The sequence below is a fragment of the Streptomyces sp. NPDC023573 genome (assembly GCF_055559735.1).
Genome location: NZ_JBVHKB010000001.1, coordinates 1055035 through 1168760 on the forward strand (window position 1 = coordinate 1055035; position 113726 = coordinate 1168760).

General features: G+C 71.3%; 103 protein-coding genes, 1 tRNA gene and 1 pseudogene (2 of these 105 only partly in view). 70 read left to right on the forward strand and 35 right to left on the reverse strand.

Going from position 1 to position 113726, the window contains the following annotated elements:
* Positions 1 to 233, forward strand: the 3' end of a protein-coding gene (locus ACZ32T_RS04725; protein WP_467365327.1) for a hypothetical protein. The gene continues 406 nt to the left of window position 1, outside the view; only the last 233 of its 639 coding nucleotides appear in the window; its start codon lies beyond the left edge, outside the window; it ends in the stop codon at positions 231 to 233.
* Between the two features lie 98 nt (positions 234 to 331).
* On the forward strand, positions 332 to 520 hold the full coding sequence (locus ACZ32T_RS04730; protein ID WP_467262801.1) for a hypothetical protein: 189 nt from the start codon (positions 332 to 334) through the stop codon (positions 518 to 520).
* 33 nt (positions 521 to 553) lie between these two features.
* Here the strand turns inward: ACZ32T_RS04730 and ACZ32T_RS04735 are convergent, their stop codons facing one another.
* The 3 genes from ACZ32T_RS04735 to ACZ32T_RS04745 form a co-directional block, all read right to left on the reverse strand.
* Positions 554 to 3622 (reverse strand): AfsR/SARP family transcriptional regulator, encoded by a 3069-nt coding sequence (locus tag ACZ32T_RS04735; RefSeq protein WP_467365329.1) that lies wholly within the window; start codon positions 3620 to 3622, stop codon positions 554 to 556.
* A gap of 86 nt (positions 3623 to 3708) precedes the next feature.
* A complete protein-coding gene (locus ACZ32T_RS04740; protein ID WP_467262803.1) occupies positions 3709 to 4866 on the reverse strand; it encodes a serine hydrolase domain-containing protein in 1158 nt (385 codons plus the stop codon).
* A gap of 70 nt (positions 4867 to 4936) precedes the next feature.
* Positions 4937 to 5824, reverse strand: coding sequence for a LuxR C-terminal-related transcriptional regulator (locus ACZ32T_RS04745; RefSeq protein ID WP_467262804.1), 888 nt, complete (start codon positions 5822 to 5824; stop codon positions 4937 to 4939).
* 539 nt (positions 5825 to 6363) lie between these two features.
* On the opposite strand from ACZ32T_RS04745, the gene ACZ32T_RS04750 reads away from it, so the two are divergent.
* The 14 genes from ACZ32T_RS04750 to ACZ32T_RS04815 all read left to right on the forward strand — a co-directional run bounded on the left by ACZ32T_RS04750 (position 6364) and on the right by ACZ32T_RS04815 (position 21421).
* Positions 6364 to 8871 carry a dCTP deaminase domain-containing protein gene (locus ACZ32T_RS04750; RefSeq protein WP_467365331.1) on the forward strand — a complete coding sequence of 836 codons (2508 nt, stop codon included), beginning with the start codon at positions 6364 to 6366 and terminating at the stop codon, positions 8869 to 8871.
* Positions 8868 to 10121 (forward strand): hypothetical protein, encoded by a 1254-nt coding sequence (locus ACZ32T_RS04755; RefSeq protein ID WP_467262806.1) that lies wholly within the window; start codon positions 8868 to 8870, stop codon positions 10119 to 10121. Before ACZ32T_RS04750 ends, ACZ32T_RS04755 begins: the two co-directional genes overlap by 4 nt.
* Complete coding sequence (locus ACZ32T_RS04760; protein ID WP_467365333.1) at positions 10121 to 10903, forward strand: HAD-IIA family hydrolase; 783 nt, start codon at positions 10121 to 10123, stop codon at positions 10901 to 10903. Before ACZ32T_RS04755 ends, ACZ32T_RS04760 begins: the two co-directional genes overlap by 1 nt.
* Positions 10900 to 12591, forward strand: a complete 1692-nt coding sequence (locus tag ACZ32T_RS04765) for an alkaline phosphatase family protein (RefSeq protein ID WP_467262808.1) — start codon at positions 10900 to 10902, stop codon at positions 12589 to 12591. Before ACZ32T_RS04760 ends, ACZ32T_RS04765 begins: the two co-directional genes overlap by 4 nt.
* Positions 12592 to 12596: 5 nt before the next feature.
* Positions 12597 to 13706, forward strand: a complete 1110-nt coding sequence (locus ACZ32T_RS04770) for a DUF6001 family protein (RefSeq protein ID WP_467365336.1) — start codon at positions 12597 to 12599, stop codon at positions 13704 to 13706.
* Entirely contained in the window at positions 13703 to 14317 is a 615-nt protein-coding gene (locus ACZ32T_RS04775; RefSeq protein WP_467262810.1) for a DUF6031 family protein, read from the forward strand. The genes ACZ32T_RS04770 and ACZ32T_RS04775 overlap by 4 nt, the downstream gene beginning before the upstream one ends.
* Before the next feature lie 100 nt (positions 14318 to 14417).
* Positions 14418 to 14852, forward strand: coding sequence for a type II toxin-antitoxin system RatA family toxin (locus tag ACZ32T_RS04780; protein WP_467365338.1), 435 nt, complete (start codon positions 14418 to 14420; stop codon positions 14850 to 14852).
* Between the two features lie 17 nt (positions 14853 to 14869).
* Positions 14870 to 15943 (forward strand): hypothetical protein, encoded by a 1074-nt coding sequence (locus tag ACZ32T_RS04785; RefSeq protein ID WP_467365340.1) that lies wholly within the window; start codon positions 14870 to 14872, stop codon positions 15941 to 15943.
* Complete coding sequence (locus ACZ32T_RS04790; RefSeq protein ID WP_467365342.1) at positions 15940 to 16503, forward strand: hypothetical protein; 564 nt, start codon at positions 15940 to 15942, stop codon at positions 16501 to 16503. The genes ACZ32T_RS04785 and ACZ32T_RS04790 overlap by 4 nt, the downstream gene beginning before the upstream one ends.
* Positions 16500 to 17027, forward strand: coding sequence for a dCTP deaminase (locus tag ACZ32T_RS04795; protein ID WP_467262814.1), 528 nt, complete (start codon positions 16500 to 16502; stop codon positions 17025 to 17027). Before ACZ32T_RS04790 ends, ACZ32T_RS04795 begins: the two co-directional genes overlap by 4 nt.
* Positions 17014 to 18381: a cation:proton antiporter gene (locus tag ACZ32T_RS04800; RefSeq protein WP_467262815.1), complete on the forward strand. Its 1368-nt coding sequence runs from the start codon at positions 17014 to 17016 to the stop codon at positions 18379 to 18381. Before ACZ32T_RS04795 ends, ACZ32T_RS04800 begins: the two co-directional genes overlap by 14 nt.
* A 61-nt stretch (positions 18382 to 18442) precedes the next feature.
* Complete coding sequence (locus ACZ32T_RS04805) at positions 18443 to 19702, forward strand: ATP-grasp domain-containing protein (RefSeq protein WP_467365344.1); 1260 nt, start codon at positions 18443 to 18445, stop codon at positions 19700 to 19702.
* Positions 19692 to 20672 carry an EamA/RhaT family transporter gene (locus ACZ32T_RS04810; protein ID WP_467262817.1) on the forward strand — a complete coding sequence of 327 codons (981 nt, stop codon included), beginning with the start codon at positions 19692 to 19694 and terminating at the stop codon, positions 20670 to 20672. Before ACZ32T_RS04805 ends, ACZ32T_RS04810 begins: the two co-directional genes overlap by 11 nt.
* Positions 20669 to 21421: a phosphodiesterase gene (locus tag ACZ32T_RS04815; RefSeq protein WP_467262818.1), complete on the forward strand. Its 753-nt coding sequence runs from the start codon at positions 20669 to 20671 to the stop codon at positions 21419 to 21421. The genes ACZ32T_RS04810 and ACZ32T_RS04815 overlap by 4 nt, the downstream gene beginning before the upstream one ends.
* A 96-nt stretch (positions 21422 to 21517) precedes the next feature.
* On the opposite strand, the gene ACZ32T_RS04820 is transcribed toward ACZ32T_RS04815, so the two are convergent.
* The 4 genes from ACZ32T_RS04820 to ACZ32T_RS04835 all read right to left on the reverse strand — a co-directional run bounded on the left by ACZ32T_RS04820 (position 21518) and on the right by ACZ32T_RS04835 (position 26885).
* Positions 21518 to 23455, reverse strand: coding sequence for a glycosyltransferase family 2 protein (locus tag ACZ32T_RS04820; protein WP_467365346.1), 1938 nt, complete (start codon positions 23453 to 23455; stop codon positions 21518 to 21520).
* A gap of 309 nt (positions 23456 to 23764) precedes the next feature.
* Positions 23765 to 24598 (reverse strand): sugar phosphate isomerase/epimerase family protein, encoded by an 834-nt coding sequence (locus tag ACZ32T_RS04825; protein WP_467365348.1) that lies wholly within the window; start codon positions 24596 to 24598, stop codon positions 23765 to 23767.
* Entirely contained in the window at positions 24595 to 25737 is a 1143-nt protein-coding gene (locus tag ACZ32T_RS04830; protein WP_467262821.1) for a dihydrodipicolinate synthase family protein, read from the reverse strand. The genes ACZ32T_RS04825 and ACZ32T_RS04830 overlap by 4 nt, the downstream gene beginning before the upstream one ends.
* Positions 25734 to 26885 (reverse strand): Gfo/Idh/MocA family protein, encoded by a 1152-nt coding sequence (locus tag ACZ32T_RS04835; protein WP_467262822.1) that lies wholly within the window; start codon positions 26883 to 26885, stop codon positions 25734 to 25736. The genes ACZ32T_RS04830 and ACZ32T_RS04835 overlap by 4 nt, the downstream gene beginning before the upstream one ends.
* 110 nt (positions 26886 to 26995) lie before the next feature.
* On the opposite strand from ACZ32T_RS04835, the gene ACZ32T_RS04840 reads away from it, so the two are divergent.
* The 4 genes and pseudogenes from ACZ32T_RS04840 to ACZ32T_RS04855 form a co-directional block, all read left to right on the forward strand.
* A complete protein-coding gene (locus tag ACZ32T_RS04840; RefSeq protein ID WP_467262823.1) occupies positions 26996 to 28063 on the forward strand; it encodes a LacI family DNA-binding transcriptional regulator in 1068 nt (355 codons plus the stop codon).
* 59 nt (positions 28064 to 28122) lie between these two features.
* Complete coding sequence (locus ACZ32T_RS04845; protein ID WP_467365350.1) at positions 28123 to 28911, forward strand: sugar phosphate isomerase/epimerase family protein; 789 nt, start codon at positions 28123 to 28125, stop codon at positions 28909 to 28911.
* Between the two features lie 292 nt (positions 28912 to 29203).
* A complete protein-coding gene (locus ACZ32T_RS04850; RefSeq protein WP_467365352.1) occupies positions 29204 to 31060 on the forward strand; it encodes a glycoside hydrolase family 3 protein in 1857 nt (618 codons plus the stop codon).
* A gap of 72 nt (positions 31061 to 31132) precedes the next feature.
* Positions 31133 to 31402: pseudogene (locus ACZ32T_RS04855) on the forward strand (hypothetical protein); the annotation flags it as partial.
* Between the two features lie 39 nt (positions 31403 to 31441).
* On the opposite strand, the gene ACZ32T_RS04860 reads toward ACZ32T_RS04855, so the two are convergent.
* From ACZ32T_RS04860 to ACZ32T_RS04890, 7 genes are all read right to left on the reverse strand, one after another.
* Positions 31442 to 32923 (reverse strand): S28 family serine protease, encoded by a 1482-nt coding sequence (locus ACZ32T_RS04860; protein WP_467365354.1) that lies wholly within the window; start codon positions 32921 to 32923, stop codon positions 31442 to 31444.
* Positions 32924 to 33000: 77 nt separating this feature from the next.
* Entirely contained in the window at positions 33001 to 33444 is a 444-nt protein-coding gene (locus ACZ32T_RS04865; protein WP_467262827.1) for a hypothetical protein, read from the reverse strand.
* Between the two features lie 101 nt (positions 33445 to 33545).
* Positions 33546 to 37238 (reverse strand): ABC transporter ATP-binding protein, encoded by a 3693-nt coding sequence (locus ACZ32T_RS04870; protein ID WP_467365667.1) that lies wholly within the window; start codon positions 37236 to 37238, stop codon positions 33546 to 33548.
* 248 nt (positions 37239 to 37486) lie between these two features.
* The gene (locus ACZ32T_RS04875) at positions 37487 to 38350 is read right to left on the reverse strand and encodes a serine hydrolase (protein ID WP_467365357.1); all 864 of its coding nucleotides are present in this window, start codon (positions 38348 to 38350) and stop codon (positions 37487 to 37489) included.
* A 221-nt stretch (positions 38351 to 38571) separates the two neighbouring features.
* Complete coding sequence (locus ACZ32T_RS04880) at positions 38572 to 40254, reverse strand: thiamine pyrophosphate-binding protein (protein ID WP_467365359.1); 1683 nt, start codon at positions 40252 to 40254, stop codon at positions 38572 to 38574.
* Positions 40251 to 41219, reverse strand: coding sequence for an agmatinase (gene speB / locus ACZ32T_RS04885; protein ID WP_467262830.1), 969 nt, complete (start codon positions 41217 to 41219; stop codon positions 40251 to 40253). The genes ACZ32T_RS04880 and speB overlap by 4 nt, the downstream gene beginning before the upstream one ends.
* Before the next feature lie 85 nt (positions 41220 to 41304).
* Entirely contained in the window at positions 41305 to 42768 is a 1464-nt protein-coding gene (locus ACZ32T_RS04890) for a sodium:solute symporter family protein (RefSeq protein ID WP_467262831.1), read from the reverse strand.
* Positions 42769 to 42883: 115 nt separating this feature from the next.
* Between ACZ32T_RS04890 and ACZ32T_RS04895 the strand changes: the two genes are divergently transcribed.
* Entirely contained in the window at positions 42884 to 44374 is a 1491-nt protein-coding gene (locus ACZ32T_RS04895) for a PucR family transcriptional regulator (RefSeq protein WP_467365361.1), read from the forward strand.
* Positions 44375 to 44481: 107 nt separating this feature from the next.
* Positions 44482 to 45903: a hypothetical protein gene (locus ACZ32T_RS04900; RefSeq protein WP_467365363.1), complete on the forward strand. Its 1422-nt coding sequence runs from the start codon at positions 44482 to 44484 to the stop codon at positions 45901 to 45903.
* Between the two features lie 35 nt (positions 45904 to 45938).
* Here the strand turns inward: ACZ32T_RS04900 and ACZ32T_RS04905 are convergent, their stop codons facing one another.
* Positions 45939 to 46550 carry a hypothetical protein gene (locus ACZ32T_RS04905; protein ID WP_467365365.1) on the reverse strand — a complete coding sequence of 204 codons (612 nt, stop codon included), beginning with the start codon at positions 46548 to 46550 and terminating at the stop codon, positions 45939 to 45941.
* 238 nt (positions 46551 to 46788) lie between these two features.
* On the opposite strand from ACZ32T_RS04905, the gene ACZ32T_RS04910 reads away from it, so the two are divergent.
* A complete protein-coding gene (locus tag ACZ32T_RS04910; RefSeq protein WP_467365367.1) occupies positions 46789 to 47712 on the forward strand; it encodes an aminoglycoside phosphotransferase family protein in 924 nt (307 codons plus the stop codon).
* A gap of 102 nt (positions 47713 to 47814) precedes the next feature.
* Here the strand turns inward: ACZ32T_RS04910 and ACZ32T_RS04915 are convergent, their stop codons facing one another.
* Both ACZ32T_RS04915 and ACZ32T_RS04920 read right to left on the reverse strand, forming a co-directional pair.
* The gene (locus ACZ32T_RS04915; protein ID WP_467262836.1) at positions 47815 to 48471 is read right to left on the reverse strand and encodes an RDD family protein; all 657 of its coding nucleotides are present in this window, start codon (positions 48469 to 48471) and stop codon (positions 47815 to 47817) included.
* A 235-nt stretch (positions 48472 to 48706) separates the two neighbouring features.
* On the reverse strand, positions 48707 to 49327 hold the full coding sequence (locus tag ACZ32T_RS04920) for a DUF7691 family protein (RefSeq protein ID WP_467365369.1): 621 nt from the start codon (positions 49325 to 49327) through the stop codon (positions 48707 to 48709).
* Positions 49328 to 49477: 150 nt separating this feature from the next.
* Between ACZ32T_RS04920 and ACZ32T_RS04925 the strand changes: the two genes are divergently transcribed.
* Positions 49478 to 49888, forward strand: a complete 411-nt coding sequence (locus ACZ32T_RS04925) for a RidA family protein (RefSeq protein ID WP_467262839.1) — start codon at positions 49478 to 49480, stop codon at positions 49886 to 49888.
* A 95-nt stretch (positions 49889 to 49983) separates the two neighbouring features.
* Here ACZ32T_RS04925 and ACZ32T_RS04930 read toward each other — a convergent pair whose 3' ends face one another.
* Positions 49984 to 50832 (reverse strand): helix-turn-helix transcriptional regulator, encoded by an 849-nt coding sequence (locus ACZ32T_RS04930; protein WP_467365372.1) that lies wholly within the window; start codon positions 50830 to 50832, stop codon positions 49984 to 49986.
* Positions 50833 to 51082: 250 nt separating this feature from the next.
* Between ACZ32T_RS04930 and ACZ32T_RS04935 the strand changes: the two genes are divergently transcribed.
* The 3 genes from ACZ32T_RS04935 (at position 51083) to ACZ32T_RS04945 (ending at position 53937) form a co-directional block, all read left to right on the forward strand.
* On the forward strand, positions 51083 to 52024 hold the full coding sequence (locus tag ACZ32T_RS04935; protein ID WP_467365374.1) for an SDR family oxidoreductase: 942 nt from the start codon (positions 51083 to 51085) through the stop codon (positions 52022 to 52024).
* Between the two features lie 159 nt (positions 52025 to 52183).
* Complete coding sequence (locus ACZ32T_RS04940; protein WP_467365376.1) at positions 52184 to 52852, forward strand: RNA polymerase sigma factor; 669 nt, start codon at positions 52184 to 52186, stop codon at positions 52850 to 52852.
* Positions 52849 to 53937 carry a CU044_5270 family protein gene (locus ACZ32T_RS04945; RefSeq protein WP_467365378.1) on the forward strand — a complete coding sequence of 363 codons (1089 nt, stop codon included), beginning with the start codon at positions 52849 to 52851 and terminating at the stop codon, positions 53935 to 53937. The genes ACZ32T_RS04940 and ACZ32T_RS04945 overlap by 4 nt, the downstream gene beginning before the upstream one ends.
* Before the next feature lie 65 nt (positions 53938 to 54002).
* Here the strand turns inward: ACZ32T_RS04945 and ACZ32T_RS04950 are convergent, their stop codons facing one another.
* Positions 54003 to 54563: a hypothetical protein gene (locus tag ACZ32T_RS04950; RefSeq protein WP_467365380.1), complete on the reverse strand. Its 561-nt coding sequence runs from the start codon at positions 54561 to 54563 to the stop codon at positions 54003 to 54005.
* Between the two features lie 151 nt (positions 54564 to 54714).
* Between ACZ32T_RS04950 and ACZ32T_RS04955 the strand changes: the two genes are divergently transcribed.
* Complete coding sequence (locus ACZ32T_RS04955; RefSeq protein ID WP_467365382.1) at positions 54715 to 55308, forward strand: TetR/AcrR family transcriptional regulator; 594 nt, start codon at positions 54715 to 54717, stop codon at positions 55306 to 55308.
* A 65-nt stretch (positions 55309 to 55373) separates the two neighbouring features.
* Here ACZ32T_RS04955 and ACZ32T_RS04960 read toward each other — a convergent pair whose 3' ends face one another.
* Entirely contained in the window at positions 55374 to 56228 is an 855-nt protein-coding gene (locus tag ACZ32T_RS04960; RefSeq protein ID WP_467262854.1) for an alpha/beta fold hydrolase, read from the reverse strand.
* Between the two features lie 198 nt (positions 56229 to 56426).
* Here ACZ32T_RS04960 and ACZ32T_RS04965 point away from each other — a divergent pair, with 198 nt between their 5' ends.
* Genes ACZ32T_RS04965 through ACZ32T_RS04990 form a run of 6 tightly spaced genes read left to right on the forward strand, consistent with a single transcriptional unit; the run spans position 56427 to position 64937 of the window.
* Positions 56427 to 57719, forward strand: coding sequence for an ABC transporter substrate-binding protein (locus ACZ32T_RS04965; RefSeq protein ID WP_467365384.1), 1293 nt, complete (start codon positions 56427 to 56429; stop codon positions 57717 to 57719).
* 31 nt (positions 57720 to 57750) lie between these two features.
* Positions 57751 to 58692: a carbohydrate ABC transporter permease gene (locus tag ACZ32T_RS04970; RefSeq protein WP_467365386.1), complete on the forward strand. Its 942-nt coding sequence runs from the start codon at positions 57751 to 57753 to the stop codon at positions 58690 to 58692.
* A 14-nt stretch (positions 58693 to 58706) separates the two neighbouring features.
* Entirely contained in the window at positions 58707 to 59534 is an 828-nt protein-coding gene (locus ACZ32T_RS04975; protein WP_467365388.1) for a carbohydrate ABC transporter permease, read from the forward strand.
* Positions 59531 to 60583, forward strand: coding sequence for a LacI family DNA-binding transcriptional regulator (locus tag ACZ32T_RS04980; RefSeq protein ID WP_467365390.1), 1053 nt, complete (start codon positions 59531 to 59533; stop codon positions 60581 to 60583). The genes ACZ32T_RS04975 and ACZ32T_RS04980 overlap by 4 nt, the downstream gene beginning before the upstream one ends.
* A 54-nt stretch (positions 60584 to 60637) precedes the next feature.
* Positions 60638 to 62572 carry a glycoside hydrolase 5 family protein gene (locus ACZ32T_RS04985; protein ID WP_467365392.1) on the forward strand — a complete coding sequence of 645 codons (1935 nt, stop codon included), beginning with the start codon at positions 60638 to 60640 and terminating at the stop codon, positions 62570 to 62572.
* A 34-nt stretch (positions 62573 to 62606) separates the two neighbouring features.
* Positions 62607 to 64937 carry a glycoside hydrolase family 3 N-terminal domain-containing protein gene (locus ACZ32T_RS04990; RefSeq protein ID WP_467262870.1) on the forward strand — a complete coding sequence of 777 codons (2331 nt, stop codon included), beginning with the start codon at positions 62607 to 62609 and terminating at the stop codon, positions 64935 to 64937.
* On the opposite strand, the gene ACZ32T_RS04995 is transcribed toward ACZ32T_RS04990, so the two are convergent.
* Positions 64894 to 65466, reverse strand: a complete 573-nt coding sequence (locus ACZ32T_RS04995; RefSeq protein WP_467262871.1) for a TetR/AcrR family transcriptional regulator — start codon at positions 65464 to 65466, stop codon at positions 64894 to 64896. The two genes, ACZ32T_RS04990 and ACZ32T_RS04995, sit on opposite strands and share 44 nt — an antisense overlap.
* Before the next feature lie 123 nt (positions 65467 to 65589).
* Between ACZ32T_RS04995 and ACZ32T_RS05000 the strand changes: the two genes are divergently transcribed.
* The gene (locus ACZ32T_RS05000; RefSeq protein ID WP_467365394.1) at positions 65590 to 66324 is read left to right on the forward strand and encodes an SDR family oxidoreductase; all 735 of its coding nucleotides are present in this window, start codon (positions 65590 to 65592) and stop codon (positions 66322 to 66324) included.
* Between the two features lie 27 nt (positions 66325 to 66351).
* On the opposite strand, the gene ACZ32T_RS05005 is transcribed toward ACZ32T_RS05000, so the two are convergent.
* A complete protein-coding gene (locus ACZ32T_RS05005) occupies positions 66352 to 67356 on the reverse strand; it encodes a MerR family transcriptional regulator (protein WP_467365396.1) in 1005 nt (334 codons plus the stop codon).
* A 3-nt stretch (positions 67357 to 67359) separates the two neighbouring features.
* Positions 67360 to 68031, reverse strand: coding sequence for a HEAT repeat domain-containing protein (locus ACZ32T_RS05010; protein WP_467263398.1), 672 nt, complete (start codon positions 68029 to 68031; stop codon positions 67360 to 67362).
* 94 nt (positions 68032 to 68125) lie between these two features.
* Between ACZ32T_RS05010 and ACZ32T_RS05015 the strand changes: the two genes are divergently transcribed.
* Positions 68126 to 70141: a prolyl oligopeptidase family serine peptidase gene (locus ACZ32T_RS05015; protein WP_467365398.1), complete on the forward strand. Its 2016-nt coding sequence runs from the start codon at positions 68126 to 68128 to the stop codon at positions 70139 to 70141.
* A gap of 165 nt (positions 70142 to 70306) precedes the next feature.
* Here ACZ32T_RS05015 and ACZ32T_RS05020 read toward each other — a convergent pair whose 3' ends face one another.
* Positions 70307 to 70768, reverse strand: coding sequence for an Asp23/Gls24 family envelope stress response protein (locus ACZ32T_RS05020; protein WP_467365400.1), 462 nt, complete (start codon positions 70766 to 70768; stop codon positions 70307 to 70309).
* Between the two features lie 266 nt (positions 70769 to 71034).
* On the opposite strand from ACZ32T_RS05020, the gene ACZ32T_RS05025 reads away from it, so the two are divergent.
* From ACZ32T_RS05025 to ACZ32T_RS05065, 9 genes are all read left to right on the forward strand, one after another.
* Entirely contained in the window at positions 71035 to 72192 is a 1158-nt protein-coding gene (locus ACZ32T_RS05025) for an acyl-CoA dehydrogenase family protein (RefSeq protein ID WP_467262883.1), read from the forward strand.
* Positions 72193 to 72213: 21 nt separating this feature from the next.
* Positions 72214 to 73089, forward strand: a complete 876-nt coding sequence (gene tesB / locus ACZ32T_RS05030) for an acyl-CoA thioesterase II (protein WP_467262886.1) — start codon at positions 72214 to 72216, stop codon at positions 73087 to 73089.
* A 29-nt stretch (positions 73090 to 73118) separates the two neighbouring features.
* Entirely contained in the window at positions 73119 to 74078 is a 960-nt protein-coding gene (locus ACZ32T_RS05035) for a cation diffusion facilitator family transporter (RefSeq protein WP_467262888.1), read from the forward strand.
* Positions 74079 to 74337: 259 nt separating this feature from the next.
* Positions 74338 to 75804 (forward strand): ATP-binding protein, encoded by a 1467-nt coding sequence (locus ACZ32T_RS05040; protein ID WP_467365402.1) that lies wholly within the window; start codon positions 74338 to 74340, stop codon positions 75802 to 75804.
* Positions 75801 to 76223, forward strand: a complete 423-nt coding sequence (locus ACZ32T_RS05045; RefSeq protein WP_356708302.1) for a roadblock/LC7 domain-containing protein — start codon at positions 75801 to 75803, stop codon at positions 76221 to 76223. Before ACZ32T_RS05040 ends, ACZ32T_RS05045 begins: the two co-directional genes overlap by 4 nt.
* Positions 76220 to 76570 (forward strand): DUF742 domain-containing protein, encoded by a 351-nt coding sequence (locus tag ACZ32T_RS05050; RefSeq protein ID WP_203186385.1) that lies wholly within the window; start codon positions 76220 to 76222, stop codon positions 76568 to 76570. The genes ACZ32T_RS05045 and ACZ32T_RS05050 overlap by 4 nt, the downstream gene beginning before the upstream one ends.
* On the forward strand, positions 76548 to 77147 hold the full coding sequence (locus tag ACZ32T_RS05055) for a GTP-binding protein (protein WP_467262895.1): 600 nt from the start codon (positions 76548 to 76550) through the stop codon (positions 77145 to 77147). Before ACZ32T_RS05050 ends, ACZ32T_RS05055 begins: the two co-directional genes overlap by 23 nt.
* Positions 77144 to 78466, forward strand: a complete 1323-nt coding sequence (locus tag ACZ32T_RS05060; RefSeq protein WP_467365404.1) for a cytochrome P450 — start codon at positions 77144 to 77146, stop codon at positions 78464 to 78466. Before ACZ32T_RS05055 ends, ACZ32T_RS05060 begins: the two co-directional genes overlap by 4 nt.
* Positions 78355 to 79581, forward strand: coding sequence for a cytochrome P450 family protein (locus tag ACZ32T_RS05065; RefSeq protein WP_467262899.1), 1227 nt, complete (start codon positions 78355 to 78357; stop codon positions 79579 to 79581). The genes ACZ32T_RS05060 and ACZ32T_RS05065 overlap by 112 nt, the downstream gene beginning before the upstream one ends.
* An 86-nt stretch (positions 79582 to 79667) precedes the next feature.
* Here ACZ32T_RS05065 and ACZ32T_RS05070 read toward each other — a convergent pair whose 3' ends face one another.
* Positions 79668 to 80465, reverse strand: a complete 798-nt coding sequence (locus ACZ32T_RS05070) for a phosphatase (RefSeq protein ID WP_467262901.1) — start codon at positions 80463 to 80465, stop codon at positions 79668 to 79670.
* Positions 80466 to 80545: 80 nt separating this feature from the next.
* A complete protein-coding gene (locus ACZ32T_RS05075; RefSeq protein WP_467365406.1) occupies positions 80546 to 81160 on the reverse strand; it encodes an SACE_7040 family transcriptional regulator in 615 nt (204 codons plus the stop codon).
* 110 nt (positions 81161 to 81270) lie between these two features.
* Here ACZ32T_RS05075 and ACZ32T_RS05080 point away from each other — a divergent pair, with 110 nt between their 5' ends.
* From ACZ32T_RS05080 to glmS, 10 genes are all read left to right on the forward strand, one after another.
* Positions 81271 to 82887 carry a carboxyl transferase domain-containing protein gene (locus ACZ32T_RS05080; protein WP_467262905.1) on the forward strand — a complete coding sequence of 539 codons (1617 nt, stop codon included), beginning with the start codon at positions 81271 to 81273 and terminating at the stop codon, positions 82885 to 82887.
* Positions 82888 to 82900: 13 nt separating this feature from the next.
* A complete protein-coding gene (locus ACZ32T_RS05085; RefSeq protein ID WP_467365408.1) occupies positions 82901 to 84949 on the forward strand; it encodes an acetyl/propionyl/methylcrotonyl-CoA carboxylase subunit alpha in 2049 nt (682 codons plus the stop codon).
* A gap of 17 nt (positions 84950 to 84966) precedes the next feature.
* Positions 84967 to 85896 (forward strand): hydroxymethylglutaryl-CoA lyase, encoded by a 930-nt coding sequence (locus tag ACZ32T_RS05090; protein ID WP_467365669.1) that lies wholly within the window; start codon positions 84967 to 84969, stop codon positions 85894 to 85896.
* Positions 85897 to 85903: 7 nt separating this feature from the next.
* Positions 85904 to 87070, forward strand: a complete 1167-nt coding sequence (locus ACZ32T_RS05095) for an acyl-CoA dehydrogenase family protein (RefSeq protein ID WP_467262908.1) — start codon at positions 85904 to 85906, stop codon at positions 87068 to 87070.
* Positions 87071 to 87136: 66 nt separating this feature from the next.
* Positions 87137 to 87355 (forward strand): type II toxin-antitoxin system VapB family antitoxin, encoded by a 219-nt coding sequence (locus tag ACZ32T_RS05100; protein WP_467262910.1) that lies wholly within the window; start codon positions 87137 to 87139, stop codon positions 87353 to 87355.
* A complete protein-coding gene (locus ACZ32T_RS05105) occupies positions 87352 to 87762 on the forward strand; it encodes a VapC toxin family PIN domain ribonuclease (RefSeq protein ID WP_467262912.1) in 411 nt (136 codons plus the stop codon). Before ACZ32T_RS05100 ends, ACZ32T_RS05105 begins: the two co-directional genes overlap by 4 nt.
* A gap of 178 nt (positions 87763 to 87940) precedes the next feature.
* Positions 87941 to 88969 (forward strand): ABC transporter substrate-binding protein, encoded by a 1029-nt coding sequence (locus tag ACZ32T_RS05110; RefSeq protein WP_467262914.1) that lies wholly within the window; start codon positions 87941 to 87943, stop codon positions 88967 to 88969.
* 70 nt (positions 88970 to 89039) lie between these two features.
* Positions 89040 to 89891 (forward strand): siderophore-interacting protein, encoded by an 852-nt coding sequence (locus ACZ32T_RS05115; protein ID WP_467365410.1) that lies wholly within the window; start codon positions 89040 to 89042, stop codon positions 89889 to 89891.
* Between the two features lie 383 nt (positions 89892 to 90274).
* Positions 90275 to 90550, forward strand: a complete 276-nt coding sequence (locus tag ACZ32T_RS05120) for a hypothetical protein (RefSeq protein ID WP_467262917.1) — start codon at positions 90275 to 90277, stop codon at positions 90548 to 90550.
* 52 nt (positions 90551 to 90602) lie between these two features.
* Entirely contained in the window at positions 90603 to 92432 is a 1830-nt protein-coding gene (gene glmS, locus ACZ32T_RS05125; protein ID WP_467262920.1) for a glutamine--fructose-6-phosphate transaminase (isomerizing), read from the forward strand.
* Between the two features lie 74 nt (positions 92433 to 92506).
* Here glmS and ACZ32T_RS05130 read toward each other — a convergent pair whose 3' ends face one another.
* Complete coding sequence (locus ACZ32T_RS05130; RefSeq protein WP_467262924.1) at positions 92507 to 93028, reverse strand: universal stress protein; 522 nt, start codon at positions 93026 to 93028, stop codon at positions 92507 to 92509.
* Between the two features lie 825 nt (positions 93029 to 93853).
* Here ACZ32T_RS05130 and ACZ32T_RS05135 point away from each other — a divergent pair.
* From ACZ32T_RS05135 to ACZ32T_RS05200, 14 genes are all read left to right on the forward strand, one after another.
* A complete protein-coding gene (locus ACZ32T_RS05135) occupies positions 93854 to 95086 on the forward strand; it encodes a helix-turn-helix domain-containing protein (protein ID WP_467262926.1) in 1233 nt (410 codons plus the stop codon).
* 10 nt (positions 95087 to 95096) lie between these two features.
* Positions 95097 to 95702 (forward strand): oligoribonuclease, encoded by a 606-nt coding sequence (orn, locus tag ACZ32T_RS05140; RefSeq protein ID WP_356708334.1) that lies wholly within the window; start codon positions 95097 to 95099, stop codon positions 95700 to 95702.
* 126 nt (positions 95703 to 95828) lie between these two features.
* A tRNA-His gene (locus ACZ32T_RS05145) sits at positions 95829 to 95901 on the forward strand.
* A 441-nt stretch (positions 95902 to 96342) separates the two neighbouring features.
* Positions 96343 to 96651, forward strand: coding sequence for a gas vesicle protein GvpO (locus ACZ32T_RS05150; RefSeq protein WP_467262932.1), 309 nt, complete (start codon positions 96343 to 96345; stop codon positions 96649 to 96651).
* Between the two features lie 60 nt (positions 96652 to 96711).
* A complete protein-coding gene (locus ACZ32T_RS05155; RefSeq protein WP_467262935.1) occupies positions 96712 to 97161 on the forward strand; it encodes a gas vesicle structural protein GvpA in 450 nt (149 codons plus the stop codon).
* Positions 97162 to 97164: 3 nt separating this feature from the next.
* A complete protein-coding gene (locus ACZ32T_RS05160; RefSeq protein WP_467365413.1) occupies positions 97165 to 97878 on the forward strand; it encodes a GvpL/GvpF family gas vesicle protein in 714 nt (237 codons plus the stop codon).
* Positions 97879 to 97911: 33 nt separating this feature from the next.
* Complete coding sequence (locus ACZ32T_RS05165; protein ID WP_356708344.1) at positions 97912 to 98169, forward strand: gas vesicle protein GvpG; 258 nt, start codon at positions 97912 to 97914, stop codon at positions 98167 to 98169.
* Between the two features lie 26 nt (positions 98170 to 98195).
* Entirely contained in the window at positions 98196 to 98771 is a 576-nt protein-coding gene (locus ACZ32T_RS05170) for a hypothetical protein (RefSeq protein ID WP_467365415.1), read from the forward strand.
* A complete protein-coding gene (locus ACZ32T_RS05175; protein WP_467365417.1) occupies positions 98764 to 99951 on the forward strand; it encodes an SRPBCC family protein in 1188 nt (395 codons plus the stop codon). The genes ACZ32T_RS05170 and ACZ32T_RS05175 overlap by 8 nt, the downstream gene beginning before the upstream one ends.
* A 37-nt stretch (positions 99952 to 99988) precedes the next feature.
* The gene (locus ACZ32T_RS05180; RefSeq protein WP_467262946.1) at positions 99989 to 100408 is read left to right on the forward strand and encodes a gas vesicle protein; all 420 of its coding nucleotides are present in this window, start codon (positions 99989 to 99991) and stop codon (positions 100406 to 100408) included.
* Complete coding sequence (locus ACZ32T_RS05185; protein ID WP_467262949.1) at positions 100405 to 101229, forward strand: GvpL/GvpF family gas vesicle protein; 825 nt, start codon at positions 100405 to 100407, stop codon at positions 101227 to 101229. The genes ACZ32T_RS05180 and ACZ32T_RS05185 overlap by 4 nt, the downstream gene beginning before the upstream one ends.
* Complete coding sequence (locus ACZ32T_RS05190) at positions 101226 to 101417, forward strand: gas vesicle protein (protein ID WP_356708353.1); 192 nt, start codon at positions 101226 to 101228, stop codon at positions 101415 to 101417. The genes ACZ32T_RS05185 and ACZ32T_RS05190 overlap by 4 nt, the downstream gene beginning before the upstream one ends.
* A gap of 23 nt (positions 101418 to 101440) precedes the next feature.
* Entirely contained in the window at positions 101441 to 101854 is a 414-nt protein-coding gene (locus ACZ32T_RS05195; RefSeq protein ID WP_467262955.1) for a gas vesicle protein K, read from the forward strand.
* Positions 101855 to 101902: 48 nt separating this feature from the next.
* A complete protein-coding gene (locus ACZ32T_RS05200; RefSeq protein WP_467262957.1) occupies positions 101903 to 102376 on the forward strand; it encodes a hypothetical protein in 474 nt (157 codons plus the stop codon).
* Between the two features lie 79 nt (positions 102377 to 102455).
* On the opposite strand, the gene ACZ32T_RS05205 is transcribed toward ACZ32T_RS05200, so the two are convergent.
* The 8 genes from ACZ32T_RS05205 to ACZ32T_RS05240 all read right to left on the reverse strand — a co-directional run bounded on the left by ACZ32T_RS05205 (position 102456) and on the right by ACZ32T_RS05240 (position 113206).
* Positions 102456 to 103502 (reverse strand): LacI family DNA-binding transcriptional regulator, encoded by a 1047-nt coding sequence (locus ACZ32T_RS05205; protein ID WP_467365419.1) that lies wholly within the window; start codon positions 103500 to 103502, stop codon positions 102456 to 102458.
* 229 nt (positions 103503 to 103731) lie between these two features.
* Positions 103732 to 105189, reverse strand: coding sequence for a GH1 family beta-glucosidase (locus ACZ32T_RS05210; RefSeq protein ID WP_467365422.1), 1458 nt, complete (start codon positions 105187 to 105189; stop codon positions 103732 to 103734).
* Between the two features lie 118 nt (positions 105190 to 105307).
* Positions 105308 to 106231 (reverse strand): carbohydrate ABC transporter permease, encoded by a 924-nt coding sequence (locus ACZ32T_RS05215; protein WP_467262963.1) that lies wholly within the window; start codon positions 106229 to 106231, stop codon positions 105308 to 105310.
* 15 nt (positions 106232 to 106246) lie between these two features.
* Positions 106247 to 107245 (reverse strand): carbohydrate ABC transporter permease, encoded by a 999-nt coding sequence (locus ACZ32T_RS05220; RefSeq protein WP_467262965.1) that lies wholly within the window; start codon positions 107243 to 107245, stop codon positions 106247 to 106249.
* A gap of 170 nt (positions 107246 to 107415) precedes the next feature.
* Complete coding sequence (locus tag ACZ32T_RS05225) at positions 107416 to 108738, reverse strand: ABC transporter substrate-binding protein (RefSeq protein ID WP_467262967.1); 1323 nt, start codon at positions 108736 to 108738, stop codon at positions 107416 to 107418.
* 677 nt (positions 108739 to 109415) lie between these two features.
* Entirely contained in the window at positions 109416 to 110897 is a 1482-nt protein-coding gene (locus ACZ32T_RS05230; protein WP_467365424.1) for a glycoside hydrolase family 18 protein, read from the reverse strand.
* 126 nt (positions 110898 to 111023) lie between these two features.
* Entirely contained in the window at positions 111024 to 112505 is a 1482-nt protein-coding gene (locus tag ACZ32T_RS05235; protein ID WP_467262971.1) for a sensor histidine kinase, read from the reverse strand.
* Positions 112502 to 113206, reverse strand: coding sequence for a response regulator transcription factor (locus tag ACZ32T_RS05240; protein ID WP_467262973.1), 705 nt, complete (start codon positions 113204 to 113206; stop codon positions 112502 to 112504). The genes ACZ32T_RS05235 and ACZ32T_RS05240 overlap by 4 nt, the downstream gene beginning before the upstream one ends.
* Positions 113207 to 113284: 78 nt before the next feature.
* Between ACZ32T_RS05240 and ACZ32T_RS05245 the strand changes: the two genes are divergently transcribed.
* Positions 113285 to 113726: the 5' portion of a hypothetical protein gene (locus ACZ32T_RS05245; RefSeq protein ID WP_467365426.1), read on the forward strand. It continues 119 nt past the right edge of the window; 442 of the gene's 561 nt are visible here — the first part of the coding sequence; the start codon lies at positions 113285 to 113287; its stop codon lies beyond the right edge, outside the window.

Sequence of the window (113726 nt, forward strand, 5' to 3'; positions counted from 1 at the left end):
TGGGCGGAATGCACCTCCTCCTGGACATCACCTGGCCGGAGTCCCGGCAGCCCATGGGCGAGTCGGAGCAGGCCGGCGTACGGGAAACGGTCCGCCGCCTGCTCGACCTGATCGGGCATCAGTCCGGAGGAATGCGGACGGATGTGGCGCTCACGCCCACCGGTCCCAGCCCGGTGGAGATCGCGGGTACCCCGGTCCTGGTCGCTTCCCTCGGGCCGGGAACGAAGCGGTAACCGCCCGGGAACGGCTCCGGGCACCTTGGGATCTGTCGGGAGCGGGACGGGGAACCGGGCCGCTCACCACGTCCCACAGACCTTCCGAGGAGTTCGAGATGAACGAGAACCTGAACGGCAACCCCGCCCGGACCGCACGCATCGCCGGCGCGCTCGTCGCCCTGGTCCTGACGGTACCGGCGCTCATGGTGGCCGCCGGCAACGAACTCACCGAGGACGGTACGGCCGCCACGACCGTGGTGCTCGCCACCAACGCCGGTCCCGCGACTCCCCCGTCGGCCCCCTGACCCGGGCCCCGCCCCGGGGGCAGGACCCCGGGCTCAGGCGAACACGGTCTGCGGATCGCGGACACCCATGAAGGCGTAGAGGCGGTCGGCCTCGGCCCGGTGCCTTCCTGCCGCCTCCCGGTCGCCGAGAGCTTCCTCCGCCCGGGCGATACCGGCCAGCGCGGACGCCTCCTCCGAGCAGAAGCCCATGTCCACGGCCGCCTTCCGGGCGTGCCGGTGAAGGACCAGGGCAGCCTCGGGGTCCCCCAGCGCGCACCGCAGATGGCCGACGATGTTCTCCACCTCCGCCAGCCGTACCGGCGTCGCCCCCGTACGGACCAGCTCCAGGGCACGCAGAGCGAGTCCCTCGGCGTCGGCGGCCCTCCCCCGCATGTACGCCACCTTCGCGGACAGCGCGAGCACCAGTCCCACATCCCCCGGCGCCGTACGCAGTTCGCTCAGCAACCGCGCCTGCGCCAGGTTCTCGTCCGCCTCCTCCAGCTGTCCCAGCCCCACCTGGGCGAAAGCCAGATCCGTCAGCGACATGACCAGGTTGCCGTGGTAACCGATGGACCGGCTGATCTCCAAGGCACGCCGGGCCGTGTCGGCTGCCTCCGTGTACCGGCCCCACTTCTCGTACAGCGTGCTGAGCGTGGACAGCCCCTCCGCCTCGGAGCGGCTGGCGCCCAGCTTCGCGGAGCGGGTGACGGCCTCGCTCAGGAGGGTCAGCGCCTCCTCGTACCGGCCGAGCATCGAGGCGAGGAGTCCGATGGTCGATTCGCTGTGGGCCTGGATGTGCCGGTCGCCGAGGCTCACGGCGACGTCCCGGGCCTCCTGCGCGGCCTCCAGGCCGTCGGCGAATCTGCCCACCTTCCAGCAGGCCACCCCGACGTTCGACAGGGTGACGCAGAGCAGTTGGGGATCGTCCAGACCGCGAGCGGCCACCAGTGCGCTCCGGCAGATGTTCCAGAGGTCGTCGAACTGCCCGCGGGCGTTCAGATGGAAGCTGAGGTTACGGGTGAGGCAGACGGTGTGGCGGGGCAGGCCATGCAGCTCGGCCAGCGAGACGGCGGCCAGCAGTCCGCTGTGCTCACGGTCGAACCATGCACGGGCGGACTCGGCGTCCTGGCAGGGCGGCAGGCTGCCGTCGTACGCCGGAATGCCGGTGCCGCGCTGCTCGCGTCCCGGGAAGAGGATCTGGCAGGCCACGTCCGTCGCCGTGAGGTAGTAGCCGAGCAGCCGTTCCACCACCGCCGCGTCCTGCTGCGCCGTCGCCGGGCCGCAGAGGCTGCGGGCGAAGCTGCGTACCAGGTCGTGCAAGGTGTAGATGCCCACCTGCGGCTGCTGCACCAGCCGCATGTCCAGCAGGACTTCCAGGGTCGACTCGGCGTCATGGGGTCCGGTGCCCAGCAGGGCGGCAGCCGAGTGGACGTCGACGCCGGTACTCGGGTGGAGTCCGAGGGTGCGGAAGGCCGCACGCTGGGGCTCGTCCAGCGCCATGTACGACAGGTGCAGCGTCGCGGAGACGCTGCGCTGCGGGGAGCGCAGTTCGTCGAGCCTGCGAGTCTCGTCGCGGAGCCGTTCGGCCAGGTAGCGCACGGTCCACGAGGAACGGTTGCGCAGCCGGGCGGTGGCGATGCGCAGGGCCAGCGGCAGGTGGCCGCAGAGCTCGGCCAGTTCCGCCGCCGACTCCGGCTCGGCCTCGACCCGGTCCGCCCCCAGGGTCGCCGCCACCAGGGCGGCGCTGTCCTGCGGCGTCATCAGACCGACGGAGACCCAGCTGACCCCGTCGAGGTCCAGGAGGCGGGAGCGGCTCGTGATCAGGACCAGGCAGCCGGGGGAAGCGGCCAGCAGCGGGGTCACCTGGTCCACATGGGCGGCGTTGTCGAGGAGCAGCAGCAGCCGTCGCCCGGCGACCGTGGCCCGCCAGAGGTTGGCCCTGGCCTCCGTGTCGCTGGGGATCTGGTCGTCGTCCACACCCAGCGAGCGCAGCAGGTGGTGCAGCGCGGTGCCGGGCGGGACCGGAGGCTGCTCGCCCGGGGTGAACCCGCGCAGGTCCACGTGGAGCTGCCCGTCGGGGAACCGGTCGGCGAGCCGGTGTGCGGCCCACACCGCGAGCGAGGTCTTCCCGGATCCGCCCATTCCGTCGACGGCCACGACCCGGGCGGACCGGCTGTCGGAGCCGTCCTGGCGGTCGGCCGCGTCGACGCAGCTCAGGAGTTCGGCGAGTTCCCTGGCCCGGCCGGTGAAGTCGGCCAGCGGCTGGGGCAGGGTGCAGACCCGGACGGGCGGGGCGGGGGGTTCGTCCGGGACGGGCGCGGACTTCCGGCTCGGCAGCACCAGCCCGGGCTCGTCGCACAGGATCTCCTCGTAGAGCTTGGTCAGCGGCGGGCCCGGATCGACACCCAGCTCCTCCGCGAGGAACTCACGGACCTGGCCGTACTCGTTGAGTGCCTCGGCCTTCCGCCCGGTGCGGTAGAGGGCGAGCATGAGCTGGCTGCGGAAGGGCTCGCGCAGCGGGTGGGCGGAGACCAGCGTGCGCAGGCCGGCGACGAGTTCACCGCTGAGGCCGAGTGCCAGCCGCAGGTCGTAGAGCTCCTCCGTGGCCACCAGCCGGCGTTCCTCCAGGGCGGTGGCCGCCGCCTCGATGACGGAGCCGCCCTGGCCGGAGAGGACGGACCCGCGCCAGAGCCCGAGCGCGGCCTCGAGTCCGGCGACGGCCTCCGGCCGCCGGTCGTCGCGCAGGTCCCGTTCGACGGCCCGGATCCGGGCGTCGAACTCCAGCAGGTCCAGCTGCCCCGGGGCCACGACGATGCGGTAGCCGCTGCCGTCGGTGACGACGACCCCGTCGCCGGGGAGGCGACGGCGCAGGTCGGAGACGGCCTTGCGGACCTGGTGGGAGGCGGTCGCCGGCGGATCCTCCTCCCAGGCCGCCTCGACGAGCCGGGGCATGGGCACGACCCGGCCGGGCTCCAGGAGCAGCATGGACAGCACCCGTTCCTGCACCACGCCGGACAGCTGGAGCCTCTCCCCGCCGGCGGCTGCCTCCAGTGGTCCGAGGATCCGGAAGCACAGCCCTCGTGCTCCGGCCTTCATACCCGGTTCCGCGCCTTCTTCTTCCATGTCCTTGTCCCCCCCGTGAGCGGCTCCGCGGCACTGTCGGTGAGTGCCGCGGAGCCGCTGATTCCAGCCTGATCCAAACGAAAGACCTATGCGGCGGTGCGGTCTATCGCCCTGACCACCTCGTCGATCAGCAGGATGTTCTCCTTCTCCGCACTGTCCCCGAGCGCGAACCTGCTCCGGCCGTATCCGTATCCGATCCCGAGGCGCGGGCTCGCGAACGCCTGGGCGCCGGCCGCGCCTCCGTGCCCGAAGGCGTCCGGACCGAGGACCGGGTACCGCCGGCCGAGGGGGTGGAACCCCAGGGCGAAGCAGTTCTCCCCGCCGCCCACCCGGTCGATGCCCTCCGAGTGGACCTGGGTGAACGCCTCCACGGTGTCGGCGGAGAGCAGCGCCGGCCGGTCGTCCAGGACACCGATCGCCGCCGCGTAGGCCCCGGCCATCCCCCGGGCGGAGGCGACGCCGCCCGCCGCTCCCTGGCCGAGCGCCCTCGTCAGCCGGAAGTTCGGGAAGACGGACAGGTCCGGCATGTACGCGGTGCTGAAGGCGATGTCCCGCAGCGGGTTCTCCTCCTCCACCGTCTCTCCCGGCCCTGGCACGGCGGGGAGCACGGGCAGGTAGCGGGGTTCCAGTTCCTTCGGCAGCCCCAGGTAGAAGTCGAGGCCGTACGGGGAGCGCACCCGCTGCTCCCACCAGTCCTGCTGGCTGCGGCCGGTGGCCCTGCGGACGACCTCACCCGTGAGGGCGCCTATGACGAGTCCGTGGTAGCCGAAAGCGGTGCCGGGCTCCCAGAAGGGGGCCTGGGCCGCGAGCCGTTCGGCCATCACCCGGTCGTCGGCCAGCTCCTCGACGGTGAACACCTCGTCGGCGCCGACCACCCCCGCCTGGTGGGCGAGCAGCTGGCGCAGCGTGATCCGGTCCTTGCCGGCCTGGCCGAACTCGGGCCAGTAGGAGGCCACGGGGCGGTCCAGGTCGAGGACGCCGTCCTGCACGAGCAGCGCCACGACGAGGTAGACGGCCCCCTTGCTCACCGAGAACACGCCCGTGAGGCTGGACCCCCGCGTCTCCGGCCCGGCCCACAGGTCGACCAGGCACTCCCCGTTCCGGTACACCGCCAGCTGCTGTCCCGTGGGCTCCGGCTGTTCCCGTACCACCTGCGCGAAGGCGTCACGTACCCCTTCGAACCCGTCGCGCACCTCTCCGTGCACCGTCGGTCCGTCCTCGCCGGTCCTGCGATCCGTCGTCAACTCGTCTCTCCTTCTTCGTTCCCACCCGGGCGGCGCCCGGACATGTCAGCCCCCGTGCCGGCCCCACCGGTCACGAGTGCGATTCCTCCCAGGCAGGGATCTCACCGGTCCGGCCGGCCGCCGCGGTCAGCAGGTAGCCGGCCTGGAAGCGGCTCTGCGCGCCCAGTTCCTCCATGACATCGGCGATGTGACGCCGGCACGTACGGACGGACATGCCCAGGCGGTTGGCGATGGAGGCGTCCGTCAGCCCTTCGACGAGGAGACGGACGATGGCCTGCCGGATGTCGCCGGCGACCTCGCTCCGGACACCGGCGGCCGGGGCACAGCGTTCGGCCGCCAGCCACAGCCGCTCGTAGGTCTCCACGATGAAGGCCACCATGTGCGGCTCGCGGACCACCACCGCGCCCTGGGGGTTCCTGGGCAGGGAGATGATCGCCGTCTCCGCGTCGAAGACGAGAAGACGGCTGAAGTGGTCGTCGGTGGTCCGTATGTGCGCGCCCAGCTGCGAGAGATGGGCGATGTACGCGGCCGTGGCCGGGCTGGACCGGGCCGTGTGCTGGTAGAGGATACGCATCCGCACGCCCCGGTCCAGCACTCCCCGGTCGCGGGGCTCCGCCTCCTTGAGGGTGTCCTCGCCACGGGGGCCGCCCGGCTGGGCCGTGAGGATCTCGGTGCGGGCCCGTACGGCCAGGTCGGCGATGACCGTGCGGACCTGTGCGAGCTCTTCCAGGACCTCGAACTTGCTCTCCCTCTCCTGGGAGTACTGGCTCGACTGGAAGACCGGCAGGAAGGACATGATCGACGCCCGCCTCTCCTCCGCGAGCGCGCGACGGGTGCGTATCTCACGATCGAGGGGACCTACGACGGAGGCCACGGCCTCCTCCGGCGCGACGGCCCGAAGTCCTTCGTCCCGGCCACCGCGCAGCAGCCCCATGTCGTGAAGTTCTCGAACGGCCATGCTGACATGTGCAAGGGGCACGCCGGTGTGCCTGCTCGCGGAGTTGGCCGAAAATACATCTTCCGTTGCACTTTGCAGTGCATATTCATACACCGTCCGCAGGATGTCATCGGACACCCCGCCTTCGTCCACCGTAGTGTCTGTTCCCATCCCTCCCCCTTTCGCAAGGCGTGTCAGCAAGCTGCCATGCAGCTTGCTGATCCCCCGTCCCCGCTCATTCCTCTGCGGTCTCTGGCATGGTGATTCATCCCCCACCCCTCCCTCACGGGAAACTGCGTCGGTGGATGGGTGAACAGGAACTTACGCCCGAGCGAAGGTAGCTACATGAAGTCCTGGCCCACAACAGCGTCCACGGGCACGTCCCTCACCCCTGCTCCCACCGCCCTCGGCGGTATCCGGGCGAGCGCGGCCGGCCCTCTCGGGGACGACACCGGCTGGGGCTGACACCTCCTGCCGGCCGGCTGTCCTTCCCGCCGCCGCAGGTGTGCCGCAAGGGTCCGTACACCTTCTTCCACGAGAACGAGCGAACGGGGCGAGCCATGATTCTCACCGGGCCGGAAATCGAGAGAGAACGAACGAACGGCCGCATCACGATCGAGCCGTTCACGCCGGAGCAGGTGAATCCGAACAGCTACAACTTCCGTCTCGGCACCACGCTGCGCACGTACGCGAACATGCCGCTGGACGCCCGGCGGACCAACGACTTCGAAGAGATCGAGATCTCCGAGGACGGTTACGTCCTGGAGCCCGGCAAGCTCTATCTCGCGCACACCATCGAGGTGTTGGGCAGCGAGCACTACGCCCCCACCTTCGCGGCGCGTTCCTCGGTCGCCAGGCTCGGCCTCTTCATCAACCTCTCCGCGAGCCTGGGCGACATCGGGTACACCGGCCAGTGGACCCTGCAGCTGTACACGATGAACAGGGTCCGGGTGTATCCCGGCATCAGCATCGGCCAGATGATGTGGTGGCGGCCACAGGGCGAGATCGTCCTCTACGACGGCAAGTACCAGGGGTCGGCGGGCCCCCGCTCCAGCGATATCCACGTCGACTTCGACAAGCAGTTCGCCCGCCAGCGCTTCCCGGGGCTCGGCGCCAGCTTCGACCCCGACGAGGTGGGGCCCAAGTTCGCCCAGCTCGCCGCCTCCAGCCACGACTTCCGGGTGCCGGCCGCCTTCTGTGTGCCCGCGGGTGAGTTCACCGACGCGCTCACCGACGCACAGAACGCGGCACTGGCCGACGCCTTCACGGATCTCAAGGCCACGGTCGGAGCCTTCTTCACCGACTCCGTGGCGAAGATCCAGAAGGTCGGTGCCGAGATCCGGATGCCCGAGCAGGCCAGAAAGCTGCTGGCCGCACGGCTGGGCGAGATGTTCCCGCCGTCCGGTGGCGCGGAGGCCGAACTGGCCGTCCGTTCCTCGGGACTGGACGAGGACACCCAGAGCTCCAGCCTCGCCGGGATCCACACGTCCGTCCTCGGGGTCACCGGTGTGGACGCCGCCGTCGAGGCCGTCGAGGCGTGCTGGCGCTCGCACTACGAGGCCCCGGCCGTGGCGGCCCGCATCCGGGCCGGCCAGTTCTCCCCGGCCCCACGCCTCGCCGTCCTCGTACAGCGGCTCGTCCGCCCGGACTTCGCCGGGGTTGCGTTCACCGGCCTCGACGGCGACGCCGGCCGGGTGTCCGTCGAGTACGTCGAGGGCCTCGCCGACGAGCTCGTCGCCGGCGTCGCCGTGCCCCGGCGCACCGACTCGGACGCCCTGGCCGCCGGGACCGGTCGGGACGTGGCCGAGCACGAGATGCTGCGTCAGGTCGTGGACCTCGTACGCCGGCTGCGCGCGAGCCGCGGGCACGACGTGGATGTCGAGTGGGCCGCGGACACCGAAGGCGTCCACCTCGTGCAGGTCCGCCCGCTCACCGCGTCCCGCGAGGTGGCCCGCCGCTCCGCAGAGCCGGTCACCGAGGCGCACCGGCTCTACGCCGACGACCTCCCCGCCGGCTTCGGTCTGGGCGCGGTGGCCGCCGTGCACAGCGGGTACACCGCCAAGCGCGGGCCCGCGCACCGGCTCGCCCACGAGCACGGGGTGTCCACCGGCGCGGGCTGGGTCCTGCGCTTCAACGGCCTGGGCCTGCACGGGCACGAGGGCGCGGCGGCCGTGCGCGACATGCTCGCGGGCGGCACCGGGGAGTGCGTTCTCGACTTCGGGGAGAACCTGCGCCAGATCGTGGTGCCCAAGGAGGAGGTACCGCGCCAGCTCGCCGTGACCACCGGGGCCGCGGCGGACGGTACGGACCTGCACACGGTGATCGTGCGGGACTTCATCCGCGGCGAGCTCGGTGTGATATCCCGGCGGACGGCGGCGGGAGGGCTGGTCGTCGAGTACACCGAGGAGGGCCTGATGGCCCTGAACCGGGGTACGGCGGGCGGCGAGGCGATCGTCGTCGAGGACGTCGCGGCGGCCCTCGGCGGGACGGGCGGGCCGGACTGGCCGGGCGCCGGCGCCGCCCTGCGTCCGCACCTCGGCGAACTCGCACGGTTCACGGCGGCCATGCACGCCGTGCACGGCCCCGTGACCCTGGAATGGGTCTTCGACGGGGGCGTCCTGTACTTCGTCGACCACTCGGTCCTCGGCGACGACGACGTGACGGTCGCGCACGGGGAGGTCTGCATCTCACCGGGGACCGCCCGGGGGCCGCTCCTGCGCCTCGACGACGACGCCGTCCTGCGGCGTCTCTCCATCGGTCCGGCCGTGTCCATCGACAAGTCCAAGGACGTCACCGAGCACGAGGGGCTGGGCCGGATCCTCGACCTGGTCACCTCGTACGACGAGAAGCCCGTGATCAGCGCCGCACGGCCGTACGCGGTGCTCTCCGTCCTCATCGAGCACGTGGCCGGGTTCGTCTTCGACCAGGGCTCCGCCCTGGGGCACCTGGCGATCCTGCTGCGCGAGGCGGAGATTCCCGCGGTGACCGCCGAGGGGATCGAGGGAACCGAAGCAGTGATCAGTGATGGCACGGTCGCGACGACCGGCCGCAAGGGAGAACGCGCATGAGCGACACCGTCACATCCGCCGCCCCGCCGGCCGTCCCCTCCGGCCGGCGGTCCTGGCTGGTCCTCGGCGGGCTGCACCTCCTCAACGGCACCGCCCCGCTCGCCGGCACCGACCCGGTGGTCCTCGTGGAGCTCGGTGCCCCGGTGGAGCAGGCCTTCCCGAGCAACACGGTCGTCCTGCGCTGGGACACGCTCGGCCCGTTGGAACCGGCCGTCCGCACCGTCGACGGAACCCGCCGGCACACCACGAAGGCCCGGGGCGAGGAGCTCTTCCCCGGCATGCTGCCGGGGGCCGCCCTGCGTGCGGCGGTGTCCGAGGTCACCGGCGGGCACACCGGGCCGCTCGTGCCGCTGTTCTACGTCACCGCGGACGGTGACCGGGCCCATGTGCACAGCCAGATCCGCTTCCTGGCGGAGGACGCCTGCTTCATCCGGATCACCCCCGAGCCGGTGCCCACGGCCGGCGTCGAGGAGCTCGAGTGGCTGCCCGAGGCGGTACGGCTGCACGCCGGACAGTTCCTCCTCCTCAACAACCACCAGCGGTACTACCGCAAGTGCTTCGACGGCCAGGAGCTGGAGTACAAGTACACCCTCAGCCCGCCGGTGGACATCTGGACGCTGACGGTCGAGCTGTACGGCAACCTGCTCGGGGGCGGTCTGCCCGGCTATGTCATGGAGTACCGGGACGAGTACCAGGCGTGGGACTACCTCAACCACCTCTTCGAGGTGACCGGCCCCACCGAGGCCGAGGCCGGTTACGTCTCCTTCATCCCCACCACCGACGGAAAGCACCTCCTCAAGCGGAAGTGGTACGCCGAGGACACCTTCGACCGCCGGGAGAGCCACACGTACGGGCTGGACGTGACGGACGACGGCGGTTTCGAGCGGTACATCCGCGAGGAGCTGGAGGTGGAGGCCGTCCGCCTGCCCTCCTTCCGCCGCGTCCGCTACGACGTCAACTTCGAGTCGGTGCGCACCGGACACGTCTACGGCGTCTTCTTCGACCACTGCAGTCTGGTCGAGGACCACGAGGTGACGCTCAACCAGTGCGAACTGGAGTATCTGCGCAGCCGGGTCGCCGTTCCGCCCGACGAGGCCGCGGTGCTGGCCGAGATGGACGAGATCGTGAGCTGGCTGGAGGCGTTCCTGCGCGCGCACGGCCTCGACGACCGGCGTGGCTTCTACTCCAAGCGCACCTTCCTCAAGGACGCCGTCGCGGCCCGGCCCCGGCTCGCCCGGAAGGCCGGCTGATGCCGGGCACCCCCGTGCGTGCCGTACTGCTCGACCTGGAGGGCACGCTCTACGCCCGGGGCGCGGTGATCGACGGGGCGGCCCGGGCGGTGGACGCACTGCGGGACCTGGGGGTGGGGCTGCGTTTCCTGACCAACACCGACTCCAAACCCTCGGAGCGGATCCGGCGGGAGCTGGAGGAATACGGCCTGACGGTGGCGTCGGACGAGCTGTTCACCCCTGTCGTGGCGGCGGCCCGGCTGCTGACGGCGGCCGGTGCCCGCACCTATCCGCTCGTGTCGCGGGAGCTGCGCGAGGTGCTGCCGACCCTGGCCGGGGAACCGCCGTACAGCCACGTGCTGATCGGCGACTGCCGGGACACGCTGGACTACGCCGCACTGGACGGGGCCTTCCGCGCCGTACGGGACGGGGCCCGGCTGATCGCCCTGCAGACAGGCCGCTACTTCAAACGGGCCGACGGCGACCACCTGGACACCGGTGCGGTGGTGGCGGCCATCACGTACGCCTCCGGGGCCGAGGCGAGGGTGCTGGGGAAACCCTCTGCCGACTTCTTCGCGCTCGCGGCCGGCTCCCTGGACGTGCCGGCAGCGGAGTGCGTCGTGGTCGGTGACGACGCCACGACCGACATCGCGGGAGGCCGGGCCGCGGGCTTCCGCACCGTCCAGGTCCGCACCGGCAAGTACGAGGACCAGCGGGCGGAAGGGCTGACGGGGCAGGCGTCCGCCGAGCTGGACTCCGTGGCAGAGCTGCCGCGGCTCCTGCGGGAGTGGGGCGTTGCATGACGGTCTACTGGGTGGTCTGGGACGCCGGGGCCCACTGGGTGGTGGACCGGCTGGAGCGTGAGGGTGCGCTGCCGTCCGTGACCCGGATGCGGGAGCGCGGTGTGTTCGCCGCGGCACGGCCGGCCCGCCCCAACTGCCAGACCCCGCCGTCCCTGGCCACACTGTTCACCGGCACCTGGCCGGCCGAGCACCAGGTCACCGGGTTCACCGTGCCGGGCGCCGGGGACGGCGTCGCCAGCCATGTCAGCGGATTCGCGCCGGGCTTCCCGGCGGCGCCGCCGGTGTGGGAGGCGATGTCCGAGAACGATCTGACGAGCGCGCTCGTCCACGCTCCCTGGGTCTTCGGCGCCGACGGCCGGGTCGGGCCGCACGTGGACAGCGCGGTGGAGGCCTACAGCGACCGGCTGACCCGGCACGCACGGCTCGTCCTGGACCGCGGCCGGGAGACACACCGCTGGGACATCGGCCCGTACGAGGTGGCGGTCCGGGCCGAGGAAGGCCCGGACGCGTCGCAGCAGGTGCGGGTGACCGGGAACGAGCAGCTGCTTCTCGTGCCCGGAGCTCCGTGGCGGCCGTTCGGGCTGGACCGCTACAACGGGACCTGGGTGCGGTGCGTCCGGGTGGACGGCCGGCTCGTGGTGGTGCACACGGGGATCTGGCGGACACGGACCGGCGGGCGCAATGCGAAGAGTCTGCACCGCCTCGCACAGTGCCTCCCGTTCGCGGGCGAGGGGGTCGGGCCGCTCTACCGCCGGGCGACGTTCGGGCCCCGGCTGGCCGAGGGCGGGGACGGCTCCGCCGAGGAGGTCTTCCTCTCCTCGGTGGAGTGCGTCGCCCGTTCGTTCGGGGCCGCGGCCGAGGCGGTCCTGGAGACGCACGACGCGGACCTGGTGGTCGTCTACCTGCCGATGACCGATGACGTGGGCCACGAGTTCCTGGGCTGGTGCGACGAGCGCAGCGCGGCGCACCGCCCCGACATCGCCGAGCGGGTCTGGTCGTACGTCCGGCGCTGCTACGCGTGGTCGGACGCCATCCTGGGGCAGGTGCTCGACGGGGCCCGCGAGGAGGACACCGTGGTCCTGGGGTCCGATCACGGCATGGTCGGCAGCAACCGTCTGGTGCACCTCAACGATCAGCTGGTGGGGGCGGGACTGGCCGCGTCCGCCGTCGGCGGCGGTCTGGACCCGGACAGGTCCCAGGTCTTCTACCACCCGGCGAACAACGGCTCCCTGTGGGTCTCCGGGACTGCCGCCGGCGATCCCGTGCGGGTCCGCCACCTCATGGCGCGGGCGTGTGCGGTGCTCTCCTCGATCACCGACCCGGAAACGGGCCACCCGGTGGTGGCAGCCTTCCTCGGCCCGGACGGCCGCCCGCTCAGCGGCACACAGCCGGACAGCGAGGTGGTCTACGTGGCCCTCAGGGACGACTACCAGCCGAGCGCCGAGCTGCTGGGTGAGGGCCCGGTGGTCCGGCCGGCCCCCAAACCCGGGGCCCATGTGGTCAACACCGGTGACAGCAGGCTCCACGCGGTCCACGCGGCGGTCGGCCCGGGAATCGCGCCCGGTACTCCGGCGGAACCCGTCGACAACACCCTGCCGGCCGCACTGGTGCTCGGCGGGCTGGGCCTGGGGCCCTCCGCCGAATCCCTTTACCGCACCGTCCCGTTCGCACCGACACACGAGAGGTGAGGGCAATGCCGTCCCGCTTTCCCCATGTCCTGTCCCCCGACGAGCTGACGGCCCGCCGTCACTCCGAGGTGACCGACTTCCTGGCCGGCCGCGACCTCGATCCGGAGTGGCTGTCAGGGGTGATGCGTCAACAGGTCGGCGACGGGCTGCTGCTGCTGACGAGTTCACCCGTGCACGGACTGGCCAACCCCACCAGTGACCTGGACTTCATCCGGATCCAGCGGGAGGCCGTCGACGGCCCCCGGATATCCACCAAGATCTTCGAGCAGGGCCACCACCTGGAGGTCGTGTCCTTCAGCGAGGCCGAACTCGCCTCGAACCTCGGCGAACTGGACCGGCTGGCCGCCCTCTCGCCCGAGCGGACCGTGGCCGGGTTCCGCGCCTGGGACAAGCAGCGCGAGCCACGCCGCAAGCAGACGGAGCGCATCGTCAACGGCATCACGCTGGACGGCACCGCTCCGTATCTGGGGGCCCTGCCCTCCCTCAGCCGCATCTGGTGCCGGGCCGCCCTGCACACCGCGGTCGAGCAGGTCGTGCACACCACTCTGGCCGAGCGGGCCGGCGAGACACGCGGACGGGTGGGCTACGCCTACAACGTGCTGCTGCACCTGATGGACGCGCTGCTCTCGCACCAGGGAGACGTCTACACCACCCGCAAATGGTACGTGCTGCGCTGGACGAGGCTGATGGCCGAAGGCGGCCGGAACGACGACCACCTCCGCTCGGTCGCCCTGCGTCTGGAGGAGCTCCGCAAGGACGTCCACACCTTCCTCGGCCCGTCGATGGCCGGTGAGCCGCTGGCCGCACCGTTCACGGACATGGTCCTGGCCGCTGTACGCGCCACCGGGACGGGCGGTGGCGTCACGGTGCGGGTGGAACCCACCGGCGGCGTGCACGGCTTCCTGCCCGGCGCCACGATCGCCCTGGGCCCGGGCGGCGGGGTGGTGCTCCCAGGGACCGGAGCCACGTCGGAGCTGCCGTTCACCGGCGCCCCGGTGGGTCTGGACGAGCCGGCAGGGCTCGGCGCGCACGCGGCCGCGACCCTGCTGAGGGCCCTGCGGGCGGGCGCGGCCCGGCTGCGGATCGGCTACCTCGGTGAGGAGACCGGGCGATGACCGCACACACAGCAGCAGACAGGGGTGAGTCGCAGATGACCGAGAACCGCGGCCGGGCGTCGCACACACCACGCGGTGCGGAGGAGCTCATCGCCTTCCCCTCGGTGCGGGCCGGGCACGTCATGGCGGGGCCGCAGGCCGTCGAGGCCTGGGTGCAGGCCGCCTGGCTGATGCTGGCGGAGGGACGGGCGTACGTCGAGGACCTCGAAGGGGGTACCGAGCAGCCGCAGATGCAGCAGGCCGCGAAGCTCCGCTTCCTGGAGCAGCTGCTCGACATCGACCAGCGTCTGGCGGGGCGGGCCCCCGTGGACGACGGGCACTGCCTGGCCCTGGCGCTGGAGTACGGGATGCGTGAGGTCGTCGACGCGAGCGGCCCCGAACTGGCCGCCGTCTTCGGCCTGCACGAGGAGTTCGGCGGCGGAGCGTGCGCCGTGGACGAGATCTACGTGCTGTGGGAGCGGCTGCTGGACGGCTTCCCGGGGGAGCTGCCCGACCGGCTGGTCGCCGAGGGGCAGCGGGACATGCTGCGGACCCTGCGGGTCTGGGCGGAGCTCGCCCGCGCGGCGGGCCTCGACATCGGGTTCCTCGCCCCGCTCATGAAAGCGGCTTAGGACCTTTCGTCCGGATCAGGCCGGCCTTGATCCGGACGAGAGGCCCCAGGCACCTGACATCCCCTGGTCCTCGGACCGCCCACACGAGAGCGAGGTACACATGCCCACGGTTCAGGCGGAGACGCTGATCCAGGACCGGACCCCGGAGCAGGTCTGGACGCTGGTCAAGGACGGTTCCCTGGTGACGTCCCGAGCCCGGCACGTGGTTTCCGTACGGTCCCTGGCCACGCGGGAGCGGACGTTCCGCACGAGCGAGTGGACCGTGCTGCTCAACGGCAGCGAGGTGACCTGGACCCAACGCGAGGCCGCGGGTCCCGGGTTGCGGCTGTGGTTCGAACAGACCACGGGCGACCTGGAGAGCCTGTCGGGCGAGTGGTCGCTGGCCCCGGACACCGCCGGCACCCGGGTGTCGCTCGGTCTCACCTACTCCCTGGGGGTCGACGGCCTGGCACCGCTGCTCGACCCCATCTGGTCACAGTCCTTCCGCGCCCACGCCGACGAACTGCTGCGCGCCCTCACGGCCTGCGCCGCCTGACAGAGAGCGACCCGAGCATGAGTGTCTACCTGAACTTCCTGCACACGACCGTACGGTTCGACGTGGCCGAGGACGCGGAGGACGCCTTCGGTCCCGTGCGCCGCTTCTTCCGGCACCTCCTCGGACCGGCCCCGGCCGGCGAGGTCACCTTCTCGGTCGACGTACGCTCCTACGACCCGGACACGGACGTGGCCCCCGAGGTGTGGGAGCTGCCGCAGTCGGTCATCCGGCGCAGCAACGCCGCCGAGTTCAACTTCGACGCGCACCGCGTGGACACCGACGGCCGGCACCGGTACGTCAACCGGGACACCCTGCTGGACGCCCCCGCCGACACCGCCAAGGACACCGCCTTCCTGGTGCGCGTCACGGAGCGGTCCACGGTGCAGGTCCTCGACTTCGTACGCGATCTCGTCATCCGGCACGAGGAGAGCCTGGGCACCGTGGTGCTGCACGCGTCCGGGCTGCACCGGGACGGCGACGCGGTGATCATCGCCGGGCCCAAGGGCGCGGGGAAGACCACCACGCTGCTCTCGGCCCTGCGCCGGCCGGGCTGGCGGTACTTCACGGGCGACAAGCTCTTCTGCACGGTCGAGGACGGGGAGGTGATCGTCCACCCGTGGCGCGACTACCCGTACGTGGGGGTCGGCACGATCCGCGCGGACCCGCGGCTGGAGCAGCTGGTCCGCGACGAGGTCGACCCGCTGGTCGACACGTACGACCCCGGCCACAAGATCCTCATCGACCCGGACGTCTTCGAGGCCTGGCTCGGCTCGGAGTTCACGGCCGGACCGAAGCGACTGGCCGCGCTGCTGCTGCCGGAGGTCGTCCCCGGGGAGCCGCTGACCGTACGCCGCCTGACGGACGACAACGAGCGCTGGGCCCACCTGAACAAGATCGTGGACCGCCAGTCCGACACCACCTTCTTCACCTGGCAGACCTATCTCGTCCCCGACTACGCGGCGTTCTACCAGGGCCTGGCCGGGCTGCGCGCCCCCCTCGCCTCCGTCGACATGGTGCGGCTGCGCGGCACCCTCGACGTCGACCCGGACGCCGTCCTGGGCCGCACCGCGCCGAAGGAGGACGTGCGATGACCGGCGACACCCGTCCTGGCCTCCGGATATCCGTGGTGGGCCTGGCCGGTGCGGGCAAGTCCACCTGCGCCTCGCTCATCGAGGAGTACGCGCGGGACAAGGGCCTGGCCCACGCCCGGATCAAGCTCGCCGCGCCCCTGTACGACCTCCAGGCGCAGGTGTACCGGCGGGCCGGTGCCCCCCTCCGGGAGGGCGCTCAGGACCAGGTCCTGATGGAGGCGCTCGCCGGTGCGATGCGGCGGATCCGCCCCGACTCGCTCGTCGCGGACTTCACCTCCCGGCTCGCCGGGGCCGACACCACCGGTCTGGTCGTCAACGACGATCTGCGCGACCCGCATGTGGACGCCCCGGCCCTGCGCGCACAGGGCTTCCGCGTCCTGCGCGTCACCTGCGACGAGGGACTGCGCCAGGCCAGGCTGGCCGGCCGGGGGGACCCGTCCCGTGCCGACAGCTCGACCCGCGAGATCGACCTGATCACCCCGGACGCGGTGATCGACAACAGTGCGGACCTGGACACCTACAGGTCGGCCGTCCACGCGCTGCTGGGGAGCTGGCTGTGATCCTGAGCGGGCCGGAGATCCTGGCCGAGACGCGGGCCGGACGGATCCACATCGACGACTTCACCCCGGAGCGCCTGGAGCCGAACAGCTACGGCTTCCGGCTCGCCGAGGAGATCCTCTGGTACGAGCAGGACGTGATCGACTGCTTCGAGCCGCCGAAGCCCGCCCAGGCGACGATCGGCCCCGAGGGGATGATCCTCGAACCCGGCCGCCTCTATCTCGGCGGCACCATGGAGGCCATGGGCAGCCCGCACTACGCGGCCACCCTGTACGCCTGCCGGTCCACCTCGACCCTCGGCATCTGGATCCAGTTCTCCGCCCCGCTCGGGCACAGCGGGGCGGTGTTCCCCTGGACGCTGGAGATGAAGGTCGCCCACCCTGTGCGGGTCTATGCCGGAATGGTGATCGGCAAGCTCGCCTTCTGGGCGATGCAGGGCGAACCGATCGGCTACGACGGCAAGTACACGGGCTCCACCTCCGCCGTGGCCTCCCGTCTGAGTCTGGACGTCCATGTCACAGACTGAACTGTTCCGGGTCCTGGCCGCCATCGCCCTGCTGCTGGTGGCGGCGCACACCATGGGACGGCTCTTCGCCCGCTTCCGGCAGCCTCCGGTGATCGGGGAGATCCTCGGCGGGCTGCTTCTGGGACCGACGGTGCTGGGCCAGCTGCTGCCCCGGGCGGAGGCCTGGCTGTTCCCCTCCGAGGGCCCGGTGGCCTTCGGTCCGTCGCTGGTCTACCAGCTCGGGATGCTGCTGCTGATGTTCACGGCGGGCGCGGAGATGCGTACGGTCTTCTCCCGGCGGGACGGCCGGTCCGTCGCGCTGATCGCGCTGGCCGGGATGGCGGTGCCCTTCGCGATCGGCCTGCTGGCCGTGCGGGCCATCGACATCGGGAGCCTCCTGGGGCCCGCGGACGACGTGACGGCGCTGACCCTGATCCTGACCTGCGCGATCGCCGTGACCAGCATCCCGGTGATCTCCCGGATCATGCTCGATCTCGGCATCATCCGGACCCGGTTCGCCCGGACCGTGCTGTCGGTCGCGGTGGTCGAGGACGTGATCCTGAACGTCATCATCTCCGTGGCGCTCGGCATGGTCGCGGGCAGCCAGGGGTCCGGCTTCGGTCTCGCCCATGTCCTGGGCGTCACCTCGGCGGACGCGTCCGCCGCCTATCACTCGGTGGCGTCGGTGGCCTTCTTCGGGCTGATGGCGCTGGTGGCCGTGGTGATACGCCGGCGGCCTTGGGCAGGGACCGCGCCGAAGCAGCCCGGTGGCGGTACGCCGGGCAGGCGTCTGGACACGGTCGCCGTGCGGATGGCCGTGCTCCTGGCGGTGTCGGCGGGCTGCGTGTTCCTGGGCGTCGCCCCCATGTTCGGCGCGTTCGTCGTGGGCCTGCTCTCCGGCCTGACGGCGCGGAGCCCGCAGAGCGACTCCCTGGGCCAGGTACGGGGGTTCGCCGCCGGCTTCTTCATCCCCGTCTACTTCGCGACGGTCGGCCTCAAGCTGGACCTGGTGCACTCCTTCGACCTGTGGTTCACCGCGGGTTTCATCCTGCTGGCCTGTGCGGCGAAGGCCCTCAGCGCCTACGCCGGGGCGCGGCTCGCGAAACGGCCGAAGCTCGAATCGCTCGATCTCGCGATCGCCCTGAACGCCCGGGGCGGGCCCGGCATCGTCCTGGCCACGGTCTCCTTCGACGCGGGCATCGTCAACGCCTCGTTCTTCACCACCCTGGTGCTCACTGCGATCGTCACCTCGCAGATCGCGGGCTGGTGGCTCGAACGGGCCGTCTCCCGTGGGGCGTTCGTCACGGACGAGGCGTTCGCACCTCGGCGGCGGGACGAGAGTGCCAGTGTGCCGGTGAGGGCCGAGGGCGGCTGACCCGCGCACCGGCGCCCGCCCCCGGCTGTTTTCCCCCCGCATACCAGTGAAGGAATCTCGCGTGAACGCCCCTCAAGGCCACCGTCCGGTCGTCGCGATAGTCGACGCCTACTCCTCCGCCAGCCATCTGGCACCGCTGTTCCGCGCCCAGGGTTTCGACTGCGTGCACGTCCAGAGCCTGGAGCGGCCGCCGGCCGCCTTCGGTCCGTCCTTCCGGCCCGACGACTTCTCCGCGACCGTCGTGCACACCGGCGACACGGCCCGGACCCTGGCCGCCCTCGCGCCGTACGCCCCCGTCGCCCTGCTGCCCGGCGCGGAGATCGGGGTCGAGCTGGCCGACGTCCTCAGCGAGGCGCTGGGGCTGCGGACCAACGGCACCGCGCTCAGCAACGCCCGCCGGGACAAGTTCCACATGGTGGAGACCGTCAAGGCCGCCGGTGTGCCGGCCGCCGACCAGATCCTGGCCACCGACCTGGACGCACTGCTGGACTGGTACGGCGACACCGAGCGGACCGTGGTCCTCAAGCCGGTCCGCAGCGCGCTGAACGACGGGGTGTCCTTCTGCGGCACCCGTGACGCCGTACGGGCTTCCTTCGAGGCGCTCGTCGGCGCCGAGAGCGCGCTCGGGCTGCGCAACGACGCCGTGGTCGCCCAGGAGTACCTCGTGGGGGCCGAGTACTACGTCAACACGGTCAGCCTGGACGGCGAGCACTACGTGTGCGACGTGTGGAAGACGCAGCACCTCGGCGTGAACGGCGTCCGCGATCTGCTCGGCGGGTCGTCCCTGATGGTGCGCCGGGGCCCGGAGCAGGATCTGCTGACGGAGTACGCCTTCTCGGTGCTGGACGCGCTCGGCATCCGCAACGGCCCGGCCCACACCGAGCTGAAGCTGACCCCCGAGGGCCCCCGCCTGGTCGAGACCGGCGCCCGGGTCTGCGGGGCCATGCTCCCGGTGCTGACCGGGGCGGCGATCGGTGAGAGCCAGCTGGAGTGGACGGTGCGGGCGTACACGGACCCCGAGGCGTTCGAGGCCCGCCGGCACACCGACTACGAGGTCGCCCGGCACGCCACCTGCGTCAACATGATCGCGCCCGACGGGGGCAAGCTCCTCGACTACCCGAAGATGGCGGAGCTGCGGGCGCTGGAGAGCTTCCACGACATTCTGTTGAAGGTACGGCCCGGCGAGGAGATGTCCCGGACGGTGAACGACATCACCTACCCGATGCTCGTACACCTCCTGCACGAGGTGGAAGGCGTCGTCGTCCACGACTACATGACGGCGCGTTACCTCGACGGGGAGGGCTTCTACGATGTCGTCTGACCGCCGCCGCCTGGCCCAGGCCGCCGGCACACTGCTGGTGCTGGGCTACTGCGTCATCAACTCCACCAAGTCGGTCTTCGAGGGCGCCCTCGTCCAGGACCTCTCACCGGAGTTCATCGCCTTCAACTCCTTCGTGGTGGCGCAGGCCTTCTACTTCTTCACCCTGCGGGACAAGCGGGGCCTGTGGGCCGCTGTCAGGCGCTGTCTGCCGGACGTGGTGATGCTCAACCTCTCCACCGCGGTCTGCTGGATCGCGGTGCTGTACGCCTTCACCGTCCTCGAACCGGCCATGGCCAACTCGGTGATCATCGGGCTGGGGCCGGCCATCACGATCGCGCTCGGCTTCAAGCTCCGGCCCGGCACCCGGGCGCTTCCGCTCGAACTGGTCGCGGCCGGCGCGATGCTGGTCGCGATGGCGTATCTGCTGGTCATGGCGTCCGGCGGCGGGTCGGCCATCGGGGACGTACCGGCCGGGGAGCTGGTCTTCGGGGTCGTGATGTGCGTCCTGACCTCCGTTTCCCTGTCGGGCGTGACCTACTACACGAAGCGGCTCGGCGACGCGGGGATGTCCGTGCGGCAGATGATGGCCTCGCGGTTCGTGGCTCTGATCGTCTCGACCTTCGTCATCCTGCTGGTGCGCGACAGCTTCGGCGCGTACTCCCCCGACAACGTGGGCGCGATCCTCGCGATCAGCCTCGTCGGGGTGATCATCTCGCTGTACCTGCTCCAGCAGGGCATCGTACGGACCGAGCCGATCACGGTGTCGATGCTGTTCGGGACGAACCTGCTGATCACCTACGCGGTCCAGTTCGCCGACCCGAGGCTCCACCAGTCGCAGGGCACTCTCTACGGCCTCCTCGCGATCTCCCTCGCCATGTGTCTGGGCACCTGGGCCCGCTGGCGGGCCGACCGGCGGAAGGCCGACGAACCCGCGCCCGGCCCGTCGGCCCGGACGGAGGCCAGGACATGACGGTCCTGGCCCACCTCAGCGACCTGCACCTGGACGGCACCGAGGAGACCGCCGACCGCGCCCGCCGGGCCGTCTCCCACCTCACCGGGCTGCCCGGCACGGTCGACGCCACGCTGGTCACCGGCGACATCACCGACCGGGGCAGCGCGGCGGAGTACCGCCAGGCGCGCGATGTCCTCGCCCCGCTGTACGAGCGCGGCCCCGTACTGCTCTGCCCCGGCAACCACGACTCCCGCCCGGAGTACCGGCAGGTGCTGCTCGGCGGGAGCGGCACGGCTCCCGTCAACGAGGTCCGGGCCGTCGGACCGGACGGGGTCCGGGTCCTGATGTGCGACTCGTCGGTGCCCGGCCGGCCGGAGGGCCTGCTGGAACCGGAGACGCTGGAGTGGCTGGACGACACGCTCGCCGCGGCCCCCGGCAGCCCGGCCTTCGTCGCCTTCCACCACCCGCCCGCGCCGCTCGGCCTGCCCTACATCGACCGCATCGGGCTGCGCGGACCGGACGCCCTGGCGAAGGTCCTGGCACGTCACCCGCAGGTGGTCGCCGTGCTCTGCGGCCACGCGCACACGGCGGCGGCGACCACCTTCGCCGGCCGCCCGCTGCTCTGCGCCCCAGGCATCGTGTCGTCCGCGCTCATGCCCTGGGAACAGGGCCCGGACTCCTCCTGGAAGACCCACGCCGCGCCGCCCTCACTCGTCTTCCACCTCTACGAGGAGGGAAGACTGACGAGCCACGTCCGCGTGGTGTGACCCGCACCCCGCGCGCCCGAGCACCGTTCGCACCGCCTCCCCTCCCTCTACGGTCGCGAGCGTGCTTGGCCGGCGGGTGCCCGGCCCCTCGCCGGCTCAGCCCGACCGGCCCAGCCGTCGGCGGACGCGCCGGACCCGGCCGTTGTCGGCGACCGTGTCGAGGATCCGGCGTCCGGCGCCCGCCTCGTACGCCGGGCCCTCCAGCCGGAGCAGGGTGCCGCCGCGGACCACGGCGTACGCGACCGGCGCGTCCGCCTTCGGCAGCGTGACCGGGTGGCGTCCGTCCGGGAGCTTCAGGCGGGCGGGCAGGCGCAGCAGCGCCGTCGGCCCGTCGGCGGCGGGAACCACTTCGGCGGTGACCGTCAGGGCGGACACGGTGACCTTGACGGGAGCCGGGTCCCCCGGGCCCGCCGCCACGTACGGCAACGGGAGCGAACGCCCGCCGCGTACGGCGTTGGCCGCGGCGGCACCTGCCGTGTCGGGGCCGAAGCTCCGCAGGCGCTGGTCGATGTCGAGGGCGAGCTGGCCGACACCGGCGGTCCGGTACGGGAGCGCCAGCCGGCCGCCGGTCAGCGCCGGACCCGCCGCCGGTCCGCCCGGGGCGCCCTGGCCGGTCACGCGGACCATCCGGTCGATGCCCAGCAGACTGACGAACGCCCACACGTCGTAGACCCCGCGCTCCAGCCGCCGTCCGCCGGCCAGTCCCCGCGGGTCGAGGCGGAGCCGCCCCGAGGCGAGGAGCCGGGACCGGCCCTCCCCCAGCGGCTGGAGCCGGACCTCCAGGTCGCCGTCCGGGTACCACCAGTCCTCCCGGTCGCGGTCCTTGACGACCAGTTCCGCGTACGCCATCCGGAGCGGGTCGCGGACCTCCCATCCGTCCTCCGCCCCCGGTACGCCGGTCAGCAGCTCCGGGTCGAGCCACCACGTCCCGTCGCGCTCGGTCAGGACGAGCGGCTCGCCGTCGCCGCGCAGCAGGTCCAGCGTGACGTCGGCGACGAGGCCGCCGTCCTGCCAGTGCGGTGCGCCGAGTTCGCTGCGGGCCGTCACGGTCCGGACGTGCTCCGCGAACGCGACCGCTCCGGCGAAGTCGCCGCGTTCCAGCAGTTCGGCCCGCACCCCGCTCACCGCGGGCAGCCCACGCCGCACGGCGGGCGGGAACTCCTCCGACGCCACCTCACGGGCCGTCTCGAACCGCTGTCGCTGCTCGGCCGGGTCCTCCCGCAGGATCTCGGGCTCGCGGGCCCTGGACAGGACCTCGACGTGGTAGAGCCGGTGCAGGAGCCGGTTCTGCAGGGCGTCGACGTCGTCGGAGGGGCTGGTGCCGTCCTTGACCTGCCCGATGACGGTACGGAGGTTGGGCCAGAACCCGTGCCGGGGGTTGAACCGGTGGCGGGTGTTGTTCCCGCCGTCGTCCCGCTTCATCCAGTAGTAGCAGGGGTAGTCGGCCAGGACCGAGATCCGTTCCGCCTTCAGGTAGGCGGCGGTGACGAACGCCAGATCCTCCATGATCCACGGGCCCTCGGGGAAGCGCAGCCCGTGCTGCTCGACGAAGGCCCGCCGGAACATCTTGTGCGGCGACATGCTCTGCATGAGCTCGTCGTTCTCGATCGTGCAGCTGTCCAGCGTGTACCGGAACAGCCTCCGGGGCCGCACCATCGTGCTGGACATCTTGCCGATCACCACGTCGGACCGGTTGCGCGTAGCGTGCTCGTACAGCCGCTCCAGGGCCTCGGGGCCGAGCTTGTCGTCGTGGTCGACGAACTGCACGTACTCGCCCCTGGCGTGCCGCATGCCGAGGTTGCGCGGCGCGCCCGGCCAGCCGGAGTTGGGCTGGGTGTGCACCTGGACCTGGTCGTGCCCGGCCGCCAGTTTCTCCAGCCGTGCCAGGGTGTCGTCCGTGGAGCCGTCGTCGACGTAGATGACCTCGTACTCGTCGGCCGGAAGGCTCTGGCCGAGCAGCGACGGGGCGCACTCGTCGACGTATTTCCCCGTGTTGTACACGGGAACGATCACGCTGACTTTGACTCTCGGCATTCCACGGACCTTCACGTTGGCGGGCGCAGGGCATCCGAACCCTCACTGCCGGGCCCGGACGACGAGGGGACGAAACCCTGATCCGGTCCCGGAACCGTCCGGACGGCTCACGGACAGCTCACGGACGGCTCATGCAAGCGGAATGGGGCCCGGCCCACAGGCCGGACCCCCCTCGCTTTCCCCCTCCGTCGGGCTTCCCGATCCCCCCGGACCCCTCCCCGGAAGTCCCGACGCTGAGTACGACCGGGCAAGGTACGTAAAGGTTGCACGCCTTGACGATCTCTTTACCTTCGAGTCGTCGACCCGCTCTCAGCAGGCGTGTTCCAGGTACCGGGCGGCGACTTCCGCGATCACTTCGGCTCCGTCGCGGGCCCAGAGCTCCTCGTTGAAGATCTCGACCTCGATCGGCCCGTCGAAGCCCGTCGCCTCGACCTGCCGGCGCATCGCGCGGAAGTCCACGCTCCCGTCGCCCAGTTGGCCCCGGCCCACCAGGACTCCCGCCGGAAGCGGAGTGATCCAGTCGGCCAGCTGGAAGGAGTGGATCCGGCCGCCCGCGCCCGCCCGGGCGATCTGCGCGGGCACCTGGTCGTCCCACCAGATGTGGTAGGCGTCGACGACCACCCCGACCTGCTCGGCCGGGAAGCGCTCGGCGAGGTCGAGGGCCTGGGACAGGGTGGAGACGACGCAGCGGTCCGAGGCGAACATCGGGTGGAGCGGCTCGATCGCGAGACGGACGCCGCGCTCGGCGGCGTACGGGGCGAGCTCGCCCAGCGCGTCGGCGATGCGCTCCCGGGCGGCGTACAGGTCCTTCTCCCCTTCGGGGAGCCCGCCGGAGACCAGCACGAGGGTGTCGGTGTTCACGCCCGCCGCCTCGTCGACCGCCGCGCGGTTGTCGTCCAGCGCGCGGGCGCGTCCGGCGGGGTCGGTCGCGGTGAGGAAGCCGCCGCGGCAGAGGCTGGTGACGGTGAGGCCCGCGTCCTTCATCAGGCGGCCGGCGCGCTCGACGCCGTACGCCTGCACCGGCGCGCGCCACAGGCCGACCTGGCCGATGCCCGCCTTGGCGCAGCCCTCGACGAGCTCCGGCAGGGAGAGCTGCCGGACCGTCTCCTGGTTGATGGACAGGCGGGACAGTTCGGTGCTCATCGGCTTCCTCCGTGAACGGTCAGCAGCGCCCGCATCCGGGCCTCGGCCAGCTCGGGGTCGGGGAACAGACCGAGGCGGTCGGCCAGTTCGTACGCCTTCGCCAGGTGCGGCAGCGAGCGGGCGGACTGCATGCCTCCGACCATCGTGAAGTGGTCCTGGTGGCCCGCCAGCCAGGCGAGGAACACCACGCCCGTCTTGTAGAAGCGGGTCGGGGTCTCGAACAGATGGCGCGAGAGCTCGACCGTGGGGTCCAGGAGGGCCCGGAAGCCCACGGTGTCCCCGGTGTCCAGGGCGCGCACCGCGTGGGCGGCCAGCGGGCCGAGCGGGTCGAAGATGCCGAGCAGGGCGTGGCTGAAGCCCCGGTCGTCGCCCGCGATCAGCTCGGGGTAGTTGAAGTCGTCGCCGGTGTAGCAGCGCACCCCGCCGGGAAGACGGCGCCGGACGTCGATCTCGCGCTCGGCGTCCAGGAGCGAGATCTTGATGCCGTCGACCTTGTCCGGGTGTTCCGCGATGACCTTGAGGAAGGTGTCCGTGGCGGCGTCGAGGTCCGCGCTGCCCCAGTAGCCCTCCAGTGCCGGGTCGAACATGGGGCCGAGCCAGTGCAGGACGACGGGCTCCGTGGCCTGGCGCAGGAGATGGGCGTACGTCTCCAGGTAGTCCTCGGGGCCCTTCGCGGCGGCGGCCAGCGCGCGGGACGCCATCAGGATGGCCTGGGCGCCGCTCTCCTCGACCAGGGCGAGCTGCTCCTCGTACGCGGCGCGCACCTCGGGCAGGGTGGCGGGGCCGGTGAGCTGGTCGGTGCCGACGCCGCAGGCGATCCGGCCGCCGACCGCCTTCGCCTCGGCGGACGACCGGCGGATCAGCTCCGCGGCGCCCGCCCAGTCCAGGCCCATGCCACGCTGCGCGGTGTCCATGGCCTCGGCGACGCCCAGGCCGTGCGACCAGAGGTGGCGGCGGAAGGCGAGGGTGGCGTCCCAGTCGACGGCGGCGGGGTCGTCGGGGCTGATGTCGGCGCCCGGGTCGGCGACGACATGGGCGGCGGAGAAGACCGTACGGGAGGCGAGCGGAGTCCCGGCGGGCGCCAGGTCGAGCGGGGTGGCCCGGGGCTCGTAGGGCCCCTGGGGGAGGTGGATGGTCACAGGCTCAGCTCCGGGACGTCGAAGCGGCGGCCCTCGGCCGAGGACTTGAGGCCGAGCTCGGCGAGCTGGACGCCCCGGGCGCCGGCCATCAGGTCCCAGGTGTAGGGCTCGTCGAGGACGATGTGGCGGAGGAACAGCTCCCACTGGGCCTTGAAGCCGTTGTCGAACTCGGCGTTGTCGGGGACTTCCTGCCACTGGTCGCGGAAGGGCTCGGTGACCGGCAGGTCGGGGTTCCAGACCGGCTTGGGGGTGGCCGAGCGGTGCTGGACGCGGCAGTTGCGCAGGCCCGCGACGGCGGAGCCGTGGGTGCCGTCGACCTGGAACTCGACGAGCTCGTCGCGGTTGACGCGCACGGCCCAGGAGGAGTTGATCTGGGCGACGGCGCCGCCGGCCAGCTGGAAGGTGCCGTACGCGGCGTCGTCGGCGGTGGCGGCGTAGGGCTTGCCCTGCTCGTCCCAGCGCTGCGGGATGTGCGTCTGCACGTGGGCCGAGACGCTGGTGACCTGGCCGAACAGCTCGTGCAGGACGTACTCCCAGTGCGGGAACATGTCGACGACGATGCCGCCGCCGTCCTCCGCACGGTAGTTCCAGGAGGGGCGCTGGGCCTCCTGCCAGTCCCCTTCGAAGACCCAGTAGCCGAACTCGCCGCGCACGGAGAGGATCTCGCCGAAGAAGCCGCCGTCGATGAGGCGCTTCAGCTTGAGCAGGCCGGGGAGGAAGATCTTGTCCTGGACGACACCGTGCTTGATGCCGGCGTCACGGGCGAGGCGGGCCAGTTCGAGCGCGCCCTCGACGTCGGTGGCGGTGGGCTTCTCTGTGTAGATGTGCTTGCCGGCGGCGATCGCCTTCTTGATGGCCTCGACGCGGGCCGAGGTGACCTGGGCGTCGAAGTAGATGTCGATGGACTCGTCGGCGAGCACCGCGTCCAGGTCCGTCGACCACTCGGTGAGGCCGTGCTGCTCGGCGAGTGCCTCAAGGGCGTGGGCGCGGCGGCCGACGAGCACGGGTTCGGGCCACAGCACGTCGCCGTCACCGAGGTCGAGGCCGCCCTGCTCGCGGATCGCGAGGATCGAGCGCACCAGGTGCTGTCGGTATCCCATGCGTCCCGTGACGCCGTTCATGGCGATGCGCACTGTCCTGCGTGTCACGAAAGTTCCTCCATACAGCCGTAGCAAGCGCTTTCTATGCGGTAAGACGCTAGCCTGCCGACAGTGGCCCGGACAAGGGGGGCCGCTCCACAACTCCTCGGAGGAGAGCGATGACAGTCACCCTGGCGGACGTAGCGGCCCGCGCCCGGGTGTCCCCGGCCACCGTGTCCCGCGTCCTGAACGGCAACTACCCGGTGGCCTCGTCCACCCGGGAACGGGTCCTGCGCGCGGTGGACGATCTGGACTACGTACTCAACGGCCCGGCCAGCTCGCTCGCCGCCGCCACCTCCGACCTGGTGGGCATCCTGGTCAACGACATCGCCGACCCGTTCTTCGGCATCATGGCCGGAGCGGCGCAGAGCGAGATCGGCGGCCCGGGCGACGGAACCGGCCGGGCGGGCGGCGAGAAGCTCGCCGTCGTGTGCAACACGGGCGGCTCCCCGGGGCGCGAACTCACCTACCTCACCCTCCTGCAGCGGCAGCGCGCCGCGGCCGTCGTCCTCACCGGCGGCGCGCTGGAGGACCCTGCGCACCAGGCCGCGATGGCGGTGAAACTGGCCAAGCTCGCGGACGCCGGCACCCGGATCGTCTTCTGCGGGCGCCCTCCGCTGCCGGGCACCGACGCGGTGGTCGCCGCGCTGACCTTCGACAACCGGGGCGGCGCCAGGCGCCTCACCGAGCACCTGATCGCCCTGGGCCACCGCCGGATCGGCTACGTCGCCGGGCCCTTGGAACGCACCACGACCCGGCACCGGCTGGAGGGGCACCGCGAGGCCATGAAGGCGGCGGGGCTGTACGGGGACGAGGAGAGCGTCACCGTCCACGGCCCGTACGACCGCAGTTCCGGCTACGACGCCACCCTCGAACTCCTGCGCAGGGAACCGGACGTGACGGCCGTCGTCGCCGCCAACGACACCGTGGCACTCGGTGCCTGTGCGGCGGTCCGGGAGCGCGGGCTCCGCATCCCCGAGGACATCTCGGTGGCCGGCTTCGACGATCTGCCGTTCTCCGTGGACGCCGTACCCGCCCTGACGACCGTACGGCTGCCGCTCTTCGAGGCGGGGGCGCGGGCCGGCCGGCTGGCGATGGGCAAGGAGACACCGCCGGCGGGAGGCACCGCGACCATCGCCGCCGAGCTCATGGAACGCGGATCGACGGCGCCGCCCCGGCCGAGCTGAGGAATCTCCCCCTCGAACACGGGTACTGGTCAGACCGCACCGATGAAAGGACAGACACCGTGAAGCTCGCTTTCTCCACCCTCGGAGTCCCGGGGATGCCCGTGGCGGACGTGGTGCGGCTCGCCACCGGGAACGGCTACCAGGGGGTGGAGCTGCGCGCCCATCCCGAGGAGCCGGTCCACCCCGGCCTGACCTCGCCCGAACGGGCCGCCGTGGCCGAGGAGTTCAAGCGCGGCGGGGTCGAGATCCTCACCGTCGCCGGGTATGTGCGCGTGGCCGCCGAAGGTGAGGACGGGCCGGCGATCGCCGCGCTCGCCGAGCTGGTGGAGCTGGCGCGCGACCTCGGCGCGGCGAACGTCCGGGTGTTCCCCGGCGGCGGGGACCAGGACCCCGCGGAGGCCGACGCGATCGCCGCGCGGCGCCTGGGGGCCGCCGCGCCGCACGCCGCCGACCTGGGCGTACGCATCCTGCTGGAGACCCATGACTCGCACCGCGCCGGGGCCGACGTGGCCCGGGTCGTGGGCACGGTCGGACACGGGCAGATCGGCGCGATCTGGGACGTCATGCACACCTGGCTGGCCGGCGAGGAACCGGTGGCCAGCCACGCGGTGCTGGCACCGCACCTGGGCTACGTACAGGTGAAGGACATCGCCTCGGCCGAGGACACCGTGCCGCTCGCCCTCGGCGCCGGGGTGCTGCCGCTGAAGGCGTGCCTGGACGCGCTGGACCAGGACAGCTGGGTCTGCTGGGAGTACGAGAAGCGCTGGTACGCCGGTGCCGCGGACCTGCCGGACCTGCTGGCGGCGGGCCGGGAGCACATCCTGCGGCTCGGCGCGCCGAAGCAGTAGGCCGGACCAGCGCCACCTCGCTCGGCGCGGTGTTCGTGGCACTCGGTCGCTCCCGTCGGCTCGGCACCCGTCGCCGCGGCGCGCCGAGCCGGGGGGCGAGGACGGACGCCGCCACGGCGGGCCGTCCGGCCCGGCCGGGGACCGATGAGCCTGCCGCCGCACGCATTACCGGGCATGTCCGCCCCTTGTCCCGCGTGTCACGCCCGTTCTCGGGCCGCCCCCTTGACTGGTAGTTACTTTCCATATATCCGTACCTTCTTGGAAGTTTCTTTCAGCACCGGAAGGGGCTCACGTGCACCACCGCACCTCCAGACGCACCCTCCTCACCGCCACCGCGGCGACCGCCGCAGCCGCGGCCTCCGGCGTCGCCGCTCTCCCCGGCGCCGCGCAGGCAGCCACGACGGGCACCTCGACGGACAGCCGCCTCAAGCGGCTCATCGCCCGGATGAGCCTGGAGGAGAAGGTCGGCCAGCTCTTCGTGATGCGGGTGTACGGGCACTCCGCGACCGAACCCGACCAGGCGGACATCGACGCCAACCTCGCCGAGATCGGGGTCCGCGACGCCGCCGAGCTGATCTCCACGTACCACGTCGGCGGAATCATCTACTTCGCCTGGGCGCACAACACCCGCGACCCGCACCAGATCGCCGCCCTCTCCAACGGCATCCAGCGGGCCGGGCTCGCCGGTCCCACTCCGCTGCCGCTCCTCGTCTCCACCGACCAGGAGCACGGCATCGTGTGCCGCGTCGGTGAGCCCGCGACCCTGCTGCCGGGTGCGATGGCTCTGGGGGCGGGCGGTTCGCGCTCCGACGCCCGCGCGGCGGGCCGGATCGCGGGGGCGGAGCTGGCCGCGCTGGGCATCAAGCAGAACTACGCGCCGGACGCGGACGTCAACGTCAATCCGGCCAACCCCGTCATCGGCGTACGCTCCTTCGGCTCCGACCCCGAGTCGGTCGCCGGGATGGTCACCGCTCAGGTGAAGGGGTATCAGAGCGCCGGAATCGCCTCCACGGCCAAGCACTTCCCGGGCCACGGCGACACCAGCACCGACAGCCACACCGGTCTGCCCGTCATCTCGCACACCCGCGAGCAGTGGGCCGAGCTGGACGCCCCGCCGTTCCGGGCAGCCGTCGCCGCCGGCATCGACTCGATCATGACGGCCCACATCGTGGTGCCCGCCCTGGACCCGTCCGAGGACCCGGCGACCCTCTCCCGCCCCATCCTCACCGGCATCCTGCGCGAGGAGCTCGGCTACGACGGGGTCGTGGTCACCGACGCGCTCGGGATGGAGGGCGTCCGCACGAAGTACGGCGACGAACGCGTCCCCGTCCTCGCCCTGCTGGCCGGGGTCGACCAGCTGCTCAACCCGCCGCACCTCGATGTCGCCTGGAACGCTGTCCTGAACGCGGTCAAGAGCGGCGAGATCAGCGAGGCGCGCATCGAGGAATCGATTCTGCGCATCCTGCGTCTGAAGACGAGACTCGGGCTGTTCCGCGACCCGTACGTCACCCGGCGGGGCGTCGACCGCACGGTCGGCATCCCCTCGCACCTCGCCGCCGCCGACCGGATCGCCGAGCGGACGACGACGCTGCTGGCCAACACCGGCTCACTGCTGCCCCTCTCACGCCGGTCCCACAAGAACCTCCTGGTGGTCGGGGCCGATCCGGCCTCCCCCTCCGGCACGACGGGGCCCCCGACGACGACGCTCGCCGGAGCGTTCGAGGAGCTGGGGTACGCGACGACGGCGCTGTCGACGGGCACGGCCCCGACCCAGGCGAAGATCGCCGAGGCGGTGGCCGCGGCCCGTGGCAAGGACGCGGTGGTCGTGGGGACGTACAACGTCACGGCGACCAGCAGCCAGCGCACCCTGGTCAGCGCGCTCGCGGCTACCGGCGTCCCGGTGATCACCGTCGCGATCCGCAATCCGTACGACATCGCCCACCTGGCCGGTACGGGCTACGCCGCGAGCCTCGCCACGTACTCCTGGACGGACGTCGAGCTGCGGGCCGCCGCTCGTGTGATCGCGGGGCGGGTCCGTCCGGAGGGCAGGCTGCCGGTCCCGGTGCAGCGGGCGGACGCGCCCGCGCAGGCGCTGTACCCCGTCGGCTTCGGACTGTCGTACCGGAGCTACGCCACACCCTCGCCGTAACCATCCCAATGAGTTAAGAACACCCGTGCACCTGGCGTGCGCCCGCTCCGGCGGGTCACGCTGGGTGCACCGCCGTCGGACGGGCCGGCCTGCCCGCCACCGGCCGACTTCGTCCTGCACGTCTCCCCCGGCGGCCCCGCCCCGTCGGGGAGCCCCGCCGCGCCCCGCGGGTACGCGTGCATGCGCAACCTGGAGCCCCCGCGCCCCGGCGATCCCGGGCAGGGCGGCGGCCCGCTGACGGTCGGCTCGGCGGTGGCGCGACGCGCGCTCTGTCCCGGCACCACGGATCTGTATGTGCGGCTGGGCGGGGACATGCCGGTGGGCTGCGCCCACCGGATGTGAACATCCGGCAGGCCCAGCCCACTTCGGTGCCGAGCGGCCCTACGGCCGCAGGTTGCCCCGGTCCCGCTGGAGTTCGGCGTCACGCACGTCCAGGCGCGCGTCGAACTTCGCGAGGGGCTTCGCCTTCGCCGGATCGGCCTCGACGGCCGCGGGTGCGACCCCGGCCCAGCGCAGGATGGCGGCGGTCGCCTTGGCCTTCTCGTCGGCGACGAGGCCGGCGACCTTGGAGCCGTGGTTGCCGCCGGGCACCGTGTAGACGTAGCTGTCACGGGCGCCGCGGCCCAGGCGGAAGGGCTCGGCTCCCCACGGGTCGTTCTCGCCGTAGACGTACAGCATGTGCCTGGCGTTGTTCCGGACCCAGCTGTCCACGTCACGCATGGCCGAGGGCTGGAACTTCATCGGGATGGAGCGGGGCACGAAGTTGCGCGGCGGCTGGTAGCCGTAGCGGCTCAGGTTCCCGAGCCAGGGCTGCTCGATGTCGGGCGAACCGAGCTGGGTGCCCGCCTGGTAGTAGTACGGCGTGTACGTCTCCAGGGCCTGGTCGGCGTAGGCGGAGAAGCCGGAGATGCCGTCGATGGAGTCCCAGATCTCCTGGTCGGTGGCGTTCGGGGCGTCGGCCGGGACGGAGTCGCAGTCGGCGAGCATGCTGTACTGCCAGTACGCCCAGACGTAGTCCATGACGACGGCCTCGTACGCCTTGTCGAGCGTGCCGACGGTGTCGAAGGTCAGGCCGTTCTCGGCGGCGTACGCCTCGAACTTCTTCTCCAGCGGCTCGCGGCGGACGAGGGCCTCGCGCTGGACACCGCTCAGCCGGTCCCGGCACTCCTTGGTGCCGACGCCGGCGAAGAACCGGTCGTACGCCGAATCCTCCTTGTCGACCACGTCGTTGGGAGCGACATAGGCGACGATGCCGTCCATGTCCTTCGGGTAGAAGCGCTCGAAGTAGGTGGCGGTCATGCCGCCCTTGGAGCCGCCGGTGGTGAGCCAGTTCTCGGAGTAGATCTTCTTCAGTGCCTTGAATACCCGGTGCTGGTCGCTGGCGGCCTGCCAGATGTCGAGTTTCGACCAGTCGGCGGGGGCCGGGCGGGACGGGGTGAAGAACCGGTACTCCAGGGAGACCTGGTTACCGTCGATGATCTGCGTGGGCTCGCTGCGGCTGGGGTTGGTCGAGACGTTGTAGCCGCTGGTGAAGAAGACCGTGGGCCGGGTCGTGTCCTTGTGCAGCAGGGTGAGGCGCTGCTGGAACGTGCCCTTGGACGGGTGCCTGTGGTCGACCGGCTGGGTGTAGTTCAGGACGAAGAAGCGGTAGCCCGGGTAGGGCTTCTCCTCGATCAGGCTCATGCCCGGGATGGCCAGGATGCGGTCCCTGACGTCCGCGCTGCTGCTCTCGCTGCTGCTGAGGCCGCTGCTCTGCTTCGCGGCCGGTTCCGCGGCTGTGGCCGCACCGGCCGAGGCTCCGGTCGCACTCACTGTGCCTATGAGCACCGCGAGCGACAGAACGCCTCTGAGCGCCTTGCGCATGCACCCTCCCCTTGATTCACGACAGTGGCCGTGAACCTAGCGGTGGTAACACCCGTCACGCCAGACCCACTCGCACATCAGCACCCGATCCACCCGGTGGCGCCGGAAGATCCCCCGATCGAACCCGAGGCGCGGACGCAGCGGTTGAGCGCGTGCACCGTGACCGGGCCCGCCAGCTTGGTGAACCTGCCGCTGTCGACGACCGCCCGGCCGCCGCGCGGCTGGAGCGAGACCCGCATCGCCCGGCGCGCGCCCGGCTTCTTGGCGACCGTGACGGCGCACGCGTAGGCGCGGCTCTTGTAGACGCGCAGCGAACCGGTGGAGAACGACACCGACTTGATCAGCCGTCCGGAGCAGGGCGACGCGGCCTGCGCCGGGGCCTGCCCGGCGGGGCCGGTCACCAGCACCAGGGCTCCGAACAGCGGCAGGAGGAGGAACGACACCGCCGTGCGGCGGCGGCCCGCCGCCGGCCCGGGCCGCTTCGGTCCCGTCCGTCCCGATGACCTCAGCTGTCTCGCCACACGGTCCACCCCATCCACCACTCGAACATACCGACCCCCGTCAGACACACGTACGCATGGGTGTACGACGCGGGAAGCCGGCGTTCAGTTGCGGGGATGGCTCACACACCCGCCGGGGCGTCCTCCCCTATGCCCTCTCCTATGAAGGTGCGCCACAGCCGGGCGTACACGCCTTCCCTGGCCAGCAGCTCGGCGTGCGTGCCGTCCTCGGCGACCCGGCCCCGGTCCATCACCACGACCCGGTCGGCGCGCGCCGCCGTCGTCAGCCGGTGGGCGACCACCAGGGTGGTGCGCCGTCCTGCCAGCCGGTCGGTGGCCTGGTTGACCTGGGCCTCGCTGGCGAGGTCGAGGGAGGCCGTCGCCTCGTCGAGGAGCAGGATGTCCGGGTCGACCAGCTCGGCGCGGGCGAGCGCGATCAGCTGGCGCTGGCCGGCCGAGAGGTTGCGGCCCCGTTCGGCGACCTCGTGCAGATAGCCGTCCTCCAGGGTGGCGATCATGTCGTGCGCGCCGACGGCCCGCGCCGCCGCCTCCACCTGGGCGTCGGTGGCCTCGGGGAGTCCGTACGCGATGGCGTCGCGGACGGTGCCCTCGAAGAGGTAGGCCTCCTGCGGCACGACGCCGAGCCGGTGCCGGTACGCCGTCCTGTCGAGCTGCCGCAGATCCGTGCCGTCCGCCGTGACCCGTCCGCTCGTCGGGTCGTAGAACCGGGCGACGAGCTTGACCAGCGTGGACTTGCCCGCGCCCGTCTCGCCGACGAAGGCGACCGTCTGGCCTGCCGGAATCCGCAGATCGACGCCGGTGAGGGCCTCCTCCTCGTCGGCGTAGGCGAACGAGACGTTCTCGAAGGCGATCTCGCCGCGCAGCGACGTGACGTCCACCGGCTCGTCGTGGTCGGCCGTGGAGGTCGGCTCGCGCAGGAGTTCCTGGATCCGGCCGAGGGAGACGCTGGCCTGCTGGTAGCCGTCGAAGACCTGGGACAGCTGCTGCACGGGAGCGAAGAACAGGTCGATGTAGAGGAGATAGGCCACCAGCGCGCCCGTGGTCAGCGTGCCGTTGTCGACACGGCCGGCGCCGACGATCAGCACGGCGGCCGCCGCCACGGAGGCCAGCAGCTGGACGAACGGGAAGTAGACCGAGATCAGCCACTGACCGCGCACCCGGGCCTGACGGTAGTGGTCGCTGCGTGCCGCGAACCGCTCGGCGCCGTCGTGCTCGCGCCGGAACGCCTGGACGATCCGCAGACCGGAGACGGACTCCTGGAGGTCGGCGTTGACGACGCTGATGCGCTCACGGGCGAGCTCGTACGCCTTGACGCTCTTGCGGCGGAAGAAGAACGTGCCGACGATCAGCAGCGGAAGCGTCGCGAAGACGACCAGGGCCAGCTGGATGTCGAGGACGAGCAGCACGACCGTGATGCCGAAGAAGGTGACCAGGGAGACGAAGGCCGTGACCAGGCCGGTCTGCAGGAAGGTGGAGAGCGCGTCCACGTCCGTGGTCATCCGGGTCATGATCCGGCCGGTCAGCTCGCGCTCGTAGTAGTCGAGGCCGAGCCGCTGGAGCTGGGCGAAGATCTTGAGCCGCAGGGAGTAGAGCACGCGTTCGCCGGTGCGGCCCGTCATCCGGGTCTCACCGGTCTGGGCCGCCCACTGCACGAGGACGGCGAGCAGACCGAGTGCGGCCGCCGCCCAGACCGCGCCGAGCGCCATCTTCGTGACGCCGTCGTCGATGCCGTGCCGGATCAGCACCGGCAGCAGCAGTCCCATGCCCGCGTCGACGGCGACCAGCGCCAGGCTCACCAGCAGCGGGGCCCCGAAGCCGTGCAGCAGCCTGCGCAGGCCGTACGACTTCTCCGGTCGCACGGCGCTCGCCTCGTCGATGCCGGGGGCGTCGGTGGCGGGCGGCAGCGCCTCGACCTGGGCGAGCAGCTCGGGGGTGGCGGGCATACCGGCGGCCGCCGCGTCGCGCCGCTCCTCCTTGCGGATCCACAGCCCGGGGGTGAGACCGCGCTCGGCGTCGAACTCCGCGTCCAGCTCCTCCAGGAGCGCGCGGTCGTCCTCCGGTTCGGCGGTGACCGACGGCTGGTGCCCGGGTGAGGCGCCGCCCAGCTCGTCCGGGTCGGTGAGCAGCCGGCGGTAGAGCGCCGAGCGCCGCTCCAGCTCCGCGTGCGTGCCGATGTCGGCGAGCCGGCCCCGGTCGAGTACGGCGATGCGGTCGGCGAGGCCGAGCGTGGACCTGCGGTGGGCTATCAGCAGGGTCGTGCGGCCCTCCATGACCTGTGCCAGGACCTCGTGGATCTCGTGTTCGACCCGGGCGTCGACGGCGGAGGTGGCGTCGTCGAGGAGCAGCAGGCGGGGGTCGGTGAGGATGGCGCGGGCGAGCGCGACGCGCTGGCGCTGGCCACCGGAGAGGGTGAGCCCGTGTTCGCCGACCTTGGTGTCGTAGCCCTCCGGCAGTTCGGAGATGAAGCCGTGCGCCTGGGCGGCGCTCGCGGCGCGTTCGATCTGTTCCCGGGTGGCGCCCGGGTACCCGTAGGCGATGTTCGCGCCGACGGACTCGGAGAAGAGGAAGCTGTCCTCCGGTACGAGCCCGATGGCGGCCCGCAGCGAGTCCTGGGTCAGCTCGCGGACGTCGTGGCCGCCGACCAGGACGGCGCCGTGCGACACGTCGTAGAAGCGGGGAAGCAGGAGCGAGACGGTCGACTTGCCGCTTCCCGATGCGCCGACGACGGCGACGGTCTCGCCGGGCTCGATGGTGAGGGAGAAGCCGTCGAGGACCGGCCGGTCCTCGTCGTAGCCGAAGCGGACGTCGTCGAACTCGACGCTCGCCGGGGCGTCGGCCGGGAGCGTCTTGGTGCCGTCCTCCATGGAGGGCTCGGTGTCGATCAGCTCCAGGACGCGCTCCACACCGGCGCGGGCCTGCTGGCCGACGGTGAGGACCATGGCGAGCATCCGGACCGGGCCGACGAGCTGGGCGAGATAGGTGGAGAAGGCGACGAACGTACCTAGGGTGATCTCGCCCCTGGTGGCGAGCCAGCCGCCGAGGGCCAGCATCGCGACCTGGCCGAGCGCGGGGACGGCCTGGAGCGCCGGGGTGTAGCGGGAGTTCAGCCGGATGGTGCGCAGCCGGCCCGCGAAGAGCCTGCGGCTGACCTCACGCAGCTTGCCGGTCTCCTGCTCCTCCTGGCCGAACCCCTTGACGACCCGGACGCCGGAGACGGCGCCGTCGACCACTCCGGCGACGGCGGCGGCCTGGCTCTGGGCGTACCAGGTGGCCGGGAAGAGGCGCGCCTTGGAGCGGCGGGCGATGAACCACAGCGCGGGGGCGACGGCGAGGGCGACGAGGGTCAGGGGCAGCGAGAGCCACGCCATGATCACCAGGGAGATGAGGAAGAGCAGGATGTTCCCGATGGTCATCGGGAGCATGAAGAGGAGGCTCTGGATCAGCTGGAGGTCGCTGGTGGCCCGCCCGACGACCTGCCCGGTGGAGAGCTCGTCCTGCCGCTTCCCGTCGAGCCGGGTGAGGGTGCCGTACATCTCGGTACGCAGGTCGTGCTGGACGTCCAGGGCGAGCCGTCCGCCGTAGTAGCGGCGGATGAAGGTGGCGATGTAGACGAGGACTGCGGCCCCGATGAGCAGTCCGGTCCACACGCCGAGGGAGCGGGTGTGGCTGCCGACGACGTCGTCGATGATCACCTTGGTGATGAGGGGGACGAGCGCCATGACGGCCATGCCAGCGAGCGACGAGCCGAGCGCCAGCACGACGTTGCGCCGGTAGCGCCACGCGTATCCGCTCAGCCGCCGGCCCCACCCCGGTGTCTCCGGGGCGGGCGTTCCGGGATCCTGCGCCGCCGCGCTCCGTTTCTCCGCGCCCTGTTTCTCCGCGCCCTGTTTCTCCGCGCCCACGCGTGCCTCCTGTGTCGCCCCTTCGCCCCGCCTGGGCCTGCCGCATGTCTCCAACGCGGCCGGCCGAAGATTTCATCCTCCGGCAACAATTCTCAGCCGATGGGCGGATCCGGGGACCGGGGGTCCTAGGACCGGGGCGCTCAGCCGGTGGCGGGCCCGATGTCCTTGTGGACGGCCTCGGAGACGGCCTGGATGGTGTCGATGCCGTCCTCCATCGTCTTGTTGTCCTGCGTGAGCACGGTGATCACGTAGTCGTGGCCCCTGCCGCTGAACGCGCCGACGCTGTGCACCCGCCAGCCGTGGGTGGACCGCTCCAGCCAGCCGTTCTTCAGCTGGACCGTCGCGTCGCCCGGGGCACCGGCCGGGACACCCCAGCGCTGCTCCGGCACGACCTTGCGCATCCGGTCCAGGAGGAAGGTACGCGAGCGGTCGTCGAGGACCTTGTTCCTGGCCGTCACCAGGGTCATCAGACGCTGTTCGTCCTGGGCGGTGATCTGGGTGAGGCCCCACGCGCCCTTGGCGTCCAGTGCCGTACGGGTCATTCCGGCGGCCTTGAGGAAGCCCTTGACCTTCGCGGGGCCGAGCTCGTCCCAGAGTTCGGTGGTCGCGTCGTTGTCCGACTCGGTGATCATGGCTGTGGAGAGCTTGCTCTCGTGCGGGGTGAGCGGCCGGTCCGTCTTCTGCGCGTCCCAGAGCAGCGCCGCGAGGACCGTGACCTTGACGACGCTCGCCGAGTCCACCTGCTGGGTGGGGCGCAGCGTGCAGCTCGTACGCGTCCGGTGGTCCTGCACCGCCAGGGCGGTGGTGGACTTGTGCCCCTTAAGGGCAGAGGTGATGTCCTTGGACATCTTCGCGGCGAGCCCGGCCCGGTCCGAGGCGCAGGAGACGGCGGGGGCCGGGGCCGCGGTGGCGGGCGACGCCACGGCCGCCGGGGCGAGAGCGCCACCGATCAGGGCGGCGCCGAGCGCGGCACGGGAGTACCGGGTCATCCACTGGTGAGTCATACGGTCCTCCGCGCTGTCTCGTCGGTCGCCCCTGCGGAGCACTCGGACATGATGCGCGGAACGGACAAAACGAGCTATGGCCTGGGCCACAGGCGGGAGGGACGTCCTGGCGCGGGTCCCGCGCCGCAAGGCCTCCGGGCCGGGATCGGTGACCGACGCCACGCCGGCGCCCACCGCCTGGCCGGGCCGGAAGCCGGCCCGGGACCTGGCGGTGGCCGCGATCAGAGGTGCGTCGGCTCGAACATCTTCAGCAGCGCGGGGAGCACGACGACCGCGGGCCCCGGGGCGGCCAGGGCCTTGCCGAGGTCGACGGCGAGCGTCTCCGGCGTCGTACGGACCGCGGGGACACCGAAGGACTCGGCGAGGGCGACGAAGTCCGGGCGGGAGAGCTCGGTCGCCGTGGCCTCGCCGAAGGCGCCCGTCATGTACTCCCGCAGGATGCCGTAGCCCCCGTCGTCGACGATCAGCCAGGTGACGGGCAGGTCGTACTGCCGCACGGTGGCGAGCTCGGCGATCGAGTACATCGCACCGCCGTCTCCGGACACGGCGAGCACCGGCTTCGTCGGATCGGCCGCGGCCGCGCCGATCGCGGCGGGGAAGGCGTAGCCGAGGCCGCCCGCGCCCTGGGCCGAGTGCATCGTGTTCGGGCGGCGGGCGTCGAAGGCGGACCAGGCCCAGTAGGCGAGGATCGTCATGTCCCAGAAGCTGGGCGAGGTGTCGGGCAGCGCCTCGCGGACCGAGGCCAGCACCTGCTGCTCCAGCGTGAGGTCCTGCGCCGCGATGCGTGCGTGGACCCGCTCCAGCAGCTCCCGGACGCGCTCGGGCGCGGTGTCGTCCTCGCGGGGCTCCACGGCGTCCAGGAGGTCGGCGAGGGCCTCGCGGGCGTCGGAGTGGATGCCGAGCGCGGGGTGGTTGGACTCCAGCTTCCCGGCGTCGGCCTCGATCTGGATGACCCGGCCGCGCGGGGCGAACGTGTGGTAGTTCGAGGAGAGTTCCCCCAGTCCCGAGCCGACGACCAGCAGCACGTCCGCGGACTCCAGGAAGTCCGTGGTGTGCCGGTCCTCCAGCCAGGACCGGAGCGAGAGCGGGTGTTCCCAGGGGAAGGCGCCCTTGCCGCCGAAGGTGGTGACGACCGGGGCGTTGATCTTCTCCGCGAGGGCGCGCAGCTTGCCGGAGGCGTCGGAGCGTACGACTCCGCCGCCCGCGACGACCGCCGGCCGCTCGGCGTTCGACAGCAGGTGGGCGGCGACGAGGGTCAGCTCGGGGCGCGGGTACAGCTCGCGCGGGGTGGCGTCGAGCGCGCTGACGACGGGCAGGACGGTCTCGGCGAGCAGCACGTCCTGCGGGATCTCGACCCAGACCGGGCCGTGCGGGGCGGTCAGGGCGGATTCCCAGGCGGCGGCGATCGCGGAGGGGATCTGTGACGCCGTACGTACGGTGTGCACGGACTTCACGATGTCGCGGAAGGACGCCTTCTGGTCGCGGAGCTCGTGCAGGTAGCCGTGGCGTCCGCCGCCGAGTCCCGGGGTGGGGATCTGGCTGGACACCGCGAGCACGGGCGCGGACGCGGCTGCCGCCTCCTGGAGCGCGGCCAGGGAGGTCAGGGCGCCCGGGCCGGTGGAGAGGAGCAGCGGCGCCACCTCACCGGTGATCCGGCCGTAGGCGTCGGCGGCGAAGCCCGCGTTGTTCTCGACGCGCAGTCCGACGTACGGGAGCGAGGAGCGGCGCAGCGCGTCGAACATGCCGAGCGCGTGCTGGCCGGGCAGCCCGAAGACGGTCGTGGCGCCGAGTCCCTGGAGGGTCTCGACGACGAGGTCGCCGCCGTTGCGTCCGGGCGGGGGGTTCAGCGCCGCCTCGGCCTGCGCGGGGGTGAGCTGCGGCCGGTCGTCGTGGTCGTGACTCACTGGGTGCGGCCCTCCGCGATCTGGCGGGACATGATCGTCGTCAGTTCGTACGCCGTGTGCGAGGCGGCGACGGAAGTGATCTCGGCGTGATCGTACGCCGGGGCTACCTCGACCAGGTCGGCCGAGACGAGGTGGCAGGAGGAGAGTCCGCGCAGGATCTCGAGGAGCTCACGCGAGGTGAGGCCGCCGGCCTCGGGGGTGCCGGTTCCGGGGGCGTGCGCCGGGTCGAGGACGTCGATGTCGATGGATATGTAGAGCGGCCGGCCGCCTATGCGCTGCCGGAGCTGGTCCGCGATCTCGTCGACGCCGCGCCGCATGACGTCGGCGGAGGTGACGATGCCGAAGCCCATCTTGGCGTCGTCGGTGAGGTCCCGCTTGCCGTACAGCGGGCCGCGCGTGCCGACGTGGGACAGCGCCTCCGTGTCGAGGATGCCCTCCTCGACGGCGCGGCGGAACGGGGTGCCGTGGGTGTACTCGGCACCGAAGTAGGTGTCCCAGGTGTCCAGGTGGGCGTCGAAGTGGAGCAGGGCGACGGGCCCGTGCTTCTTGGCGACGGAACGCAGCAGGGGCAGCGCGATGGTGTGGTCGCCGCCGAGCGTCATCAGCCGGGCGCCGGTGGAGAGCAGGTCGTCGGCGGCCGCCTCGACGGTCTCGACGGCCTCGTTGATGTTGAACGGGTTGGCGGCGATGTCACCCGCGTCGGCGACCTGGGCGAGGGCGAAGGGGGAGGCGTCCTGCGCCGGGTTGTAGGGGCGCAGGAGGCGCGAGGCCTCCCGGATCGCGTTGCCGCCGAAGCGGGCGCCGGGCCGGTAGGAGACGCCGCTGTCGAAGGGCACTCCGACGACGGCGACGTCGGCGGTGCCGACCTCGTCGAGCCGGGGCAGCCGGGCGAACGTCGCGGGCCCGGCGTACCGCGGGACGCGGGAGGAGTCGACGGGGCCGCGCGGCGATTCGTTGCTGCTCATGGGTGCGGGTGCCTTTCGTTGTGCCATGCGCGCCTTGTGGGCGTTCATACGCTGTTGAGTCTCTCAGGGAGCCGGTACCGGCTGGTCAGACGGCCACCGGATCCGGGGCGGCCGGGTCGTCGGTCCCCCGCCCGGCCAGGCGCTCGCGCCAGGCGGTCAGCACGGCCGGATCGGTCGGCCTGGTCGCCAGCGAGACGACGACGTACACCGCGAGTGAGGCGATCAGCCCGTAGTAGACCGGCTCGTTGGCGAGGATTCCGTAGGCGGCCATCAGTCCGATCACCGCGACGCCGCCGACCGCCACGGCCGCCAGCGCGCCCGCCGCCGTGCCCCGGCGCCAGAGCAGGCCCCCCAGGATCGGCACCAGCAACCCGCCGACCAGCAGGTTGTAGGCGACGGTCAGCGCCTCGACGACGTCGTTGAGGGCGATGGCGATCACGATGACGGCGACGCCCATGATCAGGATGAACGCCCGGTTCCCCTTCACCTCGTCCCGCTCCTCGCCGCTTCCCTTGGCGACCACGCCCCTCAGCCGCGACCAGATGTCGTTGTTGGCCACGGTCGCGCAGGCGATCAGGGCGCCGGAGGAGGTGGACATCACCGCGGCGAGGGCGGCGGCCAGCACCAGTCCCCGTACGCCGACCGGCAGTTCGTCCTTCACGATCGTGGCGAAGGCGGCGTCGGCGCTGGGCAGCTTCGGGTACATCACCTTGGCCGCCGTCCCGATGACGGCACCGGCGACGGCGTAGACCAGACAGTACGTACCGGCGACGGTGCCGCCCCAGCGTGCGGTGCGGTCGCTGCGGGCGGTGAACACGCGCTGCCAGATGTCCTGGCCGATCAGCATGCCGAACGTGTAGATCAGGACGTACGTGAAGATCGTCTCGCCGCCTATGCCCAGCGGGTCGAAGTACTCCGTCGGCAGCTTCGCCTTCATCTCGCCGAAGCCGCCGGCCTTGACGACGGCGATCGGCAGGAGCAGCAGCAGGACGCCGATGGTTTTGACGACGAACTGCACCATGTCGGTGATCGTGATCGACCACATGCCGCCGAGCGTCGAGTACGCGACGACGATGGTGCCGCCCAGGATGATCGCCACGGTGCGGTTCACGTCGAACAGGACGTCGAAGATGGTGGCGTAGGCGATGGTCGAGGTGACCGCGAGCATCAGCGTGTACGCCCACATGACGACACCGGAGATGACCCCGGCACGGCCGCCGTAGCGCAGGTCGAGCATCTCGGAGACGGTGTAGACCTTCAGCCGGGCGATGCGCGCGGAGAAGAAGACGGACAGGGCGAGCAGCCCGAGGCCGATCGTGAAGACCATCCAGGCGCCGGAGAGACCGTACTGGTAGCCGAGGCCCACGCCGCCGATCGTCGAGGCACCGCCGAGGACGATCGCGGCCATGGTGCCGGAGTACATCCATGGGCCGAGGCGCCGGCCGGCGACCAGGAACTCGCTCTTGGACTTGGCGCGGCGCATGCCCCACCAGCCCATGGCGAGCATGCCGGCCAGATAGACCACGATCACCGCGTAGTCGACAGCCATGGGCTTCCCTCCGTTCCACGCGTTCAACAGGTTCGTGAAGACGGTAGGTGGCCGGAAGCCGACGCTGAAGTGTACGTTTCCTCCATCCTCATGAAGCTGAATGGATGGACCGTCCATGCCGGACTCCCCCGCCGGACCACCGGCCCCTCCCATCGCCCTCTCCGAACTGCTGGCCCGGGAGGAGCTCGGGCTGCGACGGATCGCGGGTCCGGACCACGCGGATCTGCTCTGGGTGCACACCTCGGAGATGGCCGACCCGTATCCGTATCTGCTCGGCGGTGAACTGCTGCTGAGCGCCGGGGTGCAGCTCACTGACGCCGACACCTATGTGGCACGGCTGGTGCAGGCGGGGGCGGCGGCGCTCGGCTTCGGGGTGGCACCGGTGCACGACACGGTGCCGGCGGAGCTGGTGGAGGCGTGCGACCGGCACGGCCTCCCCCTCCTGGAGGTTCCTCCGGAGACCCGCTTCACCGCGATCGCCCAGGCGGTGTGGCGGCTCATGGCGGAGGCCCGGCACCGCGAGCTGCGCCGGGTGACCCGGGCCCAGCAGGCCCTGGCGACGGCGGCGGCCCGCCCGGACCCGGTGCCCGCGGTGCTGCGTCAGCTCGCCGTACAGCTGGAGGGCCGGGTCGCGCTGCTCACGGCCGACGGCGGCGTGCTGCACGCGGCGGGCGGGCGCCCGGCACCGGATGTGCAGACGGCCCTGACCCGGCTGGCCCGGGTGGTGGCGCCCGGGTCCTCCCCCGGCACGAACCCCGCCCCGGAGCGTAAGCCGAACCCGTCGTCGGCGACCGACACCCGGGGCGGCACCCACCTCTTCGCGTACGCGCTCGGCGGCGGTCAGGGGCTGGCCCTCGCCCTGGCGACACCCCGCCGCGACTTCGGCGACCACACCGTCGCGGGCATCGCCGTCGTGCTGCTCTCCCTGCTCACCGCCCCGCACCAGGGCGCCGACGCCGCAAGCCGCTCGGCGGCGCTCGTACGGCTGCTGCTGGGCGCGGCCCCGCAGGACGTGGCCCCGCTGCTCGGCGACGGCGACTCCTGGACGGTGGTCCACGCCCGGCGCGCCGACGGCACCCCGGCCGGCCCGCTGAACGCCGGGGCCCTCGGTGCCGCCCTGGGCTCCGCCCTCTCGGACGTGGACCGCGAGACGGTACGGGTCCTGCTCCCCGGCCGCCGTGAGGCGGTGCCCACGCAGCCCGGCTGGACCCTCGGCGTCTCCGGCCCCGCCCCGGTCACCGCCCTGCCCGACGCCGACACCCAGGCGGCCCGCGCCCTGGGCCACGCCGAGGCGACCCGCACCGCGCTGACCACGCACCGCCCCGGCACCGGAGGCCTGGCGGCCCTGGTCCCGCCCGACCGCGCCGAGGCCCACGCCCGCACCCTGCTGGCCCCCCTCACCGGGCCGCTGGCCGAGACGCTGCGCTGCTGGCTGAGCCTCCACGGCAGCTGGGACCGCACGGCGGTGGCCCTCAAGGTCCACCGCAACACGGTCCGCCAGCGCATCGCCCGGTGCGCGGCGCTGCTGGACGCGGACCTGGACGACATGGACGTACGGACGGAGCTGTGGTTCGCGCTGCGGGATCACGGGTCCGCTCGTGCGTGAACCCGGCGGCCTGAGGTGACGAGATCCCTCCCGGGCCATAATTCACGCGCCCTACGCGAACTCCGACTTCTACGATCACCTCGTACGACTGCTGGGGGGGGGCGGGAATGCTCGAGGACATCCAGGCCGGGGCAGAGGCAGCCACACGGCTCGCGGGAGGTGCGCCGCTTCGAAGCACGCTTGATGTCGCCGACCCCGGTGACTGGCTCGCGCTGGACGCGGGAGTGCGTGAGGTGGCCTGGTACCGCCCGCGGTTCCTGCCCGGGTGGGAGTACTCCACCCCACTGCCCGCCGATTTGACTCAGCTCGACGGGTCTCGACTGGCACTCGCCCTCTGCCACCGCGACGGGCGGATCCGTCAGGAGGCGGTGCGTCGGTCGGTGCGATACCCCGGTCTGCTGCCGTTGGTCGTGATCCGCTGCGCCGATTGGGCCGGCCCGGTGCGCGAGCACGCCCGGCGACTGTTGCGCGAGGCCCTGAACGTGGACTCCGCCCTCGGTCTCGCGCCGCTCATCCTCCGCGTCGGCCGCCGCGACAGAGGCGCCTTCGCCGTCGATGTGCTCGGCCAGATCCTGCGCCAGGCATCCCACAGGCAGCTCGCCGCTCTCTTCACCGACCCCGACCGCGTCGTCCGGCGGTTCGCGTACCGGCTGGCCGTCGAGGGCCGACTGCTCCGTCCCGCTGCGCTGGCCCGTGCTGCCGCCCGGGACCAGGACACCGTGGTGCAGGACCTGTGCGCCACAGCGGCGCTCGCGGCTCTGAGGGATGAGGACACCTACGAGGACGTGCTGCCTCCACTGCTGTCCGCACGCAACCCGCGTACCCGTTCGGCCGGCGTCACCGCGCTGAGACGGGCGGGGCGGTCGAAGCAGGCCGAGCCGTATCTCAGCGACCGTTCCGCGCTCGTGCGTGCATGCGCCCGGTACGTCGTCCGGCAACAGGGAGGTGACCCGGCGGCTTGGTACCGGGAACGGTGCACGGCACCGGACGACCCCGAGTTGCCGCCCGGCGCGGTCATCGGGCTGGCCGAGTGCGGGAACCGCGCGGACGCCGGGCTGCTGCGGCCGCTGCTCGTGCACCCGGCGGCCGGGGTACGGGCGCGAGCGGTGGCAGGGCTGCGGGCACTGGACTGCGTGGACCCGAAGCAACTGTGGCTGCTCCTCGACGACCCTGCCGCCGGCGTCGTCCGCGAGACCGTCACGGCCCTGCTCCCCTCGGCCGAGGAACTTCCCGTCGGCCCGCTGTTGGAGCGCACCGGCTCCGAACGGCCGCGACACGTCCGCGTCGGCGCGTTCCGGCTGCTCGACGCGCGCGGCGGCATCGCGGCGCTACGGGCGGCGGTGGGCCTGCTCGATGACCCGGATACCAAGCTGCACACCTGGGCCGGACAATCAGTGCAGCGCTGGCATCCGTCGCCGGACGGGCCGTACGGCGACGCGGAGGTGGGTGAACTGCTCGACCGGAGCCGACACCTCTTCAGCGACTACGTACTGCGCCGAAGGAAGTGGGAAGCCGGCGTAGACAGCTGAGACCGCGCAGCGGTTCAGCAGTTCTGCCCCGGTGGTCACTCCCGGCTGCTCAGAGGGGCGCGCAGTTCGACGCGAAGTCGGATGGACATGTCGATGGGCAGCCCCGAGCCGGCGTGGCGAAGCTCCTTCGAATAGCGCGCGATGAGGTCCAGATCCCGCAGTTGCCGCTGCAGTTCGCAGACGAGCGCCTCGTCCGGGTCGACGGAGAGTTCGCCTTCTTCCTGCTCAGCCAGGTACTCGAGGTGCTGGTCGATCGCCTCGACCGCCCGGTTGCCGGCCCGGACGGCGAATTCCTGGCAACCGAACAGGTAGGCGTGTGCGGCATACAACGCCGCCGCTGCAGCCGACTCGTCCGCGTCATCCGGCCCGTCCTGGCCGTCGTTGTGGCAGTACTCGCCGAGCAGGTACTCGCCGATACCGCGCTTGACTGCCGGGAAGGCCGTCGAATCGCCGAGGACGCCCTCCCATACGGAATCCAGCAGGGGCCGCAGGCTCACGGTGAACGGTGCCTGCTCGTCCTCCGGCAATGCCTCGTGCCAACTCATCAGGCGTTCCGCGACACCGGCGGCGAACACACCGCGCTCGCTGGACGACACCGCCTCCAGCCGCTCCTCCACCAGCGCCGAAAGCTCCCGCCACGTGTCCATTCGAAGCCACCCCGGAGTCGCGACACCAGCGCGCTCACGCCGGCCAGTCCGATCATCTCAGCCGCCGGTGACAGCTCCACACACCAGACCCCAGTGGCATCTGCACTCATCGGTGAAGGCTGCCCTCCCTGCCGGCAGGGCGCCCTGAGGCCTGGACCAGACCGCCTGGGACGGGACGCGTCCGTCGGCCTTCGGTACATTGCGGCGCGAACTCGATTCCCTGTGCCGGAGGCTCGATGTGCGCACCCTGAAAGCAGACGAGATCCCGCATCACCTGGCTAGGTCGTACGCCACGGGCTTCGGTGAGGAGGGGAAGGCCTGGATCGCCGGACTACGGACCCTCGCGGCGAACATGCTGGAACGCTGGGACCTGGAACGGGACGGCATCACGAGGGCCGGAGAAACCTCGCTGGTACTGCCGGTATTGCGTCCCGACGGCACGCCCGCGGTCCTCAGACTCCAGATGCCCCGGCAGGAGACCGCTGCCGCGCTGATCGGCCTGCGTACCTGGGACGGCCAGGGGATGGTGCGGCTGCTCGATCACGACCCGGTGAGCAGCAGCATGCTCCTGGAGCGCCTTGACGGCGCTCGCACGTTGGCCTCGATCGACGATGACGACGTGGCGATGAGCATCCTCGCCGAGCTTCACGCGCGGCTGGTCGCACTCCCCGGGCCGCAGGGACTGCGCGGTCTCGGCGACATCGCCTCGAAGATGCTGGAGCAGGTCCCCCGGGCGACCACGAATCTGTCCGACCGGGACGAGCGTCGAATCCTGCGGGGCTGGGCGTCGGCGGTGGCCGAACTGGCCGGTGAGCCCGGGGACCGGATGCTGCACTGGGATCTGCACTACGACAACGTTCTCGCCGCACAGCGTGAGCCGTGGGTCGCCATCGATCCCGAGCCGCTCGTCGGCGACCCGGGATTCGACCTGTGGCCCGCCCTCAACAGCAGATGGGACGACGTCGTCGTCAAGGGCGAGCCTCTGCGCATCGTGCGACGCCGCTTCGACCTGCTCACCGACGTGCTCGGCCTGGACCGCGCACGCGCGACCGGGTGGACCCTGGGACGGCTGCTGCAGAACTCCCTCTGGGACATCGACGACGGCGAGACCCGCCTCGCTCCGTCCTCCGTCACGATCGCGGACTCGCTGCTCGAGCGGTGACCACCGGCCAACGGCGCGCCGGTGGCAGCAAGCCCGCTTCCGGCAACCTCCACGACGAGACGGCCACCCCGGCCACACACTCCGACGGGCCGGCCGCGCGGCTCAGCCCTTGTTGACCTTGATGACGACGGTCTTGCACACCTTGTCGGCGAAGGTCTGGTTCTTCTCGTCCCACAGCGGCCACAGCCAGCCGAGGTAGCAGGCGACGCTGTCCAGGAAATGCGCGAGCTTACGGACGAACGCCATGCCGAAACCCAGCGGCCTGCCGTCAACTTCCCGGTGCAGGCTGATGCCGAGGACCTTCTTGCCGGTCGTCTGACCGGTCTTGCCCTCCAGGTAGAGCTGGAAGAAGGCCATGCACAGGGTGTAGACCACGCCGATCGCGAAGAAGACTCCCGGCTCGGCAGTCGCCGGGTCATCGCTGCCCGCGAGGTCGACGAAGCCGAGCGCGTACATCGGGCCGGCGATGATCAGCACGTCCAGCAGGTACCCGCCGACGCGCTGCCCCCAGTGGGCCAGCGGCGGCAGCCCCGCCCCCGGCATGCCGGGCGGCGGGTACGCCCCGTACGGCTGCTGCGGATAGCCGTACTGAGGAGGCACGCCCTGCGGCGGCTGCTGCGGATAGCCGTACTGAGGAGGCGCGCCCTGCTGCGGGTAACCGGGCTGAGGGGGCACGCCCTGCTGCGGCTGCTGCGGGTAGCCGGGCCGGCCTTGCGGCGGCTGCTGGCTGTACGGGTTGTTGGGATCGCCGAAGCTCATGGCGAAGCTCTCCAGTTCCGAGGTGGGGACGGAGCGACATGGGCGGAGGGCTTTTTCACGCCACGCGCAGTTGCCCCCCGTACAGCCGCGATTGTGCGCGGTCATCGTGTTCGTAGGACAGTCTGCTTGTCTAATCCGGCCGCGATCCGTCCAGCCGGGCACTGGGGCGGAGCAGCGGGCGGGGTCTCAGGCGCCCGACTGCTCACCGAGGGCGGCCACCCGGCCGTCGTCGGCTTCAGGAGCGGAAGCCGACGACGCCGTAGCCTGGGCGCGCTTGTGCACGCCGCATCCAGTCGAGGCACTGCATGACGGCCTCCACGACTTCGGGCTCCAGGGGCGGGGCCTGGCCCGCCTCGTCGGCCGCGCGCTTGGTGGCCTCGAACTGCTGGAGCGCCCGGGCGATGTCGCCAGGTGTCCACTCCCCGCAACCTGGCGTGTGGGCGTAGGGCACGGGAGCGGGCGGAGCACCGTGGCTGAACGCGTCCACGGACACGGCGGTGACGCCCAGAGCCGCCAAGCCCTCATCGACGACGGACAGCCAACCGCCCCTGTGCGGTGTGAAGCAGTCGTTGGGCAGGAACGCGCCGGTGAGCGAGCACAGCCGCTGGTAGGCGTAGCCGTACTGGAAGGCGTGGTTCCGGTCGTCGCTGAAGGGGCCGCCGTGGACGACCGCGCGCAGTGCCTCGTCCGCCGTGGGCGCGCCCCTCTCGATTTCGTAGCTGTGGTAGTCGTCATCACGGACCAGGTCATCCCCGAAGTCATCGCGTATCACCTTCAGCAACTGGTCATCGCGGGAGCCGATCAGGGCATGCGTAGCGGCCACGTCGAGCAGGTAGACGCTCAGGGAAGAACTCATGGGACGAAGCTAATCGATGCCTCGGACACCCCTGCGAACGCACCGACCCGGCAGCCTGTGCGTGCGCGGTGGGCGGGAAAATGGGAGGCAGCCCCGCGGACGGTCTGCTAGGAATACGAATTCCCCGTCAGCCGCCAGAATTTGGACGCCATGCCCCGCGCCGTCACACTCATCCGTTCCGCCGCCCTCTCCGACGTGGCCGAGTACGCCTACGCCGCCACCGCACCCGCCGACGCACGGCTGGTCTTCCTCGCCGGGGCGTGCCCGCTGAACGAGGACGGGTCCACGGCCGCCGTAGGCGACTACGCCGGCCAGGCGGCGAAGGCCCTCGAGAACATGAAGACCGCGCTCGCGGCGGCGGGGGCCGGCCTGGAGGACGTCATCAGTACCCGCGTACTGGTGGCCTCCACGCGGCAGGAGGACCTGGTGACCGCCTGGGAAGTGGTCCGGAGCACGTTCGGTGACCACGACGTCCCGAGCACGCTGCTCGGCGTCACCGTTCTCGGATACGCCGACCAGCTCGTGGAGATCGAAGGCGTAGCCGCCGTGCTCGACTCCTGACCCCGGAGGGCTCGTCGGGAGACCACGGACGGAAAGTGGTCCTCCATGGCCGTGATGCACGTCCGTGACTGCCCACCGGCCGGAGTCACGGCGCGTCAGCGCAGCGCCTGTGTGCCTATGACCGCGAGGAGGCGCAGTTTGTCGTGGCTCTCGCTGCCCGGGACCGCGGTGTAGACGAGCAGGCGGTGTGACTGGTCCGGGTCGAGGAGGCTCTGGCAGTTCAGTTCCAGGGCGCCCACCTCCGGGTGGATGAAGCGCTTGACGTGATGGGGCCGGACGCCGACCTCGTGTGTGTCCCACAAGCCGCGGAATTCGTCGCTCCGGGCGAGGAGCAGCTCGGCGTAGTGGGTGGCCCGGGAGTCGGGGCCCCGCAGAGCGGCCCCCTCACGCAGGCCGGAGGCGAACAGCCGGGAGAGGAAGGCGTGGTCCGCCGGCGCGTAGAGGTCGCGGGCGGCCGGGTCGGTGAACCAGCGGTAGCCGATGCTGCGCGCGGGCCCGGTGTAGCGGGTCGTGTCGCCGGTGAGGGCTCTGCCGAGCGGGGTCTGCCGCAGCGTCTCCCCGAGCTCGGTGACGACCTCCGCGGGCGTGTCGTCCAGCCGGTCGAGGATGCGCAGCAGGCCGGGGCTGATGTGCTCGCTCACGGTGCCGGTGCCCCGGACGGGCGGGGCCTGACCGGCGAGCCGGAACAGGTGGTCCCGCTCGTCGAGGGAGAGGTGGAGCCCCTGCGCGATCGAGGCGATCATCGTCTCGGAGGGCTGGGGACCGCGCCCGCGCTCCAGCCGGGCGTAGTAGTCGGTCGACATGTGGCAGAGCTCGGCGACCTCTTCGCGGCGCAGCCCGCCGGTCCGGCGCCGCCGTCCGCGCGGCAGGCCGACGTCCTCGGGTTGCAGCAGCTCCCGGCGGTGGCGCAGGAACGCCGCGAGCCCGGCCCGGTCGATCTCCATGCGTTCTCTCCCTCCCGTACGGATCCTTTGTAGCGCGCGCACCCGTGCTTATCCACTGATCGCCGATCCCCCTCTGCGGCAGCGGTGCCGGGCGGGCGACAGGCGTGTCCCGGCGCTGTCCGTGCAGGTCAGCCGTAGCCTGGGCCGCGCCGGCGGGGCGTATCAGTGGATCGGGAGTCCCTGGATAGGTCCGGTCGTCGGGGTCACGGTGGGGGCAACGACGTCTACGGGATCTTCAGGGAGTGCACTCATGTCGCGACAGGACATCGACATCACCGTTCCCGACCTGACCGGACAGCGCGCTGTCGTCACCGGGGCGAGTGACGGGATCGGGCTCGGCATCGCCACGCGCCTGGCCGCCGCCGGCGCGGAGGTCGTCATGCCGGTGCGTAATCCGCGCAAGGGCGAAGGAGCAGCCGCCAGGATCCGCGAGCAGGCCCCCGGCGCGAACGTGTCGCTGCGCGCCCTCGACCTCTCCTCGCTCGCCTCTGTCGCGGAGCTCGGCAGGACTCTGCTGGACGAGGGCCGCCCCATCCACCTACTCGTCAACAACGCCGGCGTCATGACCCCGCCCGACCGCCAGACGACGGCCGACGGTTTCGAGCTGCAGTTCGGCACCAACCATCTGGGCCACTTCGTGCTGGTCAACCACCTGCTGCCCTTGCTGCGGGCCGGCCGGGCCCGCGTGACATCGCAGGTCAGCGTCGCCGCGAACCGCAACGCCATCCACTGGGACGACCTGAACTGGGAGCGTTCGTACAACGGCATGCGCGCCTACAGCCAGTCGAAGATCGCCTTCGGCCTCTTCGGCCTCGAACTCGACCGGCGCAGCAGGGCAGAAGGCTGGGGCATCACGAGCAACCTCTCCCACCCGGGAGTCGCGCCGACGAACCTGCTCGCCGCCCGCCCCGAGGTCGGGCGCGCCAAGGACACGCTGGGCGTGCGCCTGATCCGCGCCCTGTCCGCCCGCGGCCTCGTGGTCGGAACGGTGCGCACGGCGCAGTTGCCCGCTCTCTACGCCGCCACGTCACCCGAGGCCGTGGGCGGCGGGTTCTACGGGCCGGACGGGACCGGGCACATGGGTGGCGGTCCGGCGGAGCAGAAGCTGTACAGCCGCCTGCGCGGCGGCGAGGACGCGCGGCGCGTCTGGCAGATCTCCGACGAACTCACGGGCGTTCGCTCCTGGGGGTAGAGCCGGCTCAGGGCCGTCTCGGAGCCGCCTCACCGCCGCCGGCCGGCTGGGGCTCACGCGCCGCCCGGACCCGCCGTGTGGCGCGGGTCACCGGAACTCATCGGTCCGGCCGGAGAGGTAGGTGGTGTGAGGTGTGACGAAGACGGAGATCGGGAGCGCATGCGTGCACGGATCAGGGCGGGCGACCGCGAGGCGTTCGCCGCGCTCTACGAGGAGTACGCGCGGGCGGTCTACAACCACGCCTACCGGCTGACAGGCGACTGGTCGACGGCCGAGGAGGTGCTGTCCGAGACCTTCCTGACGGCCTGGCGCACCCGTGACGCCGTCGAACCGGAGGGCGACTCGCTGCGGCCGTGGCTGCTGGGGATCGCCACGAACAAGGCGCGCAACGCCAACCGGGGCATCGGCAGGCGGCTGGCCTTCCTGGCCCGCCGCCCCGCCCCGGAACCGGTGGCGGACATCGCGGAGGCCACGGCAGGGCGTGTCGACGACGGGCGGCGGCTCGCCGCGGTGCGGCAGGCACTGGGCGGGCTCCGCCGCCAGGAACGCGAGGTGCTGGTCCTCTGCGTCTGGTCCGGACTGGACTACGCCGAGGCCGCCGAGGCCCTCGGTATCCCGGTGGGCACCGTGCGCTCGCGGCTGTCCCGCGCCCGTGCCCGGCTGCGCCGGCTCACCGACGAGGAGCTCGGCCGGGCGCCCGACGGGTCCGCGCGGGAGGCGTGGTCAGCGGAAGCGGTCCGATCCGGCCGGGAACCCCGCCCCGGCCGCGGAGAGGTAGGGAGCAGGGCCTCGTTCGTGGCCCTGCCCATCCAGGAGGAAGCCCGATGAACGACCGTACCTCCGGCCCCGAGCGGGCCGAACGCGAGGAACTGGACCGGCTGTTGCCGGCCCCGGCCGAACGGGACCTGCCCCCGGGCCGTCATCTCCACCACAAGGACACCCTGATGCGTCTGATCGACCAGGACGGCGACCGCGCCCCCGCTCGTCCCCGCCCCCGCCTCCTGCGCCCCGCCGTCCTGCTGCCCGCCGCCGGACTCGCCCTGGGCGGGGTGCTGCTGACCACGCTGGCAGTGTCCGGCCAGGACAGCGCTCCGTCACCGTCCGCAGCGGGCACCGGCTCCCACGCACCGACCCAGGGCGGCGCGGCCGTACTGCTCGACCGGATCGCGTCGGTCGCCGGGAAGAGCAGCGAACAGACGGTCACGGGCGACCAGTTCGTGTACGTCAAGACACTGCAGGCCGGCAACGAGGGTGAGTTCGGTGAGCCGGCGAAGCTGGGCAAGCCCCACGAGCGTGAGGTCTGGATGGCGCAGAAGGCGGGACCGGTGATCGATGTCGGCCTGATCCACGAGGAGGGCTCGTACATCCCGATCATCGTCGGAGTGCCGGACGGCGAAACCCCCGTCGGCTACCCGGCGGGCCTCAACCGGCCGACCTACACGTGGCTGGCCTCGCTGCCCACCGAACCCGACGTCCTGCTCCGGCGGCTCACCACCGAAATCACCCGGGACCAGGACTCGCGCGACACCCCGGCCGAGGACCGGAACCAGGCGCAGGACACCTTCGACATCATGGGTGAGCTGCTCCAGGAGACGGTGATGCCGCCTAAGACCGCGGCCGCCCTCTACAAGGCGGCGGCGAAGATCCCCGGCGTGACCGTGGACCCCGACGCCGTGGACGCGGCCGGCCGGCACGGGATCGGCGTGGCCCGCGACGACACCCGTGCCGGGTGGCGCACCGCCTGGATCTTCGACTCGACCACCCTGGAGTACCTGGGCCAACGGACCTCCCTCATCAGGGACACCTCCATGGGCGAGAAGGGCACCCTGCTCAGCAAGTCGGCGGTCCTGGAGCGAGGGGTCGTCGACGCCCTCCGCGAGAGGCCGTCGGCCGGGAAGCCGTCGACGACCTGATCCGCCGTGGGAGCAGCCGGGGCGTGACCACGCGCCCCGGCACCGGCGGTCCCCCCGGCCTCCGGTCACGCCCGGTTGCGGGTGGGCTTCAGCCGGAGTGCCGAGACGAGGAAGAACACGCCTCCGAGGAAGGCGTAGCCCGCGAGGTTCATGAGCGTGGGGTCGTCGCTGCCGGCCTGGGTGATGAACGAGGTGCCGGCGAGTACGGAGACGGCGCCACTGATGATCATCGGCCACTGACCGCCCATTGCCCGGCGAAGGGCTCCCGCGACGAGTTGGACGAGCCCGGAGGCGACGGCCCAGGCTCCCCAGATCCGCAGGACGTCCGGGATGCCGGACGTGACGGCGACCGCAAGGCCGATGACGGCCAGCGAGCTGATCGCGATGTTCACGTGGAGCGCCGGCGCCGTACCGCCGTTCGCCCTGGCGGACCGCACGTCGACGATCGCGGCCGCCACGTCGAACAGGGGGTAGACCAGCAGGAGCGCCACACCGAGCGGCCCCAGGGTGTCGGCGGTGGCGAACAGGAGGCCGGCCCAGACCGCGGCGAACGCGAAGCGCATGAAGTACAGCTTTCGCAAGGTCGCGGGAACGCCGGGGGGCGCGGTGCTGACGAGGGTGTCCACGGGAGTGCCTTTCGATGACGGCGCAGGGATGCACGACAGTCGAGCCGTCCACCGCATGAGGGAGAACGTTCGGTCTCATCACATTGGAGACCCCCGCCCCGGGCCTGTCAAGACCGAACGTTCTCCCTCAGGGATTTGATAGCCTGGCCGCATGAGCCGGAGCCCAGAAGGCGGCAGCACGTCCGAGGCGCGGGCGCGGCTGCTCAGCACAGCGATCAGGATCTTCTACGCGGAGGGGATCCACTCCGTCGGCATCGACCGGATCACCGCGGAGGCGAAGGTCACCCGCGCCACGCTGTACCGGCACTTCGCGGGCAAGGAAGACCTCGTCCTCGCGTATCTGAGCCAAGCCGACCAGGGGATCCGGGCGCAGATCGCCGCCGCGCGGACGGACGGCCGGTCAGCCGCCGACAACGTCCGGGCCGTGGCCAGGTGCATCACGCAGGGCATCACGTCCCCCGGTTTCCGCGGCTGCGCCTTCCTCAACGCGGTAGCCGAATACCCCGATCCCGCACACCCGGTCCACCAGGCCGTCCTGGCCCACCGGGAATGGTTCCTGAACACCGTCACCGACCTGCTGGCGCAGACCGGCGACGCCCCCGCCGAGCCGGCGGCCCGGCATCTCGTCATGCTCCGGGACGGCGCCATGGCAGCCGGCTGCCTCTTCGACCCGGAACTGATCTCCGAAACCTTCCTGCACGGCGTCGAGGGAATCCTGAGCTCCCGCGCCGCCGCCGAGAACTGAGCGACGCCCCGTCGAGGCCGGGCACTTACCGGCGCGCCCCGCCCCGGTAAGCCCCTCTGCGGATGTCAGTGCGCCGCCAGGCCCGCCAGCAGCTCGGCGGCGGGCTTCGGGTGGACGAGCCAGCGCAGGTGGCTCCCCTCGAGTGTCCGGACGTCGAAGGGATTGTCCGGTGTGAGCGCGTCGGCTTCTCGGATCATGCGGTCCTGCACGGCGGGCGGAACGCTGGCATCGGCGGCCAGCCGCACATAGGTCCTGGGAATCCGGCCCCAGGTCGCGGCCTGGGCCCGGTCGGCGGACGTGCCGGCGTCGAGGTTCTCGTCGGGCTGGAAGGTGTTCAGGAAGGTCCGGAACTCGTCATCGGTGAGATCGGCGGCGAACGCCTGCCTGAACGCGGCGAGCGCCACCGGGTCGGCGGTGCGGAAGTTGACCCGCAGCAGGCCCAGTTCGGCCGGGTTCCCGACGAGCGCGGCAGCCAAGGCCCCCGGGTCGACGTCCGCCATCTCCGGCTGGGCGTAGTAGTCGGCCACGTCCAGATTGACGGGGCACCAGGCCGAGACGTAGACGATGCGGTCGACCAGCTCGGGCCGGGCGTTGGCGACGGCGGTGATGGTGATGCCGCCCCTGCTGTGGGCGACGAGGACGGTGGGGCCGTTCCGTTTGGCCCGTTCGAGGGTTTCGATCACGCGGGCGACGTTGTCCGCGAGCGTGACCCCCTTGATGCCCCCCGGTTCCACGGAGAGGGCGTCCAGCTCCTGAGGGGCTTGGTAGGCCGAGGGGAAGGTCGCCTCGAACCCGTGCCCGGGGAGGTCGACCGCGACCGAGCGGTGGCCCAGCAGGGCGAGTTCGGCTTGCAGGGGTGCGAAAGAGAACGAATTCGCGAAGGCACCGTGGACGAGGACGAAGGTCGGCAGATTCTGCATGCCTCAGCCTCCAACAGAGCGATCTTCGGAGCAATACCCGAACCGACATCACCTCCGGACCACCCGCCCGAAATGCCGGTCTCTCCACCATGTGCAACCGGGGGTTGACCGTTCCGCCACACGCCCCTAAGTTTCTCGCAACCCGCTGGTACATCGATTAACCACCCTGGTCAACGTCCTGGTTGGAGACATCCCGCTGTGCGCTCACCCCTGAGTCGGCGCGGTTTCCTTGCCGCTGGTTCCGGCCTCACCGCCGCTGCCGCGCTGCCCGCAATGTCCGGCTGCTCCACGCTCGCCTCGGCCGATTCCGACCCCGGCTCCCTACTCGTCCATACCCAGCTCGGGACCACCGCGCCGGGCTCCGCCACGTACACCGCCGTCGTCAAGGCCTTCGAGAAGGAGAACCCGGGCATCCGGGTCAAGAACCTCGTCAACGGCGACGACCTCCCCCAGGTCTACGAGACCTCGCGGCTGGCCCGTAAGGAGCCGGACGTGGTCATGGTCAACCTGTACGACAAGACGCTGGCCTGGACCGACGTCGGTGCCACCGTCGACGTCAAGGGCTACCTCGACGACTGGGGGCTGCGCGACCGCGTCCTGCCCGCCGCCCTGACGGAGTGGACCGACGGGCAGGGCAGACTCCGCGCCTTCCCGTACTTCGCCACCAACTGGCCCGTCGCCTTCAACACCCACCTGCTCGACCGGGCAGGCGTCGGCTCCGTCCCCACCACCGGCGACCAGCTCATCGGCGCCGCGCGGAAGTTGCGCGCCAAGGGCATCGCCCCCGTCACCGTCGGCGGCAACGACTGGACGGGGCAGAAGCTGCTCGCCCAGATCATCCAGACCTTCCTCACCCCCGAGGAGGCCAGGCAGGTCTACACGACCGGCGACTTCAGCGGCAGCCGGGGAGCCCGCGCGGGCATCGACTACTTCGTGACCCTGCGGGACGCCGGTGTCTTCGCCGACAAGGCGCAGGGGCTGACCTCCGACACGATGACCACGCAGTACAACACGGAGGCGGCGGCCGTGCAGTCCGCGATGTCCTCCGCACTGGCGAAGGTCCCCGCGAAGGCGGCCGGGCACACCGAGATCGGCGGCTGGCCACTCGCACCGGGTGCCGCCCACGAGAAGCCGACCATCCTGCGCTCGTACACCCTCATCGGTTTCTGGATCAGCCCCAACGGGGTCAGGAAGCTGTCCTCCGTCGAGAAGTTCCTGCGCTTCATGTACCGCCCCGACGTGGTGTCGCGGTTCATCACCGAGAGCGGCCGGGACATGGCGCTCGTGACCGACACGGTCAGCAAGGACTTCCCGCTGGTCGCCGAGGCCCAGCAGCTCGGCGACCGGGTCGGCCAGGTGCTCCTGCCCGACCTGTACGTCCCTCCGACCGCCACCCAGCCGCTGATCACCGCGACCAGCACCGCCTTCACCCGGGGGACGAGCGCGGCCTCCGTGCGCTCCGCCCTGGAATCCGCCTACCGCACGGCCTGATCCGCGCGCCCGAGCCTTTGCGAGTCCTCCCATGACGATGCTCTCGTCCGCCCCGGGCGGCGCCTCGGTCCGCGGACCGGTCACTCCCCCGCCGTCCGCCCCCACCACGAAGCGCCGTACGCAGGGCGGGGTCATCCTCGCCGTGCCCGCGCTGGTCTGGTACCTCGTCTTCATGGTCGGCCCGCTGGTCGCCATCTTCGTGATCGCCGCCCTGCACTGGCCCGGCATGCTCCAGCCGGTCTCCTTCGCGGGCACCGGCAACATCAGCGCGGTCCTCGACGACCCGGTCTTCTGGGACGCGGTGAAGAACACCGCCGTACAGCTCGCCGTGGCCGTGCCCCTGATGATCGTCGGCGCGTACATGCTCGGTTACTACGTCGCCCAGAAACCGCCGGGCCACCGCGTCCTGCGCTATCTGCTCTTCATCCCCGGGCTGATCTCCACCCCCGCCAAGGCGATGGTGTTCTACGCGGTCCTCTCCCCGGACGGCCTGCTCAACGGCGCCCTGGACAAGGCCGGTCTCGGCTCGCTGACCGATGCCTGGCTCGCCTCGCCGTCCACCGCGCTCGGCTCGCTCATCCTCCTCGACGTGTGGAGCGGCATCGGGTTCACCGCCGTGCTGTTCGCGGCCCGGCTCGGCAGCGTCCCGGACGAGATCGGCGAGGCCGCGCAGCTCGACGGCGCCGGGCACTGGCGGGCCATGTGGCGCATCCACTTCCCCGTCATCCGCGACTTCGTGGGCGTCGTGACGATGCTCCAGTTCCTCTGGACGCTCTTCGGCTCCGCACAGAACGTGCTGCTGCTGACCCAGGGCGGGCCGGGCAGCTCGTCGACGACGCTGTCCTTCCTCGTCTACCAGAAGGCGTTCATCGCGGCCGACCTCGGCTACAGCCAGACCGTCGGCGTGGTGCTCTTCCTGGTCGGCCTGGCCGGGCTGCTGACCATCCGTCGCGTCTTCCGCCAGAACTACTGATCGGAGCTGGTCCCATGAAGTTCGGAAGGTCCTGGCTGCCGGCGCACATCTTCGCCTGGCTGTACATGGTGCTGCTGGTCGTACCCCTCTACTACCTGCTGGTCTCGGCGTTCAAGACGAACGACCAGATCTTCGGGAGCCCGTTCTCCCTCCCCACCTCCCTCTCCGCCACGAACTTCACCGAGTCGTTCACCTCGGCCCACCTCGGGCCGGCGATCCTCAACTCGATGCTCGTGACCGTGCTGGCGCTCGTGCTCACCCTGGCGCTCGCGATACCGGCGGCCTTCGCCATCGCCCGTGCCGAGGGACGGCTCGGTGCCCTGGTCGAGCGGGTGTTCTCGCTGGGCTTCCTGATCCCCACGTTCGCCGCGCTCTTCCCGACGTTCCTGCTGGCCGCCGCGACCGGGCTGTTCCACACCCGCGCGTTCATGGTGCTGTTCCTGCCGGCCACGGCGATGCCGCTCTCGGTCGTCATCCTGGTGCAGTTCATGCGGACCATCCCGCGTGAGATGGAGGAGGCGGCGCGCATGGACGGCGCGTCCACCTTCGCCGTCCTGCGGCACGTCTACACGCCGATGTGCATGCCGGGCATCGCGACGATCCTGCTGCTGAACTTCCTGACGTTCTGGAACGAGTACCTCTACTCGCTCGTCATCATCGGCCCCGACCCGGACCTGCGGACCGTGCAGGTCGCCCTGCCGACGCTCAAATCCCTGACGGGTACGGACTACGGCATTCTTACGGCGGGCACGGTGCTGACCCTGGTCCCGGTCTGGGTGGTCTACACCGTGCTCCAGAAGCGGATGCAGCAGGCCCTCGTCAGCGGAGCGGTGAAGATGTGAACAAGCCTCTGGAAGGCCGCACGACCGTACGGCCCACGATCAAGGCCGTGGCCGCCGCGGCGGGGGTCTCCACCGCCGCGGTCTCCCAGGCCGTCAACGGCACCGGCCGGATCTCGGAGGCCACCCGCCGCCGGGTCCTGGACGCGGCCACCGAACTGGGCTGGTCCCCCAGTGCCTCCGCGACGGCGCTGCGCCGGGCGCGTACCCGTACGATCGCGCTCGTCGTCCGGCGGCCCACCGATGTGCTGGGCTCCGACCCGCACTTCAGTGAACTGATCACCGGTCTGGAGGGCGAACTCGCGCCGCGCGGTTACGGTCTGCTGCTCCACCTGGTGGCGGGCATGGACCAGGAGAACGCGCTGTACGAACGGCTCGTCGCGGAGGGCCGCATAGACGGCGCCGTGCTGACCGACGCCCGCGCCGACGACCCCCGGCCCGGCCTGCTGCGGGGCCTCGGGCTGCCCGCCGTCCTGCTGGGCGCTCCCGACGTCGGATCGCCCGTGCCCCGGGTGGGGCTCGGGCAGCAGGGCGCGGGCGTGAAGGAGGCCGTGGCCCATCTGCTGGAGCTCGGCCACCGCCGCGTCGCCTATGTCGCCGGCCCGGCCGAGCTGTTGCACACCCGGCTGCGGTTGCACGCGTTCGAGGAGGCCCTGTCCGATGCGGGGCTGCGCCCCGTCGCCGTGCGGCACAGCGACTTCACCGAGCGGGCCGCCGTCGACGTCACCGAGGAACTGCTCGCCCTGCCCGAGCGGCCGACGGCCCTGGTGTTCCCGAACGACTCCATGGCCGTCTGCGGCATCGGCACGGCGCAGCGCGCCGGGCTCCGGGTGCCGGGCGACCTGTCGGTGATCGGTTACGACAACCTCTCGCTCGGCCGCTGGGTCCACCCCCGGCTCACCACCGTCGACCAGCAGGTCCAGCGCGTCGGTGCGGCCGCAGCGCTCACCCTGCTGGCCGGCTGCGGGGAGGAGGTGCCCCCGCCGGTGCTCGACGGCCGGCCGCGTCTCGTCGTACGGGAATCGACGGTCCCTCTGTCCTCCCCCACCTGACCCACCGCGCACCACCACCGCACCGCCCGCACATCGAAGAGGACCCGGAACACCATGCGACGCCACAGCGCCCAGCTCACCCACGACCCCGCCGTCCTCCCGTGGCTCGGCGCCAACTTCTGGTCCCGCACCGGCGGGCCGCTGATGTGGCGGAACTACGAGCCGAAGACGGTCCGCGAGGAGCTGGCCGTGCTCGCGGAGCACGGCCTGAACATGACCCGGTCGTTCTTCTACTGGCCCGACTTCCACCCGGAGCCCGGACGGATCGACGAGGAACTCTGCGACCGTTTCCGGGACTTCCTGGACGCCCACCACGAGCTGGGCATGGGCACGGTCCCCACGTTCATCGTCGGCCACATGTCGGGCGAGAACTGGGACCCGGCGTGGCGTGGTGACCGGGATCTCTACGAGGACGTGTGGCTCGTCGGCCGGCAGGCGTGGTTCGTCTCGCAGATGACCCGCCGCTTCAAGGACCATCCGGCGGTGACCGGCTGGCTGATCACCAACGAGATGCCGGGCTACGGCCGGATCTACCAGGTCGACCCGCCGTCGAGCGACGTCGTCACCGCCTGGGCGCAGTTCATGTGCGACGCGGTGCGCGCGGCCGGCGGCACCCAGCCGGTGTCGCTCGGCGACGGCGCCTGGGGCATCGAGGTGACGGGCCGCGACAACGGCTTCTCGCTGCGGGAGACCGCCGAGTACGTCGACTTCGTCGGCCCGCACGTCTACCGCTCCGACACGGACCGGGCGCGCCAGCACTACCGGGCCGCGTTCGAGTGCGAGCTCGCCGCCGTCACCGGTCAGCCCGTCGTCCTGGAGGAGTTCGGGCTCTCCACGGACACTGTCTCGGCCGCGAACGCCGGCGTCTTCTACCGGCAGACGCTGCACAACTCGCTGCTCGGCGGGGCCACCGGCTGGATGGCATGGAACAACACGGACTACGACGGCCTGTGGGAGCAGTCGCCGTACGACCACCACCCCTTCGAGATGCACTTCGGGATCACCGACGGTGCCGGGCGTCCGAAGGAGCCGCTGCGCGAACTGGCCGCTTTCGCGAGGGTCCTGGAGCAGGTGGACTTCCCGCGCTGCCGTCGCACCGACGCGGACGCGGCTCTGGTCGTGCCGGCCTTCCTGGAGCGCGGCTACCCCTACAGCCGGCCCGCCGACCGCCCGCTGATCTTCACCTCGCTGCACCAGGGTTACGTGGCGGCGCGCGGCGCGGACCTGCCGGTGGCGTTCGCGCGGGAGGCGGACGGGCTGCCGGACGACGCCTCGCTGTATCTGCTGCCGTCGACCCGCCAGCTGACCACCCGCACCCGCCGCGCGCTGGAGCGCCGGGCGAGGGAGGGGGCCACGGTCTACCTGTCGTTCTGCTCGGGCGAGTACCCGACGACACGCGGCCCGTGGTTCCACGACCTCGACGGGCTGTTCGGCGTGGAGCTCCAGCTGTCCTACGGTGTCGCCGAGCCGATCGAGGACGACGTCCTGGAGATGACGTTCACCGAGGACTTCGGCTCGATCGCGGCAGGTGAGGTGCTGACCTTCCCGGTCGCGGGCAACGAGGACAGCCGCGCCTATCTGCCGGTCGTCCCGGACGGCGCACGGGTCGTCGCCACCGACGCGCACGGCCGCCCGGCGCTCCTGCGCCACGAGACGGGCGCGGGCCGTACCGTCCTGGCCACGTATCCGCTGGAGCACATGGCCGCGCGCACGGCCCGCGCCAACCCCGAGCAGACCCACCGGCTGTACGCGGCGCTCGCCGAGCTGGCGGGGGCGGGGCGCCCGGTGACGGTGGACACCCCGTACGTCAGCGCCGACACGCTGGTCCGCGAGGACGGCGCGCGCTTCGTGTGGCTGGTGAGCCAGTCGGGCCAGGAGTTGACCGTACGCCCCTCGGCGGACGGGGAGCTGCGCGAGCTGGCCGGCGGGGACCCGGTGCGGGACGTGCTCCTGGCCCCGTACGGCGTGCGCGTGCTCGAACTGCGCTGACCCGCCCTTTCCGACGTCCGAGGTGAGCCACCCCATGTCCGATCCCCTGTTCCGAGACCCCGGGGCGCCCGTCGCCGACCGGGTGCGCGATCTGCTGTCGCGGATGACGCTCACCGAGAAGGTGGGCCAGGTCAACCAGCGGATGTACGGCTGGCACGCGTACGAGCGCACCCCGTCCGGCCACCGGCTCACCGACGCGTTCCGCGCGGAGGTGGCGGCCTTCGACGGGATGGGCGCGCTGTACGGACTCCAGCGCGCCGACCCCTGGTCCGGAGTGACGGCGGAGACGGGGATCGGCGCCGCTGACGGGGCCCGGGTCTCGGACGCCGTGCAGCGGCACGTCGTCGAGAACACCAGGCTCGGCATACCGGTACTGCTGGTCGAGGAGATGCCGCACGGCGTCCAGGCGCTGGACGGGACGGTGCTGCCGGTGAACCTGGCGGTCGGCGCCACCTGGAATCCGGAGCTGTACGAGGAGGCGGCGGCCCTCGCCGCCGGGCAGCTCCGGGCCCGTGGCGGCCATGTGGCGCTGGTGTCCGCGCTCGACCTGGTGCGGGATCCGCGCTGGGGCCGCGCCGAGGAGTGCTTCGGGGAGGACCCGTATCTGGCGGCCCGGTTCACCGAGGCGCTGGTGCGCGGGGTGCAGGGGCCGGCCGGGGACCGCATCGGCCGGGACCGGGCGGCCGTCGTGCTCAAGCACTTCGCCGGGCAGGGGGCCACGGTCGGCGGCCGCAACAGCGCGGCCACGGAGCTGGGCGCGCGGGAGCTGCACGAGATCCACCTCGTGGCGGCGCTGGCGGGCGTACGGGCCGGGGCGGCGGGCCTGATGGCCGCGTACAACGAGTTCGACGGCGTCCCGTGCGCGGCGAGCCGTCACCTGCTGACGGGGATCCTCCGGGAGCGGTGGGGCTTCGGCGGCCTGGTGATGGCCGACGGGCTGGCGATCGACCGGCTGGTGCGGATGGCGGGTGATCCGGCGGCGGCGGGGGCTATGGCGCTGCGGGCCGGGACCGACCTGAGCCTGTGGGACGACTGCTACCCGCGGCTGGCGGAGGCGGTCCGGCGCGGGCTGGTCGACGAGGCCACGCTCGACACGGCGGTGGGGCGCGTGCTGACGCTCAAGTTCCGCCTCGGCCTCTTCGAGGATCCGTACACCGGCGCGCGGGTGACGGACCCCTCGCGTGCGGAGGAGCTCAGTGAGCGCGTCGCACGCGAGTCCGTGACCCTCCTCGGACATGACGGGGTGACGCTGCCGCTGGCCGGACGCCGCATCGGGACCGTCGCGGTGTTGGGGCCGAACGCCGATTCCGTGCCGCGGCAGATCGGCGACTACACCGCGCCGCAACGGCCCGGCACGGGCAGCAGCGTGCTCGCCGGCCTCCGGGCCGCGGCGCCCGCCGGCACGGACGTCGCGTACGCCCGGGGCTGCGGACTCGTCGGCGGCGACCGGTCGGAACTGCCGGAGGCGGTGGCGCTGGCCTCCGCCGCCGATGTGGCGGTGCTGGTCCTCGGGGGGTCGAGCGCGCGGGAGTCCAGCACCCGCTTCGATGCCAACGGCGCCGCTGTCGTCACCGGCGGGAATCCGGTGGAGATGACCTGCGGAGAGGGCGTCGACCTGGCCGAACTTGGCCTGCCCGAAGGGCAGTCTGCGCTTCTGGAAGCTGTCGCCGCGACGGGCACCCCGGTGGTCGTGGTGCTGGTCCAGGGCCGGCCGCACGCCCTGCCCGACCTCACCGGCAGGGCGGCCGCGGTGCTGAGCGCCTGGTATCCGGGCCCCTGGGGCGGGAGGGCGGTCGCGGACGTGCTGTTCGGCCGGTCGGAACCCCAGGGGAGGCTGCCGGTCTCGGTGCCCCGCTCGGCGGCCCAACTGCCCGTGTTCTACAACGTGAAGGACCACGGCTACCGGGGTTACGTCGACCAGCCGGCCACCGCTCGTCATGTGTTCGGCCACGGCCTGTCCTACACGACGGTCGAGTACGGCACGCCCCGGCTCTCCGTACCGTCCCTGGCGGCTGACCGGTTCGACGGGCCGGCACGGCCGATCTGCACGGTCCGCGTCGCCAACACGGGCGCACGGGCGGTGCGGGAGACCGTCCAGCTCTACGTACGCCGGGTGCTCGGCGGGTCGTCGTGGCCACGGGTACGCGAACTGCGGGGCTTCGTCCGGGTGGAGCTGGCGCCGGGCGAGAGCGCCGAGGTCGCCTTCCCGGTGGACGCGGCGGCCCTGGCCTCGTTCACGTACGAGGGGGAATGGGCCGTCGAACCCGGTGAGTTCGCGATCGAGACGGGGCCGTCCTCGCAGCACACCCGCTCGGCCCCGCTCACGGTGACGCCTGCTCCCGCCCGGCGCGCAGACCGTCGATGACGATGGCGAGCATGCGTTCGCCGCGCTCCCGCCAGTCGGGCCCGTCCGCCTTCCACAGGAACGCCACGAGCAGCAGGACCTCCTCGGCCTCGGCGTCGGGGCGCACCTCTCCCGTCTCCTTGCAGGCGGACAGCAGCCGGCCCAGTGCCGCGATGACCGGCGCGTAGTACTCGTTGCCCAGGTCGGCCCGGGTGGCGGCCTCGACCGCCAGGGACGCGCCGTGCTTGATCCGGCCGTACGCGGCGAGCCGGTCGAACCAGAGGCGGAGCGCGTCCAGCGGCTCGTGCTCCGCGAGCAGGGCGGGGGCCGCGTCGACGAGGGCCTCGACGTCCTCCCGGTAGACGGCGACGAGCAGAGCCTCGCGGTTGGGGAAGTGCCGGTACATGGTGCCCTGGCCGATACCGACCGCTTTCGCGATCGACTGGAGCGTCGCGTCAGGGGCTTCGGTGAACATGGTGCGCGCCGTCTCGATGATGCGCGCGCGGTTGTCCTGCGCGTCCGACCGCGGGGCGCGGCGTGGCTGCGTCATCCACTCTCTCCGTTCCGGGCCGACGGCACCGACTGTTTATCCGGACACATGTCCGCTACCGTGGAACACGTACAGGACACGTGTCCGCTTAACAGTCTAGAGTGTCTGGAACGGAGATTCGGCATGTCCGGAACCGAAGGCAAGGTCGTAGCGATCACAGGAGCGAGCAGCGGCATCGGCGCCGCCACCGCACGCCTGCTGGCGGAGGGCGGGGCGAAGCTCGTACTCGGCGCCCGCCGGGAGGAACGGCTCGCGGCCCTGGCCGACGAGCTGCGGGACAAGGGGTGCGAGGTGGCGTACACCGCGGTCGACGTCACCCGCCGCGAGGACCCGGCACGCCTGGTGGGGCTGGCCCGTGAACGCTTCGGCCGGCTGGACGTCCTCGTCGGCAACGCGGGGACCGGCCCGATCTCACCGCTCGACGACCTGCGGGTGGACGACTGGGACGCGATGATCGACGTGAACGTCAAGGGCCTGCTGTACGGCATCGCGGCGGCCCTCCCCGTCTTCCGGGGTCAGGGGCGCGGCCAGTTCGTGCACACCGTGTCGACCGCCGCGTACAGAACGGTCCCCGCCATGGCCGTCTACTCGGCGTCCAAGGTGGCGGCGCGCACCCTCACCGAAGGTCTGCGACAGGAGGCGGGCCCGTCGATCCGGGTCTCCATGGTCTCGCCGGGGTTCGTGGCCACCGACTTCATCGACTCCGTGCCGGACGCGGATCTGCGGGCGCGGCTGAACGAGTCGAAGGAGGAGGCCATCCCGCCGGCGGCGGTCGCGCGGGCCATCCGGTTCGCGATCGAGCAGCCCGACGACGTCGACGTCAACGAGATCGTGGTCCGCCCGACCGCCCAGGCCTGAGCCGACCGCTCAGCCCTGCACGGCACCTCACCGCACGTCGCGCAGCCGGAGGAGGTACGTCGCGGTCAGCGCGACGGGACGGTCCTCGTCGTGCGAGAGCGCTACGAGGGCGTCCGACGCCTTCGCCCCGGGGACGGCGGCGAGCGCCTGGGTCAGCCGTCCGCGTCCGGGCGCTTCGGTGGCCTCGTCGGCGAGGCGGTCGACGAGCATGGTCGCGATCCGGTCGACCGTGGCGGTGTCGCCCGCCAGTGCGCTCAGCGCGTCGGCCGCGTCGATGTCGTTCCTCCCCTCCACGATCATGTCGACGAGCGTCGGGACCGCGTCGGTCACTCCCCGCGCCCCGAGCGCCAGTGCCGCGTACCCGCGGACGACGGCGTCAGGGTCGGCGAGGGCCTGGCGCAGCCACTCCGTGGCCTCGGCGCCGGGCATCTCCGCAAGGGACCGGACGGCGCGTTCGCGCACCGCCGCCACCCGTGAGCCGAGGCCCTCCGCCAGCAGCGCCGGGGCACCGTCGCCCGATCGTGCCAGGGCCCACCGGAGGGCTCCCGCGACGTTCGGGTCGGTCTCGCTCAGCGCCGCCTCGGCCAGTGCCTCCACCGGCGCCGGGGCTTCGTCACCCGAGGAGAGGGCCGCGCTCTGGCGCACGCCGGCGCTCTTCGAGCCCAGCGCCTGAAGAAGCGCGATGACCTGGAGGACGTCCTCCCACACCACGGGATCCGCGGCATCGATCCGGCACAGCCGGGTGAGCAGCTCGGTCTCGGCCGCGATGCGTTCGCGTGTCCTGCCGACGAGGTCGTCGACGAGCGCCGCGGGCGTGAAGCCCGGATCGTCGAGCGCGCGCCCGATCTCACGGAGCGAGAGGCCCAGCGACCGCAGGCTCTCGATCTGGAAGATCCGCCGGATGTCCTCCCCCGAGTACTCCCGGTAACCGGAGCCCGTACGGCCGGCGGGCCGGACCAGGCCGAGCGACTCGTAATGCCGGAGCATGCGGGCACTGACCCCGGACCGTCGCGCCACCTCACCGATCAGCACGCCCTATCGTCCCTCCTGGCCGGGCCCGCCGAGGGCCACGACGCGCTTCGCCTCCTCGATCGCAAACTCGAATCCGGCGTCCGGGTCGCTCAGCAGCCGTTCCGTGGCGAGCGCGTGCGCGCGCACACCCGGGTCGGCGGCCGTCCCCGCCGAGAGCACAGCCGGCCGGATCACCTCGCCCAGCGCGACCAGTGCCCGGCTGAGGCTCAGCTGTGTCTCCCGCCCACCGCGCCCGAGCTGCGTGGCCAGCGCCGAGGCCAGGGCAGGCTCCTCACCTTCCGGCACCAGCACGACCGCGGCCCGCCAGGCGCTCCGCGCCACTTCGTCGTCGGGGTCGGACAACAGCGCCCGCGTGATCACCGGCCACGCCTGCCTGTCCCCGATCTTGGACAGCGTGTGCAGGGCCTGGCTCCGCGCCTGCGAGCGCTTCGAGCGGACCTCACGGATCACACAGGGGAGCGTCATGGACACCGGGTGGCGGGTGAGCGCCCAGGTCAGCATGTCGCGGACGAAGAAATCGGGCTCGATCGCGCATCGTTCGACCAGCTTGCCGACGAAGCGCGGGTCAGGAGCCGTGCCGACCGCCAGAGCCGCCCGCAGCCGCACGGACGAACGGCCGTCGTCCAGCCCCTGGAGTGCCCGTTCCACATCCGCGTCCTGTCCTGTGACCGTCATCGCGACCACCTCCTCCGACAGCAGTGAAGCCGTTGTCACCGTGTCAAGGTCAAGCCCTTGGTCGCCGGAGGGATCAGCGGGCAGAATCGCCCGCATGTCCGAGACCTCTGACGGTGCGACAACCGTCTTCCACGACCTGTCCGCCTTCGTCGCTCAGCCCCGTGTCGCCTCACTCGCCCTGTCCGCCGACGGGAGCCGACTGGTCGCCGCCGTGCAGGCGCTGAGCGGGGACGGGTCCCAGTTCGTGTCCGGGCTGTGGGAGCTGGACCCGGCCGGCGAGCGGGAGGCACGACGGCTGACCCGGTCCGAGAAGGGTGAGTCGGCGCCCGCGTTCGGTGCCGACGGGGCGCTGTACTTCCTCTCCGGACGGCCCGGCGCGGATGGCAGGAAGGCTGACGGGGCCGCCCTGTGGGCGCTGCCCGAGCGCGGCGAGGCACTGGTGGTGGCCCGGCACCCCGGCGGCGTCGAGGGCTACGCGCTGGCCCGTGACGCGCCCGGCGTGCTGTCGTGGACGGGCGGGCTGCTGCCCGGCGCCGCGGACGCCGAGACGCACGGCACGCAGCGCAAGGCGCGGGAGGACGCCAAGGTCACGGCCATACTCTATGAGGCAGGACCGACTCGGGCCTGGGACCACGACCTGGGACCGGAGGAACCGCACACCTTCGTGTGTGACGTCGGCGGCGGGACGACGGACGCGGGCGGCCAGGGCATCGGCCAGGAGAACCCGGGCGAGGCCGCTCTCTCGCCGGACGGGACGAAGGTGGCGTACACCCGGTTCACCGCCGGGCGGGTGCCGGACGGGAACCGGACCGTGGTGGTCGTCGCGGACGCGGCCACGGGGGTGGAACGGCTCGTCGTCGGGGGCGGGGAATTCAGCTACGAGGCCCCGGTGTTCACGGCCGACGGCACGGCTGTCGTCTGTCTCCGGCTGCTCGAGGCGTCCTACGAGAAGTCGATGGACGCCACACTCGTCCGCGTCGGTCTCGCCGCCGGCGACGAGACCGACCTGCTGCCCGGCTTCGACGCCTGGCCGGGCGGAGCGACGCTCTCCCCGGCCGGCGACGCGATCTTCTTCACCGCCGACCATCAGGGCCACGCCCCGGTCTTCCGGCGGGACGCGGACGGCACCGTCACCCGGATCACCGCCACCGGCGCCTACGGATCGCTGCAGATCAGCCCGGACGGGCGCACGCTCTACGCCCTGCGCAACGCCGTCGACTCCCCACCACGCCCGGTCCGGCTGGACGCGCTCGCGAGCACGGAGCACGAGCCGGCCGTGCTGCCCGCCCCGGGAGACACCGGCGCACTGCCCGGCACCCTTACCGAGATCGAGGTCGAGGCGGACGACGGGTTCGTGCTGCACGGCCGACTGGTACTGCCCGAGGGGGCCTCGGCGGAGAATCCGGCGCCGCTGCTGGTGTCGGTGCACGGCGGCCCCCAGGGCAGCTGGAACGGGTGGACGTGGCGGTGGAACCCGTGGCCGTTCGCGGCCTGCGGCTACGCCGTCCTGCTGCCGGACCCGGCCCTGTCGACCGGTTACGGCCAGCACAACCACGACCGTGGCTGGGGCCAGTGGGGCGGGCAGCCGCTGCGTGACGTGATGGCGCTGACGGACGCCGTCGAGGCCCGTAGCGACATCGACGAGAGCCGCACCGGCCTCGCGGGCGGCTCCTACGGCGGCTACCTGGCCAACCGGGTCGCCACCCGCACCGACCGCTTCAAGGCGATCGTCTCCCACGCCGGACTGTGGGACCTGCGCGCCTTCCAGGGCGACACCGACTCCCCCTGGTACTTCCAGCGGATCTTCGGCGATCCGCTCACCGCCACCACCCGCTACGACACCGACTCCCCGCACCTGGAGGCCGGCGGGATCAGCACGCCGATGCTGGTCATCCACGGGGCGAAGGACTACCGCGTCCCGGTCGGCCAGGGCGCCGCCCTCTTCCAGGAACTGCAGCGGCACGAAGTCCCGGCGAAGTACCTGTACTTCCCGGACGAGAACCACTGGATCCTCACCCCGAACAACGCCCGCGTCTGGTACGGCACCTTCTTGGCCTTCCTCGACCACCACGTGCTGGGCCAGGAGTGGAAGCGGCCCGAACTGCTCTGAACGGAAGGGCCCTACCGGGTGGCTGACGGCCCTCGCCCGGGCATTCCGTGCCCGGGCGGGAGCGACGCCGGTGCGCAGGCGGTTCCGGGGGCGAGGTCACGGGCGCCCCGGCGGTGTTCCGCAGCCTTCGGCACGCTGAACCCGCACCGGGGGCGGGCCGGGTGCTCACCGCACGCGCGCGGAGGCCGAACGGTCCCCTTCCTCGCCTTCCTCGTCCTCGTCGTCGTCCGGGACGTGGACGTCGAAGACGTGGATGTTGATCTCGACGACCTCCAGACCGGTCATCGACTCCACCGCGTCCGTCACCTGGGCCCTGATCCGGTCGGCCAGCTTGTGGATCGGGACGCCGTACTCCACCTCCACGTCGACGTCGATCGCGGCCTGCTTCTCCCCCACTTCCACCTTGACGGCCCGCCCGGCCCCTGAGGACCCCGACCTCCGCCCGGTGACCGCCCCTATGGCCTTGGAAGCCCCCCGGCCGACCGAATGCACGCCGTCGGTCTCGCGGATGGCGATTCCGGCGATGGTCGCGACGACACCGTCGGCGATGGTCGTCGTGCCGCGCCCGGCCTGCCCCGTGCTCCTGTCCGCGGTTGAACTCACGCCCTGGGTCCCGACATCAGCCATGGCTGCCTCACAGAGAGTTGATGCGACGGGGCTGCTGGCGTCCCCGTCGGCTCCTCATTTCACTGTGCGCCTGCCCGCCGCCGCCCGCCATCGAGACATACGCAGCGCTCCTCACCGCCACTCTCCGCGACCGGACGCCCGGTGGAAACGTGCGTGCGCAGCATCACCCTGGACAGCCGCCGTGACCGCCGGGTAACTTTTGACCAGGACTGAGCAAGCGCTTAGCCACTGCGACCGACGCTGAAGCTGACACCAGGAGGCATCCCGTGCGCCGTACGGTTTACAACGAGGACCACGAGGCGTTCCGGGAGACCATCCGCGCCTTCATCGAGTCCGAGGTCGTCCCCGTCTACGACGAGTGGTTCGCGGCGGGCCAGGCGCCCCGCGACTTCTACTACAAGCTCGCCGAGCTCGGCATCTTCGGCATCGAGGTGCCCGAGGAGTACGGCGGCGCGGGCGTGGATTCCTTCAAGTTCGAGGCGATCCTGTACGAGGAGACCGCCCGCGCGGGCATCTCCTTCGGCGGCTCCGGGGTGCACGTCCTGCTCTGTCTGCCGTACCTCAAGGCGTACGCCACCGAGGAGCAGAAGAAGCGCTGGCTGCCGGACTTCGTCTCCGGCAAGTCGATGTACGCGATAGCCATGACCGAGCCGGGCACCGGTTCGGACCTGGCCGGCATGAAGACGACCGCCAAGCTCTCCGAGGACGGCACGCACTACGTCCTCAACGGCGCCAAGACCTTCATCACCGGTGGTGTGCACGCCGACAAGGTCATCGTCTGCGCCCGCACGGACGCCCCCAAGGCCGACGACCGCCGCCACGGCATCTCGCTCCTGGTGGTCGACACCAAGTCCGAGGGCTACTCGGTCGGCCGCAAGCTCGACAAGCTGGGCCTGAAGGTCTCCGACACCGCCGAACTGGCCTTCGTGGACGTCAAGGTGCCCGTCGAGGACCTGCTGGGCGAGGAGAACAAGGGCTTCTCCTACCTCGGCCAGAACCTTCCCCAGGAGCGCCTGGGCATCGCCGTCGGCGCGTACGCGCAGGCCGCCGCCGCCGTGCGGTTCGCCCAGCAGTACACGCAGGACCGCACCGTCTTCGGCAAGACCGTCGCGTCCTTCCAGAACACGAAGTTCGAGCTGGCCGCCTGCAAGGCCGAGGTCGACGCGGCCGAGGCCGTCTGCGACCGGGCGATCGAGGCCCTGGACGCCGGTGAGCTGACCCCCGCCGAGGCCGCCTCGGCGAAGCTGTTCTGCACCGAGGTCGCACACCGCGTGATCGACCGCTGCCTCCAGCTGCACGGCGGCTACGGCTTCATGAACGAATACCCGATCGCCCGCCTCTACACGGACAACCGGGTCAACCGCATCTACGGCGGCACCAGCGAGGTCATGAAGTCGATCATCGCCAAGTCCATGGGTCTCTGAGAACGGCTACGTTTCTCCTTCATGAGCGCAGCACTTGAATCCCTGCTCGATCTGCTCGACCTGGAGCAGATCGAGCAGGACATCTTCCGGGGCATGAGCCGTTCCGCGGTCGTGCCCCGTGTCTTCGGCGGCCAGGTCGCGGCCCAGGCCCTGGTCGCCGCCGGGCGTACGGTCCCCGAGGACCGTGGAGCCCACTCCCTCCACGCGTATTTCCTGCGCCCCGGGGACCCCGGGGCGCCGATCGTCTACAGCGTGGACCGGATCCGGGACGGGCGGTCCTTCACCACCCGCCGGGTCGTCGCCGTCCAGCACGGCAAGCCGATCTTCCACCTCTCGGCGTCGTTCCAGGTGCACGAGGAGGGCATGGACCACCAGGCGGTCATGCCCCCGGCCCCGGACCCCGAGACCCTGCCGACGGCGGCACAGATGCTGCCCCGTCACGCGCACCGCTTCACCGACCCGCGCATGGTGGACCGCCTGCTGGAGGCCAGGGCCGCGGTCGACCTGCGGTATGTGGACGCGCCGCCGTTCGCCACCGCCGGTGAGCCGCGTGAGCCGCGCTCCCAGGTCTGGTTCCGGACACACGGCAAGCTGGCGGACGATCCGCTGCTGCACGTCTGCATGGCGACGTACGTCTCCGACATGACGCTGCTCGACTCGGTGCTGCTCGCCCACGGACGCGGCGGCTGGTCGGTGGGTGACGTGGTGGGCGCCAGCCTGGACCACGCGATGTGGTTCCACCGCCCCTTCCGGGCGGACGAGTGGCTGCTGTACGACCAGGAGTCGCCCTCCGCGTCCGGTGGGCGCGGTCTCGGCCAGGCCAGGATCTGGACGGCGGACGGGAAGCTGGCCATCACGGTCATCCAGGAGGGCCTGGTCCGCGTCCCGAGGGACTGATACCGCGCCATTCGGACATACTGCCGTTCATGAGTGACGAGCAGACCGGCGCCGGCGAGTCCACCTTCACCGTGGTCGTCGCGGCGGCCGCCAACCTCGGCATCGCGGTGGCGAAGCTGGTGGCGGGGCTGATCAGCGGTTCGAGCGCGATGCTGTCGGAGGCCGCGCACTCGGTCGCCGACACCGTCACCGAGGTCATGCTCCTGACCGCGCTGAAGCGCAGCGAGAAGCCCGCCGACGAGGACCATCCGCTGGGCTACGGCCCCGAGCGGTACATCTGGGCGATGCTCGCGGCCGTCGCGACGTTCGTGGGCGGCGCCGTGTTCTCCCTCTACGACGGGATCCACACCCTGCTGCGGGGCGAGGAACTCGGCGATCCGCTCGTGTCGTACGTCGTGCTCGCGGTCGCCTTCCTGCTGGAGGGCTTCTCGCTGCGTACGGGCGTCCGGCAGGTGCGCGGCGAGGCCGCGCGGCTGCGGATGCCCGCGCCGCACTATCTGCGCCGCACCCCGGACACGGCGGTCAAGGCCGTGGTGATGGAGGACTCGGCGGCGCTGGCCGGGCTGCTGCTGGCAGCGGGCGGTCTGCTCGGCGGGCAGCTCTCGGGCTCCGGGGTGTGGGACGGCATCGCCTCCGTCCTCATCGGCGTACTGCTGGTGTACGTGGCATGGGTGCTCTGCCGGTCCAACGCCCAGCTGCTGATCGGCCGGCCGCTGCCGGCCGGGATGCGGGACGGGGTGCGCGAGGAACTGCTCTCCGTGCCGCACATCGTCGAGGTGGTGGAGCTGACCACGCTGATCCAGGGGCCGTCGGAGATGCTGGTCGCGGCGAAGATCGACTTCCGGGACGCGTCGACCGCCGCGCAGATCGAGTGGGCGTGCGAGGAGGCGGAGCAGCAGCTGCGGGAACGCTACCCGTCGATCCAGCGGGTGTACCTGGATCCGACACCGGGGCGCGCGCAGCGCCTGGCGGCAGGCGCCGACGGCTGAGCGGGCCACCCCCGCACCAGCGCGATCAGCCTCGCCCACCGTCCCGCCGGAGACATTGCACCTATGTACCTTTTTACCTTTCATATCAATTTTTGAAATACCTCTGTGGTGCCTGAAATTACCCGAGGGCTCGAATTCCAGCCATGATCAGCGAATTCATTGCATCTGCGGCCAGGAACCGGTGTCCTTCTCAGGGTTGCCTCAACTAGCCCTGGCCGTAAGCGGGCAGGGCATCCCCCATCCACCGAGGACCTTTGTGATGACGCACATATCGGAGGCCGGTCCCTGGGTACTGGCGCTGGCCATGACGGCCGTCGCCCTCGCCCTGGCGCTCCTCCACCTCCGCACGCGCCGGTCGAACGCGGCACTGCGTGCTGAGGCTCTCACCGAAGCGCGGGCCGCGGCCGGCAGATACCAGGCACTGGAGGCCAACGCGCGGTCCGGCGCACAGGCGGCGGAACAGGCTTCGGACGCCCGCTACCGGTCGATGGAAGCCGCCCTCCTCACCGAGGCGCAGGACGCCGAGCGCGCCAGACTCGCCGCCGAGCAGCAGACCGGCCGGATGGGCGGGGAGCTGGCACACTTCGTCGACACCCGGCTGCCGGCCCTCGTCACGCACCTGAGACACCGTCATGTGCCGGTCCCCGGGACGCAGGACCCGGAGCTCGCTCACTCCGACATCGGGGCGCTCCTGGAACGGGCCCTGAACCAGGTCGCCCAGGCCGTCGTCGACACCGAGGAGCGGGTCGACGCCGGCGCACAGGCCGTGCTGAGGGCCACCACCGCCGAGATCCAGGCCAAGTCCTACCGCCTCCAGGAGATGATCGAGGAGGCCCAGTTCACCTTCGACGATCCGGAGATCGCGAAACGGCTCGTGTCGATGGACCGCACGAACGAGGAGAACCTCCGGCAGATCCAGGCGACCGGAGTGCTCTGCGGGGCGTGGCCGGGGCTGACACGGGAGGACTCCCACCTGGGTGACATCGTTGCCGGAGCCCAGTCCCGCATCGCGGGCTACCAGCGGGTCCAGATAACCAGCCAGCTCTCCGACCCGGTCGGGGTGGTGGCCCGGGCGGTGGAGCCGCTCGCCGTGATCGTCGCCGAGCTGCTCTCCAACGCGGTGCACCACACTCCTCAGGGCACGCGGCCCGTGGACGTCAGCCTGCACCAGGTGCAGGCAGGGGCGTGCGTCGTGATCGACGACCCGGGCGTGGGCATGACCGACGAGGAGCGGGAGTTCGCCGCGCGCATGCTCTCCGGTCAGCAGGGCGTCCTGCTGACCCATCTGGGAGACCCGCCGCGCGCGGGGTTCGCCACGATCGGCCGCCTTGTGCAGCAGTTCGGTTTCACCGTCACGGTCGACAAGCCCTCGTCGTACGGCGGCGTGCGAGCCGTGGCGTTCGTTCCCGATCACCTGCTGATGCTGATGGATGAGGTGGCCCAGCCCATGTCGGCCATGTCCCCCGCCCTGCGCAAGCCGGAGCCGCCCAGGCAGGAGAGCCCCGCGCCGTCCCCGGCCGGCGGGACCACCGGCGCGGTCGAACTGCCGCGGCGGCGACGCCGGCGGGCCGCTCAGGACACGGACCGGCCCGATCAGCGGGCCCAGGACCCGACTCCTGTGATCAGCCCGGACGAAGCGGCCCGGACGTGGGGCGCCTGGCAGACCGGCACCCTGCGCGGATTCGAGGACGCGCACACCGACCAGGAAGAAGGCACGCAGCCATGACCGTCGTTCCCAAGCGCCCCCTTCTCAGGGACATGTCCTGGGTGCTCACCCCGCTTCTGGAGGTGCCGGGGGTCGTGCACGCCCTGGTCCTCTCCGGAGACGGGATGATCCAGGGCGCGACCCAAGCCCTCACCCGGGAGGCCGGGGAGGGCGCCTCCGCCATGGCGTCGGCTGTCCAGGGCGCCTGCAAGGAGCTGGTCAGGAAGCTGGCGGGGCAGGAGGAGAGCCCCGTACTGCACCAGGTGGTGGTCAGCACGAACTACGGGTTCGCCTTCCTGATCCCCGCGGGCGACAACACGGTCATGGCGGTCTTCGCGCAGCCGGCCGTGGACATGGGCGTCATCGCCCACGCCATGCAGGTGCAGGTCTCGAAGCTCGGCGACAAGGTGATGAACTCGCCTGCTCGGGCCCGGGGATGACGCCGGCTCCCCGCCGGCGGCTGGTGCCGTCGTTCCTGGCCACCGACAGCGTCCAGCCGACGCGCAACACGCTGGACCGGCTGACCCTGCTGTCGTCCACCGGCGTCACCGCCGTGGACGACCTGACGCACGCGCAGCGCCGGCTGGTCGAACTCCTCCAGGGCGGCCCGCTGGCGCTGGTCGAGGTCGCCGCGCGCCTCGTGCTGCCGGTGAGCCTGGTCCGCGTCCTCGTCGCGGACCTCGTCGACAGTTCGCACCTGCACGCCCGCGCCCCCATCCCCGAAGCGAAGGCACACGATCCCCAGCTGCTAGAGAAGGTGCTCGATGGACTCCGCAGTATCCGATAACACCTTCCTCGACAGCGACGAGCAGACGCTGGTGAAGATCGTGGTGACCGGGCCTTTCGGCGTCGGGAAGACGACGCTGATCAACACGCTCTCCGAGACCGCGCCGCTGCACACCGAGGAGGTCATGACGCAGGCCGGTGCCGCGGCCGACGATCTCGCCGGCGTGCGGGACAAGGCCACCACCACGGTCGCCATCGACTTCGGCCGCAGGACGCTCCCCGGTGACCTGGTCCTCTACCTGTTCGGCACACCGGGCCAGAAGAGGTTCAAGCCGCTCTGGGAGGACATCGCGCGCGGCGCCCTGGGCGCGGTGGTCCTGGTCGACACCCGCCGTCTCGACGACTCGTTCGACGTCATCGACATGATCGAGCAGCAGGGACTGTCCTACGCCGTGGCCGTCAACAGCTTCCCCGACTCGCCCGACTACCCGCCCGAGGTGCTCCGCGACCACCTGGACCTGGAGCCGCACACCCCTCTGGTGGTCTGCGACGCCCGCGAGACGACGTCGGCCGTGGACGTACTGATCGCGCTGGTGACCCACCTGCTCGCCGCCCACCCCGTCCTGGAAGCCTCATGAGCACCTACCTGCCCCTGGCCGTCCCCCTGTACGGCCCGGACTTCGCCGCGGATCCCGGGCGCGTCTACGCACGCCTGCGGGCGTTCGGGCCGGTCGCCCCCGTCGAGGTGTCCCCCGGCGTCAGCGGCTATCTCGTCACCGACCGCGACGCCGCTCTCGCCGTACTCAACGACCCCGGCGTCTGGTCGAAGGACCCGCGGGTCTGGGAGAGCGGCCTCCCGGCCGACTCGCCGGTGAAGCCGATGATGGGGTGGCGGCCCAACGCCCTGTTCAACGACGGCGCCGAGCACCGCCGTTACCGGTCGGTCATCACCGACAGTTTCAGCCGGATCGAGCCGCACGACCTCCGGCGGCAGGTCGCGGAGATCGCGGACGGTCTGATCCAGGACTTCGCAGGCACGGGTGAGGTCGACCTGGTCGGTCAGTACGCCCGTCCGCTGCCGCTGGTGCTGTTCAACGCGATGTTCGGCATGCCGCCCGAGGACGGGCCCCGCCTGGTGGCCGCCATGGGTGGCCTGTTCGAGTCCGAACCCGAGCACGCGATCAAGGCGAACGAGGACTTCGGCCGGTACATGGACGAACTCATCTCGCTCAAGGTGCGGCAGCGCGGCGAGGACCTGACGAGCTGGTTCATGGACCACCCCGCCGGTCTGGCGCCGGAGGAACTCGCCCACCAGGTGATCCTCACGATGGCCGCGGGACAGGAGCCGACCACGAACCTGATCTCGAACGCGCTGTCGCGCATGCTCTCCAACCCGGACTACTACAGCAGCCTCTCCAACGGTGCCCGCACCGCCCGCGACGCCATCGACGACGTGCTGCGCCACGAGCCGCCGATGGCGAACTACAGCGCGCACTACCCGCGGCGCAACGTGCAGATCGGCAGCACCTGGATCGCCGCCGACAGCCTGGTGCTCATCTCGTACCACGCGGCGAACACCACCCCGGACGGTTACGACGGCGGCGAGCGCACCGACGGCGGCGCGCACCTCGCCTGGTCCTCCGGTCCGCACGCCTGCCCCGTCAAGCAGCCCGCGCTGCTCATCGCGATCACCGCGATCGAAAGGCTCACCAGCCATCTCGGGGACCTCGAACTCGCCGTGCCCCGCGAGAGCCTGCAATGGCGCCCCGGCCCCTTCCACCGCGCACTGGCACACCTCCCGGCCCGCTTCGGTCCCATCACGCCGCAGAAAACTGGAGTCACCCCATGGAGCAGCAGCCCCTCGTCCTCGACCCCGCCGGCCGCGACATCCACGGAGAGTCCGGTCTCCTCCGCGAGCGCGGGCCGGCGACCCGGGTCGTACTCCCCGGCGCCATAGACGCCTGGGCCGTCACCAGCCACTCGCTCCTCAAGGAACTCCTGACCGACGACCGCGTGACCAAGGACCCACGCGCCTGGGCCGCCTGGCAGCGCGGCGAGATCACGCCGGACATGTGGGTCTACACCTGGGTGGCGGTCTCGAACATGTTCACCGCCGCGGGGCAGGACCACCGCCGCCTGCGCAAACTCATCGCCCCGGCGTTCACCGCACGCCGCATCGAGGCGCTGAGGCCCGTCATCCAGGAGATCGCCGACCAGCTGCTGGACGACGTGGCGGTCGGCTCCGACGGCACGGTGGACCTGCGCAGCTCCTACGCCCATCCGTTGCCCATGCGGGTCATCTGCCATCTGTTCGGCCTGCCGGAGGAACTGCGGCCGCGCATGGCCCAGTTGGTGGAGAAGGTCTTCGACACGACCATCGAGGACGCCGCGTCCAACTTCGCGGAGCTCCAGCAGATGCTGACCGGCCTCATCGCGAGCAAGCGGGAGAATCCCGGCGACGACATGACCAGCGTCCTGATCACCACCCGGGACGAGGACGGCGCCCGCCTGAGCGAGGCCGAGCTGACCGACACACTGCTGCTCATCATCAGCGCCGGCTTCGAGACCACCGTCAACCTCATCGGCAACGCCGTCCGCGCCCTGCTGGACCACCCCGAGCAGCGCCGGCAGGTCACCGAGAACGGTGCGAAGCGCTGGAACGACGTCGTCGAGGAGACCCTGCGCTGGGAACCGAGCGTGGCCCATCTGCCGCTGCGCTACGCCGTCGAGGACATCGACCTGCCGGACGGCCGGCGCATCGCCCGGGGCGAGGCGATCCTGGCGTCCTACGCCGCGGCGGGCCGGGAGCCGGCCCAGCACGGCCCGGACGCCGACCGGTTCGACATCGACCGGTTCGGCCGGGAGCACCTGGCGTTCGGCTACGGCGTCCACTTCTGCCTCGGGGCCCCGCTCGCGCGGCTGGAGGCCGATGTGGCCCTGACCACCCTGTTCGCCCGGTACCCGGACCTCTCCCCGGCGTCCCCCGCCGCGGACGTGCTCCCCGTGGAGTCGTTCATCGTCAACGGCGCCCAGCGCATCGACGTCGCGCTGAACGGCCGGACCACGGTCTGAGCACCGGGGCCGAGGAGTCGAGCCCGGTCGGCCGGTCCCGGTGTCGTCCACCGGCCGGCCGGCTCGCCGGGCTCACTCCCGCGTCGTCACTCCCGGTCCCCGTCGGGGAGCAGCCCGGCCGCGTCCAGGAGGTAGTCGGTCATCGGGTCGTAGTAGCGCGGGTCGGCGACGTGGTCGTCGAGCGGCACGGTGACCTGGAGGGTGCCCTCCGCCTCGCCCAGGAAGAGCGCGGGGTCGTTGCAGTCGGCGTAACCGATCGAGTCGATCCCGCGCTGTCCCGCGCATCCGGCCCATCCGTGGTCGGCCACGACCAGGTCGGGCCGGGGCCGGCCCTCGCGCTCCAGGCCGTCCAGGATGGCGGCCATCGGCACCGGTGAGTGCGTGTGCCACAGGGTCGCGCCGCGCTCCAGGACCGCGACGTCGGCGAACTGGAAGACCATGCCCTCGTCCGCCATCAGGCCGCCGGGGATCCGTACGATCTCGCATCCGGCGGCCCGCAGCGCGTCCGCGGTCCGCCGGTGCACGTCGAGCAGACCGCCCGGGTGGCCGGTGGCGAGCAGCACCCGTTCCCCGTCGGCCGCCGCCTTGCGCAGCCGCGCGGCCATCCGGTCGAGGGCGTCGACCGTCAGCTCCGGGTCGATGGTGTCCTGGCCCTGACGGTGCTCCGGGTCGTCGTCGACCCCGCATCTCTCGGCCATCACGGCGAGGACGTCCTGCTCGTCGGTCCACCGGTCGCCGAGCTCCAGCCCCAGCCAGAAGTGGCGGTTGCCGTTGGCGAGCTGGCGGTAGTGGGAGAGGTTGTTGTCGCGGGGGGTGGCGACGTCGCCCGCGATACGTGTGCGGACGAGGTGCTCGACGAGTTCGGCGCGGCTGGGTATCGGCATGCACCCATTGTGCCGTCGGCGGCGCGCTGTGTGCCTGGTGTCTCGTACGGCGGAATCCCGCGGCCGGTACGGCGTCCGGGTTACGAGGCCGCCGCCGCGAAGGCCCCACGCGCCAGCCGGTGCAGCAGGGCGGCCGTGGCCGCCCGGCCCGGGAGGGCTTCGGGGCGGGTCAGGTGGGGGGTGGAGTTCAGCAGGCCGAACACGGCGTGGACGGTGACCCTGGCCTCGTTCTCCGCGAGGGCCGGGTAGAGGGCGCGTACGGCCTCGACCCAGACCTCGACGTACTGCCGCTGGAGCTGGCGCACGCGCTTGCGGTCGGTGTCACGCAGACGGTCCAGCTCGCGGTCGTGGAGGGTGATCAGGGGGCGGTCGTCCAGGGCGAAGTCGATGTGGCCCTCGATGAGCGCGTCCAGGAGCGCCTCCGGGGAGCCCTCGCGGGACGCGCCGTCCTCGGTGACGCGCAGCTTCCCGCCGGCCAGCAGGCGCTCGCTGATGCCGACGAGCAGTTCGGCGAGCATCGCGTCCTTGCCGGGGAAGTGGCGGTAGAGGCCGGGGCCGCTGATGCCGACCGCCGCCCCTATCTCGTCGACCCCGACACCGTGGAAACCGCGCTCGGCGAAGAGGCGGGCGGCCTCCCGGAGGATCTGCTCGCGGCGGGTGGGAGCCGCGACACGGGCGGCGGCATGGGTGCTCATGGGGATTCATTCTAGACAGGCGGGTTAGCGCTCGTTAACCTGAGCACCACGCGTTAACGCTCATTAACTATCGTCCGACTACCGCGGTACGGGCAAGGGGGCTCGACAGGATGCAGCAGGCACCGGTCCTGGTGAGCGCGGCCGATCCCGCCTCGGAGGCCTGGCAGGCCAACGAGGCGGCGCATCACGCGCTCGCCGAGGAGCTGCGTACGCGGCTCGCCACGGCACGGCTGGGCGGGGGTGAGAAGGCCCGGGCCCGGCATGTGGCGCGCGGCAAGCTGCTGCCCCGGGAGCGGGTGGACACGCTGCTCGACCCGGGCTCGCCCTTCCTGGAGCTGGCACCGCTCGCGGCCGAGGGGCTGTACGGGGGCGCGGCGCCGGCCGCCGGGGTGATCGCCGGGATCGGGCGGGTCAGCGGCCGGGAGTGCGTGATCGTCGCCAACGACGCGACCGTCAAGGGCGGCACGTACTACCCGATGACCGTGAAGAAGCACCTCCGCGCCCAGGAGGTGGCCCTGGAGAACCGGCTGCCGTGCCTGTACCTGGTGGACTCGGGAGGTGCCTTCCTCCCGATGCAGGACGAGGTCTTCCCCGACCGGGACCACTTCGGGCGGATCTTCTACAACCAGGCCCGGATGTCGGGCGCCGGCATCCCGCAGATCGCCGCGGTGCTCGGCTCGTGCACGGCGGGCGGGGCGTACGTCCCGGCCATGAGCGACGAGGCCGTCATCGTCCGGAATCAGGGCACGATCTTCCTGGGCGGCCCCCCGCTCGTGAAGGCGGCCACGGGTGAGGTCGTCACGGCCGAGGAGCTGGGCGGCGGCGAGGTCCACTCCCGGACGTCCGGAGTCACCGACCATCTCGCCGAGGACGACGCGCACGCGCTGCGGATCGTGCGGAACATCGTCGCGACGCTGCCCGGCCGGGGGCCGCTCCCCTGGTCCGTGGAGCCCGCCGAGGAGCCGAAGGCGGACCCCGCCGGCCTGTACGGCGCGGTGCCCGTCGATTCGCGTACGCCCTACGACGTGCGCGAGGTCATCGCCCGGGTGGTGGACGGCTCCCGCTTCCAGGAGTTCAAGGCGGAGTACGGCCAGACGCTGATCACCGGCTTCGCCCGGATCCACGGCCATCCCGTCGGGATCGTCGCCAACAACGGCATCCTGTTCTCGGAGTCCGCCCAGAAGGGCGCCCACTTCATCGAGCTGTGCGATCAGCGGGGCATCCCGCTGGTCTTCCTCCAGAACATCTCGGGCTTCATGGTCGGCAGGGACTACGAGGCCGGTGGCATCGCCAAGCACGGCGCCAAGATGGTCACGGCCGTGGCGTGCACGCGGGTGCCGAAGCTGACGGTCGTGGTCGGCGGGTCGTACGGCGCGGGGAACTACTCCATGTGCGGCCGGGCCTACGGGCCACGCTTCCTGTGGATGTGGCCCAACGCCAAGATCTCGGTGATGGGCGGGGAGCAGGCGGCCTCCGTGCTGGCCACCGTCAAGCGCGACCAGATCGAGGGCCGCGGCGAGGAGTGGCCCGCCGGGGAGGAAGAGGCCTTCAAGGACCCGGTCCGCGCGCAGTACGAGCAGCAGGGCAACGCCTACTACGCCACCGCCCGGCTGTGGGACGACGGTGTGATCGACCCCGTGGAGACCCGGCAGGTGCTGGGGCTCGCCCTGACCGCGTGTGCCAACGCCCCGCTGGGCGACCCCCAGTTCGGCGTCTTCCGGATGTGATGTGAGGACTTCCATGTTCAGCACTGTTCTGGTCGCCAACCGTGGCGAGATCGCGGTCCGGGTCATCCGGACCCTGCGCGAGCTCGGGGTGCGGTCGGTCGCCGTCTTCAGCGACGCGGACGCGGACGCCCGGCACGTCCGGGAGGCGGATACGGCGGTACGGATCGGGCCGGCGCCCGCCGCCGAGAGCTATCTGTCGGTGGAGCGGCTGCTGGACGCCGCCCGCCGCACGGGCGCGGAGGCGGTCCACCCGGGCTACGGCTTCCTCGCGGAGAACGCGGCCTTCGCCCGGGCGTGCGGGGAGGCGGGGCTGGCCTTCATCGGCCCGCCCGCCTCCGCGATCGCGCTGATGGGCGACAAGATCCGCGCCAAGGAGACCGTCGCCGCGGCCGGGGTGCCGGTGGTGCCCGGGTCCTCCGGGAGCGGGCTCACCGACGCACAGCTGGGCACGGCCGCCCGGGAGATCGGGATGCCCGTCCTGCTGAAGCCCTCGGCGGGCGGCGGCGGCAAGGGCATGCGGCTGGTGCGTGAGGAGGCGCTGCTCGCCGACGAGATCGCGGCGGCCCGGCGCGAGGCGCGCGCCTCGTTCGGTGACGACACGCTCCTCGTGGAGCGGTGGATCGACCGGCCGCGCCACATCGAGATCCAGGTCCTGGCCGATGCCCACGGCAACGTGGTGCACCTCGGCGAGCGCGAGTGCTCCCTCCAGCGCCGCCACCAGAAGATCATCGAGGAGGCGCCCTCGGTCCTGCTCGACGAGGCGACCCGGGCCGCGATGGGCGAGGCGGCCGTGCAGGCGGCCCGCTCCTGCGGATACGTCGGCGCGGGCACGGTCGAGTTCATCGTCCCGGGCAGCGACCCCTCCTCGTACTACTTCATGGAGATGAACACCCGCCTCCAGGTCGAGCACCCCGTCACCGAGCTGATCACCGGGCTGGACCTGGTGGAGTGGCAGCTGCGGGTCGCCTCCGGAGACCCACTGACGTACGGCCAGGCGGACATCACGCTCACCGGGCACGCCGTCGAGGCCCGGGTCTGCGCGGAGGACCCGGCGCGCGGCTTCCTGCCGTCCGGCGGCACGGTGCTCGCGCTGCACGAGCCGGCGGGCGGCGGCGTGCGGACGGACTCGGGGCTCAGCGAGGGCGTGCCGGTCGGCAGCACGTACGACCCGATGCTGTCGAAGGTCATCGCCTACGGCCCCGACCGGGCGACCGCCCTGCGCCGGCTGCGGGCGGCGCTCGCGGACACGGTGGTGCTGGGCGTCCCGACGAACGCCGGCTTCCTGCGGCGGCTGCTGGCCCATCCGGCGGTGGCAGCGGGCGATCTGGACACCGGCCTCGTGGAGCGGGAGGCGGACGGCCTGGTGCCGGACGGGGTGCCGGAGGAGGTGTACGCGGCGGCGGCGCTGCTGCGGCAGCCGTCCCCCGCTCCCGCCGGCGGCTGGGTCGATCCGTTCTCGGTGCCCAGCGGCTGGCGGCTGGGCGGCACCCCCGCGGAAACCTTCCACCACTTCCGCGTCCCCGGCCATGACCCGGTGCGCGTGGGTCTGCGTACGGGTGCGGGGTCCACGGCGGCGCTGACGTTCGGCCACGCCGGGGACCGGGAGGAGCCCGTGGACACGTGCGGTCCGGTGCCGTCGCTGCCGGGCGCGGAGAGGGCCCGGCTGGTCGAGGCGTCCGGGAGGCGTGTCGTCGTCGAACTCGACGGCCTGACCCACACGTTCAGCCTGGCGTCGTCCCCGGACGGGATCTGGCTGGGCCGGGACGGGGACGCCTGGCACGTCCAGGACCACGACCCGGTGGAGGCGTCCCTCAGCGGCGCCGCCCGTTCGGGCGCCGACACGCTCGCCGCGCCCATGCCCGGCACCGTCACGGTGGTGAAGGTGGCGGTCGGCGACGAGGTCGTCGCCGGGCAGAGCCTGCTGGTCGTCGAGGCGATGAAGATGGAGCACGTCATCTCCGCCCCGCACGCCGGGACCGTCACCGAGCTGGACGTCACCGCCGGTGCCACGGTCGCCATGGACCAGATCCTGGCCGTGGTGGCCCCGAGGGAGGAATCGTGACCGTCACCGGACTGCCCATGAAGGTGCCCGCGCCGGGGCTGCCCTCCCGGGTCCGTATCCATGAGGTCGGCGCCCGCGACGGGCTGCAGAACGAGAAGTCCGTCGTACCGACCGGGGTGAAGGCGGAGTTCGTCCGCCGTCTCGCGGAGGCCGGGCTCTCCACGATCGAGGCGACCAGCTTCGTCCATCCGAAGTGGGTGCCCCAACTGGCGGACGCGGAGCAGCTGTTCCCGATGCTCGGCGAGATCGCGGACGTCGGGGACGTGGCCCTGCCGGTCCTGGTGCCCAACGAACGCGGCCTGGACCGGGCGCTCGCGCTCGGTGCCCGCAGGATCGCCGTGTTCGGCTCGGCGACGGAGACGTTCGCCGCCCGCAACCTCAACCGCACGGTGGACGAGTCGCTCGCCATGTTCGAGCCGGTGGTGGCCCGGGCGGCGGCGGCCGGGGTGCATGTGCGCGGCTACCTCTCGATGTGTTTCGGCGACCCGTGGGAGGGTGCCGTGCCCGTCGAGCAGGTCGTCCGCGTCGCGAAGGCGCTGATGGACCTCGGCTGTGACGAGCTCTCCCTCGGCGACACGATCGGCGTGGCCACCCCGGGCCATGTGACGGCGCTGCTGACCGCGCTGAACGAGTCGGGAGTCGCCACCGGCACGATCGGGGTGCACTTCCACGACACGTACGGCCAGGCGCTCTCCAACACCCTGGCCGCGCTCCAGCACGGTGTGACGACGGTGGACGCCTCGGCGGGCGGCCTCGGCGGCTGCCCGTACGCGAAGAGCGCGACCGGAAATCTCGCCACCGAGGATCTCGTGTGGATGCTCGACGGCCTCGGTGTCGAAACCGGGGTCGATCTCGGCGCCCTCACCGCCACCAGCGTGTGGATGGCCGAACAGCTGGGCCGCCCGAGCCCTTCCCGTACCGTCCGCGCGCTGTCCCACAAGGAGTGAACGACCCATGTCCCTTGACCACCGGCTGACCGCCGAGCACGAGGAACTGCGCCGCACCGTCGAGGAGTTCGCACACGATGTGATCGCCCCGAAGATCGGCGACTTCTACGAGCGCCACGAGTTCCCGTACGAGATCGTGCGGGAGATGGGGCGCATGGGCCTGTTCGGCCTGCCCTTCCCCGAGGAGTACGGCGGCATGGGCGGCGACTACCTCGCGCTCGGGATCGCCCTGGAGGAGCTGGCCCGGGTCGACTCCTCCGTGGCGATCACGCTGGAGGCGGGTGTCTCGCTCGGCGCCATGCCCGTCTACCGCTTCGGGACCGAGGAGCAGAAGCAGCGGTGGCTGCCGAAGCTCTGCGCGGGCGAGGCGCTCGGCGCGTTCGGCCTGACGGAGCCGGACGGCGGTTCCGACGCGGGCGGGACGCGGACGACGGCCGTGCTGGACGAGGCCGCCGGCGAGTGGGTGATCAACGGCTCCAAGTGCTTCATCACCAACTCCGGTACGGACATCACGGAGCTGGTCACGGTGACGGCGGTCACCGGCCGCAAGGAGAACGGCGCCCCGCGCATCTCCGCGATCATCGTCCCGTCGGGCACCCCCGGCTTCACGGTGGCCGCCCCGTACTCCAAGGTCGGCTGGAACGCCTCGGACACCCGTGAGCTGTCCTTCTCCGACGTCCGCGTCCCGGCGGCGAACCTGCTGGGCGAGGAGGGCCGTGGTTACGCGCAGTTCCTGCGGATCCTGGACGAGGGCCGGATCGCGATCTCGGCGTTGTCGACGGGCCTGGCCCAGGGCTGTGTGGACGAGTCCCTGAAGTACGCGAGAGAGCGGCACGCCTTCGGAAAGCCGATCGGCGCCAACCAGGCCATCCAGTTCAAGATCGCCGACATGGAGACACGGGCGCACATGGCCCGGGTCGGCTGGCGGGACGCGGCCTCACGGCTGGTGGCGGGCGAGCCGTTCAAGAAGGAGGCGGCGATCGCGAAGCTGTACTCCTCGACGGTGGCGGTGGACAACGCCCGCGAGGCGACGCAGATCCACGGCGGCTACGGCTTCATGAACGAGTACCCGGTGGCCCGGATGTGGCGCGACTCCAAGATCCTGGAGATCGGCGAGGGCACGAGCGAGGTCCAGCGGATGCTGATCGCCAGGGAGCTGGGGATGGACGCCTGACAGGCGGGCCCGCGAGAGATATACTCCGCCTCAGGCGTATATCGATCCGGCCCCAGGAGGTCCACCATGACGAAGACCCTCGTGGATGTGGACGACCAGATGCTGGCATTCGCCCAGCAGCAGCTCGGCACCTCGACCAAGCGGGAGACGATCAACCGAGCACTGACGATAGCTGCCGCGGTCAGTGCGGACGACCGGGCCCGGGCCCTGCGGTGGCTACAGGACAACGCGGACCAGTTCCTGGACTTCGACGTCCTCGAAGAGCGGGAGCGGTCCGGGCTGTGAGCTACCTCGCCGATACGTCCGCCGTCTGGCGCCTGCTCCGGCGCCAGGTAGGAGAACCCTGGCCGCAGCGCGTCGCCCAGGGCCTCGTGGCGCTCTGCCCGCCCGTGGAGTCCGAGCTCCTGCCGGCACTTCGGGCGGACCGGGACCACGATCCGTTCTTCACCATGCTCGGCCAGACCTTCGGATGGGTTCCCGCACTCGAGGATCCCTGGCCGAGGATCATCGGCGTGCAGCGGGATCTGGTCAGGATCGGTCACCACCGGGGCCCCTCACCCATGGACATCCTCATCGCGCTGACCGCTCGACAGCACAGGCTCACCGTGCTGCATGTGGACGATGACTTCGGCGCGATCGCCAAGGTGTGCCCGGACATCGAGATGCTGCGCCTCCAGCCGGTCACCGGCTGAAGCCGTACGTCCACGAGAGCCGCCTTCCCTGGTCACAAGGGGAGGCGGCTTTCCCGTGGGCCGGTAACGGAACGGCCGCTGCCTCTTGCCCTCCCCGTCCACGGTGTGTGAGGTTAGGCTAGCCTTCCTTCGAATCGTCAGCGGGCGCCCTGGGGCGCGTACGAAAGCAGACCCACTCATGTCCAACCTCCGGACCAGCCCACTCTCCCGCCGCGGCCTGCTGGCCGCCGGTGGTGCCGTCGGTCTCGGTGCCGTCCTCGCAGCCTGTGGCGACGGCGACGAGAAGAGCTCCGCATCGGGTACGGGCGCGGAGAAATCCGGCCCCTGGTCCTTCAAGGACGACCGCGGGCAGACGGCGAAGGCCGATTCCGTACCGAAGAACATAGTCGCGTTCATCGGTGTGGCCGCCGCGCTCCACGACTACGGCGTCGAGGTCAAGGGTGTCTTCGGTCCGACGAAGACCTCCGACGGCAAGGCCGATGTGCAGGCCGGCGACCTGGACATCAGCAAGGTCGAGGTGCTCGGCAACGTCTGGGGCGAGTTCAACGTCGAGAAGTACGCCGGTCTCGCGCCGGAGCTCCTCGTCACCGCCATGTGGGAGAAGGACGCCCTCTGGTACGTGCCGGACCAGTCCAAGGACAAGATCCTCAAGCTGGCCCCGAGCGTCGCCCTGTGGGCCGCGCAGACCACGGTGCCGAAGGCGATCCAGCGTCATGAGGACCTCGCCGCCTCCCTCGGCGCCGACATCAAGGCCAAGAAGGTCACCGACGCCAAGGCCGCGTTCGAGAAGGCCGCGGCCCGGCTGCGCGCCGCCGCCAAGTCCCAGCCGAACATCAAGGTCATGGTCGGCTCGGCCAGCCAGGACCTGTTCTACGTCTCCCTCGCCAAGACGTCCGCCGACACCCTGTACTTCCAGGAGCTCGGTGTGCGGTTCGTCGAGCCGAAGGTCAACGCGGCCGGCTTCTTCGAGGAGCTGAGCTGGGAGAACGTCGACAAGTACGACGCCGACATCATCATGATGGACAACCGCTCCTCGGCCCTGCAGCCCGACGCCCTGACCTCCAAGCCGACCTGGGCCCAGCTCCCCGCCGTCAAGGCCGGCCAGGTCATCCCGCGTACGACGGAGCCCATCTACTCCTACGACAAGTGCGCGCCGATCCTCGACGCCCTCGCCGAGGCCATCGAGAAGGCCAAGAAGGTCAGCTGACCCTGCGGCCCTGCCGGGAGCGACTCCCGGCAGGGCCTTCGCCGTTCCGGTTCCTGGGAGGACCCCTCGCATGACGACCGCCACCGCACCCGCCGTCGCCCCCTTCCGGTTCTTCGCCCTGACGGTCCTCAGGACCAGCAGACTGAGCCCCTCCCTGCGCAGAATCACCTTCGGCGGACCGGGGAGCGACGGCTTCGTCGCCGGGGGCCGGGACCAGAGTCTCTCGATCTTCCTGCCGCACCCGGGCCAGACCGAGGCGGTCGTCCCGGTCGACGAGAACGGTGAGTGGTTCGCCGCCTGGCGGGCCCTGCCCCCGGATGTCCGGGCCCTGATGCGGTCGTACACCGTGCGCGCCCAGCGGTACGCCCCGGACGGCTCGACCGAGATCGACATCGACTTCGCCCTCCACGAGGACGGCGGGCCGGCCTGCCGCTGGGCCGAGGCCGCCGCGCCGGGGCAGCGGCTCACCGTCCTGGGCCCCACCGGCGAGGACAACAACGGCATCCGCTTCCAGCCGCCGCAGGACACCGGCTGCGTGCTGATCTGCGCCGACGAGACGGCACTCCCCGCCGCCTCGGCCGCCCTGGAGTGGCTGCCGGCCGGCATGAAGGCCAGGGTCTGGCTGGAGGTCCCGCACACCCAGGACCGGCTGGACATCCGTACCGGGGCCGACGCCCACATCACCTGGCTCGTGCGGGACGAAGGCGCTCCCTCCGCCGTGGACGCCGTGCGCGCCGCCGCGCTGCCCGAGGGCACCCCGTACGTCTGGATCGCCGGCGAGTCGTCCGGGGTCAGGGCGCTGCGCCGCCACTTCGTGCGGGAGCGGGAGTTCGACCGCAGGCGCGTCACCTTCACCGGCTACTGGCGGCGCGGGCTGAGCGAGGAACAGTTGAGGGAGCAGGCGGCGCGGGTCGCGTCGTAACCGCGGCCCGCCGAGCGGCGACCGCTTCGAGCAGACCGGACAGTCGGTTACGCACAGTGCTGCGAGGGCGGCAGCCCTCTCTCGCCGGATCTCCTCCACGCTGGCCGGAACCGCGCACCGACCGGCCGAGGAACCGACCGCGGCCGCACAGCTCACCGTGGCCGGTTTCCGGGCGGTGGGGACCGGCATGACCGAGGGGCACCCCTGCTTTGTCGCCACCAGCGGGCAGCTCGACTTCGGCCACTCTCCCCCTGGCGGCCACTGAGGCCGAATGACGAGAACGTAACGGACATAACCGCCCCATCGTCTCTTCAGGGTGAGATTCCTGCCCGATATCGGGCAGATTTCTTGCGTAGCGCCACCGATCCACGCAATATCGACGAGTGCTCGAACACCGCCCCGCGCATGACGACCTCATCGACCACCTCGTACGCTCCACCGCGCTCCAGCGCGGCGAGGCCGCCCGGGTGATCCTCGACGTGCTGGCGTACTTCGACGAGACGACCGAGACCTTCGTCCGGCGCCGCCACCGCGAACTGCAGTCCGGCGGCCTGGTGAACTCGGAGATCTTCGAGCGGATCGCGGCCGAACTGCCGCACCGCGCGGTGGCGCCGCAGGAGCTCTCGCTCCGCCAGCTGCGCCGCATCGTCTACGGCTGAGCGGGACGGACCGGGCACCGGTCTTTTTGTGCGTCGATGGAGGGCAGGACCCATGTGCGGGATCGTCGGATACATCGGGAAGCGTGACGTGGCTCCGCTGCTGCTGGAAGGTCTCCAGCGGCTGGAGTACCGGGGGTACGACTCCGCGGGCATCGTCATCACGGGCAAGGCCGCGGCCGGGAAGCCCGGCGTCCTGAAGATGGTCAAGGCCAAGGGCCGGGTCCGCGAGCTGGAGGCCCGGGTGCCCAAGCGGTTCGCCGGCACCACCGGCATCGCCCACACCCGCTGGGCCACGCACGGCGCCCCGAGCGACGAGAACGCGCACCCGCACCTGGACGCGGAGAGCAAGGTCGCCGTCGTCCACAACGGCATCATCGACAACGCCTCCGAGCTCCGCGCGAGGCTCGTCGCCGACGGCGTCGTCTTCCTCTCGGAGACCGACACCGAGGTGCTGGTCCACCTGATCTCCCGCTCGGGGGCGCTGACGCTGGAGGAGAAGGTCCGCGAGGCGCTGAAGTCCGTCGAGGGCACGTACGGCATCGCCGTCCTGCACGCCGACTTCAACGACCGCATCGTCGTCGCCCGCAACGGCTCCCCGGTCGTGCTCGGCATCGGCGAGAAGGAGATGTTCGTCGCCTCCGACGTGGCCGCCCTGGTCGCGCACACCCGCCAGATCGTCACCCTGGACGACGGCGAGATGGCCACCCTCAAGGCCGACGACTTCCGCACGTACACCACGGAGGGCTCCACCACGACGGCCACGCCGACCACCGTGGAGTGGGAGGCCGAGTCGTACGACATGGGCGGCCACGACACGTACATGCACAAGGAGATCTCCGAGCAGGCCGACGCCGTGGACCGTGTGCTGCGCGGCCGCATCGACGACCGCTTCTCCACCGTGCACCTGGGCGGTCTGAATCTGGACGCCCGCGAGGCGCGCGGGGTCCGCCGGATCAAGATCCTGGGCTGCGGCACCTCGTACCACGCGGGCATGATCGGCGCCGGCCTCATCGAGGAGCTGGCCCGCATTCCCGCGGACGCGGAGCCCGCGTCCGAGTTCCGCTACCGCAACCCGGTCGTGGACCCCGACACCCTGTACGTCGCCGTCTCGCAGTCCGGCGAGACCTACGACGTGCTGGCCGCCGTGCAGGAGCTCAAGCGCAAGGGCGCCCGTGTCCTGGGCGTCGTGAACGTCGTCGGCTCGGCGATCGCCCGCGAGGCGGACGGCGGCATGTACGTCCACGCGGGCCCCGAGGTCTGCGTCGTCTCCACCAAGTGCTTCACCAACACCGTCGTCGCCTTCGCGCTGCTCGCCCTGCACCTGGGCCGCATCCGCGACCTCTCGGTGGCCGACGGCAAGCGGATCATCGAGGGCCTGCGCAAGCTGCCGGAGCAGATCGGCCGGATCCTGGAGTCGGAGGACGAGATCAAGAAGCTGGCCGAGGAGTACGCGGGCGCGCAGTCGATGATGTTCATCGGCCGCGTCCGGGGCTACCCGGTCGCACTGGAGGCCTCCCTGAAGCTCAAGGAGATCTCGTACATCCACGCCGAGGCCTACCCCGCCTCGGAGCTCAAGCACGGTCCCCTCGCGCTCATCGAGCCGGCGCTCCCCACCGTCGCGATCGTCCCGGACGACGACCTCCTGGAGAAGAACCGCGCCGCGCTGGAGGAGATCAAGGCCCGCAGCGGACGCATCCTCGCCGTCGCCCACCGCGAGCAGGAGAAGGCCGACCACACGATCGTCGTCCCGAAGAACGAGAACGAGCTGGACCCGATCCTGATGGGCATCCCGCTGCAGCTGCTCGCCTACCACACGGCCCTGGCCATGGGCCGTGACATCGACAAGCCGCGCAACCTGGCGAAGTCGGTCACCGTCGAGTAGCGGGCACCGTCCCGCCGCCCGCGGAAAGGCCCCTGACGGTGCGTCAGGGGCCTTTCCGCGCGCTCAGGGGCTGCTCAGGGGATGACGATGACCGGGCGCTGGGCGCGGCGCGCGAGACGGCCGGCCACGGACCCGAAGATGCGGCCCACGATGCCGTGTGTCGAGCCGACGACGATCGCGTCGGCCGAATACTCGCGGCCGACCTCCTCCAGCTCGTGGCAGATGTCCCCGCCGCGCTCCACGAGGACCCAGGGCACCTCGGAGAGATAGTCCGCGCAGGCCAGCTCGAGACCGAGGACCTCGGTGCGGTGGTCGGGGACGTCGACGAAGACGGGCGGCTCGCAGCCGGCCCAGACGGTGGTCGGCAGCCGGTTGGCCACGTGGACGATGATCAGCCCGGAGCTGTGCCGGTTCGCCATTCCGATGGCGTACGCGAGCGCTCGTTCGCTGGACATGGAGCCGTCGAAACCGACCACGACGCCATGCCGGAAGGCGGGATCGCAGGAAGGGCGCGACTCTGCGACCGTCTGCGGTTCCGACCCGGGGTCGGCTACCTGCTTGCGGTCTGCGGGTTCAGGGATTTCGTGACCGGCCATCGGTGTCTCGGCGAAGAGAGTCCTCGTGAGGAGGGAGCGGTTTGGAGGTGTACCTGCGCGCGGAGGAGCTGTGTCCGGGAAACATCTTCCCAATCCCCTACCCCCAAGGGTACGGCGCCACTCCTCCACTGCCCAGCGCTCACACATCGCGGGCGGCGATGGAGGGAGCATGCCGGAGAGTGCCCCGGTATGGCAATGCCGGTTGCGTCGTACATCCAGCTCGTGGAGGCTCCGACGGGTTCCGGTCACGGTGTCCGGCCGGCGCCCGCGGCGATCCGGGCGGCGCGGCCGAATGTGCCACCCGCCCCTCCGGCAGGGGCCGTCACACCCCGCCATCGTGCAATTGCACATCGTTCACCCGGAGCGCCCGGACGGCCTCCAGGGGCCCCGGAGGCGCATGTGGGCTCCTGTGAACAGGGGGCGTACGCCGGTCGCATGACTGGATTACGCGCACGCAACCATCGGTTTTCAGCCAACTTCGCGTTCACCCCGTTCCCTTGGGGTCACAGCCGCTCAACCCGCGTGCCACCAGGCAGGAATAGACCGCGCGGTACGCTTTGACCCTATGGGGACGGGCCATGATCGCTATGCGCCCTTCCCTGTGGGGCTCACGGGTGAAACGCTTCGTGATCGAACGCTTCGCGCCAAGTTGCCTTGTCGACATAGTGCCGGTGGGGGAACGTGTCACGTCGGGACCACGGGACGCAGTAGATTCGATCTTGAGTGTCGAGGACTGGGGACGCGTGCGAGACCGAGGGGAAACGTGCAGGAGCGACAGGCCCGTAGGGACCAGGAAGACGCGAACACCGAGGGGGGCTTAGCGTCATGAGCCAGGACTCCGCCACCGCAACGGAGGCGTCACGGAAACTGACCGGGCGGCGACGCCGGGAAGTCGTAGCCGTACTGCTGTTCAGTGGCGGCCCTATCTTCGAGAGCTCCATTCCGCTCTCGGTTTTCGGAATCGACCGGCAGGACGCGGGCGTTCCGCGCTACCGCCTGCTGGTCTGCGGGGGTGAGGAAGGACCGCTGCGCACCACCGGCGGGCTCGAACTCAGCGCACCGTACGGCCTGGAGGCGATCAGCAGGGCGGGCACCGTCGTGGTGCCGGCCTGGAGGTCGATCACCTCCCCGCCGCCCGCAGAGGCCCTGGACGCGCTGCGCCGCGCCCATGAGGAGGGTGCCCGCATCGTCGGACTCTGCACGGGGGCCTTCGTCCTCGCCGCGGCCGGCCTGCTGGACGGCCGCCCGGCCACCACTCACTGGATGTACGCGCCGACGCTGGCCAAGCGCTATCCGTCGGTGCACGTCGATCCGCGTGAGCTGTTCGTCGACGACGGCGATGTGCTCACCTCGGCCGGAACGGCGGCCGGAATCGACCTGTGCCTCCACATAGTCCGTACCGACCACGGCACCGAGGCGGCAGGGGCCCTGGCCCGCCGGCTCGTCGTACCGCCGCGGCGCAGCGGGGGCCAGGAGCGCTACCTCGACAGGTCTTTACCCGAAGAGATCGGCTCCGACCCGCTCGCCGAGGTCGTGGCCTGGGCGCTGGAGCATCTCCACGAGCAGTTCGACGTGGAGACGCTGGCCGCGCGTGCCTACATGAGCCGGCGGACCTTCGACCGCAGGTTCCGTTCGCTCACGGGCAGCGCCCCGCTCCAGTGGCTCATCACCCAGCGCGTGCTGCAGGCACAGCGGCTGCTCGAGACCTCCGACTACTCCGTCGACGAGGTCGCGGGCCGCTGCGGCTTCCGCTCGCCGGTCGCGCTGCGCGGGCACTTCCGCCGCCAGCTGGGCTCCTCCCCCGCCGCGTACCGGGCCGCCTACCGGGCCCGCCGTCCGCAGGGCGGGGCGCTGGAGAGCGTCGCCACGGTGCTCGAGACGTCCGTACCCGTCCAGGGCACGGCGTCGAGCCGACGGGCCGCCGCGGCGTCCTCGTCCGGCCCGTCGCCGGTGACCGCGACGGCCGCTCCGGGCGGCGCGGCGGACCGTCCCGGACCGGGCCCGGAGGCGTACGCTCCGGGCCGCCCGGCCCTGCCGGGGCAGCGCAGCGCCCCGTAGGGTGGGGCCCATGAACGACCGTATGGTGTGGATCGACTGCGAGATGACCGGGCTCTCGCTGACGGACGACGCACTCGTCGAGGTGGCCGCCCTGGTCACCGACTCGGAACTGAACGTGCTCGGTGAAGGGGTGGACATCGTGATCCGCCCGCCGGACGCGGCCCTGGAGACCATGCCCGAGGTGGTGCGGCAGATGCACACCGCCTCGGGTCTCCTCGACGAGCTGGCCGGGGGCACGACCCTGGCCGACGCGGAGGAGCGGGTCATGGCCTACATCCGCGAGCACGTGAAGGAGCCGGGCAAGGCCCCGCTGTGCGGAAACTCCGTCGGCACGGACCGCGGCTTCCTGGCGCGTGACATGCCGTCGCTGGAGGGCTACCTCCACTACCGGATCGTCGATGTGTCCTCGGTCAAGGAGCTGGCGCGCCGCTGGTACCCGAGGGCGTACTTCAACAGTCCGGAGAAGAACGGCAACCACCGGGCGCTCGCCGACATCCGCGACTCCATCACGGAGCTGCGTTACTACCGGGAGGCGGTCTTCGTGCCGCAGCCCGGCCCGGACTCGGCCCGCGCCAAGGAGATCGCCGCGCGCCACACGCCGGCCGCCGGGCAGTAGGCACACACCCGCTGGTCACGGGCCCTCCGGGGCCCGTGCACCCGCGCCGGAGAACTGGGGCGCGAGCACCCGCTCGGACCCTGTACACTTTTTCTCGGCCGGTCAGGAAAGCGACCGGGCGACATGGTGGGTATAGCTCAGCTGGCAGAGCACCTGGTTGTGGTCCAGGATGTCGCGGGTTCAAGTCCCGTTACTCACCCTGAACGATCAGCCCCTGACCTGGGAAAACGGGTCAGGGGCTGAATCTTTTCCCCTGCGGGGCCTGCGGAGGTCTTCAGGCGGGCCTGTGGCGCCCGCCACGTCCACGGCTCCGCACGCCGTCCGCCGCCCCGTCCGACCTGACGCGCGCAGCCGGCGGGTGGGCGGCCCTCCCACCCCTCGTACGCCGGTCCGGCCGGGTGACACCCACCACACCCCGCTCCGCGCCGCATGGCGAGCCACGCACCGGGCATCCGGCTTTCCGGGCCCTGCCGCGCTGTCCCCCCGACGCGGCAGGGCCTTATTGCGTCGGCTGTGTGAAGGCGTGAGGAGGGTTGATGCATACGTTCGGATCTCATGGGCACGCGCAGTGCAGCCCGAACGAATGGCTGACCGAACGAAGCCGACAGGAAGCCACAATGACGCGCGGCAGGTGAATCACATGGCCACGACCGAGAACACCAAGAGCGATCACGGCAGCAGCGGTGGCAACGACCGGATCGGTGTTTCCACAGCGATGCGGAAAGCAGCCGAACAGCTTGCCGAACTCCTCCAGCGCCAGCCCGACTCGGTGTCCTCGCTGAACGCGACGGACGACGGCTGGGCGGCGGATGTCGAAGTCGTCGAGATCGAGAAGATCCCGGACACCATGAGCGTGATGGCCTCTTATCGCGTCAGGCTCGACGGCCAGGGTCAACTCATGGGCTACGAACGAATTCGACGGTATTCGCGAGGACAGGTCGACCGCTGAGCCGGTCACTCGCCGAGCAGCCGTACCGCGCCACACCACTCATTGGAAGGAAGACCGACCATGAGTCTCGTACAGCAGAGCAACGCCTCCAACAGCAGCGGGGGCGGTTCCGGAAATCTCTATGACGTTCTTGAGCTCATTCTCGACAGGGGGCTCGTCATCGATGCCTTCATTCGCGTCTCGCTCGTCGGTATCGAGATCCTCAAGATCGACGTACGCGTCGTCGTCGCCAGCGTGGATACGTATCTGCGTTTCGCCGAGGCGTGCAACCGGCTGGACCTGGAGTCGGGCCGGAAGGCTCCCGCTCAGCTCACCGACATAGTCGGCGACACGATGGAGAGCGGTGCCAAGGGCAAGTCGAAAGGGGCACTGACCGGTGCGGTCGAAGCCTTCACGGACTCCCTCCAGGGTGGCCGTGACGACTCCGACGAGAAGGAGAAGGAGAAGCGGCCCGCACGGAAGACCTCCGCTTCCAGCAGCCGCCGGACGTCCCAGCGGGGGGAGGAGTAACGCATGCCGACCTACATCTACGCCATCACCGCGGCCGACCACCCGCTGCGGCTGGACGGCCTGTCCGGTGTCGGGGAACCGGCGTCGGAGCTGCGGACCGTCACGGCGGGAGCGCTCGCCGCGGTGGTCAGCGACACGCCGGCCGACCTGCGGGCGAAGCGACGTGATCTGGTGGCCCACCAGAGCGTGCTGGAGAGGCTGATGGCCGACGGCGCCGCGCTGCCGATGCGTTTCGGTCTCGTGGGGCCGGACGACGAGCAGGTGCGCAACGCGCTCGAACAGGGCAAGGACAGCTACACGGCCCGCCTTTCCGAGCTGGACGGCCGACTCGAGTACAACGTGAAGGTCTCGCGCGACGAGGACAGCCTGCTGCGGGAGATTCTCGCGGAATCACCCGAGGCCCGGCGGCTCAGCGAACACACCCGGCAGAACCCGGGGGCGCAGGACCAGAAGATGGCTCTCGGCGAACTCGTCTCGCACGAGGTGCAGGCCAGGCAGGAAGCAATGGGACGGGAATTGGCGAGCGCGTTGGCGACCGCCGCGGAACGGGTCTCCGAGGGAGAACCCACGAAGACCCACTTCCTGAACGTGTCCTACCTCGTCCGGCGCGACGAGGCGTCCGCCTTCTCACAGGCGGTACACGAGGAGGCGGAGCGCAGGGGTGACGATTACACCTTCGCCCTGAACGGGCCTCTTCCGCCTTACAGCTTCGTCTGACGTACATCCCTCTCGGAGGGGAGGCACCTGTTCATGGGCCTCATTACGCAACTGCTCACCCTTCCGCTGGCTCCGGTGCGCGGCACGGCATGGGTTCTCGATCAAGTGGTGCAAGCCGCGGAACGCGAGCACTACGACCCGGCAGCCGTACGCACGCAATTGGCCGAGCTGGAACGTGAACTGCTGAGCGGCGACATCGACGAGGAAGAATTCGACCGACGCGAGGACGAACTGCTGGACTGGCTCGCCGAGTGCGAGGCCTACCGGAATCGTCCGACCGGCAACTCCTGATGGTGGGAGATTGAGGTGTTCGACAGATGACCGGCAATGCGAAGATAGGTGCGGCCCTGGTGGGCGGCTATCTGCTGGGACGCACCAAGAAGGCCAAACTGGCAATCGGCTTCGGGATGTTCCTGGCGGGCAAGAAGCTGAGCCTGGACCCGAGGCAGATCGGGAAGATGCTGGCCGACTCGCCGCTCCTGGGCGGCCTGAACGACCAGGTGCGCAAGGAGCTGGTGGGCGCCACGAAGACGGCAGCCACCAACGCCCTCACCCAGCGGGCCACCGGCCTTGCCGACTCCCTGCACAAGCGCACACTCGAGCTCGAGGACCCGTCCGGCGCCCAGGCGCGGGACGAGGAGGACGAGGCCGACGAGGAGTCCGGAGAGCACGACGACCGCGACGCGCGGGACGACGAGGACAAGGACACCGAGGGCACGGAGGAGAAGCCTGCCCCGCGCCGCACGGCGGCCAGGAAGACCGCCAAGCCGGCGGCCAAGGCCGCGGGAGGTGCCCGGCGGACCGCGTCGGGCGGAGCGCGGAAGAAGGCCGCTCCGGCCGCCCGCAAGACCGCCTCCGGGGCGCGTGGGAAGCGGGGTGGCAGCAATGGCTGACTCGGCCTTCAGCAAGCTCAAGGACGACGTGGCGAACAACCCGGCCACCGACCGCCTCAAGGAAGAGCTGCAGAACTACCTCAAGGCGCGTGCGCAGCACGCGGTCACCGATCTCGGCCGCAAGCTGGGCGAGGGGGCCTCCAGACTCGCGGACGGCGACGGACCCGGCGGCGCGGCGAAGACCCTCGCCAAGGGCGGCAAGGCGCTCAGCGAGGGCAAGTCCCCCGCGCAGGCAGCCGTCAGCGCCGGCGCGTCCCATGTGAAGGACGCCATCAAGGACAAGGTCAAGGGATTGTTCGGCAAGGGGCGCAAGGGCGGCGGAGGCAAGTCGAAGAGCGTCACGATCTCCGAGGACATCGACGTCGGTGTGCCGGTGCGCGAGGCCTACGACCAGTGGACGCAGTTCCAGGAGTTCAGCACCTTCGCCAAGGGTGTCGTGAGCGTCGAGAAGTCCGACGACACGAGCAGCAACTGGAAGGTGAAGGTCGCCAAGTCCACGCGCAGCTGGAAGGCGAACGTCACGGAGCAGGTCCCGGACGAACGGATCACCTGGACCACCGAGGGCGCCAAGGGGACGGTCAAGGGCGTGGTGACGTTCCACGCCGTCACCGACAACCTGACGCGGGTCCTGCTCGTCCTCGAGTACTTCCCCAAGGGCCTGTTCGAGAAGACCGGCAACATCTGGCGCGCCCAGGGCCGCAGGGCCCGCCTCGACCTGAAGCTCTACCGCAAGTTCATCATGATGCGGGGTGAGGCCACCGACGGCTGGCGCGGTGAGATCCGTGACGGCGAGGTCGTCCTGGAGCACGACGAGGCCGTCGAGGAGGAAGAGGCCCGCGCCGAGGAGGAGAACGGCTCCGAGGCCGAGGAGCCCGAGTCCCGGGACGGTGACGACGACGAGCTCGCTGAGGACGAGGACGGCGAACTCCCCCCGGAGGACGAGGTCTACGAGGACGACGAGGACGACGCTCCCGTCGACGAACCCCGTGCGGACGACTCCTACGAGGCCGAGGAGGACGAGGCCGAGGACGAGGACGAGGAGGAGCCCGAGGACGCGGACGCCGAGGAGGAGGAGGAGCCCGAGGACGCGGACGCCGAGGAGGAGGAGCCTCCCGAGGACGAGGAAGAAGAGGAGCCGGCCCCGCGCACCCGGCGCCGCACCGCCTCCGCCCGGAGCTGACATGCGCCGCCTACAGCACGGATGGGACTGATCCGACGTGTCCGACTCACTGGCCGGCCGCATGGGGGCCTCTTCGGCAGCGTCCCCGTACGGTCAGCAGCAGTCCTCCGCGAATCTGGCCGACATCCTCGAACGCGTCCTGGACAAGGGCGTCGTCATCGCGGGTGACATCCAGATCAACCTGCTCGACATCGAACTCCTGACGATCAAGCTGCGCCTGCTGGTCGCCTCCGTGGACAAGGCCAAGGAGATGGGCATCGACTGGTGGGAGCACGATCCCTCGCTCTCCTCCCGGGCCCGTCCTCCGCAGAGGCCCCAGGCGGTGGACGCGTCGCGGGACGGGACGGCGGTGGAGGCGGAGAACGCACGGCTGCGGGCCGAGATAGCCGAGCTGAGGGCTGCTGTGGGGCTGCCGGCCGGGCAGACCGCGCACGCGGAGGACGAGGAGCGGAAGTGACTGCGGAAACAACCCCGGCGACCGGCCCGGTCATGTCGTACGTCTACGCCGTCAGCCGCGCCGGCACCCCCCTCGACGCGGCGCTCGCGGGCCGGCAGGGCCTGGAGGGAACTCCTCTGCGGACGGTCCACGCCGAAGGCCTCGCGGCCGTGGTCTCGTCCGTGCCCTCCGCCCTGTACGGAACCGAGGGCATGCAGGCGCAGATGGAGGACCTCGGCCGGCTGGAGGTGCTGGCCCGGACCCACCACGCGGTCGTCGAGGGCGCGTACGAGCACGCGACGGTACTGCCGATGCGGCTGGCGACGGTCTACCTCGACGACGAGCGCGTGCGCGGGATGCTCGACGCACGCGAGCCGGAGTTCACCGCCCTGCTCGCCCGCCTCGAAGGTCACGTCGAACTCGGCGTCAAGGTCTACGCCGACCCGCGCGAGGCGATCACGGTGAGCGGCGCTGCACCGGAGGCGGACACGTCGGCGAGTCCGGGGCGGGCGTACCTGCAACGGCGCCGTGCCCAGCAGCAGAACCACCGCGCGACCTACCGGTCGGCGGGCTCGGTGGCCGCCGAGGTGCCCGCCCGGGTGGCCGGCATCGCCCGGGCGCACGTCACGCACCGTCCGCAGCAGGGGGATCTGGCCCAGGCCGCGGGCGAGAACATCGTCAACGACGCCTATCTGGTCCGGAGCACCGAGGCCGAGGCGTTCCGCGCGGCCCTCACGGGGCTCGCCGACGGCGTACCGGGCGTACGGGTGGAGATCACGGGCCCCTGGGCCCCGTACTCCTTCGCGACTCCGCCCGCGGCGGACGGCGGTGAGCCGGGATGAACGAGGACTCCATCGAGTCCCTGGCCGGACGCCAGGTGGCTCTGATCGACCTGCTGGACCGGTTGCTGAACGGGGGTGCGGTGCTCACGGGAGACCTGGTGCTCTCCGTAGCCGACGTCGACCTCGTGCACATCAACCTGAGAGCCGTGATCCGGTCGATCACGTCGGAGGAACCGGCGCCGTGGTGAGGACGAGCGAGGAGGAGCACCCCATGCCCGAGCAACCCGGGGAAGCAACGGACCCGCGTACGCCGGCGACGAGCCTCCAGGAGGTCGCACAGGCCGCGGCGCACGCCTTCGACCTCGTGCCCGCCGGCCCCGACGAGCCGAGCACGCGCAGCGGATTGGCCCAGCGTCTGGAGACCGACCCGGAGACGGTGGAACGCGACCTCATCAAACTGGTGCTGACCATCGTCGAACTGCTGCGCCAGCTCATGGAGCGCACCGCACTGCACCGGGTCGACGTGGGCGATCTCCGTGAGGACCAGGAGGAACGCATCGGCATGACGCTGATGATCCTCCAGGACCGGATGTCGGAGCTCTGCGAGCGTTACGACCTCACGATGGAGGACCTCAACCTTGACCTGGGGCCGCTGGGTTCACTGCTTCCACGGGATTCCGGCTGAATGTTCACCGCTCCGTTTCGAGCCACTGCGAGAGGTAACACGAACACCATGACTGCAGAGAGCGAAGAATCCAAGAAGACAGACGGTTCTGCGGCGAAGGCCGGTACGGGTGCCAGGACGGCCGCCGCCAAGGGGCGACAGACCACTGCGGCAGCCGGCAACCACGCCAAGTCCGGCTCGGCGGTCGCAGCCTCGAAGGCCAAGTCCTCGGCACAGGACGCCAAGTCGGCCGCCGGGGAAGCCGCCCACTCGGCGGAGACCGGAGTGCGGTCGGCCGGCCAGGCGACGAAGCGGGCGGCGGTCGCCGGCTGGGACACGGGCCGGCAGACCGTCCTGGACACAGCGGGGAAGGTGACCTCGACGGCCACCACCGCGTGGACGGTCGTCAAGCACCGCAAGGCCATAGCGGTGGGCGCCGCCGCAGGTGTCGGCGGCCTCCTGGGCGGCGCGTTCGCCCTCGGCCGCCAGACGGCCAGGACCCACGCCGGACCGATCACCCGCCTCACCGGCGGCCGGATCTGACCGGACCGCGGCACACGCCGCACCCGCTCCACGAGAGGGCCGACAGACCACTGTCGGCCCTCTCGCCGTGCCCGCGGAGTCAGGACGACTCGCGCACCACCAGCTCCGTGGGCAGCACGATCCTCGGGCGCTCCTGGGTGCCGTCGCCCGACGAGCGGTTCGCGATCTCCTGCAGCAGGACGCGCGTCATCGTGCGGCCCATCTCCTCGATCGGCTGGCGCACGCTCGTCAGGGGCGGGTCCATGTGCCGGGCCACCGCGGAGTCGTCGAAGCCGATCAGGGCCACGTCGTCCGGGATGGTGCGGCCGGACTCGCGCAGGACGTGGCGGGCGCCCGCGGCCATCACGTCGGAGGCGGCGAAGACCGCGTCCACGTCGGGGCGGCGCTCCAGCAGCTCCCGCATCGCGCGGGCACCGCCCTCCTCGCTGAAGTCGGCGGGGGCGATGAGCCGTTCGTCGGGGTCGAGACCGGCCGCGGCGATGGCCTTGCGGTAGCCGTCGAGGCGGCGCTGGGCGCCGTAGACGTCCAGGCGGCCGGTGATCGTGGCGATGGAGCGGCGGCCTCGCGATATGAAGTGGTCGACGGCCGCGCGGGCGCCCTCGAAGTTGTCGGAGTCCACGGAGGGCAGCGTCTCCGCCGCGTGCCTGCGACCGCTGATCACGGACGGCATGCCGAGCTGTTCGAGGAGGTCCGGCAGCGGGTCGTCGGCGTGGACCGAGACCAGGAGCACCCCGTCGACGCGGTGCGCGGTCAGGTACTGGGCCAGCCGGCGGCGCTCGCGGTCGTTGCCCGCGAGGGTCAGCAGCAGCTGCATCTCCGTGTCGGCGAGGGCCGCGCCGACACCCCTCACGATGTCGGAGAAGTAGGGCTCTGCGAAGAACCGGGTCTCGGACTCGGGTACGACGAGCGCGATGGCGTCCGTGCGGTTGCCCGCGAGGGCGCGGGCCGCGCGGTTGGGTACGTAACCCAGTTCGGCGACCGCCGCCTCGACGGCCTCCCGGGTCTGTGCGCTGACCCGCGGTGAGCCGTTGATGACCCGGGAGGCCGTGCCCCGCCCTACTCCGGCCCGGGCCGCTACCTCTTCGAGCGTGGGCCGCCCGCCACTCCGTACTCGCGCTGCCGCCATGGCTGCCTCCCGTTCGCGGTCAATTTCTCACAGCGGGTTGGTCAAACCAAGTCCCACCGCCCGATCCCTCGACACTTGTCAGGACCAGGCGGTCTCTGCAGCGCCACACCTCTTGGGAGCGCTCCCAAGCGTACGGGGTCCGGATGACGAACACGTAAGGCGGGCGGGCCGGGCAACGGAAAGCGGGACCCGGCGGTGTGCCGGGTCCCGCTTTTCCGTGCCGGTCGGGTCAGACGGTGCCGGCCGGCGGCAGTGCGTGGCGGCGGATCACGTCGGAGTACCAGTGGGCGCTCGTCTTGGGGATCCGGCGCTGGGAGGCGTAGTCGACGTACACCGCGCCGAAGCGCTTCGAATAGCCGTACGCCCACTCGAAGTTGTCCATCAGCGACCAGAGGAAGTAGCCGCGGACGTCCGCGCCGTCGGCGACCGCCCGCTGCACGGCGTCGAGGTGGCCGTGCAGGTACGCGACCCGCTCCGGGTCCTCGACCTTGCCCTCGGGAGAGACGTAGTCGTCGAACGCGGCGCCGTTCTCCGTGACCATCAGCGGGAGGCCCGGGTGGTCCCTGGTCACGTCCATGAGCAGGTTGTAGAGCCCCTCGGGGTCGATCGACCAGTCCATCGCGGTGCGCTCCTTCCCCTCGGCGAGGTGGAAGGCGACGTGCTCGGAGCCGGGCCAGGGGGAATGGTCGCTGGCGCCGTGGGCGTCGCTGCGCGCGTAGTCGGCACCCTTCACGGGCGTGGAGACCAGCGTCGGCGTGTAGTAGTTGATGCCGAGGGCGTCCACCGGGCGCGAGATGGTGGCGAGGTCGCCGTCCCTGACCAGCTTCGACCAGTCCACCAGGTGCGAGGTGTCGGTGATCAGGTCCTCGGGGTACTCCCCGCGCAGCATCGGGCCGGTGAAGACGCGGTTGCCGACGGCGTCGATGCGGCGGGCCGCGTCCGCGTCGGCCTCGCTGCCGGTGAGCGGGCGGACCTGGTGGAGGTTGAGGGTGACCGAGGTCTGCGCAGAAGCGGGGAGTTGGGCGCGCAGAACCTCGATCGCCCGGCCATGGGCGAGGTTGAGGTGATGGGCCGCCTGCAGCGCGGCTGCGGGCTCGGTACGGCCGGGGGCGTGCACACCGGAGCCGTAACCGAGGTAGGCCGAGCACCAGGGCTCGTTGAGGGTGGTCCACATGCCGACGCGGTCGCCGAGGGCGCCCGAGACGATGGCGGCGTAGTCGGCGAAACGGTCGGCGGTCACGCGCTCGGGCCAGCCGCCGGCGTCCTCCAGCTCCTGGGGCAGGTCCCAGTGGTAGAGGGTGGCGACGGGCATGATGTCGGCGTCCAGCAGCTCGTCGACGAGCTTGCGGTAGAAGTCCAGTCCGCGCTCGACGGCGGGGCCGCGGCCGGTGGGCTGGACCCGGGACCAGGAGACGGAGAAGCGGTACGCCTTCAGCCCGAGCTGCTTCATGAGCGCGACGTCGTCGCGGTAGCGGTGGTAGTGGTCGGCGGCGATGTCGCCGGTGTCCCCGTTGCGGACCTTGCCGGGCGTACGGCTGAAGGTGTCCCAGATGGACGGCGTGCGGCCGTCCTCGGCGGCGGCGCCCTCGACCTGGTAGGAGGCGGTCGCCGCGCCCCAGATGAAGCCCGTGGGGAACTGTGTCCCGGGCGCCTGCTTCGGGGTGGTGTCGGGTCGTACGGCTGTCATGCGGGAGCGCTCCCATGGGGTGGAGGGACGGGGACAGGAAGTGCGGAACCCGGTAACCGTACGGCCTGTTGTGGTCAGGCACAGGCCGTACGGGTGCGGGCCGCGGCGGACGGGCGGGTCAGCCCTTGACGGCGCCGGCCATGATGCCTCCGACGATCTGCTTGCCGAAGATCACGAAGACGACGAGCAGCGGCAGGGTGCTGATCAGCGCGCCGGCCATGACGATGCTCTGGTCGGGCACGTAGGACGCGGTCAGCTCGCCCAGGGCCACCTGGAGCGTCGGGTTATCCGCGTTCAGAGCGAGGTAGGGCCAGAAGAAGTCGTTCCAGGCCTGGACGAAGGTGAGCATGCCTAGCACCATCATCGCCGGCCGTGCGACCGGGAGCACGATGCTCCACACGATGCGGATGTTGTTCGCCCCGTCCACCCGGCCCGCCTCGATGAGCTCGTACGGCAGGGCCTCCAGGAGGTACTGGCGCATGAAGAACACACCGAAGGCGCTCACCAGGGTCGGGAAGATCACCGACTCCAGCTGACCGCCCCAGCCGATGTCCGACATCATCATGAACAGCGGTACGACGCTGAGCTGCGGGGGGATCGTCAGTGTGGCGATGACCGCGGTCATCAGCGCGCCGCGGCCCTTGAAGCGCATCTTGGCGAAGGCGTATCCGGCCAGCGTGCAGAAGAACAGGGTCGCGGCGGTGATGCAGCCGGCCACGATGGCGGTGTTGAGGATGGCCTTGCCGAGGTGGGCCTGTTCCCAGGCAGCCTCGAGGTTGTTGAACAGGTTGCCGCCGGGCAGGAACGGAGGCGGCGTCTCCAGCACCTCGTCCTGGGTACGGGACGCGGTGACGAGCGTCCAGTAGAGCGGGAACAGCGAGCCGATGCCGACGACGGCGAGGACGAAGTAGGCGAAGGGGCCGGCATGGTGCTGACGGCCCGCCCCGGGCTGGAACCGGCGGCGCCGCGGGGGCTGGCTGCGGACGGCGGCGTCCTTGGAGACGCGGCGGTCCGGAGCGGTGATGGGGCTGGTGGTGGTCATGGAAATCGCTCCCCGTCAGGCCGCGGTCTTGCGCGCGAGGCGCCCGATGAGCCAGTTGATCGCGGCAATGAGCAGCAGCAGGACGAGCATGGCCCACGCCACTGCGGCGGCAGGACCGAGGTGCCCGAGGTTCCAGCCGTAGTTGTAGAGGTAGATGCTGAGCGTCTCGTACTGGTTCTCGGTACCGCCCTGCGCCCCGTTGGCGCCGCCCTCGAGCAGGAGGGGCTCACCGAACAGCTGCATGGCGCCGATGGTGGAGACGACGATCGTGAAGAGGATGGTCGGCCGCAGCGCAGGAATCGTCACGTTGCGGAACTGCTGCCAGCGCGAGGCTCCGTCGATGGAGGCGGCTTCGTACAGATCGGACGGGACGGCCTGCATCGCGGCGAGGTAGATCAGCGTGTTGTAGCCCGTCCAGCGCCAGATCACGATGACGGCGATGGCGATGTTGGACGTCCAGTGGCCGTTGACCCAGTTCGTCTCACCGATGCCGAAGAGGCCCAGCACCCAGTTCAGCAGGCCGCCGTCGGCCCGGAACACCAGGGCGAAGACCAGGGCCGCCGAGGCCACCGAGGTGGCGTACGGGGTGAGGATCACGGTGCGCCAGAAGGTGCTGGCACGGAGCTTGTAGTTCAGCAGGTGGGCGAGGCCCAGCGCCATCATCAGCTGCGGGACGGTCGAGATGACACCGATGATGAAGGTGTTGCTGACCGCGGTCCAGAACTCGCTGTCCTGGAGGATGGTGCTGAAGTTCTCCCAGCCGACCCACTCCATCTGGTCGAGGCTGGTCATCTCCACCCGGTGCAGGGCTATCCAGCCGGTGTAGACGAGCGGGTAGAGCCCGAAGGCTCCGAAGACGAGGAAGAAGGGCGCGATGTAGGCGTACGGCGACGCCTTGTCGTCGAAGCGCCACAGCCGGCTGCGCCAGGCCTGGCGGCGGGGCGTCATCGGCTTCTGAGCACGACGGCTGGGCCGCGAGCCGTGAGCGCCCCGGGTGGGGGTCGTGGTTGCCACAGGTGGGAGTCCTTCCCTGGGGTGTGCCGACACCGCAGGGGCAGGCCGGACCTCTGGTCAGGTCCGGCGGAGGTGTCGGAAAAGGTGCACGGGGCCGGTGGGGGAACCGGCACCGGCGCGGGCCGGCCGGGACGCGTGGAAGTCGTCCCGGCCGCCCGCACCGGTGAGGATCAGCCGATCACCTTGTCGATCGCCTTGGTGGCGGCGTCCCAGGCGTCGTCCGGCTTGGTGCCCCGCTGCTCCATGTTGTTGATCTGGGTGGAGATGGTGTCCTTGATGATGCCGTCCTTCGGGCCGAGCACGGCGGCCGGAATGACCTGGGCCTCTTCGGCGTAGATCTCACCGATCGGGGCGTTGTTGAAGTACTCCAGCTTGGCGGTCTTCACGTCGGGGAGCTGGTAGGCGCCCTTGTTCGACGGGAAGAGGCCGGCTGCCTTGAACACGGCGGCCTGCTGCTCGGGCGCGGTCAGCCACTTGACGAGCTCGGCGGCCTCCTTGACGTGCTTGCCCTTCTTGGGCACCGTCAGGAACGAACCGCCCCAGTTGGCGGCGGTCTTGCCCGGGGTCATGGCGATGTCCCACTTGCCCTTGTACTCGTCACCGGCGTCCGTGGTGATACGAGCGGCCATCCACGCGGGGCAGGCCACGGAGGCGATGCTGCCCTTGCGCAGGGCCACACCCCACTCGTCGGTGAACTGGGCCAGGCCCTGGCTCAGGCCCTTGTCGACCGCCTGGGTGGCCAGCTGCCAGCCCTCCTTGACGCCGGCGCTCTCCTTGTAGATCGCCTCGCCGCCCTTGGAGTAGTACTGCTCCTCGCTCGAGCCGACCACGCCGTTGTACATGGCACTGGCGGAGTCCATGAAGAAGGTGTCCTTGGGAGCCTTCTTCTTGTACTCCTCACCGAGCTTGAGGTAGTCCTCCCAGCCGCCGGCGACCTTCGCGGCGACCTCGGTGCGGTCGGCCGGCAGACCGGCCTTCTCGAAGAGGTCACGGCGGTAGCAGATCGACATCGGGCCGATGTCGGTGCCGGCGCCGATGACCTTGCCCTCGTCGGTGGTCGCCTGCAGCGCCTTCCAGTTCACCCACTCGTCGGTGTCGATCACCTTGGAGAGGTCCTCGAAGGCGTCGGCCTTCGTGTCGACGAGCTCCTTGACGCGGCCGACCTCGACACCGTGGATGTCGGCCAGACCGCTGCCCGTGTTGAGCTGCTGGAGGAACTTGGGGTAGTAGATCTTCTCGTCGCTGGAGGTGTTCGCCTTGACCGTGATGTTCGGGTGAAGCTCGTGGTACTTCTCGAAGAGCTTCGCCTCCTTGTACCCGAACTGTCCGAAGTCGGCGAGGGTCAGGGTGATGTTCCCGTCCGCGTCTGCCGCGTCGGAATCCGAGCCGGAATCGCCACAGCCGGTCAGCAGCAGGGCGGCGGCCGTGAGGCCCGTGGTAGCCAGGACGGCTGTTCTGCGGCGTCGACCTGCGACGGTGCGGGTGATGCGCATTCCACTACTCCTTGTTCCAGGGTGGGACTGGCGTTCGTTCTGCGGCATACGCGCTGGTGGGTGCGGGTGCCACGAGTACGGAGAGGACATGGGCGGTGTCGTCCCCCGTACGAGCGAAAAACGTCGTTCGATATGGGAGCGCTCCCATGCGCTGATGCCGGAAGATTGCTACCTCCCGGGGTGGGTGTCAAGAGTTGAAGACGCTTCCGTTGCCCGAGCGTGTCCTGCAAGTCACGGGAACGTGTCCGACCGAGGACTTGCGTTAACCTCCGCGCCCTGCATGCGAAGCACGCGAGAATCTCAATTACCGCAGGTCAGCGGGGCGTTGATCCCTGTCGGTCCTTGCCGGGGGCAGGAAGGGCCCGTCCGTCGCGCAGATTTCCGCGCCATGCCCGAAAGGGCCGCCCCGGCCCCCTCCGCCGCGACATGCCCGCCGGAAGATGAACGGGACGGGGGGTTGCGAGGGGTGCACAGGGGGTCATGGGGGGTTTCCGTGTTCTTTCCCCGAACTCCACCCCGGCGCAGGAATGTTCCGGCCCCCGGAACGCGGAACCCCTCCACGCGCCGGGGACCGGGAGTGGAGGGGTTCGGTGGGGGCGCGCGTCCCGGCCGGGTGTGGGGGGCGTGGGGGGCGGCCGGGACGCGCGGGCGCAGTGGTGGCCGAAGGGTGGTCCTGATTATCCGAAGGCGCCGAACGCCTTGGTGAAGGCCAGCGGCTCCTGGAGGATCGAGCTGCAGGTCGCGTCCGCGGTCGGCTTCGCGCCGCCCTCGCACTGCGCGTCCCGCGTGCCCGACCACATCGCCAGCCGGCCGATGCCCTTCTCCCGGGCGAACTCCACCAGCTGGGTGGCGTCCTCGACGGTGAAGATCTCGGTGGCGACGTCGTTCACGCCGATCATCGGGGTGACAGCGACGGCCTTCCACGCCTCCGCGTCCGAGAGCCCGAGCACGCCCTCGACCTGTGCCTGCGTGGCGGTGGCCGCCTGGGTGGCGTAGTCGCCCATGTCCTCGCTGTACGAGGCCCCGTAGTCCATCGCCATGATGTTGACCGCGCCGATCGAGACGCCGTTCTTCTTCGCGTCCGCGATCAGGTCCACACCCGGCTGGGTCAGCCCCTCGGGCATCACGGGCAGGGTGAAGGACACGTCGAGACCGGGATGGGACTTCTGGAGCCGGGCGATGGCCGCCGAGCGGCGGGAGTTGGCGGCGGTGTCGGGCAGCGCGCCGCCTTCGATGTCGAAGTCGACCTTGGTCAGCCCGTACGTGTCGATGACTTCGGCGTACGCCGCGGCTAGCTCGTCCACCGATGGACAGTGCAGCGCCAGTTCGGCGCCGGCCGCCCCGCCGAAGGAGACCCGCACGTCGCCGCCCTCGGCCCGCAGAGCGCCGATCTGGGCGGCCACCTTGTCGTCGGCGAGACCTGTGACCCCGCCCCACAGCGGGGCGCAGCCGCCGCCCGACGTGACGAACGCCAGGTTGAACTCCTTGACGCCGGTCCTGGACGCGGTGTCCAGGAGGTCGTAGGCGGGGTGGAGCGACGTGTCGACGTACGGGGCGAATCCCGCTCCGCCGGCCGTGCCGCCCGGCGTCCCGGACGGCACGGCCGTCGCGGTCTCCGTCGGGGTGGCGTCCTCCGTCGGCGTCGATGTGGGCGCCGGGGTGGAGGTGGGCGCCGGGGTTCCGGTCGGGCGCCCGCTCGGTTCCGGGGCCGCGCCACCGTCCGCGGAGCAGGCGGCCTCGTTGATGCGGCAGCCTTCCGGGTCGGCGGCGGTCGTCGCGGAGGCGGACCTGGTGACGAAGCCGACCGTCACGGACGAGCCCGGCGCGATGTCCTTGTTCCAGCTCTCGGGCTTCACGGTGACGTGGTTGCCGCTGACGGTGTGCTCGCCGTTCCAGAGCGAGTCGATCTCCGTGCCGGCGGGCAGGTCGAATTCGAGCGTCCAGCCCGACTGCACCGTCCCGGTGTCGTTCGCGACGACGTACTGCCCGGTGTAGCCGCCGGTCCAGGCGCTGGCCCTCGTGTACGTGGCGCCCACGGCGGCAGCCTGCGCGGTGCCGGTGAGCGCGAAGACCGTGCCGCCCACGACGGCCGCGGCGACGAGGGCGCCGACGGCCTTCGTGCGGGTGCTCGCCGTGCGGCGGTGCGTACTGGTGCCCATCGCGTGCCTCTGTCCTGCCGGGGGGTGATTGCGTCTGCACGCTAGCCGCCGCGAACCAGGCAAAAGGTGCTCTTGGGAACCGAGTTGATGTTCTTAGGGTTTGCTTAAGGGAGAGATCGGCGCGCGTTAAGTCCGGCTGTCCCGAGGGCCGGGGCCGGGCCCCTGAGCTCCTCGGAACTCCGCGTTCCGGCCTCGCGCTCCCCGCGGGCCCCGCCTTCCGGTACGCCGCCCCACCCGGTGACCCCTGCGGGCGCGCTCGGCCGGGCCGCCGTCGAGCCCTATCCAGATGCGGACCTCGGTGCCGCCGAGCACCGACCGCCCGATCCGCAGGTCACCGCCGGTGGATTCGGCGACCCTGCGGACGATGTCGAGGCCGAGGCCGGTCGAACCCACCTCGCTCGGCGCCCCGTTCCGGCCACTGGCGCCCCGGGTGAGGGCGGACTCCGGATCGGGTATCCCGGGCCCGGCGTCCGAGACCAGCACGATCACCGCGTGGCCTGTGTGGTGCACGTCGACGGCGAAGGCGGTGCCTTCCGGGGTGTGCCGGAAGACGTTGCCGAGCAGCGCGTCCAGAGCGGCGGCCAGCTCGGGTCTGGCCACCGGGATCCGTACGGTGCGGTCCACACCCGCCAGCCGCACCGTGCGCCCCTCGTCCTCGGCCAGCGCCGACCAGAACCCCATGCGTTCCCGGATGACCTCCGACGCGTCGCATCCGGCTCCGGCCCCCGTCTGCCCGCCCTGGGTCTGCGGGCGCTGTTCCCGGGCGGTGCGGATGATCGTGTCGACCTCGTGCTCCAGCTGTTCGACGGCCGCCCTGGTCTGCTCGGCGGCCGGGCCCTCGCCCAGCGATGCGGCGTTGAGGCGGAGCACGGTCAGCGGGGTGCGGAGCCGGTGCGAGAGGTCGGCGGCCAGTTCGCGTTCGTTGGCCAGGAGCTGGACCACCTGGTCGGCCATGGAGTTGAAGGCGACGGCGGCGGAGCGGAGCTCGGTGGGGCCCTCCTCGGGAACCCGGGTGCCCAGCCGGCCCTCCCCCAGGTCCTGCGCGGCGCCGGCGAGCCGTTGGGCGGGCTCCACCATCCGTACGCCGAGCCGGTCGGCCACGGCCACCGAGCCGACGATCAGCGCGATCCCGACGCCGGCGAGCACCAGCCAGGCGGTGGAGACGCCGTTGGAGACCTCGTCCTCGGGCACGAAGACCTCGACGACGGCGATGCCTCCGGTACCGAGCGCGGTGGGCTGGAGCAACGCGGAGCCGCCGGGCACCTCGGCGATGGAGGCGCGGCCCGACTTCCGTACGGTCTCCAGGTCCTCGCGGGTGGCGCGCCGGGTGCCGATCTCCAGGCGGTGGCCGCCCTGTTCGGCTGCGGCGGGCACGTGGACCGCGAGGCGTCCCCGGCCGCCGGGCTCGGTGGAGAGGACGGCCCGGGTCAGCTCCTCCCGGTCGGTGGTGATGGTGAGGGTGGGGCCGATGGTGGCGGCCTGCCGCTCGGCGTCGGAGAAGGCGCGGTCACGGGCCATCTCCTTGATGACGAGCCCGAGCGGGACGGCGAACGCGATCACGACCATGGCGGTGACCGCCAGGCAGACCTTGACCAGGGCCCATCTCATGCGGTCGGCCCCGCGGCCGGTGGTTCGAGCTTGACGCCGACTCCGCGCAGGGTGTGCAGATAGCGGGGCCGGGCGGCCGTCTCACCCAGCTTGCGGCGCAGCCAGGAGAGATGGACGTCGATGGTCTGGTCGTCCCCGTAGGACTGTTTCCAGACCTCGGCCAGCAGCTCACGGCGCGGGACGACGACACCGGGACGCCCGGCGAGGAAGGCCAGCAGGTCGAATTCACGGCGGGTCAGGTCCAGTGCGGCTCCGTCCAGTTCGGCCTGGCGCCGGAGCGGGTCGATGGAGAGTCCGCCGACCTGGAGGACACGCGAGGGCGGCGCCTCGGCGCCGGGGCCACGGGTGCGGCGCAGGACGGCCGCCATGCGGGCGGAGAGGTGCTCCACCGAGAACGGTTTGGTCAGGTAGTCGTCGGCACCGTCGTTGAGCAGCCTGACTATCTCGGCCTCGTCGTCCCGCGCGGTCGCGATGATCACGGGTACGTCGGTGATGGAGCGCAGCATCTTCAGGGCTTCGGAGCCGTCGAGGTCGGGCAGCCCGAGATCGAGGACGACGACGTCGAAGCGGAAGTGCGCGACTTCGCGCAGTGCTTCGAGCGCGGTCCCGACGCTCCGTACGGTGTGGGAGGCCTCGGTCAGGTGCCGGATGAGGGCGGAACGTACGAACTGGTCGTCCTCGACCACGAGCACACTAGGCATGCGCCGCACCGTAACCCATCCGGAGGAACACGGTCCCCTCCAGGACGGCCCGTGCGCGGGTGGTGCAGGATGTGCCCGATGCAACGAGGACTCGTACACGCGATCGCGTGGTCGCTCGCCACGGGTGCGGCGGTGACCCTGTCGTGGTGGGGCGTACACACGGTCATGTCGGGGACGGCGTACGACCCTCCGCGCGCGGTTCCGATCTCGGTGGGGGCGCGGGGCGCGCAGGCGACGGACGAGCCGGTGTCGTCCTCGACACACCGCGCGCTGCCCTCGCCCTCGTCCTCGCCTGGTGCCACCGCCTCCCGCTCCACGGCCCCGGCGTCGCCACGGCCCTCCCGGAAGCCTTCGTCCCGGCCGCCGGCCGCGAGCAGCGGGGCGCCACAACCTCCTGCGTCCCCGGCCGCCTCGGGTGAGGTGAAGAGCTATCCGACGCGTGGGGGCAGGGTCGTCCTGGAGCTGGCGGGCACCTCGGCGAAGCTGGTCTCGGCGACGCCGGAGCCGGGCTGGTCGATGC

Coding starts and splice junctions, on each gene's coding strand:
- ACZ32T_RS05200 (WP_467262957.1), top strand. CDS start 101,903: ATGACTGCAGAGAGCGAAGAATCCAAGAAGACAGACGGTTCTGCGGCG.
- ACZ32T_RS05110 (WP_467262914.1), top strand. CDS start 87,941: ATGTCCAACCTCCGGACCAGCCCACTCTCCCGCCGCGGCCTGCTGGCC.
- ACZ32T_RS04995 (WP_467262871.1), bottom strand. CDS start 65,466: ATGACGCAGCCACGCCGCGCCCCGCGGTCGGACGCGCAGGACAACCGC.
- ACZ32T_RS04940 (WP_467365376.1), top strand. CDS start 52,184: ATGCGTGCACGGATCAGGGCGGGCGACCGCGAGGCGTTCGCCGCGCTC.
- ACZ32T_RS04785 (WP_467365340.1), top strand. CDS start 14,870: ATGAGTGTCTACCTGAACTTCCTGCACACGACCGTACGGTTCGACGTG.
- ACZ32T_RS05130 (WP_467262924.1), bottom strand. CDS start 93,028: ATGGCCGGTCACGAAATCCCTGAACCCGCAGACCGCAAGCAGGTAGCC.
- ACZ32T_RS04780 (WP_467365338.1), top strand. CDS start 14,418: ATGCCCACGGTTCAGGCGGAGACGCTGATCCAGGACCGGACCCCGGAG.
- ACZ32T_RS04970 (WP_467365386.1), top strand. CDS start 57,751: ATGACGATGCTCTCGTCCGCCCCGGGCGGCGCCTCGGTCCGCGGACCG.
- orn (WP_356708334.1), top strand. CDS start 95,097: ATGAACGACCGTATGGTGTGGATCGACTGCGAGATGACCGGGCTCTCG.
- ACZ32T_RS04990 (WP_467262870.1), top strand. CDS start 62,607: ATGTCCGATCCCCTGTTCCGAGACCCCGGGGCGCCCGTCGCCGACCGG.
- ACZ32T_RS05070 (WP_467262901.1), bottom strand. CDS start 80,465: ATGCCGATACCCAGCCGCGCCGAACTCGTCGAGCACCTCGTCCGCACA.
- ACZ32T_RS05160 (WP_467365413.1), top strand. CDS start 97,165: ATGCCGACCTACATCTACGCCATCACCGCGGCCGACCACCCGCTGCGG.
- ACZ32T_RS04930 (WP_467365372.1), bottom strand. CDS start 50,832: ATGGAGATCGACCGGGCCGGGCTCGCGGCGTTCCTGCGCCACCGCCGG.
- ACZ32T_RS05000 (WP_467365394.1), top strand. CDS start 65,590: ATGTCCGGAACCGAAGGCAAGGTCGTAGCGATCACAGGAGCGAGCAGC.
- ACZ32T_RS05155 (WP_467262935.1), top strand. CDS start 96,712: ATGAGTCTCGTACAGCAGAGCAACGCCTCCAACAGCAGCGGGGGCGGT.
- ACZ32T_RS05210 (WP_467365422.1), bottom strand. CDS start 105,189: ATGACAGCCGTACGACCCGACACCACCCCGAAGCAGGCGCCCGGGACA.
- ACZ32T_RS04755 (WP_467262806.1), top strand. CDS start 8,868: ATGAGCGACACCGTCACATCCGCCGCCCCGCCGGCCGTCCCCTCCGGC.
- ACZ32T_RS05230 (WP_467365424.1), bottom strand. CDS start 110,897: ATGGGCACCAGTACGCACCGCCGCACGGCGAGCACCCGCACGAAGGCC.
- ACZ32T_RS04895 (WP_467365361.1), top strand. CDS start 42,884: ATGCCGGACTCCCCCGCCGGACCACCGGCCCCTCCCATCGCCCTCTCC.
- ACZ32T_RS05195 (WP_467262955.1), top strand. CDS start 101,441: ATGCCCGAGCAACCCGGGGAAGCAACGGACCCGCGTACGCCGGCGACG.
- ACZ32T_RS04810 (WP_467262817.1), top strand. CDS start 19,692: ATGTCGTCTGACCGCCGCCGCCTGGCCCAGGCCGCCGGCACACTGCTG.
- ACZ32T_RS05235 (WP_467262971.1), bottom strand. CDS start 112,505: ATGAGATGGGCCCTGGTCAAGGTCTGCCTGGCGGTCACCGCCATGGTC.
- ACZ32T_RS04750 (WP_467365331.1), top strand. CDS start 6,364: ATGATTCTCACCGGGCCGGAAATCGAGAGAGAACGAACGAACGGCCGC.
- ACZ32T_RS05010 (WP_467263398.1), bottom strand. CDS start 68,031: ATGACGGTCACAGGACAGGACGCGGATGTGGAACGGGCACTCCAGGGG.
- ACZ32T_RS05055 (WP_467262895.1), top strand. CDS start 76,548: ATGGACTCCGCAGTATCCGATAACACCTTCCTCGACAGCGACGAGCAG.
- ACZ32T_RS04800 (WP_467262815.1), top strand. CDS start 17,014: ATGTCACAGACTGAACTGTTCCGGGTCCTGGCCGCCATCGCCCTGCTG.
- ACZ32T_RS04975 (WP_467365388.1), top strand. CDS start 58,707: ATGAAGTTCGGAAGGTCCTGGCTGCCGGCGCACATCTTCGCCTGGCTG.
- ACZ32T_RS04875 (WP_467365357.1), bottom strand. CDS start 38,350: ATGACTCACCAGTGGATGACCCGGTACTCCCGTGCCGCGCTCGGCGCC.
- ACZ32T_RS05045 (WP_356708302.1), top strand. CDS start 75,801: ATGACCGTCGTTCCCAAGCGCCCCCTTCTCAGGGACATGTCCTGGGTG.
- ACZ32T_RS05015 (WP_467365398.1), top strand. CDS start 68,126: ATGTCCGAGACCTCTGACGGTGCGACAACCGTCTTCCACGACCTGTCC.
- tesB (WP_467262886.1), top strand. CDS start 72,214: ATGAGCGCAGCACTTGAATCCCTGCTCGATCTGCTCGACCTGGAGCAG.
- ACZ32T_RS05205 (WP_467365419.1), bottom strand. CDS start 103,502: ATGGCGGCAGCGCGAGTACGGAGTGGCGGGCGGCCCACGCTCGAAGAG.
- ACZ32T_RS05095 (WP_467262908.1), top strand. CDS start 85,904: ATGTCCCTTGACCACCGGCTGACCGCCGAGCACGAGGAACTGCGCCGC.
- ACZ32T_RS04730 (WP_467262801.1), top strand. CDS start 332: ATGAACGAGAACCTGAACGGCAACCCCGCCCGGACCGCACGCATCGCC.
- ACZ32T_RS05115 (WP_467365410.1), top strand. CDS start 89,040: ATGACGACCGCCACCGCACCCGCCGTCGCCCCCTTCCGGTTCTTCGCC.
- ACZ32T_RS05135 (WP_467262926.1), top strand. CDS start 93,854: ATGAGCCAGGACTCCGCCACCGCAACGGAGGCGTCACGGAAACTGACC.
- ACZ32T_RS05190 (WP_356708353.1), top strand. CDS start 101,226: ATGAACGAGGACTCCATCGAGTCCCTGGCCGGACGCCAGGTGGCTCTG.
- ACZ32T_RS04790 (WP_467365342.1), top strand. CDS start 15,940: ATGACCGGCGACACCCGTCCTGGCCTCCGGATATCCGTGGTGGGCCTG.
- ACZ32T_RS05240 (WP_467262973.1), bottom strand. CDS start 113,206: ATGCCTAGTGTGCTCGTGGTCGAGGACGACCAGTTCGTACGTTCCGCC.
- ACZ32T_RS05035 (WP_467262888.1), top strand. CDS start 73,119: ATGAGTGACGAGCAGACCGGCGCCGGCGAGTCCACCTTCACCGTGGTC.
- ACZ32T_RS04890 (WP_467262831.1), bottom strand. CDS start 42,768: ATGGCTGTCGACTACGCGGTGATCGTGGTCTATCTGGCCGGCATGCTC.
- ACZ32T_RS05165 (WP_356708344.1), top strand. CDS start 97,912: ATGGGCCTCATTACGCAACTGCTCACCCTTCCGCTGGCTCCGGTGCGC.
- ACZ32T_RS04825 (WP_467365348.1), bottom strand. CDS start 24,598: ATGAGCACCGAACTGTCCCGCCTGTCCATCAACCAGGAGACGGTCCGG.
- glmS (WP_467262920.1), top strand. CDS start 90,603: ATGTGCGGGATCGTCGGATACATCGGGAAGCGTGACGTGGCTCCGCTG.
- ACZ32T_RS04745 (WP_467262804.1), bottom strand. CDS start 5,824: ATGGCCGTTCGAGAACTTCACGACATGGGGCTGCTGCGCGGTGGCCGG.
- ACZ32T_RS04905 (WP_467365365.1), bottom strand. CDS start 46,550: ATGGACACGTGGCGGGAGCTTTCGGCGCTGGTGGAGGAGCGGCTGGAG.
- ACZ32T_RS04765 (WP_467262808.1), top strand. CDS start 10,900: ATGACGGTCTACTGGGTGGTCTGGGACGCCGGGGCCCACTGGGTGGTG.
- ACZ32T_RS04815 (WP_467262818.1), top strand. CDS start 20,669: ATGACGGTCCTGGCCCACCTCAGCGACCTGCACCTGGACGGCACCGAG.
- ACZ32T_RS04935 (WP_467365374.1), top strand. CDS start 51,083: ATGTCGCGACAGGACATCGACATCACCGTTCCCGACCTGACCGGACAG.
- ACZ32T_RS05040 (WP_467365402.1), top strand. CDS start 74,338: ATGACGCACATATCGGAGGCCGGTCCCTGGGTACTGGCGCTGGCCATG.
- ACZ32T_RS05020 (WP_467365400.1), bottom strand. CDS start 70,768: ATGGCTGATGTCGGGACCCAGGGCGTGAGTTCAACCGCGGACAGGAGC.
- ACZ32T_RS04735 (WP_467365329.1), bottom strand. CDS start 3,622: ATGGAAGAAGAAGGCGCGGAACCGGGTATGAAGGCCGGAGCACGAGGG.
- ACZ32T_RS05090 (WP_467365669.1), top strand. CDS start 84,967: ATGAAGGTGCCCGCGCCGGGGCTGCCCTCCCGGGTCCGTATCCATGAG.
- ACZ32T_RS05215 (WP_467262963.1), bottom strand. CDS start 106,231: ATGACCACCACCAGCCCCATCACCGCTCCGGACCGCCGCGTCTCCAAG.
- ACZ32T_RS04820 (WP_467365346.1), bottom strand. CDS start 23,455: ATGCCGAGAGTCAAAGTCAGCGTGATCGTTCCCGTGTACAACACGGGG.
- ACZ32T_RS04920 (WP_467365369.1), bottom strand. CDS start 49,327: ATGAGTTCTTCCCTGAGCGTCTACCTGCTCGACGTGGCCGCTACGCAT.
- ACZ32T_RS05060 (WP_467365404.1), top strand. CDS start 77,144: ATGAGCACCTACCTGCCCCTGGCCGTCCCCCTGTACGGCCCGGACTTC.
- ACZ32T_RS04915 (WP_467262836.1), bottom strand. CDS start 48,471: ATGAGCTTCGGCGATCCCAACAACCCGTACAGCCAGCAGCCGCCGCAA.
- ACZ32T_RS04840 (WP_467262823.1), top strand. CDS start 26,996: ATGACAGTCACCCTGGCGGACGTAGCGGCCCGCGCCCGGGTGTCCCCG.
- ACZ32T_RS05075 (WP_467365406.1), bottom strand. CDS start 81,160: ATGAGCACCCATGCCGCCGCCCGTGTCGCGGCTCCCACCCGCCGCGAG.
- ACZ32T_RS04960 (WP_467262854.1), bottom strand. CDS start 56,228: ATGCAGAATCTGCCGACCTTCGTCCTCGTCCACGGTGCCTTCGCGAAT.
- ACZ32T_RS04775 (WP_467262810.1), top strand. CDS start 13,703: ATGACCGCACACACAGCAGCAGACAGGGGTGAGTCGCAGATGACCGAG.
- ACZ32T_RS05175 (WP_467365417.1), top strand. CDS start 98,764: ATGGCTGACTCGGCCTTCAGCAAGCTCAAGGACGACGTGGCGAACAAC.
- ACZ32T_RS05065 (WP_467262899.1), top strand. CDS start 78,355: ATGGAGCAGCAGCCCCTCGTCCTCGACCCCGCCGGCCGCGACATCCAC.
- ACZ32T_RS04860 (WP_467365354.1), bottom strand. CDS start 32,923: ATGCGCAAGGCGCTCAGAGGCGTTCTGTCGCTCGCGGTGCTCATAGGC.
- ACZ32T_RS05050 (WP_203186385.1), top strand. CDS start 76,220: ATGACGCCGGCTCCCCGCCGGCGGCTGGTGCCGTCGTTCCTGGCCACC.
- ACZ32T_RS05100 (WP_467262910.1), top strand. CDS start 87,137: ATGACGAAGACCCTCGTGGATGTGGACGACCAGATGCTGGCATTCGCC.
- ACZ32T_RS04955 (WP_467365382.1), top strand. CDS start 54,715: ATGAGCCGGAGCCCAGAAGGCGGCAGCACGTCCGAGGCGCGGGCGCGG.
- ACZ32T_RS04945 (WP_467365378.1), top strand. CDS start 52,849: ATGAACGACCGTACCTCCGGCCCCGAGCGGGCCGAACGCGAGGAACTG.
- ACZ32T_RS04770 (WP_467365336.1), top strand. CDS start 12,597: ATGCCGTCCCGCTTTCCCCATGTCCTGTCCCCCGACGAGCTGACGGCC.
- ACZ32T_RS04925 (WP_467262839.1), top strand. CDS start 49,478: ATGCCCCGCGCCGTCACACTCATCCGTTCCGCCGCCCTCTCCGACGTG.
- ACZ32T_RS04900 (WP_467365363.1), top strand. CDS start 44,482: ATGCTCGAGGACATCCAGGCCGGGGCAGAGGCAGCCACACGGCTCGCG.
- ACZ32T_RS04985 (WP_467365392.1), top strand. CDS start 60,638: ATGCGACGCCACAGCGCCCAGCTCACCCACGACCCCGCCGTCCTCCCG.
- speB (WP_467262830.1), bottom strand. CDS start 41,219: ATGAGCAGCAACGAATCGCCGCGCGGCCCCGTCGACTCCTCCCGCGTC.
- ACZ32T_RS05225 (WP_467262967.1), bottom strand. CDS start 108,738: ATGCGCATCACCCGCACCGTCGCAGGTCGACGCCGCAGAACAGCCGTC.
- ACZ32T_RS05150 (WP_467262932.1), top strand. CDS start 96,343: ATGGCCACGACCGAGAACACCAAGAGCGATCACGGCAGCAGCGGTGGC.
- ACZ32T_RS05170 (WP_467365415.1), top strand. CDS start 98,196: ATGACCGGCAATGCGAAGATAGGTGCGGCCCTGGTGGGCGGCTATCTG.
- ACZ32T_RS04760 (WP_467365333.1), top strand. CDS start 10,121: ATGCCGGGCACCCCCGTGCGTGCCGTACTGCTCGACCTGGAGGGCACG.
- ACZ32T_RS05085 (WP_467365408.1), top strand. CDS start 82,901: ATGTTCAGCACTGTTCTGGTCGCCAACCGTGGCGAGATCGCGGTCCGG.
- ACZ32T_RS05080 (WP_467262905.1), top strand. CDS start 81,271: ATGCAGCAGGCACCGGTCCTGGTGAGCGCGGCCGATCCCGCCTCGGAG.